The sequence below is a fragment of the Pseudarthrobacter sp. NPDC092419 genome, assembly GCF_044755045.1.
Lineage (GTDB): Bacteria > Actinomycetota > Actinomycetes > Actinomycetales > Micrococcaceae > Arthrobacter.
Genome location: NZ_JBIVQF010000004.1, coordinates 229,700 through 343,219, shown reverse-complemented (window position 1 = coordinate 343,219; position 113,520 = coordinate 229,700). Strand labels below are relative to the sequence as shown.

Annotated in this window: 103 protein-coding genes, 7 tRNA genes, 1 other RNA gene, 1 pseudogene and 2 riboswitches (2 of these 114 only partly in view); of the genes and pseudogenes, 80 read left to right on the top strand and 32 right to left on the bottom strand. The window is 66.6% G+C overall.

The annotated features are described in order from the left end of the window. From ACIQC0_RS09300 to ACIQC0_RS09285, 4 genes are all read left to right on the top strand, one after another. Nucleotides 1-44, top strand: a tRNA-Gln gene (locus ACIQC0_RS09300) (it extends 28 nt beyond the left edge of the window). 129 nt (nt 45-173) lie between these two features. Further along, a tRNA-Glu gene (locus tag ACIQC0_RS09295) sits at nt 174-249 on the top strand. A 6-nt stretch (nt 250-255) separates the two neighbouring features. Then, complete coding sequence (locus ACIQC0_RS09290; RefSeq protein ID WP_400534474.1) at nt 256-2,127, top strand: dynamin family protein; 1,872 nt, start codon at nt 256-258, stop codon at nt 2,125-2,127. After that, entirely contained in the window at nt 2,124-3,734 is a 1,611-nt protein-coding gene (locus ACIQC0_RS09285; protein WP_400534471.1) for a GTPase, read from the top strand. Before ACIQC0_RS09290 ends, ACIQC0_RS09285 begins: the two co-directional genes overlap by 4 nt. Here ACIQC0_RS09285 and ACIQC0_RS09280 read toward each other — a convergent pair. Both ACIQC0_RS09280 and ACIQC0_RS09275 read right to left on the bottom strand, forming a co-directional pair. Next, nucleotides 3,731-4,267, bottom strand: a complete 537-nt coding sequence (locus ACIQC0_RS09280; protein WP_377215938.1) for a DUF1697 domain-containing protein — start codon at nt 4,265-4,267, stop codon at nt 3,731-3,733. The two genes, ACIQC0_RS09285 and ACIQC0_RS09280, sit on opposite strands and share 4 nt — an antisense overlap. Before the next feature lie 42 nt (nt 4,268-4,309). Then, complete coding sequence (locus ACIQC0_RS09275) at nt 4,310-5,029, bottom strand: IclR family transcriptional regulator (RefSeq protein WP_058266868.1); 720 nt, start codon at nt 5,027-5,029, stop codon at nt 4,310-4,312. A gap of 140 nt (nt 5,030-5,169) precedes the next feature. Here ACIQC0_RS09275 and leuC point away from each other — a divergent pair, with 140 nt between their 5' ends. From leuC to ACIQC0_RS09245, 6 genes are all read left to right on the top strand, one after another. Then, on the top strand, nt 5,170-6,624 hold the full coding sequence (gene leuC / locus ACIQC0_RS09270; RefSeq protein ID WP_400534466.1) for a 3-isopropylmalate dehydratase large subunit: 1,455 nt from the start codon (nt 5,170-5,172) through the stop codon (nt 6,622-6,624). 9 nt (nt 6,625-6,633) lie between these two features. Then, a complete protein-coding gene (leuD, locus tag ACIQC0_RS09265) occupies nt 6,634-7,236 on the top strand; it encodes a 3-isopropylmalate dehydratase small subunit (protein WP_400534463.1) in 603 nt (200 codons plus the stop codon). Nucleotides 7,237-7,415: 179 nt separating this feature from the next. Further along, nucleotides 7,416-8,741 carry a UDP-N-acetylglucosamine 1-carboxyvinyltransferase gene (murA, locus tag ACIQC0_RS09260; protein ID WP_377215941.1) on the top strand — a complete coding sequence of 442 codons (1,326 nt, stop codon included), beginning with the start codon at nt 7,416-7,418 and terminating at the stop codon, nt 8,739-8,741. Nucleotides 8,742-8,750: 9 nt separating this feature from the next. Beyond that, nucleotides 8,751-9,506 carry a lysophospholipid acyltransferase family protein gene (locus ACIQC0_RS09255; protein ID WP_400534459.1) on the top strand — a complete coding sequence of 252 codons (756 nt, stop codon included), beginning with the start codon at nt 8,751-8,753 and terminating at the stop codon, nt 9,504-9,506. Further along, nucleotides 9,503-10,555 (top strand): NAD(P)H-dependent glycerol-3-phosphate dehydrogenase, encoded by a 1,053-nt coding sequence (locus ACIQC0_RS09250; protein ID WP_377215943.1) that lies wholly within the window; start codon nt 9,503-9,505, stop codon nt 10,553-10,555. The genes ACIQC0_RS09255 and ACIQC0_RS09250 overlap by 4 nt, the downstream gene beginning before the upstream one ends. Nucleotide 10,556: 1 nt before the next feature. Beyond that, a complete protein-coding gene (locus tag ACIQC0_RS09245) occupies nt 10,557-11,705 on the top strand; it encodes a D-alanine--D-alanine ligase family protein (protein ID WP_400534456.1) in 1,149 nt (382 codons plus the stop codon). Between the two features lie 16 nt (nt 11,706-11,721). Here the strand turns inward: ACIQC0_RS09245 and ACIQC0_RS09240 are convergent, their stop codons facing one another. Further along, nucleotides 11,722-12,699: a hypothetical protein gene (locus tag ACIQC0_RS09240; protein WP_400534453.1), complete on the bottom strand. Its 978-nt coding sequence runs from the start codon at nt 12,697-12,699 to the stop codon at nt 11,722-11,724. A gap of 104 nt (nt 12,700-12,803) precedes the next feature. Then, nucleotides 12,804-13,328: a DUF3515 family protein gene (locus ACIQC0_RS09235; protein ID WP_400534446.1), complete on the bottom strand. Its 525-nt coding sequence runs from the start codon at nt 13,326-13,328 to the stop codon at nt 12,804-12,806. A 170-nt stretch (nt 13,329-13,498) separates the two neighbouring features. Here ACIQC0_RS09235 and thiL point away from each other — a divergent pair, with 170 nt between their 5' ends. From thiL to rsmD, 4 genes are read left to right on the top strand one after another with little or no spacing between them, the layout of a single operon-like run. Then, nucleotides 13,499-14,524: a thiamine-phosphate kinase gene (gene thiL / locus ACIQC0_RS09230; RefSeq protein ID WP_400534536.1), complete on the top strand. Its 1,026-nt coding sequence runs from the start codon at nt 13,499-13,501 to the stop codon at nt 14,522-14,524. 22 nt (nt 14,525-14,546) lie between these two features. Further along, the gene (locus ACIQC0_RS09225; protein WP_377215947.1) at nt 14,547-15,539 is read left to right on the top strand and encodes a DAK2 domain-containing protein; all 993 of its coding nucleotides are present in this window, start codon (nt 14,547-14,549) and stop codon (nt 15,537-15,539) included. Nucleotides 15,540-15,546: 7 nt separating this feature from the next. After that, the gene (locus tag ACIQC0_RS09220; protein WP_400534532.1) at nt 15,547-17,835 is read left to right on the top strand and encodes an ATP-dependent DNA helicase RecG; all 2,289 of its coding nucleotides are present in this window, start codon (nt 15,547-15,549) and stop codon (nt 17,833-17,835) included. 60 nt (nt 17,836-17,895) lie between these two features. Continuing rightward, complete coding sequence (gene rsmD / locus ACIQC0_RS09215) at nt 17,896-18,501, top strand: 16S rRNA (guanine(966)-N(2))-methyltransferase RsmD (protein ID WP_377215948.1); 606 nt, start codon at nt 17,896-17,898, stop codon at nt 18,499-18,501. Between the two features lie 45 nt (nt 18,502-18,546). On the opposite strand, the gene ACIQC0_RS09210 is transcribed toward rsmD, so the two are convergent. Together ACIQC0_RS09210 and ACIQC0_RS09205 are read right to left on the bottom strand one after the other, a co-directional pair. Next, nucleotides 18,547-19,335, bottom strand: coding sequence for a spermidine synthase (locus ACIQC0_RS09210; protein WP_377215949.1), 789 nt, complete (start codon nt 19,333-19,335; stop codon nt 18,547-18,549). Beyond that, nucleotides 19,335-20,564, bottom strand: a complete 1,230-nt coding sequence (locus ACIQC0_RS09205) for an aminotransferase class I/II-fold pyridoxal phosphate-dependent enzyme (RefSeq protein WP_377215950.1) — start codon at nt 20,562-20,564, stop codon at nt 19,335-19,337. The genes ACIQC0_RS09210 and ACIQC0_RS09205 overlap by 1 nt, the downstream gene beginning before the upstream one ends. Nucleotides 20,565-20,607: 43 nt before the next feature. On the opposite strand from ACIQC0_RS09205, the gene coaD reads away from it, so the two are divergent. The 7 genes from coaD (at nt 20,608) to ftsY (ending at nt 28,592) form a co-directional block, all read left to right on the top strand. Continuing rightward, nucleotides 20,608-21,108, top strand: coding sequence for a pantetheine-phosphate adenylyltransferase (gene coaD, locus ACIQC0_RS09200; protein ID WP_377215951.1), 501 nt, complete (start codon nt 20,608-20,610; stop codon nt 21,106-21,108). A 123-nt stretch (nt 21,109-21,231) separates the two neighbouring features. Then, nucleotides 21,232-21,756, top strand: a complete 525-nt coding sequence (locus ACIQC0_RS09195; RefSeq protein ID WP_377216185.1) for a YceD family protein — start codon at nt 21,232-21,234, stop codon at nt 21,754-21,756. Nucleotides 21,757-21,792: 36 nt separating this feature from the next. Further along, the gene (rpmF, locus tag ACIQC0_RS09190; protein ID WP_009356569.1) at nt 21,793-21,996 is read left to right on the top strand and encodes a 50S ribosomal protein L32; all 204 of its coding nucleotides are present in this window, start codon (nt 21,793-21,795) and stop codon (nt 21,994-21,996) included. 20 nt (nt 21,997-22,016) lie between these two features. Next, complete coding sequence (gene rnc, locus ACIQC0_RS09185; protein ID WP_377215952.1) at nt 22,017-22,709, top strand: ribonuclease III; 693 nt, start codon at nt 22,017-22,019, stop codon at nt 22,707-22,709. Between the two features lie 5 nt (nt 22,710-22,714). Further along, on the top strand, nt 22,715-23,665 hold the full coding sequence (gene mutM, locus ACIQC0_RS09180) for a bifunctional DNA-formamidopyrimidine glycosylase/DNA-(apurinic or apyrimidinic site) lyase (RefSeq protein ID WP_400534440.1): 951 nt from the start codon (nt 22,715-22,717) through the stop codon (nt 23,663-23,665). A gap of 95 nt (nt 23,666-23,760) precedes the next feature. Beyond that, entirely contained in the window at nt 23,761-27,366 is a 3,606-nt protein-coding gene (gene smc, locus ACIQC0_RS09175; RefSeq protein WP_400534437.1) for a chromosome segregation protein SMC, read from the top strand. Nucleotides 27,367-27,389: 23 nt separating this feature from the next. Continuing rightward, nucleotides 27,390-28,592, top strand: a complete 1,203-nt coding sequence (ftsY, locus tag ACIQC0_RS09170) for a signal recognition particle-docking protein FtsY (protein WP_400534434.1) — start codon at nt 27,390-27,392, stop codon at nt 28,590-28,592. 36 nt (nt 28,593-28,628) lie between these two features. Here ftsY and ACIQC0_RS09165 read toward each other — a convergent pair whose 3' ends face one another. Continuing rightward, the gene (locus ACIQC0_RS09165) at nt 28,629-29,864 is read right to left on the bottom strand and encodes an MFS transporter (RefSeq protein WP_377215956.1); all 1,236 of its coding nucleotides are present in this window, start codon (nt 29,862-29,864) and stop codon (nt 28,629-28,631) included. 227 nt (nt 29,865-30,091) lie between these two features. On the opposite strand from ACIQC0_RS09165, the gene ACIQC0_RS09160 reads away from it, so the two are divergent. Both ACIQC0_RS09160 and ACIQC0_RS09155 read left to right on the top strand, forming a co-directional pair. Then, a complete protein-coding gene (locus ACIQC0_RS09160) occupies nt 30,092-31,450 on the top strand; it encodes an ammonium transporter (protein WP_377215957.1) in 1,359 nt (452 codons plus the stop codon). Then, nucleotides 31,447-31,785 (top strand): P-II family nitrogen regulator, encoded by a 339-nt coding sequence (locus tag ACIQC0_RS09155; RefSeq protein ID WP_050687078.1) that lies wholly within the window; start codon nt 31,447-31,449, stop codon nt 31,783-31,785. Before ACIQC0_RS09160 ends, ACIQC0_RS09155 begins: the two co-directional genes overlap by 4 nt. Before the next feature lie 76 nt (nt 31,786-31,861). Here ACIQC0_RS09155 and ACIQC0_RS09150 read toward each other — a convergent pair whose 3' ends face one another. Next, the gene (locus ACIQC0_RS09150; RefSeq protein WP_400534430.1) at nt 31,862-33,265 is read right to left on the bottom strand and encodes a glucose-6-phosphate dehydrogenase; all 1,404 of its coding nucleotides are present in this window, start codon (nt 33,263-33,265) and stop codon (nt 31,862-31,864) included. 79 nt (nt 33,266-33,344) lie between these two features. Here ACIQC0_RS09150 and ffh point away from each other — a divergent pair, with 79 nt between their 5' ends. Both ffh and ACIQC0_RS09140 read left to right on the top strand, forming a co-directional pair. Next, a complete protein-coding gene (gene ffh / locus ACIQC0_RS09145; protein ID WP_400534428.1) occupies nt 33,345-34,925 on the top strand; it encodes a signal recognition particle protein in 1,581 nt (526 codons plus the stop codon). Nucleotides 34,926-35,025: 100 nt separating this feature from the next. After that, complete coding sequence (locus ACIQC0_RS09140; protein WP_400534425.1) at nt 35,026-35,619, top strand: alpha/beta fold hydrolase; 594 nt, start codon at nt 35,026-35,028, stop codon at nt 35,617-35,619. Here the strand turns inward: ACIQC0_RS09140 and thiC are convergent. Continuing rightward, complete coding sequence (thiC, locus tag ACIQC0_RS09135; protein ID WP_400534422.1) at nt 35,616-37,418, bottom strand: phosphomethylpyrimidine synthase ThiC; 1,803 nt, start codon at nt 37,416-37,418, stop codon at nt 35,616-35,618. The two genes, ACIQC0_RS09140 and thiC, sit on opposite strands and share 4 nt — an antisense overlap. Further along, nucleotides 37,413-37,520: riboswitch (TPP riboswitch) on the bottom strand. It overlaps the preceding gene by 6 nt. Before the next feature lie 78 nt (nt 37,521-37,598). Between thiC and ACIQC0_RS09130 the strand changes: the two are divergent. The 17 genes and pseudogenes from ACIQC0_RS09130 to ACIQC0_RS09050 all read left to right on the top strand — a co-directional run bounded on the left by ACIQC0_RS09130 (nt 37,599) and on the right by ACIQC0_RS09050 (nt 50,803). After that, a pseudogene (locus ACIQC0_RS09130) lies at nt 37,599-38,696 on the top strand (amidohydrolase family protein). 64 nt (nt 38,697-38,760) lie between these two features. Further along, on the top strand, nt 38,761-39,636 hold the full coding sequence (locus ACIQC0_RS09125) for a VOC family protein (RefSeq protein ID WP_400534419.1): 876 nt from the start codon (nt 38,761-38,763) through the stop codon (nt 39,634-39,636). A 111-nt stretch (nt 39,637-39,747) separates the two neighbouring features. Further along, nucleotides 39,748-40,191, top strand: coding sequence for a hypothetical protein (locus ACIQC0_RS09120; protein ID WP_400534416.1), 444 nt, complete (start codon nt 39,748-39,750; stop codon nt 40,189-40,191). Nucleotides 40,192-40,390: 199 nt separating this feature from the next. Continuing rightward, nucleotides 40,391-40,813, top strand: coding sequence for a 30S ribosomal protein S16 (rpsP, locus tag ACIQC0_RS09115; RefSeq protein ID WP_377215965.1), 423 nt, complete (start codon nt 40,391-40,393; stop codon nt 40,811-40,813). A 1-nt stretch (nt 40,814) separates the two neighbouring features. Continuing rightward, nucleotides 40,815-41,057, top strand: coding sequence for an RNA-binding protein (locus ACIQC0_RS09110; protein WP_377215966.1), 243 nt, complete (start codon nt 40,815-40,817; stop codon nt 41,055-41,057). A 107-nt stretch (nt 41,058-41,164) separates the two neighbouring features. Continuing rightward, nucleotides 41,165-41,710 carry a ribosome maturation factor RimM gene (gene rimM, locus ACIQC0_RS09105; protein ID WP_377215967.1) on the top strand — a complete coding sequence of 182 codons (546 nt, stop codon included), beginning with the start codon at nt 41,165-41,167 and terminating at the stop codon, nt 41,708-41,710. Further along, nucleotides 41,711-42,505 (top strand): tRNA (guanosine(37)-N1)-methyltransferase TrmD, encoded by a 795-nt coding sequence (gene trmD, locus ACIQC0_RS09100; protein WP_400534411.1) that lies wholly within the window; start codon nt 41,711-41,713, stop codon nt 42,503-42,505. It begins immediately after the preceding gene. Between the two features lie 221 nt (nt 42,506-42,726). After that, the gene (rplS, locus tag ACIQC0_RS09095) at nt 42,727-43,086 is read left to right on the top strand and encodes a 50S ribosomal protein L19 (protein WP_377215969.1); all 360 of its coding nucleotides are present in this window, start codon (nt 42,727-42,729) and stop codon (nt 43,084-43,086) included. A 78-nt stretch (nt 43,087-43,164) separates the two neighbouring features. After that, nucleotides 43,165-43,842, top strand: coding sequence for a signal peptidase I (gene lepB / locus ACIQC0_RS09090; RefSeq protein ID WP_400534408.1), 678 nt, complete (start codon nt 43,165-43,167; stop codon nt 43,840-43,842). A gap of 21 nt (nt 43,843-43,863) precedes the next feature. Then, nucleotides 43,864-44,658 carry a signal peptidase I gene (gene lepB / locus ACIQC0_RS09085; RefSeq protein WP_400534406.1) on the top strand — a complete coding sequence of 265 codons (795 nt, stop codon included), beginning with the start codon at nt 43,864-43,866 and terminating at the stop codon, nt 44,656-44,658. 2 nt (nt 44,659-44,660) lie between these two features. Continuing rightward, the gene (locus ACIQC0_RS09080; protein ID WP_400534403.1) at nt 44,661-45,434 is read left to right on the top strand and encodes a ribonuclease HII; all 774 of its coding nucleotides are present in this window, start codon (nt 44,661-44,663) and stop codon (nt 45,432-45,434) included. A gap of 39 nt (nt 45,435-45,473) precedes the next feature. Beyond that, nucleotides 45,474-45,800 carry a DUF2469 domain-containing protein gene (locus tag ACIQC0_RS09075; RefSeq protein ID WP_056335405.1) on the top strand — a complete coding sequence of 109 codons (327 nt, stop codon included), beginning with the start codon at nt 45,474-45,476 and terminating at the stop codon, nt 45,798-45,800. Between the two features lie 110 nt (nt 45,801-45,910). After that, a complete protein-coding gene (locus ACIQC0_RS09070) occupies nt 45,911-46,267 on the top strand; it encodes a YraN family protein (protein ID WP_400534400.1) in 357 nt (118 codons plus the stop codon). Further along, nucleotides 46,267-47,811 carry a YifB family Mg chelatase-like AAA ATPase gene (locus ACIQC0_RS09065; protein ID WP_400534528.1) on the top strand — a complete coding sequence of 515 codons (1,545 nt, stop codon included), beginning with the start codon at nt 46,267-46,269 and terminating at the stop codon, nt 47,809-47,811. Before ACIQC0_RS09070 ends, ACIQC0_RS09065 begins: the two co-directional genes overlap by 1 nt. 11 nt (nt 47,812-47,822) lie before the next feature. Further along, nucleotides 47,823-49,007, top strand: a complete 1,185-nt coding sequence (gene dprA / locus ACIQC0_RS09060) for a DNA-processing protein DprA (RefSeq protein WP_400534397.1) — start codon at nt 47,823-47,825, stop codon at nt 49,005-49,007. Nucleotides 49,008-49,090: 83 nt separating this feature from the next. Then, complete coding sequence (locus tag ACIQC0_RS09055) at nt 49,091-50,017, top strand: tyrosine recombinase XerC (RefSeq protein ID WP_400534394.1); 927 nt, start codon at nt 49,091-49,093, stop codon at nt 50,015-50,017. A gap of 282 nt (nt 50,018-50,299) precedes the next feature. Next, nucleotides 50,300-50,803, top strand: coding sequence for a DUF3145 domain-containing protein (locus ACIQC0_RS09050; protein ID WP_377215977.1), 504 nt, complete (start codon nt 50,300-50,302; stop codon nt 50,801-50,803). A gap of 130 nt (nt 50,804-50,933) precedes the next feature. Here ACIQC0_RS09050 and fabF read toward each other — a convergent pair whose 3' ends face one another. The 6 genes from fabF to aceE all read right to left on the bottom strand — a co-directional run bounded on the left by fabF (nt 50,934) and on the right by aceE (nt 58,884). Further along, entirely contained in the window at nt 50,934-52,169 is a 1,236-nt protein-coding gene (gene fabF, locus ACIQC0_RS09045; protein ID WP_377215978.1) for a beta-ketoacyl-ACP synthase II, read from the bottom strand. A gap of 157 nt (nt 52,170-52,326) precedes the next feature. Beyond that, nucleotides 52,327-52,572: an acyl carrier protein gene (locus ACIQC0_RS09040; RefSeq protein WP_377215979.1), complete on the bottom strand. Its 246-nt coding sequence runs from the start codon at nt 52,570-52,572 to the stop codon at nt 52,327-52,329. A gap of 79 nt (nt 52,573-52,651) precedes the next feature. Continuing rightward, the gene (locus ACIQC0_RS09035) at nt 52,652-53,713 is read right to left on the bottom strand and encodes a beta-ketoacyl-ACP synthase III (protein ID WP_400534390.1); all 1,062 of its coding nucleotides are present in this window, start codon (nt 53,711-53,713) and stop codon (nt 52,652-52,654) included. After that, nucleotides 53,710-54,639 carry an ACP S-malonyltransferase gene (locus ACIQC0_RS09030; protein ID WP_377215981.1) on the bottom strand — a complete coding sequence of 310 codons (930 nt, stop codon included), beginning with the start codon at nt 54,637-54,639 and terminating at the stop codon, nt 53,710-53,712. The genes ACIQC0_RS09035 and ACIQC0_RS09030 overlap by 4 nt, the downstream gene beginning before the upstream one ends. Nucleotides 54,640-54,727: 88 nt before the next feature. Next, nucleotides 54,728-55,972 (bottom strand): PucR family transcriptional regulator, encoded by a 1,245-nt coding sequence (locus ACIQC0_RS09025; RefSeq protein ID WP_400534387.1) that lies wholly within the window; start codon nt 55,970-55,972, stop codon nt 54,728-54,730. Between the two features lie 170 nt (nt 55,973-56,142). Beyond that, on the bottom strand, nt 56,143-58,884 hold the full coding sequence (gene aceE / locus ACIQC0_RS09020; protein ID WP_400534384.1) for a pyruvate dehydrogenase (acetyl-transferring), homodimeric type: 2,742 nt from the start codon (nt 58,882-58,884) through the stop codon (nt 56,143-56,145). Between the two features lie 426 nt (nt 58,885-59,310). On the opposite strand from aceE, the gene ACIQC0_RS09015 reads away from it, so the two are divergent. From ACIQC0_RS09015 to ACIQC0_RS08995, 5 genes are all read left to right on the top strand, one after another. Continuing rightward, the gene (locus tag ACIQC0_RS09015; RefSeq protein ID WP_377215984.1) at nt 59,311-59,730 is read left to right on the top strand and encodes a DUF3052 domain-containing protein; all 420 of its coding nucleotides are present in this window, start codon (nt 59,311-59,313) and stop codon (nt 59,728-59,730) included. Then, nucleotides 59,727-60,221, top strand: a complete 495-nt coding sequence (locus ACIQC0_RS09010; protein WP_400534381.1) for a peroxiredoxin — start codon at nt 59,727-59,729, stop codon at nt 60,219-60,221. The genes ACIQC0_RS09015 and ACIQC0_RS09010 overlap by 4 nt, the downstream gene beginning before the upstream one ends. A 6-nt stretch (nt 60,222-60,227) precedes the next feature. Next, entirely contained in the window at nt 60,228-61,148 is a 921-nt protein-coding gene (locus tag ACIQC0_RS09005) for a Sir2 family NAD-dependent protein deacetylase (RefSeq protein WP_400534378.1), read from the top strand. 92 nt (nt 61,149-61,240) lie between these two features. Continuing rightward, nucleotides 61,241-61,316: transfer RNA gene (locus tag ACIQC0_RS09000), tRNA-Val, on the top strand. Between the two features lie 104 nt (nt 61,317-61,420). Continuing rightward, nucleotides 61,421-61,711: a hypothetical protein gene (locus tag ACIQC0_RS08995; RefSeq protein WP_400534375.1), complete on the top strand. Its 291-nt coding sequence runs from the start codon at nt 61,421-61,423 to the stop codon at nt 61,709-61,711. Between the two features lie 159 nt (nt 61,712-61,870). On the opposite strand, the gene ACIQC0_RS08990 is transcribed toward ACIQC0_RS08995, so the two are convergent. After that, entirely contained in the window at nt 61,871-62,596 is a 726-nt protein-coding gene (locus tag ACIQC0_RS08990; protein WP_400534372.1) for a FadR/GntR family transcriptional regulator, read from the bottom strand. 195 nt (nt 62,597-62,791) lie between these two features. Between ACIQC0_RS08990 and gndA the strand changes: the two genes are divergently transcribed. Beyond that, nucleotides 62,792-64,228, top strand: coding sequence for an NADP-dependent phosphogluconate dehydrogenase (gndA, locus tag ACIQC0_RS08985; protein ID WP_377215989.1), 1,437 nt, complete (start codon nt 62,792-62,794; stop codon nt 64,226-64,228). An 89-nt stretch (nt 64,229-64,317) separates the two neighbouring features. On the opposite strand, the gene epsC is transcribed toward gndA, so the two are convergent. The 3 genes from epsC to msrA all read right to left on the bottom strand — a co-directional run bounded on the left by epsC (nt 64,318) and on the right by msrA (nt 66,466). Beyond that, nucleotides 64,318-64,902, bottom strand: coding sequence for a serine O-acetyltransferase EpsC (gene epsC / locus ACIQC0_RS08980; RefSeq protein ID WP_377215990.1), 585 nt, complete (start codon nt 64,900-64,902; stop codon nt 64,318-64,320). Nucleotides 64,903-64,941: 39 nt separating this feature from the next. Beyond that, nucleotides 64,942-65,877, bottom strand: a complete 936-nt coding sequence (gene cysK, locus ACIQC0_RS08975) for a cysteine synthase A (RefSeq protein WP_377215991.1) — start codon at nt 65,875-65,877, stop codon at nt 64,942-64,944. A gap of 64 nt (nt 65,878-65,941) precedes the next feature. After that, on the bottom strand, nt 65,942-66,466 hold the full coding sequence (gene msrA / locus ACIQC0_RS08970; RefSeq protein ID WP_400534367.1) for a peptide-methionine (S)-S-oxide reductase MsrA: 525 nt from the start codon (nt 66,464-66,466) through the stop codon (nt 65,942-65,944). Between the two features lie 98 nt (nt 66,467-66,564). Here msrA and ACIQC0_RS08965 point away from each other — a divergent pair, with 98 nt between their 5' ends. Both ACIQC0_RS08965 and ACIQC0_RS08960 read left to right on the top strand, forming a co-directional pair. Next, entirely contained in the window at nt 66,565-67,515 is a 951-nt protein-coding gene (locus tag ACIQC0_RS08965) for a Nif3-like dinuclear metal center hexameric protein (RefSeq protein WP_377215993.1), read from the top strand. Nucleotides 67,516-67,605: 90 nt separating this feature from the next. Further along, nucleotides 67,606-68,343 (top strand): zinc ribbon domain-containing protein, encoded by a 738-nt coding sequence (locus ACIQC0_RS08960; protein WP_400534363.1) that lies wholly within the window; start codon nt 67,606-67,608, stop codon nt 68,341-68,343. Nucleotides 68,344-68,358: 15 nt separating this feature from the next. Here ACIQC0_RS08960 and ACIQC0_RS08955 read toward each other — a convergent pair whose 3' ends face one another. Next, the gene (locus ACIQC0_RS08955; RefSeq protein WP_400534360.1) at nt 68,359-69,123 is read right to left on the bottom strand and encodes a YaaA family protein; all 765 of its coding nucleotides are present in this window, start codon (nt 69,121-69,123) and stop codon (nt 68,359-68,361) included. 56 nt (nt 69,124-69,179) lie between these two features. Here ACIQC0_RS08955 and rnpB point away from each other — a divergent pair. The 5 genes from rnpB (at nt 69,180) to ACIQC0_RS08930 (ending at nt 73,079) form a co-directional block, all read left to right on the top strand. Continuing rightward, an RNA gene (rnpB, locus tag ACIQC0_RS08950) (RNase P RNA component class A) lies at nt 69,180-69,567 on the top strand. Nucleotides 69,568-69,628: 61 nt separating this feature from the next. Continuing rightward, nucleotides 69,629-70,138, top strand: coding sequence for a TspO/MBR family protein (locus ACIQC0_RS08945; protein WP_400534357.1), 510 nt, complete (start codon nt 69,629-69,631; stop codon nt 70,136-70,138). A 266-nt stretch (nt 70,139-70,404) separates the two neighbouring features. Then, complete coding sequence (locus ACIQC0_RS08940; protein ID WP_400534354.1) at nt 70,405-71,883, top strand: glyceraldehyde-3-phosphate dehydrogenase; 1,479 nt, start codon at nt 70,405-70,407, stop codon at nt 71,881-71,883. A gap of 66 nt (nt 71,884-71,949) precedes the next feature. Continuing rightward, nucleotides 71,950-72,159, top strand: a complete 210-nt coding sequence (locus ACIQC0_RS08935; RefSeq protein ID WP_377215998.1) for a hypothetical protein — start codon at nt 71,950-71,952, stop codon at nt 72,157-72,159. Nucleotides 72,160-72,281: 122 nt separating this feature from the next. Beyond that, nucleotides 72,282-73,079 (top strand): HNH endonuclease family protein, encoded by a 798-nt coding sequence (locus ACIQC0_RS08930; RefSeq protein WP_400534351.1) that lies wholly within the window; start codon nt 72,282-72,284, stop codon nt 73,077-73,079. 6 nt (nt 73,080-73,085) lie between these two features. Here the strand turns inward: ACIQC0_RS08930 and def are convergent, their stop codons facing one another. The 3 genes from def to orn form a co-directional block, all read right to left on the bottom strand. Next, nucleotides 73,086-73,658: a peptide deformylase gene (gene def / locus ACIQC0_RS08925; protein ID WP_400534348.1), complete on the bottom strand. Its 573-nt coding sequence runs from the start codon at nt 73,656-73,658 to the stop codon at nt 73,086-73,088. A gap of 93 nt (nt 73,659-73,751) precedes the next feature. Next, nucleotides 73,752-73,824: transfer RNA gene (locus ACIQC0_RS08920), tRNA-His, on the bottom strand. Between the two features lie 129 nt (nt 73,825-73,953). Further along, nucleotides 73,954-74,583, bottom strand: coding sequence for an oligoribonuclease (gene orn / locus ACIQC0_RS08915; protein WP_377216001.1), 630 nt, complete (start codon nt 74,581-74,583; stop codon nt 73,954-73,956). 177 nt (nt 74,584-74,760) lie between these two features. On the opposite strand from orn, the gene mptB reads away from it, so the two are divergent. After that, nucleotides 74,761-76,317, top strand: coding sequence for a polyprenol phosphomannose-dependent alpha 1,6 mannosyltransferase MptB (gene mptB / locus ACIQC0_RS08910; RefSeq protein ID WP_400534344.1), 1,557 nt, complete (start codon nt 74,761-74,763; stop codon nt 76,315-76,317). A 353-nt stretch (nt 76,318-76,670) separates the two neighbouring features. Here mptB and ACIQC0_RS08905 read toward each other — a convergent pair. Then, nucleotides 76,671-76,743 (bottom strand) — tRNA-Arg (locus ACIQC0_RS08905). 220 nt (nt 76,744-76,963) lie between these two features. Here ACIQC0_RS08905 and ACIQC0_RS08900 point away from each other — a divergent pair. From ACIQC0_RS08900 to ettA, 3 genes are all read left to right on the top strand, one after another. Then, nucleotides 76,964-77,524 (top strand): single-stranded DNA-binding protein, encoded by a 561-nt coding sequence (locus ACIQC0_RS08900; protein WP_377216003.1) that lies wholly within the window; start codon nt 76,964-76,966, stop codon nt 77,522-77,524. A gap of 107 nt (nt 77,525-77,631) precedes the next feature. Further along, nucleotides 77,632-78,225 carry a DUF6993 domain-containing protein gene (locus ACIQC0_RS08895; RefSeq protein WP_400534341.1) on the top strand — a complete coding sequence of 198 codons (594 nt, stop codon included), beginning with the start codon at nt 77,632-77,634 and terminating at the stop codon, nt 78,223-78,225. 52 nt (nt 78,226-78,277) lie between these two features. Beyond that, nucleotides 78,278-79,960 carry an energy-dependent translational throttle protein EttA gene (gene ettA, locus ACIQC0_RS08890; RefSeq protein WP_377216005.1) on the top strand — a complete coding sequence of 561 codons (1,683 nt, stop codon included), beginning with the start codon at nt 78,278-78,280 and terminating at the stop codon, nt 79,958-79,960. A 131-nt stretch (nt 79,961-80,091) separates the two neighbouring features. On the opposite strand, the gene ACIQC0_RS08885 is transcribed toward ettA, so the two are convergent. After that, nucleotides 80,092-81,072 (bottom strand): acyl-CoA thioesterase, encoded by a 981-nt coding sequence (locus tag ACIQC0_RS08885; RefSeq protein ID WP_377216006.1) that lies wholly within the window; start codon nt 81,070-81,072, stop codon nt 80,092-80,094. A 62-nt stretch (nt 81,073-81,134) separates the two neighbouring features. Between ACIQC0_RS08885 and ACIQC0_RS08880 the strand changes: the two genes are divergently transcribed. Further along, nucleotides 81,135-81,794, top strand: coding sequence for a hypothetical protein (locus tag ACIQC0_RS08880; protein WP_400534337.1), 660 nt, complete (start codon nt 81,135-81,137; stop codon nt 81,792-81,794). A 40-nt stretch (nt 81,795-81,834) separates the two neighbouring features. Here ACIQC0_RS08880 and ACIQC0_RS08875 read toward each other — a convergent pair whose 3' ends face one another. The 4 genes from ACIQC0_RS08875 to pepN all read right to left on the bottom strand — a co-directional run bounded on the left by ACIQC0_RS08875 (nt 81,835) and on the right by pepN (nt 86,107). Then, nucleotides 81,835-82,287, bottom strand: a complete 453-nt coding sequence (locus ACIQC0_RS08875) for a globin (RefSeq protein WP_377216008.1) — start codon at nt 82,285-82,287, stop codon at nt 81,835-81,837. Between the two features lie 2 nt (nt 82,288-82,289). After that, nucleotides 82,290-82,973 carry a mechanosensitive ion channel family protein gene (locus ACIQC0_RS08870; RefSeq protein ID WP_377216009.1) on the bottom strand — a complete coding sequence of 228 codons (684 nt, stop codon included), beginning with the start codon at nt 82,971-82,973 and terminating at the stop codon, nt 82,290-82,292. 69 nt (nt 82,974-83,042) lie between these two features. Continuing rightward, a complete protein-coding gene (locus tag ACIQC0_RS08865) occupies nt 83,043-83,516 on the bottom strand; it encodes an OsmC family protein (protein WP_377216010.1) in 474 nt (157 codons plus the stop codon). Next, nucleotides 83,513-86,107: an aminopeptidase N gene (gene pepN / locus ACIQC0_RS08860; protein WP_400534332.1), complete on the bottom strand. Its 2,595-nt coding sequence runs from the start codon at nt 86,105-86,107 to the stop codon at nt 83,513-83,515. Before pepN ends, ACIQC0_RS08865 begins: the two co-directional genes overlap by 4 nt. A 144-nt stretch (nt 86,108-86,251) precedes the next feature. Here pepN and ACIQC0_RS08855 point away from each other — a divergent pair, with 144 nt between their 5' ends. The 3 genes from ACIQC0_RS08855 to ACIQC0_RS08845 all read left to right on the top strand — a co-directional run bounded on the left by ACIQC0_RS08855 (nt 86,252) and on the right by ACIQC0_RS08845 (nt 88,772). Next, nucleotides 86,252-87,268, top strand: a complete 1,017-nt coding sequence (locus tag ACIQC0_RS08855) for a hypothetical protein (RefSeq protein ID WP_400534329.1) — start codon at nt 86,252-86,254, stop codon at nt 87,266-87,268. An 80-nt stretch (nt 87,269-87,348) separates the two neighbouring features. Then, entirely contained in the window at nt 87,349-87,843 is a 495-nt protein-coding gene (locus tag ACIQC0_RS08850) for a ribose-5-phosphate isomerase (RefSeq protein WP_400534327.1), read from the top strand. Continuing rightward, complete coding sequence (locus ACIQC0_RS08845) at nt 87,843-88,772, top strand: Fpg/Nei family DNA glycosylase (RefSeq protein ID WP_400534324.1); 930 nt, start codon at nt 87,843-87,845, stop codon at nt 88,770-88,772. Before ACIQC0_RS08850 ends, ACIQC0_RS08845 begins: the two co-directional genes overlap by 1 nt. A gap of 57 nt (nt 88,773-88,829) precedes the next feature. Here ACIQC0_RS08845 and ACIQC0_RS08840 read toward each other — a convergent pair. Continuing rightward, nucleotides 88,830-88,903 (bottom strand) — tRNA-Gly (locus tag ACIQC0_RS08840). Nucleotides 88,904-89,019: 116 nt separating this feature from the next. Between ACIQC0_RS08840 and ACIQC0_RS08835 the strand changes: the two genes are divergently transcribed. From ACIQC0_RS08835 to ACIQC0_RS08810, 6 genes are all read left to right on the top strand, one after another. Beyond that, nucleotides 89,020-89,094: transfer RNA gene (locus ACIQC0_RS08835), tRNA-Pro, on the top strand. An 81-nt stretch (nt 89,095-89,175) separates the two neighbouring features. After that, nucleotides 89,176-90,552 (top strand): trigger factor, encoded by a 1,377-nt coding sequence (gene tig, locus ACIQC0_RS08830; protein ID WP_377216015.1) that lies wholly within the window; start codon nt 89,176-89,178, stop codon nt 90,550-90,552. A gap of 248 nt (nt 90,553-90,800) precedes the next feature. Then, nucleotides 90,801-91,421: an ATP-dependent Clp protease proteolytic subunit gene (locus ACIQC0_RS08825; RefSeq protein WP_377216186.1), complete on the top strand. Its 621-nt coding sequence runs from the start codon at nt 90,801-90,803 to the stop codon at nt 91,419-91,421. 36 nt (nt 91,422-91,457) lie between these two features. Then, the gene (locus ACIQC0_RS08820) at nt 91,458-92,117 is read left to right on the top strand and encodes an ATP-dependent Clp protease proteolytic subunit (protein ID WP_400534321.1); all 660 of its coding nucleotides are present in this window, start codon (nt 91,458-91,460) and stop codon (nt 92,115-92,117) included. Between the two features lie 175 nt (nt 92,118-92,292). Beyond that, the gene (gene clpX, locus ACIQC0_RS08815; protein ID WP_400534318.1) at nt 92,293-93,573 is read left to right on the top strand and encodes an ATP-dependent Clp protease ATP-binding subunit ClpX; all 1,281 of its coding nucleotides are present in this window, start codon (nt 92,293-92,295) and stop codon (nt 93,571-93,573) included. Between the two features lie 81 nt (nt 93,574-93,654). Further along, on the top strand, nt 93,655-94,269 hold the full coding sequence (locus ACIQC0_RS08810) for a disulfide bond formation protein DsbA (RefSeq protein ID WP_400534315.1): 615 nt from the start codon (nt 93,655-93,657) through the stop codon (nt 94,267-94,269). 310 nt (nt 94,270-94,579) lie between these two features. On the opposite strand, the gene valS is transcribed toward ACIQC0_RS08810, so the two are convergent. Further along, nucleotides 94,580-97,198: a valine--tRNA ligase gene (gene valS, locus ACIQC0_RS08805; protein WP_400534312.1), complete on the bottom strand. Its 2,619-nt coding sequence runs from the start codon at nt 97,196-97,198 to the stop codon at nt 94,580-94,582. Between the two features lie 27 nt (nt 97,199-97,225). Here valS and ACIQC0_RS08800 point away from each other — a divergent pair, with 27 nt between their 5' ends. From ACIQC0_RS08800 to ndk, 5 genes are all read left to right on the top strand, one after another. After that, nucleotides 97,226-97,984, top strand: a complete 759-nt coding sequence (locus ACIQC0_RS08800; RefSeq protein ID WP_377216019.1) for an SDR family oxidoreductase — start codon at nt 97,226-97,228, stop codon at nt 97,982-97,984. Between the two features lie 339 nt (nt 97,985-98,323). After that, nucleotides 98,324-101,641 carry an isoleucine--tRNA ligase gene (ileS, locus tag ACIQC0_RS08795; RefSeq protein ID WP_400534309.1) on the top strand — a complete coding sequence of 1,106 codons (3,318 nt, stop codon included), beginning with the start codon at nt 98,324-98,326 and terminating at the stop codon, nt 101,639-101,641. A 4-nt stretch (nt 101,642-101,645) separates the two neighbouring features. Continuing rightward, nucleotides 101,646-103,016: a bifunctional folylpolyglutamate synthase/dihydrofolate synthase gene (locus tag ACIQC0_RS08790; protein WP_377216021.1), complete on the top strand. Its 1,371-nt coding sequence runs from the start codon at nt 101,646-101,648 to the stop codon at nt 103,014-103,016. 2 nt (nt 103,017-103,018) lie between these two features. Continuing rightward, nucleotides 103,019-103,489 (top strand): DUF4233 domain-containing protein, encoded by a 471-nt coding sequence (locus ACIQC0_RS08785; RefSeq protein WP_400534306.1) that lies wholly within the window; start codon nt 103,019-103,021, stop codon nt 103,487-103,489. A gap of 40 nt (nt 103,490-103,529) precedes the next feature. After that, entirely contained in the window at nt 103,530-103,949 is a 420-nt protein-coding gene (gene ndk / locus ACIQC0_RS08780; RefSeq protein WP_377216023.1) for a nucleoside-diphosphate kinase, read from the top strand. A 78-nt stretch (nt 103,950-104,027) separates the two neighbouring features. On the opposite strand, the gene ACIQC0_RS08775 is transcribed toward ndk, so the two are convergent. Beyond that, the gene (locus tag ACIQC0_RS08775) at nt 104,028-104,699 is read right to left on the bottom strand and encodes a vitamin K epoxide reductase family protein (protein ID WP_400534302.1); all 672 of its coding nucleotides are present in this window, start codon (nt 104,697-104,699) and stop codon (nt 104,028-104,030) included. A 442-nt stretch (nt 104,700-105,141) separates the two neighbouring features. Here ACIQC0_RS08775 and ACIQC0_RS08770 point away from each other — a divergent pair, with 442 nt between their 5' ends. The 6 genes from ACIQC0_RS08770 to proB form a co-directional block, all read left to right on the top strand. After that, nucleotides 105,142-108,609, top strand: a complete 3,468-nt coding sequence (locus ACIQC0_RS08770; RefSeq protein WP_400534299.1) for an Rne/Rng family ribonuclease — start codon at nt 105,142-105,144, stop codon at nt 108,607-108,609. Nucleotides 108,610-108,727: 118 nt separating this feature from the next. Then, nucleotides 108,728-108,824, top strand: a riboswitch (TPP riboswitch). After that, nucleotides 108,814-110,337, top strand: a complete 1,524-nt coding sequence (locus ACIQC0_RS08765; protein WP_400534296.1) for a bifunctional hydroxymethylpyrimidine kinase/phosphomethylpyrimidine kinase — start codon at nt 108,814-108,816, stop codon at nt 110,335-110,337. Its footprint overlaps the riboswitch before it by 11 nt. Before the next feature lie 333 nt (nt 110,338-110,670). After that, nucleotides 110,671-110,979: a 50S ribosomal protein L21 gene (rplU, locus tag ACIQC0_RS08760; protein WP_003803420.1), complete on the top strand. Its 309-nt coding sequence runs from the start codon at nt 110,671-110,673 to the stop codon at nt 110,977-110,979. Between the two features lie 61 nt (nt 110,980-111,040). After that, nucleotides 111,041-111,304 carry a 50S ribosomal protein L27 gene (gene rpmA / locus ACIQC0_RS08755; RefSeq protein ID WP_009372867.1) on the top strand — a complete coding sequence of 88 codons (264 nt, stop codon included), beginning with the start codon at nt 111,041-111,043 and terminating at the stop codon, nt 111,302-111,304. A gap of 116 nt (nt 111,305-111,420) precedes the next feature. Beyond that, nucleotides 111,421-113,010: a GTPase ObgE gene (gene obgE / locus ACIQC0_RS08750; RefSeq protein ID WP_400534293.1), complete on the top strand. Its 1,590-nt coding sequence runs from the start codon at nt 111,421-111,423 to the stop codon at nt 113,008-113,010. A gap of 22 nt (nt 113,011-113,032) precedes the next feature. Next, nucleotides 113,033-113,520 carry the start of a glutamate 5-kinase gene (proB, locus tag ACIQC0_RS08745; protein ID WP_400534290.1) on the top strand. Its footprint extends 691 nt past the window's final position, so the window shows 488 of its 1,179 coding nt (coding positions 1-488); the start codon lies at nt 113,033-113,035; its stop codon lies beyond the right edge, outside the window.

Genomic DNA, 113,520 nt, shown 5'->3' with positions numbered 1-113,520 from the left:
GGTTTCTGGTACCGTCATTCTAGGTTCGAGTCCTGGTATCCCAGCGCTTGGTTTACAGCCACCATCCGGCTGCAAAACAGGGCAGTTTCAAGCGGTTCGCCGATTTGAAACTAGAGCAAAGTGTGTGAAACAATCACTGAGCTTGACCGGCGGAAACGCTGGCGAAAGTACACGGCCCCATCGTATAGCGGCCTAGTACGCCGCCCTCTCACGGCGGTAACGCGGGTTCGAATCCCGCTGGGGTCACCATCGAAAATGGTCCCGGGCAGACGCCCGGGGCCATTTTTGTTTTCCGGCAACTCCCGGTCGCCCGCCGGACTGAACTGGCATGATGAACATGTGACGTCTCAGAACGGGCCTGACCCGCACCACCAGCCGGAGCAGCCATCCCAGCCGGACCGCCGCAGCGCCGCCGCAGTGGAGCTCCTTGAAGACGTGCGCGCAGGGCTCCGCGCTGTTGAGCTTCCCCTGGCCCTGCCCGGGTCGGAGCAGGCCAGGCGGGAGGCCGCTGCAGCCGCGGCGCAGCTGGACGACTACATTCTGCCCCGTTACCGCAGCCTGGACGCGCCGTTGCTGGCCGTCGTCGGCGGTTCCACGGGCGCCGGAAAGTCCACGCTGGTCAATGCCCTGGCAGGCCATCCAGTCACGCGGGCGGGTGCTATCCGGCCCACCACCCGCCAGCCGATCCTCCTGCATCACCCTGCCGAGGGAAACTGGTTCGAGGGCCAGCGCGTGTTGCCGGGGCTCAGCCGGATCCGCGGAAGCCTGGACAGCGGCCGGCTGCCCGGCGGCGACGTCCCCGCGGAGGAGGCCGCGGCGTCGTCCCTGATCCTGCTGGCCGAACCTGCGGTTCCCGCCGGGGTTGCCATCCTCGACGCGCCGGACGTGGACTCAATCTCCGATGAAAACCGGAGGCTGGCCGGTCAACTGCTCGCCGCTGCAGACCTTTGGGTCTTCGTCACCACGGCGAACCGGTATGCGGATGCCGTGCCATGGAAGCTGCTCCTTGACGCCGCCTCCCGCGACATCATGGTGACGATCGTGCTGGACCGGGTCCCGCCGGGCGCCGAGGAAGAGGTCAGCGCCGACCTGCGCGGACTCCTGGACCGTGAGGGGCTGGGCGGGGCTCAGCTGTTCGTCGTCCACGAGACCGCCCTCGGTCCGGCGGGGATGCTGCCTCCGGATGCTGCGCGCCCCCTCCGAATGTGGTTGGAGGAACTGGCCGCGGACGCCGTCGGCCGTTCCGATGTTGCCCGACGCACCCTGAACGGGGCTGTCCGGGCCCTGGCGGAAAGGGTGACCGGCGTCGCCGGGGCACTTGAGCAGCAGGAGGCGGCTGCGGCCAGCCTCGAAGCGGTTGCAACCGCTGCCTATGGCGATGCCGTCCGGAGGATTATGGAGGCGACCAGAGACGGCGCGCTGCTCCGAGGCGAAGTGCTGGCACGCTGGCAGGATTTCGTGGGCACCGGGGATTTCTTCCGGGCGCTCGAGCAGAACGTGGGCCGGTTCCGCGACCGGCTCGGTGCCTTCTTCCGGGGTGAACCGACGCCCGCGGTGAAGGTGGAAACCGCCATCGAGACCGGGCTCCAGGCCGTCATCCTTGACGAAGCGGCAACCGCGGCGGAAGAGACAGACCAACGCTGGCGGTCGGACCCGGCCGGTCGGAACCTGCTGGGCACGGCGGACCTCTCGGGCGCAGGCCCCGGGTTCGCTGAACAGGCAGCTGCCGAGATCCGCGGCTGGCAGGCGGGACTGATGGAACTGATCCGGACCGAGGGGCAGGGTAAGCGCACCCAGGCGCGCTGGCTGTCCTTTGGCGTCAACGGCCTCGGCGCTGCACTCATGATCGTCGTGTTCTCCATGACCGCGGGGCTCACGGGGCTGGAAATCGGCATTGCCGGTGGGACCGCCGTGGTGGGCCAGAGGCTCCTGGAGGCCGTCTTCGGCGAGGACGCAGTCCGCAGGATGGCAGCGACGGCCCGGGACGACCTGGCGGTCCGCTGCCGCCGGCTCCTGGACGGGGAGAAGCAGAGGTTCCTCACCCTCCTGCCGGCCGGTGACCCCAAGGTAGCCGGCGCCCTGTCAGCGCAGGCGTCGGCGCTCGCCCGGTTGGCGGCATCAGCATGAGCCGCCACAGCGGCGCCAGGGAAACCACCCGCCTGGATCGCCGCCTGGAGGCCCTGAATGACGCCCGCGAGCTCGCGGGAGGGGTGCTCCCGGACGAAGCGCTCGACGGCGTCCTTGAAGTACTGGAACGTGCCAGTTCACGCCGTTCCCTGTCCGGGGACCACACCGTGGTGGGATTCTTTGGTGCCACCGGCAGCGGCAAGTCTTCACTTTTCAACGCCGTCAGCGGGGCGGAAATTGCGACGGCGGCCGCCCGCCGCCCCACGACGTCGGAACCTTTGGCGGGGGTCTGGGGCAGCGCAGGCAGCGAGCCCCTGCTTGATTGGCTGGAGGTGCGCCAGCGCCATCATGCCGCACCGGTGGGCGGCTTCGCTGACGGAGACACCGGGCTCATCCTGCTGGACCTCCCGGACTTCGATTCGACCAGGGAAGCGAACCGCGAAGTGGTCCGGCGCATGGTGGGCCTGGTGGATGTGCTGGTGTGGGTGCTGGACCCGCAAAAGTACGCGGACGCCGCGGTGCACCAGGATTTCCTGGCCCCGTTGGCCTCCCACGGCGCTGTGACCCTGGTGGTCCTGAACCAGGTGGACCGCCTGCCCGGGCAGGACGTCCAGCCGGTCCTTGCATCGCTGCGCGGCATTCTGGCCCGGGACGGGCTGCCGGGGGTCCAAATCATGGCGGCTTCCGCGCTGACTGGCACAGGGGTCCAGGACGTCCGGACGGCCATCCGGCGGGCAGCCGTGCAACGAAAAGCGCAAGCCCAGCGGCTTGCCGCGGATGTCACCAGGGCTGCAGAGCTATTGGGGAAGGCCTCCGGTGACGGCGAGGCCGCCGGTATCAAGGCGGCCTCCAGGTCCCGGCTCGCAGACGAGCTGGCGACGGCGGCCAACGTGCCTGTGGTGGTCCGTGCAGTAGCGGCTTCCTACCGGCTTGAGGCCACCAGGAGGACCGGCTGGCCGGTGACGCGCTGGCTGTCCCGCCTCAGGCCGGACCCACTGCGCCGGCTCAACCTCCGCAGCAACGCGCCGGCCGAGCTGAACCGGAGCTCGCTTCCGGCGGCCGGCGCACCGGAGCGCGCCAGGGCGGACGCCGCCGTGCGCGACTTCGCCGATGCTGCCAGCGCCGGCGCACCGGGACCCTGGCGTGCGGCGATCCGCGGCGCTGCCAGGGAAGGCCGGGAACGGCTGCCCGATGCACTGGACCAGGCCATCGCGGGCACGGACCTCGCTGCCAACCGCCGGTCCTGGTGGTGGCAGGTCTTTAACGTGGTGCAGTGGCTGGCACTGGTGACGGTCCTGGGCGGCCTCGGCTGGCTCGGCGTCCTCGCCGGACTCGGGTACCTGCAGCTTCCCGTTCCGGAGGTGCCACTGGTGGAGGGCTGGCCCGTGCCTACCCTGATGATCGCGCTGGGAGTGGTGTTGGGCATCGTCCTTGCACTCTCCGGGCGCTTCATTGCCGGGGCCGCCGCTCGTTCGCGTGCCCGCAAGGCACGACGGCGGCTGCACGCGGCCGTCGCAAAGGTCGCCGGGGAGCTGGTGGTCGAACCCGTGGACGCCGAGGTGCGCAGGCTCCAGGCCTTCAACGCCGCGCTGGAGGCGGCGCGCTAAAGCGCTGCAGCTGCATCGCGGACCTTGATGAGGGTCCGCAGGTTACGGGTGGTGGTGGCAGCCTTGTACTTTGCCTTGGCCGAAAGCTTGCTGAATGGGCTGGCCAGGGTCCCGCCCGCCGGCGCCAGCCACGCCAGGGCCGCGGGGCCCAGCCGCTGCAGCGTCGTTGCCTCAAGGCCTGAGCCGGCGGCCTCGAGTTCGTCCAGCACGGCGGGGTCGGAGGAGAGCGTGATGTAGGTGTGCGTGGCCTTGTCGTCAGCCGGGTAGGGGCAGGCGCCGACCAGTTCGGCCACGCGGGCCGCGTCCAGCACCACCACCCAGGCTTCGTAGCCAAAGGCACCGCGCAGGCATTTCTCCGCCTCCCGCTTCACGCCCGCGGCGTCCAGGCTGCTGTTCAGCACGGCGTTTCCGGTGGCCAGGACTGTTTTCGCATCCGCAAAGCCGCAGTCCTGCAGCGCGCGGCGGAGGTCGGCCATTGTGATGTTGATCCCGCCCACGTTGATGCCACGGAGGAATACTGCGTAGCTGCCCATGCCATCAGGGTAACGCTGCCCCAGTACCATCCCGCGTAGCAGTTAGTCGTTGTTCTTGCGCAGTGCCTCGGTGAGGATACGGCCGGCGTTGCACACCACTTCGGCATGGAGCCTGCCCGGCTGCCGGGTCAGGCGCTCGATGGGGCCTGAGATTGAAACGGCGGCGATCACCCGGCCGGAGGGTCCGCGCACCGGTGCCGAGACTGAGGCGACCCCCGGCTCACGTTCGCCGAGGCTCTGTCCCCAGCCCCGCCGTCGTACGCCCGCCAGGACGGTAGGCGTGAAGCGGGCCGCCTGCAGGCCTTCGAGCAGGCGGTCGTGGTCCTCCCACGCGAGCAATACCTGGGCGGCTGAGCCGGCCTTCATGGACAGTTGGGTACCAACGGGGATGGTGTCGCGCAGGCCGATGGGGCGCTCGGCGGACGCAACGCACACCCGCCAGTCACCCTGGCGGCGGAAGATCTGGGCGCTTTCGCCGGTGGCGTCGCGCAGTTGCATGAGGACCGGGCCGGCGGAGGCGATCAGGCGGTCCTCGCCTGCAGCGGAGGCCAGTTCGACGAGCCGGCTGCCCAGGACAAAGCGGCCCTGGATGTCGCGGCTGACCAGGCGGTGGTGGACCAGGGCGAGGGCGAGGCGGTGGACAGTGGGCCGGGCGAGTCCGGTTGCTGCTACGAGTTGCGCGAGGGTGGTCGGTCCGGCTTCAAGCGCATCGAGCACCTGGGCCGCTTTATCAATGACACCGACTCCACTAGAATTGTCCATGTAATGATATTGCCGTCTCAATATCTGAGATGCAAATCTTTCGGCTGGCGCAGCGCGGAGCCGCCCTGCTTCAGTAGGACTAATCAAACGGAACTCGGTTTAAACGGGACTCTGTTCAATCGCGGGGAAGGGAGCTGGCCATGGCAAAGACATTGGCCGAGAAGGTCTGGGACGCACACGTGGTGCGCAAAGGCGACGGCGATGGAGCCAATGCCCAGCCCGACCTTCTCTTCATCGACCTGCACCTGGTCCACGAAGTCACGTCGCCCCAGGCTTTCGAGGGACTGCGGCTGGCGGGACGCCCGCTGCGCCGCCCGGACCTCACCATCGCCACCGAGGACCATAACACTCCCACCCTGGATATCGACAAGCCGATCGCTGACATCACCAGCCGCACCCAGATCCAGACGCTGCGCAACAACTGTGCGGAGTTCGGTGTCCGCCTGCACAGCCTGGGCGACGCGGAGCAGGGCATCGTCCACGTGGTGGGCCCCCAGCTTGGCCTCACGCAGCCCGGCATGACCGTTGTCTGCGGTGATTCGCACACCTCCACGCACGGCGCGTTTGGCGCCCTGGCCATGGGTATCGGCACCTCCGAGGTGGAGCACGTCATGGCGACCCAGACCCTGTCCCTGAAGCCGTTCAAGACCATGGCCATCAACGTCGAAGGAACCCTCCGCTCCGGCGTCACCGCCAAGGACATCATCCTGGCCGTCATCGCCAAGATCGGAACCGGCGGCGGGCAGGGCTACGTCCTGGAATACCGCGGATCAGCCATCCGGGCGCTGTCCATGGAAGCCCGGATGACCATCTGCAACATGTCCATCGAGGCCGGCGCCCGCGCGGGCATGGTGGCGCCGGACGAGACCACCTACGCGTATATGAAGGGCCGTCCGCACGCCCCCGAAGACGCTGAGTGGGATGCCGCCGTCGAGTATTGGAACACCCTGAGGACCGACGACGACGCCACGTTCGACGCACAGGTGGACCTGGATGCCGACACGCTGGAACCGTTCGTCACCTGGGGTACGAACCCCGGCCAGGGCGTCTCGCTGTCCGAGGCTGTTCCGTCGCCGGAGGACTTCGGCGACGAGAACGCCAAGGCTGCGGCCGAGCGCGCCCTGCAGTACATGGGCCTCCAGGCCGGCACGCCCATGAAGGACATCCGGGTGGACACCGTCTTCCTGGGTTCCTGCACCAACTCCCGCATCGAGGACCTGCGCGCTGCTGCGGACATCATCCGGGGCCGGCAGAAGGACCCCCAGGTCCGCATGCTGGTAGTCCCCGGTTCTGCCCGGGTCCGGCTTGAGGCCGAGGCTGAGGGCCTGGACCGCGTCTTCAAGGAATTCGGCGCCGAATGGCGGTTCGCAGGCTGTTCCATGTGCCTGGGCATGAATCCGGACCAGTTGGAGCCGGGGGAGCGCTGCGCCTCGACATCGAACCGCAACTTCGAAGGACGCCAGGGCAAGGGCGGCCGCACGCACCTCGTCTCTCCAGTGGTGGCCGCCGCCACTGCTGTCCGCGGCACGCTGAGCTCGCCGTCGGACCTTGAACCGGCACCCGAACCCGCCGCCCTCCGTACCGACGCAGCCTAGGACACAGCCATGGAAAAGTTCACCACCCACACCGGCATCGGCGTCCCGCTGCGCCAGAGCAACGTCGACACGGACCAGATCATCCCGGCCGTATACCTGAAGCGCATCACCCGGACCGGCTTCGAGGACGCCCTGTTCTCCGCGTGGCGGAAGGACCCGTCCTTCATCCTGAACCAGGCGCCGTTCAATGCAGGGTCCGTCCTGGTGGCCGGGCCGGACTTCGGCACCGGTTCCTCCCGGGAACACGCAGTGTGGGCTCTGAAGGACTACGGATTCAAGGCAGTCCTGTCATCCCGGTTCGCCGATATTTTCCGGGGCAACTCCGGCAAGCAGGGCCTGCTCGCTGCGCAGGTGGCCCAGGACGACATCGAACTCATCTGGAAGGAACTCGAAAACGCGCCCGGAACCGAGGTCACGGTGGACCTGCAGTCCAAGACCGTGGTGTGCGGCAACATCGTGGCGCCCTTCGAGATCGACGACTACACCCGCTGGCGCCTGCTCGAAGGACTGGACGACATCGGCCTGACCCTCCAGCATGAGGCGGATATCACGGCCTACGAATCCCGTCGGCCTTCCTTCATGCCCACCACCCTGCCGGCACGCCATTCCTGAGCCGCACCGGGCTTCACCTGGCCGCCCGCGGTGATGGATGCCGGGCGGCTGCGGCTCGCGGCAGGCCGCCACGACCGTCCGCGGGCGGGGCTTATTTCGGTTCGGTAACACGACCTCCTATGCTTGGTTGGAGCCTTTGCAAGGATCTTTGGGGCGAGTCATCGTTAGGAAACCGGTAAATGAGTAGTGTTCTGACAATCCGCGGCGGCGTTCCGCTGGCCGGGCGCGTGAGTGTCCGCGGAGCGAAGAATCTTGTCCCCAAGGCGATGGTTGCTGCGCTGCTGGGCAACGAGCCCTCCGTGCTGCGCAACGTCCCCGAGATCAAGGACGTCGAAGTCGTCACGTCCCTGCTCCAGCTGCACGGTGTCACCGTCGCCAAGGACCCGGCCACCGGTGACCTTACCCTGGACCCGAAGCACGCCAAGACCGCGTCGAGTACCGCCATTGACGCCCACGCCGGCGATTCCCGGATTCCCATCCTGCTCTGCGGACCGCTGATCCATGCCATCGGCGAAGCCTTTATCCCGGACCTGGGCGGATGCAAGATCGGCGACCGGCCGATTGATTACCACCTGGACGTCCTGCGCCAGTTCGGGGCCGTCGTCGAAAAGCGCCCCGGCGGCATCCACATTTCCGCCCCCAAGGGCCTGCATGGAGCCAAAATTTCCCTTCCCTACCCGTCCGTGGGCGCCACCGAGCAGGTGCTGCTGAGCGCCACCCGGGCTGAAGGCATCACCGAACTGTCCGGCGCCGCCACCGAGCCCGAGATTATCGACCTCATCGCCGTCCTGCAGAAGATGGGCGCCATCATTAGCGTCCAGACCGACCGGACCATCCGCATCGAAGGCGTCCGGGACCTTGGCGGCTACAACCACCGCGCGCTCTCGGACCGCAACGAGTCGGCTTCCTGGGCCTCGGCCGCGTTAGTGACCCGTGGCGACATCTTCGTGGAAGGCGCCTCCCAGCGCGACATGATGACCTTCCTGAACACCTACCGCAAGGTGGGCGGCGGCATGGACATCGGCGAAGACGGCATCCGCTTCTACCACCGCGGCGGCAAGTTGAACCCCCTGGTCCTGGAAACGGACGTGCACCCCGGCTTCATGACCGACTGGCAGCAGCCGCTGGTTGTGGCACTGACCCAGGCCGAAGGCGTGTCCATCGTGCATGAGACGGTCTACGAAAACCGGTTCGGGTTCACCGACGCCCTGATCCGGATGGGTGCCAGCATCCAGGTACACCGCGAATGCCTTGGCAGCGTCCCGTGCCGCTTCGGGCAGCGAAACTTCCTGCACTCGGCTGTCATTTCCGGACCCACGCAGCTCAAAGGCACGGACATCGACGTTCCGGACCTCCGCGGCGGCTTCAGCCACCTCATTGCCGCCCTGGCGGCCACCGGCACTTCCCGTGTCACCGGCATCGACATCATCAACCGCGGCTACGAGCGGTTCACCGAGAAGCTCGCCGGCCTCGGTGCGGACTTCGACATCTCGGCCAGGAAGTAACGGTACGCTGTGAAGGAATCGGCCAAGAGCAGGGCCACGTTCGTGTTTATCGCCACCGTGGTCCGACCCCTCATGAACCTGCTGATGAGCAAGGAATGGTCGGGAACGGAAAAGCTGCCCCCAGGCGGCTTCATCGCCACGCCCAACCACTGCACGGAGATCGATCCGCTCGTAGTTGGCCATTTGCTCTACAACCAGAACCGTGCGCCGCACTTCCTGGCGAAGGCCTCCCTGTTCAAGGTCCCGGGGCTGGGTCCGCTACTGCGCGCCACCAAGCAGATTCCGGTGGAGCGTTCGACGGCGGGGGCGAACCGGTCGCTGCAGGTCGCCCAGGAAGTGGTTGCCGAGGGCGGCGCGATCATCATCTACCCCGAAGGAACCCTGACGCGGGACCCCGACCTGTGGCCGATGAAGGGGCACACCGGAGCCGCCAGGCTGGCGCTGGAAGGCGGAATCCCCGTCGTTCCCATCGCTCATTGGGGTGCCCACGAGGTCCTGCCGCGCTACGGCAGGAAAGTCCACCTTTTCCCGCGAAAGAAATCCCGGGTCGTGGTGGGCGACCCCGTCGACCTCAGCGCGTTTGCGGGCAAGCCGCTGGACAAGTCAACCCTCATCGCCGCCACAGCCGTCATCATGGATGCGATTACTGAACTGCTTGCAGGCCTGCGGAACGAAGAACCACCGGCTGAACGCTGGGATCCCTCCCGCCAGCAGGGGACGTCGGGCCGCGCGGAACGGCCCGGCGCGGGAACAGGGGCCCAGTGAACCAGGAACAGGCCCGGCAGGGCTCGGCCCGCTCCGTTGCCGTCCTGGGCGCCGGTTCCTGGGGCACCACATTCGCCAAGGTCCTTGCTGACGCGGCCCTGGCCTCAGGCGACGACCGCACTATCAGGCTCTGGGGCCGGCGGCCCGAGGTCGTCGAGCAGATTAATACGGCACACCTCAACACCCAGTACCTGAAAGATGTGCCACTGCCGGCGTCCATCACGGCGTCCACGGACGTGCAGGATGTGCTGGCAGGGGCGGAGCTGGTTGTCCTTGCCGTTCCTGCGCAGTCCCTGCGCCCGCAGCTGCGGGCATGGAAGGACTTCATTGCGCCGGGCGCCGTGGTGGTGTCGCTCATGAAAGGCCTGGAACTCGACACGGATGCGCGGATGAGCGAGGTCATTGCGGCCGAGCTCGGCCTTCCGGCAGACCGGATCGCCATCGTGTCCGGACCCAACCTGGCCATGGAGATCGCCCGCGAGGAGCCCACCGCATCCGTGGTCGCGTGCACCGATCCGGCCGTGGCCGGCTGGATCGCCAGAAGCTGCACCGCGCCGTACTTCCGCCCGTACACCACCACCGACACTGTCGGCGTGGAAATCGGCGGCATCGTGAAGAATGTCATCGCGCTGGCTGTAGGCATTTGCGAGGGCAAGCAGATGGGCGACAACACCAAAGCCTCCGTGATCACCCGGGGCCTGGCCGAAACATCCCGCCTCGCCCTGGCGCTGGGTGGAGAAGCGAAGACGATGGCAGGGCTGGCCGGCCTCGGGGACCTGGTGGCCACCTGTTCCTCACCGCTCTCCCGTAACCACACCGCCGGCCGCCTGCTGGGCCAGGGCCTCACCCTGGAGGAAGTGGGACGGCAGATGACGCAGACCGCGGAAGGCATCAAGTCCGGCCAGGCTGTCCATGAGTTGGCCGGCAAGCTGGGGGTGGACATGCCCATCACCGCCGCCGTCGTGGCCGTCCTGGCCGGAAAACTGTCCGTAGATCAACTGGGGCCCGCCTTGCTGTCCCGGGAACTGAAACCTGAAGGCGATTACTGACATGTCCCATCACCAACTGCCGGCAGATGAACCAGACCGCCGGATAAAGCCCCGTGTCGCCGTACTGTTCGGCGGACGCTCAAGTGAGCACGCGGTCAGCTGCGTCACGGCAGCAGGCGTGCTCGGCGCCATCAACCGGGACAAGTACGACGTCATTCCCATCGGGATCGCCAAATCCGGCCAGTGGGTGCTGGCCTCCGGCGACACCGCCCAGTGGTCCCTCGCTTCGGCGTCGCTGCCGGAAGTTGAAGCATCGGACCGCACCGTGACGCTTGCGGAGATCGGCGGCGAACACCAGCTGATCGTGGCAGCGCCCAACGAGGTTCCGACGGAGCTTGGCACCGTAGACGTGGTCTTTCCACTGTTGCACGGACCGTTCGGCGAGGACGGCACCATCCAGGGCCTGCTGGAGCTGTCCGATACCCGGTACGTGGGTGCCGGCGTACTGGCTTCCGCCGTCGGCATGGACAAGCACTACATGAAGGTGGTCTTCGAGGCCGCCGGACTCCAGGTCGGTCCCTACGTCGCCGTGACTGACCGGCAGTGGCGCAACGATCCCGAATTGGTCCGCAAGCAGGTGGACCGTCTCGGCTTCCCCGTCTTCGTCAAGCCGGCCCGGGCAGGCTCCTCGATGGGCATCTCCAAAGTGGACTCGCTGGCGGACCTCGATGCCGCCATCGAGGAAGCACGCCGGCACGACCTCAAGCTGGTTATTGAAGCCGGAATCGTGGGCCGTGAAATCGAATGCGCCGTTCTGGAAGGCCGCGGCACCGATACTCCGCGTACGTCCATGCCCGGCGAGATCTCGGTAGCCGGCGGTGGCCACGAGTTTTACGACTTCACCGCCAAGTACGTCGAGGACGGGGCGGCGGCGCTTAGCTGCCCGGCAGATATTCCGGAAGAAGCCATCGCCCGGGTCCGGGAGCTTGCCGCAGCCGCGTTCGACGCAGTGGGGGCTGAAGGCCTGAGCCGGGTCGACTTTTTCTACACGGCCAGTGGCGACCTGATCATCAACGAGATCAACACCATGCCGGGATTCACGCCCAAGAGCATGTACCCGCAGATGTGGGCGGCCTCCGGGCTGGACTACGCAGAACTGATCGACGAGCTGATCTACCTGGCGCTGAACCGGAAAACCGGCCTGCGCTGATCCCCGGCGGCGGGGGCTACGGCCGCGCGTCCCGGATGAGCTCACGGGCCCTGACGGTGTCCGGGTGAAGCCGCAGGGACCGCTCGTGTTCGTCGATGTGGTCCACCACGCGTGCCGCCTGATCGGTCAGGCCCCACTGCGCGAAGAGTCGCGCATACGTCGGTCGATGGTTCGGCACCGGCACCCTCGTTGGATCGCCGCCGACCCAGGCAGCGAATTCAGCGCGGCCGCGCGTCAGGTTGAGAACGGGCAACACCTCGTCGTGCAATAACCGGGTCAGCGCGTCGACGGTCGGTGCGACCCAGTGGTAGGCCAGCTGGCCGCAGTGCACCGGCGCCACGCGGTCGGGGCTCGAGGGGACGTCCCGGCCAAAACCGGGCACGTGCGTGCCGGACATCACCCACACGAGTCCGGCATAGCTGGTGCCGTCGCCGGAAGTGCCTGCGCCGGGTGCCAGCGCGATGGATTGGACGAAGCCCTCGCTGCCTTCACGGTAGAAGTACCGCGGCCCAGTCGGCTTGTTTACGAATCCCGCCTGCCCAAGCAGGGGCAGCACCCCGGACGCCAGCCTGTCGACCGTATCGTTCGAAAGCACGCCGGTGGGTGCGGGCTTCCGGGGGGATCGGTTTACCTCAACGACAGCGCGGATCACCGCAGCCTTCACGTCAGCAATAGCCAGCTTCGTCCGCAGGTAGACCACCTCGCGATCCTCCGCCAGGATGTCCTCGATGCCCGCCTGGTCCGCCAGCGCCTGGTCCAGGCCGTCGTCGTAAGCATCGCAGCAGGAGCTGATCTCGTCGTCGAACCAAACCACCGTGTTAAAGCCGTCAATCTCGTCGGAGTCGTGCACGTCAATCCACTCCGGCAGCTCCTCGATCCCCGGCACCACGTCCGGGTGGCGCGCGATCAGCGGCCCGCCGGCTGCACATGCGGCGATCGCCACAGTGACAGGGTCGTTTGACGTGGCCGGTCGCCGACCACCCTTCCTGCTCACACGCCAACGCATCGTTTGCCCCCGCATCCCCTGCGCGCAATACTGTCGACAACAGTGACTTCTGTCAACGACCCGTAGTCGCCCCTAAGTGCCGTGCCCGGCGCTTACTGGCTGTCCGGCAGGTTCTGCAGTTCCTCCTGGCCGATGCAGCTGCGCTTCGCCGGGACCTTGCCCGCGGCATTGGCCAGTTCAGCCAGGACGGTGGCCGAGCTGATCTTATCCGGGTCCATCAGAATTTCGGTGGCAGGGGACCGGCCATAGGTGGTCAGCGTCCACACGGGGTCGCCTTCCTTCAGCAGCCAGTCGATTCCATTCACGGTGACGCAGCGGTCCGTGGTGGGTCCCGGAACGTTCACCCCGCACCGCAGGATCACCAGTGAGGGCTCGCCCCACGCCGCAGTGGCCTGGCTGTTCGTCTTGCGCAGCTTCGCGTCCCCGAGGGAATCAGGCAGCGCCACCATCATGGGCGCACAGGCCGGGTTGGCGGCATCCGCGGCGGCCGGGACGTCTACAGCCGGGGAGCAGGCGGCCAGTACCAGTCCGCAACACAATGCCGCCACAGTTCCCTGAGCCCTCGCGGATGTCCTTCCGCGCGGGAGGGACACGGAGAATCGGGAGAGGGCTCGCATGCCTTCCATCATCCCGGTTCCCGGAAGACGGTGCCAATTCCGCGGTGGCCGGGGTTTCGTGCGGCCCTGCGGCCCCCTCTGTCGGAGGCTGGCTGTAGCGTAGGAGCGTGCCTGAAAACCCCACGCGCCAAACCGGCGGATCCCGTTCGGTGGCCGAGCCCGCTGCCGCCATGCCGGACTCCGCCCTCACCGTTTCCCGCCTCTCCGAGCCAGAACTTCTGGCCCGAATCTTCCCCCGGCTCGAGCTGCCCGGGCACCATGCGGAAGCAACGTTGCTGGGCCCCGGGGACGACGCGGCCATCATCGCAGCTCCGGACGGAAGGACGGTCATCAGCATCGACACCCAGGTCCAGGACCAGGACTTCCGCCTTGAATGGCCCAACGGGTACCGCACCACCGGGTTCGACGTGGGCTGGAAGGCGGCGGCACAGAACCTCAGCGACATCAATGCCATGGGCGCCGCGGCCACGTCCCTGGTGGTCAGCCTCACGCTGCCGCCGGATACCCCGGTCGCCTGGGTGGAGGACCTCGCCGACGGCCTGGTGGCAGCGGTCCGCGAACTCGGGGCGGAGCGCTGCTCCGTGGCAGGCGGCGACCTCGGGCGGGGGCGGGAGATTTCAGTGACGGCCGCCGTCATTGGAACGCTCGACGGCGGCAGGCCAGTACTTCGCTCCGGCGCGCAGCAGGGGGACACCGTCGCCCTGGCCGGTACTGCCGGGCACGCCGCGGCAGGCCTTGCGCTGCTGGAATCCGACATTCCGGCCTCGAAGCTCAGCCCCGCGCAGCAGGTCTTCCCCTCGCGCCAAAGCAGGCCCAGGCCGCCGCTGGCAGCCGGTCCGGCGGCCCGGCAGGCCGGTGCGACGGCCATGATGGATATCTCCGACGGTCTCCTGCGCGACGGACTACGCCTGGCCACGGCAGGCGGCGTCGTCGTCGACCTTGAACCCGGAGCCTTGGACGCCCTCGCAGCAGTGCTCGCACCGGCGGCGGAAATCCTGGGAACAGATGCCCGCGAGTGGGTACTGGGCGGCGGCGAGGACCATGGCTTGCTGGCCACATTCCCGGCCGGTGTTCAGCTGCCCGAGGGATTCGCTGCGATAGGCTCGATACAAGCACCCGGACGTACGGACGGCCCGGGCGTGACGATAGCGGGCCGGCCCGCCGGCACCCGGGGATGGGATCATTTTGCACACTAAGGTAACCGCCAACGCGCAAGCGATGAAGCGGTGGTTGGGCAAGGCTGAGACGGCACTGGGCAACCACAGCGACCGGTTGAACGCCATCAACATCTTTCCGGTGGCGGACGGGGACACCGGCACCAACCTGTACCTGACCGTCCGGGCCGCCGCCCGGTCACTGGCCTGCGACGATGCTACGGCCGCGCAGGCGGACGTGGGCGAAGTCCTGGCCGTCGCGGGGCGGGCCGCCATGGAGGAAGCACGCGGAAACTCGGGGACGCTCTTCTCCGTCTTCCTCTCTGCCGCTGCCGAACCGCTGGCCGGGCACACCCGGCTGACGTCTACCCTGCTCGCCGCTGCCCTGAACCGGGCACAGATCCGCGCCTGGTCCGCCCTCAGCGACCCCGTGCCGGGAACCATGCTGTCGGTGATGGAGGCCGCGGCGCGCGCAGCCGCCGCCGTCGACGCCGGGCAGAACGGCGATGACAGCAACCACGCCCTCGGGCTGGCACTGGACGCCGCCGTGGAAGGTGCGCTGGCCGCCGTCGTCCACACCGAAGACCAGCTCGCCGCGCTGGCGAGTGCCCACGTGGTGGATGCCGGCGGAGTGGGCATGCTCCTGATCCTGGACTGCCTGCGCTCGGCGGTGCTGGGTGAGGAACTGCAGGGTGAGCTGCTGGACGGACTCCACGGCTACGACGTCCAGGACCCGCACATCCACACGGACATGCCGGACGACGACGGCGTCGAAGTCATGTGCACTATCAGCCTGTCGCCGTTGAACGCCGCCACCCTGCGGCAGCGCCTGGACGAAATCGGCGAGTCGGTGATCATGAGCCAGGTGGGCAACGGCGCGGATCCGGAGGGCAACTACCGGTGGCGGGTGCACGTCCACGTCCCGGACGCGGAACCTGCAGTGGAAGCCATCCGGTCCCTGGGTGATCCGGACAACATCAGCGTCAGCGAACTCGCGCTGCCCCGGGAGCCTGTAGCGGGCACGGTGGACTCCCTCGCCAACGGGCATGACCGCTGAACTGGGCATGACCGCTGAACTGGACCTGGCGCTGGAGCGGCGCATCGGCAACCGCTCCGCGGCGGTCATTGAAAAGAACCTGGGCATCACCACGGTGGGAGGGCTCCTTACCTATTTTCCCCGCCGCTACCTGACCCGCGGCGACCTGACGCCCATCAATGAAATTCCCCGCGACGAGGAAGTCACCCTCATCGCCCGTGTCCTTTCCAGCAATACCCGGAAGATGGTGCAGCGGAAGGGCTCCATCACGGACGTGGTGGTCTCGGACGACGACGGACAGGCTGGGCTTCGCCTGGTGGGCGGCACTGACTACCGCGGGAAGGTCCCGGGGACGCTGAAGATCAGTTTCTTCAATGGGTTCCGCGCCAGGAACGATCTCCTGCCGGGACGACGGGCGCTGTTTTCCGGCAAGGTGACCAGCTTCAAGGGCGCACTGGGCCTGACCAATCCGGACTACCTCGTCCTGGACGAGGACCCGATCATGGCCGGGGGCGGGGACGCTGAAAAGCTGGCCGCCATGCCCATCCCGGTCTATCCGGCCACGGCCAAGCTGCCCAGCTGGAAAATACAGAAGGCCGTGGAAGCGCTGCTGGACACCATGGATCTCGATGCCCTGCCGGACCCGCTGCCCGACTATGTCACGGCCCGGGAAGGGTTTATGCCGCTGGCGGAGGCCTATCGGCTGGTTCACGCCCCGACGTCCGCAGACGACTGGAAGCGCGCGCGCCAACGCCTGCGTTACCACGAAGCCCTGGTGCTCCAGTCCGCGCTGGCCCGCCGCCGGGCCCAGATCGCGGCCGAGGAAGCCACCGCGCGGAAGCCCGTCCCGGACGGGCTGGTCGCGGCATTCGACGCCAACCTGCCGTTCACGCTCACTGCCGGCCAGGCCGCGGTAGGTGAAACGTTCGCCGCCGAACTGGCCATGGATTCACCCATGAACCGGCTCCTCCAGGGTGAAGTGGGGTCGGGCAAGACCGTGGTTGCGCTCCGGGCCATGCTCCAGGTGGTGGATGCCGGGGGACAGGCTGCCCTGCTGGCCCCCACGGAGGTCCTGGCAGCCCAGCATTACGAATCCATCCGCCGCACGCTCGGTCCGCTGTCCGGCGACGGGCTCCTGGGCGGCCTGGGCAGCGGCCCTGCTGTGCAGGTTACGCTCCTTACCGGATCCATGACCACCGCAGCCCGCAAGCAGGCCATGCTGGACGCGGCCTCGGGCACGGCAGGGATTGTGATTGGCACCCACGCCCTGCTGAGCGACAACGTCTCCTTCTACGACCTCGGCCTGATCGTGGTGGATGAGCAGCACCGGTTCGGTGTGGAGCAGCGCGACGCCCTGCGCGCCAAGGCACGCAAACCGCCGCACCTTCTGGTCATGACCGCCACGCCCATTCCACGGACCGTGGCCATGACCGTGTTCGGCGACCTTGAAACGTCCGTGCTGGACGAGCTCCCGGCCGGCCGCGCCGGAATCACCACCCATGTGGTGGGCCTCGCCGAAAACCCCGGCTGGGCAGGGCGCATCTGGTCGCGTTCACGTGAAGAGGTCGACGCGGGCCACCAAGTGTACGTCGTGTGCCCCAAGATCGGAACGGACGACGACGGCGACTTCAGCCCGGGGGAAGCGGAACCTTTGGGCGGGGGTCCGGCAGGGGCGGACCTGGACAACGACGGTCCTGCCCGGGAGCTCGCTTCGGTGACCGCCGTCGTCGAACAGCTGGCCCAGGAACCCGCGCTCGCCGGTGTTCCCCTGGCCCCGTTGCACGGCCGGCAGGACCCTGCCGTGAAGTCGGCCGCGATGGCGGACTTCACCGCGAACCGCATCAAGGTCCTGGTGTCTACCACGGTGATCGAAGTGGGCGTGGACGTGCACAACGCCACGCTAATGGTGATCCTCGACGCTGACCGGTTCGGCATCTCCCAGCTGCACCAGCTGCGCGGGCGGGTGGGCCGCGGCGGCCTGCCCGGCACCTGCCTCCTGGTCACCGCATTGGAACCTGGGCACCCGAGCCGGCGGCGCCTGGACGCCGTTGCGGCCACCACGGACGGGTTTGAACTGTCCCAGGAAGATCTCAAGCTGCGGCGCGAAGGCGACATCCTGGGCGCTTCCCAGTCCGGCGGGCGGTCCACGCTGAAGCTGCTGCGGGTCCTGGAACACGAGGATGTGATCGCCCGGGCCCGCGACGACGCCCACCGGATCGTCGCGCTTGATCCGAACCTCGCGGCGCATCCGGCGCTCGCGGACGCCATCGACAAGTACCTCAACCCCGAGAAGGAGGCGTTCCTTGAACGCGGTTAATAGGGTGCCGGCCGTTGCCGCTGGCCGTGCGGTGCGCCGTGCTGCCGGAAGGGGCCGGCGATGAGCCGGATTGTTGCCGGGGCGGCAGGCGGGATGCCCCTCACGGGCGTGCCCGGGTCCCTCACCCGGCCCACCACCGACCGGGTGAAGGAAGCACTGTTTTCCCGGCTGGACGCTTTTGACGTCATCTCTGGCGCGCGGGTGCTGGACCTGTACGCTGGCTCCGGCGCGCTGGGCGTCGAAAGTGCCAGCCGGGGGGCGCAGGCGGTGGACCTTGTAGAGTCCGACGCCAAGGCCAGCGGAGTGTGCCAGCGGAACGCGGACCTCATCAACGGGATCGTGGGCCGCAAGGCCGTGACTGTGCACCGGTCCAAGGTGGAGCCGTTCCTGGACCGCGTTCCGGAGGCAGCAGCTTGGGAGCTGGTGTTCCTGGATCCGCCCTACCCGCTGGACGAAGTGGCCCTCTCGGCGGTCCTTGAGAAGCTCTCCGCCCATCTGGCACCCGGTGCTGTGGTGGTGGTGGAACGGTCATCCCGTTCACCGGAACCTGAGTGGCCCGGAGGGATGGCCCGCTTTGCGGAGAAGAAGTACGGAGAGACGCGGCTCTGGTTCGCTGAACCCGCGGTGCCTGACGCGATCGACGGCGACGACCTGCCGCAAGCCTGACAGGCAGTCCCGATCCTTCCGCCGCCCACGTGACCCTCCGGCCGGTCAGCCGCCCAGCGGGTCCAGGTCGGGGCCCGTCAGGACCCGGGCCGGGTGGGGGCCGCGTGCTGCCAGTTGGACACTCCATTCCGCCGGCCATGCGGTCTGGGTTCCGGCCAGGATGATGTTGCCCGGATAGCGCCCCTCGAACATGCCTGCCTCGGCAACCGCGGCCACGTCAGCCATAGCCTGGCGCATGGCTGCAACCTGGCTGCGCACCAGCGTCAGGCCCGGCTCGTCGCCAACGTTGACCACCAGGATGCCGGCGGCGTTCAGCCGCGCGCGCACCTCTCTGTAGAAATCGGCACAGGCCAGGTGGGCCGGGGCCTCGGGACCGGAGAAAATATCCAGGATGACCACGTCGAAGCGGAGCTCCGGGTCCAGCCCGGCAAGCTCGGCGCGGGCATCGCCCGTGACAGCGTGCAGTTCCGTACCGTCCGGCAGCGGCAGGTACCGGAGCACGAAGTCCAGGAGCTCCCGTTCGAGCTCCACCGCGTACTGTTCCGAGCCTGGCCGGGTTGCCTGGATGTAGCGGGCCAGGGTCAGTGCGCCGGCACCCAGGTGCAGGGCGCGCAGGGGAGCACCTGCCGGGGCCGCAAGATCCACCAGGTGGCCGATCCGGCGGAGGTACTCGTAGAAGATCTCCTCCGGGCGTGCGAGATTCACGTGCGACTGCTCCGCGCCGCCGATGCTGAGCACGAAACTCCCTTCGGTGAAAGCGTCGGCTTCGATGGACGCATGCTGGCCCGCACCGCGAAGGAACCGCGAGGCCGGAATGTCGGTCCCCGCCGGCATCAGAGCTTTCCGCCCAGGGTGGCCAGCCGTCCGGCGGCTTCCTCCAGGACGTCCACCTTCTTGCAGAAAGCGAAACGGAGAAGGCTGCGGGTGCGGCGTGCGCCTTCATCGTGGCAGAACACCGGCACAGGGATGGCTGCAACGCCCACCAGCGCGGGTAGCCGGCGGGCAAGGTCCACCGCGTCGCTGATGCCCAGCGGGGCGGTGTCCACGTTGATGAAATAGGTTCCCTGGGGTGAGAAGACCTCGAAGCCGGCTGCCCTCAGGCCGTCGCCCAGGATGTCCCGCTTCCGCGCCAAGGTGGACGCAACGCCGTCGTAGAACGCGTCCGGAAGCGCAAGGCCGGTCGCGACGGCCGCCTGGAACGGGGTGCCGGAACTGTACGTCAGGAACTGCTTGACGGTCCGGACGGCAGCTACGAGATCTTCCGGCCCCGTCAGCCAGCCGATTTTCCATCCCGTGAGCGAGAACGTCTTTCCGGCGGAGGAGATGGTCAGCGTTCGCCCGGCCGCGCCGGGCAGGGTGGCCACTGGAATGTGGCTGGCGCCGAAGGTGAGGTGCTCGTACACCTCGTCCGTGACGATGATGCTGCCGTGCTTGACCGCCAGGTCCACGACGCGCTGCAGCACGTGACGCGGGAAGACAGCGCCTGTGGGGTTATGCGGGTTGTTCAGCAGCACTACGCGGGTGCGTTCGCTGAAGGCCGCCTCCAGCGCCGCCATGTCCGGCATGAAGTCGGGAGCCAGGAGGGGAGCAGTCACGTGGGTGGCGCCGGAGAGCCCGATCACTGCCCCATAGGAGTCGTAGAAGGGCTCCAGCGTCAGGACTTCATCGCCCGGCCGGCAGAAGGCCAGCAGCGCGGCCGCGATTCCTTCGGTGGCTCCGGTGGTGACGATCACTTCCGCCTGCGGGTCCGGGGTGAGGCCATAGAAACGCTGCTGGTGTGCCGCCACAGCTTCGCGCAGTTCCGGGATACCCTTGCCGGGCGCGTACTGGTTGGCTCCGGCAGCGATTGCAGCGCGGGCGGCCTCGCGGATTTCCAGCGGACCGTCCTCGTCCGGAAAACCCTGGCCCAGGTTGATGGCGCCGGTCTTCGCGGCCAGGGTGGTCATCTCTTCGAAGATGGTGACGCCCAGGCCGCCGTCCGGGGACAGAAGGTTGGCTCCGAGGGCCGTGCGCTGCCAGGGAGCAGGCTCCGTGGAGGGGGAAAGTTCCGCTGCTGGATGCATCCAGTCATGGTATCCCGGCGTTTCCATACGGTAGGTTCGGAGCATGAGACGAGCGGTGTGCCCAGGATCCTTCGATCCCATCCATAACGGCCATCTCGAGGTCATCGCCCGGGCCGCGGGCCTCTTCGACGAAGTCATCGTTGCGGTGTCCACGAATCCTGCCAAGAAGTACCGGTTCACCCAGCCCGAGCGCTTGGAAATGGCACGGGAAACGCTGGCTTCACTTAAGGGCATCGTGGTGGAACCCGTCGGGGAGGGGCTGCTTGCAGAGTACTGCCGGCAGCGGGGAGTCTCCGCGATCGTCAAGGGCCTGAGGTCCTCCTCGGACTTCGACTATGAACTGCCGATGGCCACTATGAACCGGCAGCTCAGCGGCGTGGAGACCGTCTTCCTGCCCGCGGAGGCGCACTACCTGCACCTGTCCTCAACGCTGATCAAGGAGGTTGCGGGGCTGGGCGGGGACATCTCCGATTACGTGCCGCGTTCGGTGCTGCGGCGGATGTCCGCGGGCGCGCCTGCGGCGGATCAGCGGCCGAACGGGTAGGCTTGACCGGTACTTCGGCGCCGCCGGTTTGCTGGTTTGAGTCCCTGCGGCTCTTCAGGCTAAGATGGTACGTCGGTCATATGTTCAACAGGAGTTCTCATTAAAAGAGATGCTGGTTCGCCCCTGGCGTTCGACGTCAAGGACCTCGGGCGCAGTCCGGGAAGCATGCGGACACTGAAGGAACATGTACCCGCACCAGGTGACCTTGGTGTGGCGCTCATTGGCGTTCAGGAAGGCTCGGACATCGAGCTGGACCTGAGGCTTGAGGCCGTACACGAAGGAATTCTGGTATCAGGAACCGCGCTCGCCGAAGTAACTGGTGAATGCGGCCGATGCCTGGATCCCCTTGCGTATGACCTTGAGGTCAATGTGCAAGAACTTTTCTTCTACGAAGGCGTCCAGCTTTCGGATGGAGAAGAAGATGAAGAGCAACGTCGAGTCGAGCACGATGTAATCGATCTTGAACCGGTGTTGCGGGACGCAGTGGTGACCATGCTGCCGTTCCAGCCGGTGTGCCGGGAAGACTGCCAGGGCCTTTGCTCCGAATGCGGAGTTCGCCTGGAAGACGAGCCGGGGCACCACCACGAGGTCCTTGATCCTCGCTGGGCTGCCCTAGCTGATATGGCTAAGCCTGACCGGCAAAATTGATTTGTACGTGTTTGTCTAGAGAGAAATGAGTTAGCCGTGGCTGTTCCCAAGCGGAAAATGTCTCGCTCGAATACCCGCGCCCGCCGCTCGCAGTGGAAGGCGACCGCACCCCACCTGGTGAAGACCGTTGAAAACGGCCAGGTCACCTACAGCCTGCCGCACCAGGCAAAGGTCGTTACCGACTCGGCTGGCACCGCGCTGTTCCTTGAGTACAAGGGCCGCAAGGTCGCGGACGTCTAATCGGCCGCCAGGCTGACGCGATGTCTTCAACTGAAGAGCTTCTGAAGCGTCTCGGTGTCTCTATTGACGCCGGGACGCTTCGTCTTGCGCTGACCCACCGCTCCTACGCCTACGAAAACGGCGGCATCCCCACCAACGAGCGGCTGGAGTTCCTGGGGGATTCCATCCTGGGCTTCTCTGTCACGGATGCCCTGTACCGGGACAATCCGGACCTGCCTGAGGGTGAACTCGCCAAGCGCCGTTCCGCCGTCGTCAGCACCCGAGCCTTGGCCGGGATCGGCCGCAGCCTGGGCATCGGCGAATACATTTACCTGGGCCAGGGCGAGAAGCTGACCCACGGCAAGGACAAGGCGTCCATCCTGGCGGACACCATGGAAGCCCTGATCGGCGCCACTTACGTCTCCAACGACATCGAGACCGCCCGCCAGCTGGTGATGCGACTGATCGGGCCGCTGCTCAAGGACGCCGCTGCGCTCGGCGCGGGGACGGACTGGAAGACCAGCATCCAGGAACTGGCCGCGAGCCGGCAGCTGGGCACCATCAACTACGCCGTGGACGGCACCGGGCCGGACCATGCCCGCACGTTCACCGCGGTGCTGCACGTTGGCGGTACCGCGTATGGCAAGGGCTCCGGCCATTCCAAGAAGGAAGCGGAGCAGGAAGCAGCCGCTGACGCGTGGCGCGCCCTCAACGGCGCCGGCGCAACGCAGTAACGGCCATGCCTGAACTCCCTGAGGTGGAAGTGGTGCGCCGCGGCCTGGCCACCTGGGTCCGCGGTCGCACCATCGAAGCGGCGGACCTGCTGGATGCGCGGTCCATCCGGCGGCACGCCGCAGGTCCTGCGGATTTCGTGGGGAACCTTGAAGGAGCCACCGTCACCGATGTGGTGCGCCGGGGCAAGTTCCTGTGGCTTCCGCTCGTGGATGGGGAGACGCCTGGGGGAAGCCGGCCGGAGGTGGCCCTGATGGCGCATCTGGGCATGAGCGGGCAGCTGCTGATGCAGGACGCCGGCGTCCCGGACGAAAAACACCTGAAGGTCCGACTGCGCCTCAGTGCGGTCGCCGGCATGCCGGGCCAGCTGCGGTTCGTGGACCAGCGGATCTTCGGCGGACTCTTCGTCACCGACCTGGTACCAACAGACGACGGCGGCCCCGGCGGGCAGGCGGAAAGCCCCCTGCCCCTGATCGCGGCCGAAGCGGCGCATATCGCCCGGGATCCGCTGGACCCGCACTTCTCCTTCGACCTGTTCTACCGCCGGCTGCGCGGACGCAAAACCGGCCTCAAACGGGCCCTCCTGGACCAGGGCCTGGTGTCCGGAATCGGGAACATCTATGCGGACGAGGCCCTGTGGCGGGCGCGCCTGCACTATGCACGGCCCACAGACACCCTGTGCCGGGCGGACGCCGAACGGCTGGTGGCCGCCGCACGGGACGTCATGACGGATGCCCTCGCCGCCGGCGGAACCAGCTTCGACTCGCTGTACGTGAACGTCAACGGCGCCTCCGGCTACTTCGATCGGTCGCTGAACGCCTACGGCCGCACCGGCGAGCCCTGCCACCGGTGCGCGGCCGCCGGCATCAACGCCACCATCCGCCGTGAGCAGTTTATGAACCGGTCGTCGCACACCTGCCCGGTCTGCCAGCCGCGGCCCCGCAACGGACGCTGGTAGCGGAAGGCCTGCGCATCCCACGGCCGGGAGGTCCGCCGGGTTAGATTTGGTGTCAGCCCGGCACCCGCTGACACCACGAGGAGACCCGAAATACCTTGCACCTCAAAAGCCTGACCGTCCGGGGATTCAAGTCCTTCGCGTCGGCCACCACCTTCGATTTTGAGCCCGGCGTGACCGCTGTGGTGGGCCCCAACGGGTCCGGCAAATCCAACGTGGTGGATGCCCTGGCCTGGGTGATGGGCGAGCAGGGCGCGAAGACCCTGCGCGGCGGCAAGATGGAGGACGTCATCTTCGCCGGCACCTCCGGCCGGCCGCCGCTGGGCCGCGCCCATGTTTCGCTCACTATCGACAATGCTGATGGTGCCCTGCCCATCGAATACAGCGAGGTGACCATCTCGAGGACACTGTTTCGGACCGGCGGGTCCGAGTATGCCATCAACGGGTCCGGCTGCCGGCTGCTGGACATCCAGGAACTGCTCTCCGATTCAGGCCTGGGCCGGGAAATGCACGTCATCGTGGGGCAGGGGCAGCTGGACCGTGTGCTGCACGCAACCCCCGAGGACCGCCGCGGCTTCATCGAGGAAGCCGCCGGAATCCTCAAACACCGCCGCCGCAAGGAACGCACCGTCCGCAAGCTCGAGGCCATGCAGGCAAATCTCCAGCGGCTCACGGACCTCACCGGGGAGATCCGGCGCCAGCTGACGCCCCTGGGCAAGCAGGCCGAAGTGGCCCGCCGCGCCCAGCGCGTCCAGTTCGACGTCCGGGACGCGCGTGCCCGGCTCCTTGCCGATGACCTGGTCCAGCTGCAGTCGGCCCTGGAGCAGGACGTGGCTGACGAGGCCGCGCTGAAGGCCCGGCGGACCGCCGTCGAACACGACCTCGCGGCCCGACGCCGGCAGCAGGCGGAGCTGGAGCAGCTGGCAGCCCAGGCCACGCCCCGGCTCAATGCCGCCCGGGATACCTGGTACCGGCTCAGTGCTGCCAGAGAGCGGTTCCGGTCTCTGGGTTCGCTCGCGCAGGAGCGCAGCCGCCTGCTCGGTGCCGTGGACACCGAACCGGCATCCGGCCGCGACCCCGACCAGCTGGAGCGCCAAGCCGCGAGCGTCCGCGAAGAACTCGCCGGGCTGGAACGGGACACGGAGAAGCGGCGCAGCGCCCTGGAACAAGCCGAGGCCGCGAAGGCGGAGGCAGAACGCGCCGCACTGGCCGAGGATAAAAGGCTCACCGCGCAGCTGCGGGCGGCCGCCGACCGGCGCGAAGGCCTGGCCAAGCTCGCCGGGCAAGTGGCTGCGGCCCGTTCACGGGTGGAGTCTGCGCAGGCGGAACTCGGCAGGCTGCGCGAGTCACTGGCCGCAGGACAAGAGCGCCGTGCCCGCGCCCAAGCCGAATTCTCCGCCTTGGAGAACCAGGTGGCAGGCGTGGAGGAGGGCGAAGAGTCCCTGGACGCCGAGTACGAAGCCGCGGCCGAAGCGCTTGATGCTGTACTGGAGGACATCGCCGGCCTGGCCGCGGACGTGAATGAGGGAATCCGCCGCCGGGACGCCCTCGTGGCCCGCCGGGATGCATTGAAGCTGGGGCTGGAACGGAAGAACGGCGCCAGCCACGCACTCCAGGCGGGACTGGCTGGTATCCGGGGAAGCCTCGCCGGCGAGATTGAGGTGGAAAGCGGATTCGAGGCCGCCATCGCAGCTGCCCTGGGCGAAGCAGCGGAGGCGGTCCTCGTGGACGGCCCGGAAACCGCGGTGGCGCTCCTTCAATTGCTTAAAACGGACGACGCCGGACGGGTAGCATTGCTGATGGCTTCGGCAGGAGACGGGGAACCGGCATCCGGGCCGCCGCTGCCGGAACTCCCGGAGGGTGCCCTCCCGGCCGCAGGCGTGGTGGGCGGGCACGGACAGTTCGCCGGACGGGTCAGGCACCTGCTGGCGCGCACCGCCGTCGTCAAGAGCCTCGAAGCCGCGGCGGAACTGGTGGACCGCCACCCGGACGTCACCGCGGTTACCCGCGCCGGGGACATCTTCACCGCCGTCTCCGCCACCGGCGGCTCGGCGAAGGCACCCTCGCTGCTTGAGGTTCAGGCCGCCGTGGACGGCGCCGAAGCTGACCTTCAGGAGGTCACCGCCACTCTGGAGCGCAACAGGTTTGCACTGGCCGCCGCAGAGGCGCGGCGGGCCGGCGCGCAGGACCGGGCCGATGCCGCGATGGACCGACTGCACGAGTCCGACGCCCGCCTCGCCGCCGTCGCCGAACGCCTGGGCCACCTGAATTCCGTCCTGCGCAGCGCTGTGGGGGAAAGCGACCGCCTGGCCCAGTCCCTGGCCCGCGCCGAGGCCAATGTCGCCGCGGAGGAGGAAGCGCTCGCCGCTGTGGCAGCGAGGCTTGCCGCAGCGCAGGAGGCGCCGCTGGAGGAAGAGCCTTCAACCGCACACCGCGACGAACTCGCCCAGGCAGCGTCGGCCGCCCGTGCCGCCGAGATGGAGGTGCGCCTGGCGCTGCGCAGCGCCGAAGAGCAGCTGTCCGCCACAGGAAACCGGGCCGCTTCGCTGGAACGGGCCGCCGTCACCGAGCGGCGTGCCCGGGCCGAAGCCGCAGAGCGGGCCCGCCGGCGCCGGCTGCAGGCGGGACGGGCCGCTGCGGTGGGTGCCGCCGTGGGCCTTTCCCTTCGGTACCTGGACGTTTCCGTGGACCTTGCCCGGCACGAACGGGACCTCGCCGAGGAAAACCGGGAACGACGGGACAAGGAACTGGCTGAGGTGCGCTCGGCCACCGAAGCCCTGGCCCGCGAGCTGGCGGAGCTGACCGATACTGTCCACCGTGACGAACTCGCCCGCGCCCAGCAAAAGGCTCGGATCGAGGCCCTGGAAACCCGGGCCATCGACGAACTGGGGATTACCCCGGACGCGCTCGTGGCAGAGTTCGGGCCTCACGTCCCTGTGCCCGTACCGGCGGAGGAGTCCGGGGACAAATGGGCCGCCCTCCGTACCCCTGTGGACGAGGCCGGCGAGGATATCTTCGAGGGAAAACCCTACGTGCGTGCCGAGCAGGAGAAGCGGCTCCGCAGGGCGGAACGGGACCTTGCCAGCCTGGGCAAGGTCAACCCCCTGGCCCTGGAGGAATTCGCGGCCCTGGAGGAACGGCACCAGTTCCTCAGCTCCCAGCTGGAGGACCTGAAGGCCAGCCGCAAGGACCTGCTGGACATCATCAAGGAAGTGGACCAGCGCGTGCAGCGGGTGTTCGCTGAAGCGTTCGAGGACACCCAGGCCCAGTTCGTGCGGGTCTTTGAACGGCTGTTCCCGGGCGGTGAGGGCCGGCTGGTCCTCACCGACCCGGACGACATGCTGGCCACAGGCATCGAGGTGGAAGCCCGGCCGGCCGGCAAGAAGATCAAGCGGCTCTCACTGCTCTCGGGCGGTGAACGCTCGCTGACGGCCGTGGCGCTGCTGGTGGCGATCTTCAAGGCGCGGCCGTCCCCGTTTTATGTCATGGACGAGGTGGAAGCTGCCCTGGACGATACCAACCTGGGCCGCCTCATCACCATCTTCGAGGAGCTGCGGGAATCCAGCCAGCTGATTGTGATCACCCACCAGAAACGCACCATGGAAGTGGCGGACGCCCTCTACGGCGTGACCATGCGCGGTGATGGCGTTTCCACCGTCATCAGCCAACGCCTGGCAGGGGACCGGCAGACCGCGGACGTGTAGCTGCCCTGTGAGAAGCTAGGGGAGTGAATGAAATCCTTCCCATTATCCTGTCCATTGTTGCTGCCCTGGTGGTTATCGGCGGGCTGATTCCGGTCCTGCTCAAGACCCGCCGGAACATCAACCAGTACCCGGGGACCCGCGACGCCAATGATCCCGAGGCCGCCCGCGGCGGCAGCACTATGGTCTCCGATGCGCCGGTGGCGGACCGGATGGCGCCTGCCGGCGTGGAGCTGGAAGGCCTGGAGGGCGCTGAGGTTCCGGACGATGCCGCCGGGCTCGAAACTATCCCCGTCGATACCCCGCTGCCCGTTGCCGGACGGCTCATGCGCCTGCGGGAGCGGCTGGTCCGGTCCAACAACATCATGGGCAAGGGCCTGCTTGCGCTGCTCTCCAGCGACCGGATCGACGAGGGCGTCTGGGACGAAGTGGAGGAAACCCTCCTCCTGGCGGACCTGGGCACCGAGCCCACGATGCAGCTGGTGGATGCACTCCGTGAACGCGTCAAGGTCCTGGGCACGCGCACCCCCGAGGACGTCAAGGCCCTCCTGCGCGAAGAGCTGGTCAAGCTGGTGGACCCCACCATGGACCGCAGCCTCAACATCGAGCGGCAGGACGGCAAGCCCGCGGTCATGATGGTCGTCGGCGTCAACGGGGTGGGCAAGACCACCACCGTCGGCAAGCTGGCACGCGTCCTGGTGGCCGAGGACAAGGACGTCCTGCTGGGAGCCGCGGACACGTTCCGTGCCGCCGCCGCCGAACAGCTGGCCACCTGGGGCCAGCGCGTGGGCGTCCCCACCGTTAAGTCGGATATCGACGGCGCCGACCCCGCCTCGGTTGCCTACGAGGCCGTTAAGGCCGGCATCGAGCAAGAGGTGGACGTGGTCATGATCGACACCGCGGGCCGCCTCCAGAACAAGGTAGGCCTGATGGACGAGCTGGGCAAGGTCAAGCGCGTCGTCGAGAAACTCGCGGACGTTGACGAGGTCCTGCTGGTGCTGGACGCAACGACGGGCCAGAACGGCCTTAACCAAGCCCGGGTGTTCTCCGAAGTGGTCAACATCACCGGTATCGTCCTGACCAAGCTGGACGGCACCGCCAAGGGCGGCATCGTGGTGGCCATCCAGAAGAGCCTTGGCGTGCCGGTCAAGCTCATTGGCCTGGGCGAGGGCGCGGACGACCTTGCACCGTTCGAGGCTGAAGGCTTCGTTGACGCGCTGCTGAACTAGCCGTAGCGCGCGTTTGGCAGATCGGCCTGCGCCCGCTCAGTGAGCCGGGCGCAGGGTCTCCCTGGTGGCGAGCCAGCTGCAGGCCGCCACCAGCATGATCCCGCCGGTCACCCCGAACGCCCAGCCATAACCCAGCCGGTCCGCAAGCACTCCGGCCAGTACAGGACCCACGATCGCGCCGACGTCTGACACCATCTGGTAGACGGCCAGGACCTTGCCGCCGGAACGGTCGTTGCCGATGACATCCGCTACCGCGGCCTGCTGGGCCGGGCCGAAGAGGCCTGAGCCGACGCCGGCCAGCGCAGAAGCGGCCAGGAACCAGCCCAGATCTGCTGTCGTGCCGATCGCCGCTGTGGCGCCCGCGGCAACCAGAAGCCCCCAGACCATCATGGGCCGGCGCCCCACGCTGTCCGCCAGGCGGCCGGAAAACGTGAGCGCTGCGGCATTGCCCGCGGCGAATACGGCAAGGGCAAGCCCCGCAGCGGCCGGACCGGAACCAAAAACGGCAGCGGCGAAGAGCGGTACCGTTGCCATCCGCACGCCGAATGTCGCCCACCCGTTGGCGAAGCTGGAGACCAGCGCGGACCGGTAGGCGCCTGCCGCCAAGGCCTCGGTAAACGAAAGCGCCGGAGTTCGCTGCGCGCCTCCGCTGCTACGGCGCTGATGGCTCAGCTGCGTCTGGACCACCCAGGCGGCCACCACCAGAGCGGCGGCGTAGGCCAGGAACGGAACGCGCAGGCCGAAACCTGCCAGCAGGCCGCCCACGATGGGCCCGCACACGTTGCCCACCAGGAACGCCGAGGCGTAGGCGCCGGACACCCGGCCGCGGCTTTCGGCCGGCGCCAGCCGGACCACCAGTGCCATTGAGGCGACCGTGAACATCACCGATCCGGCACCGCCCAGGCCTCGGAACAGCAACAGCTGCCAGTAGTCCTGGGCGAAGGCGCAGGCTGCCGTGGACGCCGCCACAATCAGCAGCCCCGCGACGTAGACGGGCCGTTCCCCCAGCCGTCCAATGAGCGCCCCGCCTGCCGGAGCAAACACCAGGCGCATGAACGCGAAGATGGCCACGATCACGGACGCCTCGGTGTTTCCCACCCCGAACGTGGTGGCGAACTGCGGCAGCACGGGGGCCACGAGGCCGAAGCCAAGGGCGATCAGGAACGCGGCGGCAAGCATCACCTTGATGTCCCGCGGGAACTTTCCGGGACGCTGCAGGAATCGCGCCAGGAACGTGGGTGGGGCGCCGCTGTCGCGGGGTTCTGCCGTCATGATGCCGCAATCCTTGCCGTGGACAATGCCGGGAACCGGCGAAGGGGACGAAACACCACCGTAACAAGCCGGATATGCACCATTTACTTCCTGGAGGTTGATGTAACAGGGCCGCAATATAAATCCGCGGCAGCCGAAACACGTCAACCCCAGACTCGATACAGGACGCAAAACGGCGTTGGCAGGCGGAGTATTCCGCAGAATCGATCATAGGGAGGACGTGCACCATGGAACTTACCCCAGGTCACGTATGGCTGATGGTGGCGGCAGCACTCGTGCTGCTCATGACACCAGGGCTCGCATTTTTCTACGGTGGCATGACGCGCGCCAAGGCAGCGCTGAACATGATGATGATGAGCTTCATCTCCATCGGCATCGTCAGTGTCGTGTGGGTGCTGTGGGGCTACTCGATGACGGGCGGTGACGGCTTCCTGCAGATCGTCGGGAACCCGTTTGCGAGCTTCGGCCTCGAGGGAGTCAACACGGCGGATTCGCCGGACGGCCTCATCCTGGTGGGCTACGGGGCAACCTTCGCCATCATCACCGTGGCCCTGATCAGCGGCGCCATCGCCGATCGCGCCAAGTTCGGCGCATGGAGCGTTTTCGTGCCCGTCTGGGTCACACTGGTGTACTGCCCCCTGGCCTACATGGTGTGGGGTGGCGGCCTCTTCGGTGAGGAAGGCGCCATCGGCCAGGCGCTCGGCCCGGCCATCGACTTCGCAGGCGGCACCGTCGTCCACATCAACGCCGGCGTGGCGGCCCTGATCCTGGTCCTCATCATCGGCAACCGCAAGGGCTTCGGCAAGGACCCCAATCACCGGCCGCACAACATCCCGTTCGTCATGCTCGGCGCAGCCATCCTGTGGTTCGGCTGGTTCGGCTTCAACGGCGGCCTCGCCTCTTCCGCTGAACAGGGCGGTCTCATCTGGGTCAACACCCTGGCGGCGCCGGCAGCGGCCATGCTCGGCTGGCTCGTCACCGAACGCATCCGCGACGGCCACCCCACGTCCCTCGGCGCAGCATCCGGTGTGGTGGCCGGGCTGGTTGCCATCACTCCGGCCTGCGCCAACGTCAGCCCGGTGGGTGCCCTGGGACTGGGCGTCGTGGCAGGCGTTGCCTCCGCCCTGGCCGTGGGTCTCAAGTTCCGTTGGGGCTTCGACGACTCGCTGGATGTGGTGGGTGTGCACTTGGTTTCGGGCATCATCGGCACCGTGGCACTTGGCTTCATCGCATTGCCGGAAGACGGCGCCGGCGGCGGCCTCTTCTACGGCGGCGGCATGACCCAGATGTGGGCCCAGCTGGCTGCGGCCGGCATCGCCATCGCCTACTCGGCAGTCTTTACGGTCATCATTGCCCTGGCCATCCACAAGACCATGGGCTTCCGGGTATCCCAGGAGCAGGAAACCGTGGGCGTGGACCTCAGCCTGCACGCGGAGACGGCCTACGAGTTCGGCGTCTCCGGGCACGGCGGCTCGTTCCAGCCCCTGCATGACGTGATGACCGGCAAGAGCCAGACGGCGGACCAGGCAGCAGCCGGCACGCAGCAGACCGAATCGGCAACAGGCAAGGAAAGCGTGGGGGCATGAAACTGATTACTGCCATCGTCAGGCCCGAAAAACTCGAAGCCATCCGGGAAGGGCTGGAATCCTACGGGGTCCAGGGCCTCACGGTCAGCGCAGCCAGCGGCTACGGCCGGCAGCGCGGCTACACGGAGGTGTACCGCGGAGCCGAGTACAACGTTGATCTGCTTCCGAAAATCCGGGTGGAGGTCCTTGCTACGGACGAACAGGCGGACGACATCCTGGACGTCATCATCGCCAGCTCCAACACGGGCCGCGCCGGCGACGGCAAGGTCTGGACGATGGACGTTTTCGAGGCAGTCCGGGTTCGGACCGGCGAACGCGGGGTAGCCGCAATCTGACGCCAGTATCAGAGGCCTGTTCGCGGATCCGAACCTTGACGGTGAGGATCTGCGGACAGGCCTCTGGCGTTTGCGCTCAGTGGACCGCACCCCTGGCGGGCCAGGAAAGCGGACCGTCCGAGCCGGCGTCGTACTCCTCCAATGGCACGGAACCCTCCGCCCACGATCGGAGCACCGGCTCCACGATCCGCCAGCATTCCTCCGCGGTGTCGCCGCGGACGGAGAGCAACGGATCGCCGCTGAGCACCCCCTCCAGCACTTCACCGTAGGGGAGGAGATCCGAGGCGCTCAGCTCCGCATCCAGGGTGATCCGGCCCAGGCTGAAGATGTTGCCCGGGCCATTGACGTCTACGTCGAACTGGAGCGTGTCCGGTCCGAAGCCGATGCGCAGCTGGTTGGGGGCGTCCACTCCCATGAAGCCCTCGGGAAGGTGGGGGACGGGACGGAAAGTCACCACCGCCTCCTTGCGCTTGGTGCCCATGGCCTTGCCCGAACGCAGGATGAAGGGAACGCCGCTCCAGCGCCAGTTGGCGATCCGGACCTCGACTTCGGCCAGGGTCTCGGTGTTCCGGCCCGGATCCACGCCCTCCTCCCGGGCGTAGCCCGGGACGTCAACACCGGCCACAGTTCCCGCCGTGTACCGGGCGCGGCGGGTGGACTCCCCGTACGGGGCAGTGACGCTGCTGGCCCGAAGCACGGTGGCGACGGCATCGCGGAGGTCGCGCTCGCCGATGGTGGCCGGCGGCTCGATGGCCATGAGCGCCATGATCTGCAGCAGGTGGCTCTGGACCATGTCCCGGAGGGCGCCGGCGCCGTCGTAATACCGGGCGCGGCCTTCCAGCGCCAGGTCCTCGTCGAAGATGATTTCCACCTTTTCCACGTGCTCCCGGTTCCAGACCGGCTCCAGGAAGTTGTTCGCGAAGCGCAGGCCCAGGATGTTCAGCACCGTGGCCTTGCCCAGGAAATGGTCAACGCGGTGGATGTGGTCCTCGGGAACCAGTTGCACAAGGGTCCGGTTAAGGGCCCGCGCCGATTCCTCGCCGGAGCCGAAGGGCTTCTCCATCACCAGCCGCGTGCCCGGCGGGACCTGATCCGGCTGCAGGGCCTCGCAGGCCCGCTGGCTGACCTGCGGCGGCAGGGCGAAGTAGATGGCCACCGGCCCTTCAAGGCCGGCGATGAGTCCGGCCAGGGCGCCGTCCGCCGTGACGTCCAGCTGGTGGTACGCGGTTTCCCAGGCCATGGATTCCAGGGCCTGCCGGCTCTGCTCACCGGCATCCCTGGCGGCGGTGCTGAAGGCTTCGCCAACCCGTTGGCGCCACTGTTCCTGCGTCCATGGATCAGAGCCGGCACCGGCCAGGCGCAGACCCCCGGCACGTCCGCGTGCCACCAGCCGGGCGAGGCCAGGGAGCAGCAGCCGGCCGGTGAGGTCGCCGGAAGCGCCGAGGATGAGCAGGGTCCTGACAGTTGTTGGGCTGGTCATTTTGCCAGCATGCCACCTTGCGTGTCCGAGTTGGTACCCTAGATAGTCGAGTCCCGATCATCCACTGAAAGAACGGCACGTGTTCAATTCACTTTCTGACCGGTTGACAGCAACCTTCAAGAATCTCCGCGGCAAGGGCCGCCTCACCGAGGCTGACGTTGACGCCACCGTACGCGAGATCCGCCGCGCGCTCCTTGACGCCGACGTTGCCGTTCCGGTTGTCCGTGAATTCACCGGCCGCGTCCGGGAACGAGCCCTCGGTGCCGAGGTCTCGGCCGCGCTTAACCCCAGCCAGCAGATCGTCAAGATCGTCAACGAGGAACTGGTTGAAATCCTCGGCGGCGAGACCCGCCGCATCCGCCTCGCCAAGACCGGGCCCACCATCATCATGCTGGCCGGCCTCCAAGGCGCCGGTAAGACCACCCTGGCCGGAAAGCTCTCCAAGTGGCTGAAGTCCCAGGGCCACAGCCCCATGCTCGTGGCGTGCGACCTGCAGCGGCCCAACGCCGTCACGCAGCTCCAGGTAGTCGGCAAGCGGGCCAACGTGCCCGTCTTCGCGCCACATCCCGGCGCCACCTCCACGGAACTTGACCAGCCGGCCGGCGATCCCGTCGCCGTAGCCCGCGCCGGTGTCGAGGAGGCACGGCAGAAACTGCATGACGTGGTCATCGTGGACACCGCCGGACGCCTGGGTGTTGACGCGGACATGATGGAGCAGGCGCGCCAGATCCGCCGGGCCATCGTGCCCAACGAAGTGCTGTTCGTCATCGACGCCATGATCGGCCAGGACGCCGTGAACACGGCGCTCGCGTTCGATGAAGGCGTGAACTTCACCGGCATCGTGCTTTCAAAGCTCGACGGCGACGCGCGCGGCGGTGCCGCACTTTCCGTTGCGTCGGTGACCGGCAAGCCCGTGATGTTCGCGTCCACCGGCGAAGGACTGGACGACTTCGAGCTGTTCCACCCGGACCGGATGGCCTCCCGCATCCTGGACATGGGCGACGTCCTGACGCTCATCGAGCAGGCGGAAAAGTCCTGGGACAAAGACGAGGCAGCGCGGATGGCGAAGAAGTTCGCCGACCAGGAAGACTTCACCCTGGAAGACTTCCTCGCCCAGATGCAGCAGATCCGCAATATGGGCTCCATGAAGAAGATGCTCATGATGATGCCCGGCGCCCAGAACATGCGCCAGCAGCTGGAGCAGTTCGACGAGCGCGAGATTGACCGGGTCGAGGCGATCGTGCGGTCCATGACCCCGCACGAGCGCCTTGCGCCCAAGATCATCAACGGCTCCCGCCGCGCCCGCATCGCCCGGGGTTCGGGTGTGCACGTCTCCGAGGTCAACGGCCTGCTGGAGCGTTTCGCGCAGGCGCAGAAGATGATGAAGAAGATGGCGCAGGGCGGCATGCCCGGAATGCCGGGAATGCCGGGCCTCCCCGGCGCTGGCGGCGGGGCGCGGAAGAATGCCAAGAATGCGCCCAAGAAAAAGGCGAAGTCCGGCAACCCGGCCAAGGCTGCGCAGGAGCGCAAGGACGCCGAGGCCCGCCGGGCGAACGCGGCCAAGGCGCTGCCCACCGGTGCCGCGTTCGGCCAGCAGGGCGAGTTCGACCCCTCGCAGCTGAACCTGCCCAAGGGCTTCGATAAGTTCCTCGGCAAGTAACCCATCCCAACCAGGTAGCGCCAAGTGTCGTTTTGACCCTTCAAAACGACACTTGGCGCTACTTACTTAAGATGCTGTGGCCGTGGAATAGGGTGGGGTAATGGTCAAGCAACGGGTAGTGTTCGTGCATGGCGCCGGAAGCTTCGGCGCGGCCGCCTGGCCCCGCCAGCACGGCATGGCGCTGGCCTACGATGCCCTGTTCCTCCGGCGCCTCGGGTACGGTCCCGCGGCCGGGACGGCAGAGCCGTCCCTTGGCGGGGACGCCGCGATCATCCTCCGCGCGCTGCAGGACGACGGCGGCGCGTCAGGCGGCCATGTCGTGGCCCACGCCCAAGGCGCCATACCCGCGATGCTCGCCGCGGTGGAACGTCCTGACCTCGTCCATTCTCTGGTTCTCGTGGAGCCGGCCTGCCTGTCCCTGACGGCCGACCTGCCCGCAACGGCGGCGCACCGGGCACAGTTCCGCGACTGCGCAGAAGCTCCGCTGCATATCGTTCCCGGTGTCCCCACCCTGGTGCTCACCGGAGGCTGGGAGCCGTTGTTCGAAGAGATTGCCGGCTACCTGCGGGAAACCGGCGCCGTGCACCGCACTGCTGCCGGCGGGCACCGGCCGCACGATTCCGTGGAAGGCGACAGGACCATCCGGCGGTTTATCGCAGGTGTCAGCCGCGGCCAGACGGCGCAAGCCTCCTAGCTCCCCGCCGGCACCTTCAACTCCGGCAGGTAGACCTTCCCGCCGGCGGCAAGGAATTCCTGGCTCTTCTCCCGCATTCCGGACGCCGCCTCCGCCAGTGCGGCCTGCGCCTCCGCAGAACCGTACTCGTCCCGGATGTCCTGGCTGATCCGCATCGAGCAGAACTTCGGCCCGCACATGGAGCAGAAGTGTGCGGTCTTGGCCGGTTCAGCCGGCAGGGTCTCATCATGGAACGCCTCGGCCGTGACCGGGTCCAGGGACAATGCAAACTGGTCCCGCCACCGGAACTCGAACCTTGCCTTGGACAGGGCGTCGTCGCGTTCGTGCGCGCCGGGGTGGCCCTTTGCCAGATCCGCCGCGTGTGCCGCGATCTTGTAGGTGATCACGCCGGTCTTGACGTCGTCCTTGTTGGGCAGGCCCAGGTGCTCCTTGGGAGTCACGTAGCAGAGCATCGCCGTGCCGTAGCGGGCAATCTCCGTGGCGCCGATGGCCGAAGTGATGTGGTCGTAGCCGGGGGCAACGTCGGTCACCAGCGGCCCCAGGGTATAGAACGGGGCGCCCTTGCACAGCTCCTGCTGCCGTTCGACGTTTTCACGGACCATATGGAACGGGACGTGGCCCGGACCTTCAACCATGACCTGGACGTCGTACTCCCAGGCGCGCTGGGTGAGCTCGGCCAGGGTGTCCAGCTCGGCGAACTGGGCGGCGTCATTGGCGTCCGCCGTGGCGCCCGGCCGCAGCCCGTCGCCGAGCGAGAACGCGACGTCGTACTTGGCGAAGATTTCGCAGAGTTCGTCGAAGTGCGTGTACAGGAAATTTTCCTGGTGGTGCGCCAGGCACCAGCCCGCCATGATGGAACCGCCGCGGGACACGATGCCGGTGACCCGGTTGGCAGTGAGCGGAACATAGCGCAGGAGCACGCCGGCGTGGATAGTCATATAGTCCACGCCCTGTTCGCACTGCTCGATCACCGTGTCACGGAAGATCTCCCACGTCAGGGCGTTTGCTTCGCCGTTGACCTTCTCCAGGGCCTGGTAGATGGGGACGGTGCCGATCGGCACGGGGGAGTTGCGGATGATCCACTCGCGCGTGGTGTGGATGTCGTCGCCGGTTGAGAGGTCCATGACTGTATCCGCGCCCCACTGGGTGGCCCACTGAAGTTTGTCCACTTCCTCGGCGATGGAACTGGTGACCGCGGAGTTGCCGATGTTGGCGTTGATCTTCACCAGGAATGCCTTGCCGATGATCATCGGTTCCGATTCCGGGTGGTTGATGTTGTTGGGGATGATGGCCCGGCCCGCGGCAACCTCGCTGCGGACCAGTTCCACATCGCAGTTTTCCCGCAGCGCCACGAAGCGCATCTCGGGCGTGATGATGCCCTGCCTGGCGTAGTGCATCTGGGTGACTGTCTTGCCGTCGACGGCGCGGCGGGGCACCGGCTGCGCGCCCTTCCACTCCGCGGAGGCTGCGCCGCGGCGGACAGCCGACCGGCCGTCGTCGAGCAGGTTCCGCTCCCGTCCGCTGTATGCTTCCGTGTCCCCGCGCGCTTCGATCCACTCGGTGCGGAAGGGCCGCAGGCCCCGGACCGGGTCACTTCCCGGACCGGCGGTCCGGTATGCACGGAATGGCGGGTTGGGCTCGCCGTTGGGGGAGTTCGCCAGGGAAATCTCGGTGACAGGAACCCGGAGGCCTGATTCGCTGTCTTCGAGGAAGGCGAGCGAATGGGACTTCAGGGACTGCGTGACAGGCTCCGCAGACGCATCGAGGGCAGGGTTCAGCTGTGTTTCTGGTGTACTCAAGGAATACTCACTTCCTTCGCCGGCATTACCCGGACAGGTTCGACGGTCGCAGGCTGCGTCAGCCCGATCTCAGCCCCTGCAGGGGCACCCGTGTGGTCAGGGAAGAAGCTACCACAGGCACCGGGGGAGCGGCGTCACATTCACGGTGCTAGCCTGACCGGGCAGGACGAGAGGAGTTCCATGCCGGAGGTTATCCATTTCAGCGGACCGGCGCTCACAGGCCCGGACCGGGAAGTGCGCGGGCTGTGGTCCGTGGACGGGCGCCTGACCTTCCGGAAGCCTTAGCGGGTGCCGGACCGCGTCCTGCCCGGCTGGGTGCTGCCGGGGTTTGTTGACGCACATTGCCATATCGGCCTGGGGCCGCAGGGTCCCGTGGACGCCGCCACCGCCGCAGCACAGGCGCGGGCGGACCTGGCCGCCGGCACGCTGCTGATCCGGGACGCCGGTTCCCCGGCGGACACGCGCTGGATGCAGGGCGGCGGAGAGTTTCCGGTACTGATCCGCGCCGGGCGGCACGTCGCGCGCACCCGGCGCTACCTCCGGGGGTTCGCCCACGAAGTCGAACCGGACGGGCTCGTCGAAATGGTCCGGAAACAGGCGCGCGACGGCGACGGCTGGGTGAAGCTCGTTGGCGACTGGATCGACCGGGGCGCTGGCGACCTGGCACCCTCCTTTCCTTCCGCCGTCGTCCGCGATGCCATCCGGGCGGCGCACGACGAAGGCGCCCGTGTCACCGCCCACTGTTTCGCCGAGGAGACCCTTGACCAGATGCTGGACGGCGGCATCGACTGCATTGAACACGCCACCGGCCTCCTGCCGCGGCACCTGTCCCGCTTCGCCGAGCAGCGCGTGCCGATTGTGCCCACTCTGATCAATATCGCCACTTTTCCGGACATTGCCGCGCAGGCGCAGCCGAAATTCCCGCGCTACGCGGCCCATATGCTGGCGCTCTGGGAGCGCCGCGCGGAGCGGGTGGCGGAGGCGTTCGACGCCGGCGTGCGGGTTTTCGCGGGCACCGACGCCGGGAGCGTCATCCGGCACGGCCGCATTGCGGACGAGATCCTGGCGCTCCATGCCGCGGGCCTGCCGGCAGCTGCGGCGCTCGACGCCGCCTGCTGGGGCGCGCGCGAGTGGCTGGGAGCGGACGGCATCTCCGAAGGTGCGCGGGCAGACGTGGTGGTGTGCAGCGAAGATCCGCGGACCCGGCCGGAAGCAATCCGCCATCTGCAGCAGGTGGTGCTGGCCGGCCGCATAGTTTATGAACAAGGAATAAATTGAAGCTTCAAGTCATTTGACATGACAGGGCCACCACCCGGGCGGCCGCACGAGTAGGGGCGTTCCAATGACCGCAAAGACCGAAAAACAGGACCTTCTTCCCTCCGGGCTCGGCATGGGCACGGTGATGCTCAAGGTGGGCGACATGAAGCTCATGACGCACTACTACCAAAAGGCGCTGGGCCTGGACGTCGTGGCCGAGCAGGACGGCGGCGTCTACCTGGGCCGGCTGGGCAGGCCGCTGGTCCACCTGGCTCCGGCGCCCGGTTTGCACCTGCCGGGCCGGGGAGAGGCCGGCCTGTTCCACACGGCACTTCTCTTCGAAACGCAGCAGGCCCTCGCCGCTACGGTGGCCACGGCTGCCCAGTTCGACCCGGGCCTGTTCACGGGCAGCGCCGACCACCTGGTCAGCGAGGCCTTCTACTTCAGCGATCCCGAGGGTAACGGCATTGAACTATATTGGGACCGCCCCCGCAGCAACTGGTCCTGGAACGGCACGGACGTGGTGATGGACAGCCTGGCCCTGCCGCCCCAGCGCTACCTCGAGCAGTACCTCACCGAAGAATCCCTTGAGGGGCAGCGCGGAACGGGAGCCGGCGTGGGCCACGTCCACCTCCAAGTGGGTGACGTGCAGACGGCGCGGGACTTCTACGTCGGTACCCTCGGCTTCGAGAAGACGGCCGGGTGGCACGGCCAGGCGCTCTTCGTCTCCGCCGGCCGCTACCACCACCACATGGCCATGAACGTCTGGAACAGCCGCGGCGCCGGCCCGCGCAAGGACACGCTGGGGCTCGGCGAGGTGCTCATCGAAGTGCCGTCAACGGACGACGTCGGCGCGCTGGCCGACCGGCTCAAGGTCGCGGGGGTGCCGTCGCACCACACCGGAGCGGAGCTGCGCTTTGAGGATCCCTGGCGGAACCGGCTTCGGGTTGCCGTGCGCTGATCCGGCCCTGCGCTGTACTAGGGTGAGAAGTACCCGGCCACCTGCCGGAGCGGCGGAGGCGCAAGGCGCCGCTATCCGCGCCGTACCGACGACGGAACGAGGGTAACTCCCATGGGCTTCACCGAGATTTTTGTCGCCACGCACGACGCCGCCCTGGAGCGGGCCGGCCAGCTGGACAGCGGCAGTCCCGCCGCCGCCGGCGGCCAGGCGGTGCGGATCCCGGACATCAGCGACTTCGAGGTCGAGCAGCTGGGTGACCTCGCCGGCAAGGCGGTGCACGCAGGCGGAGCCGACTATGAGCTGACCATGGTGGACGTGGCCAGCGACTCGCTCCTGGCCGTTCCACCGGCCATGGTCAGGGCCCTGGCCGACCTCCTCACCTACGAAACCGAAGGCGAGGGAAACGTGCTGGACGATGTCGCAGCGGAATGGGCCGGGCAGGATGACATGCCGTTCGGTGCAGCCCAGTCGCGGACCTACGTTGAGCAGGTGGCCCGGCTGGCCGGCAGCGTGGACGAGGGCGACCGCACCTCCTTGTACGTCTGGTCGGCCTAAGCGCCGCCCGGGCCCGGCGTGCCGGGCGGATGCCAAGTCGAAATCCATGCGCTGATCTGGCACAATGGACAGGTACTCGATCTGCGTGGCCCCTCTCTCCGCGTCTGGATCCTGTCCTTCGAGCCCGCAAGTATGGCCCGCCCCACGGGTGCAGAACGCCGGGTTCAACCCCTTTTCTGAAACAGGAGTGACCACAAAAGTGGCCGTAAAGATTCGCCTTAAGCGCTTTGGTAAAATGCGCGCCCCGTACTACCGCATCGTCGTTGCAGACTCACGCACCAAGCGTGACGGCCGCGCCATCGAGGAAATCGGCAAGTACCACCCCACCGAAGAGCCCTCATACATCGAGGTCGACTCCGAGCGTGCGCAGTACTGGCTGTCCGTCGGTGCCCAGCCGTCCGAGCAGGTTGCCGCGATCCTGAAGATCACCGGTGACTGGCAGAAGTTCAAGGGCCTCCCGGGCCAGGAAGGCACCCTGAAGACCAAGGCTCCGAAGGAAGCTTTCGTTGCCCCGGAAAAGGGCTCCGTGATCATTCCGGAAGCAATCACCAAGAAGGCCTCCAAGGCTGACGCAGCCGAAGCCCCGGCCGACGCTGAAGCAGAGACCACCGAGGCTGAGTAGATTGCTGGCAGAAGCGCTGGAGCACCTGGTCCGCGGAATCGTCGATTCCCCGGATGACGTCAAGGTCAATTCGAAGAACAACCGCCGCGGGGATACCCTCGAGGTTCGCGTTCACCAGGATGACCTGGGACGGGTGATCGGCCGCCAGGGCCGGACGGCACGCGCACTGCGCACTGTCGTGGCAGCACTGGCCGGCGGCGAACCGGTAAGGGTCGACGTCGTCGACACCGACCGCCGCCGCTGAGCGCTCGGCAACACCAGTTTTTGCTCCGGCCCCTCCACCGCACGGTGGAGGGGCCGGAGTGCTTTTACCCAACCAACACCCACAGAGCGAACAAAACAGAGGAACAGATGAAGCTTCAGGTGGCGCGAATCGGCAAACCCCACGGCATCCGCGGAGAAGTCACGGTCCAGGTCCTGACCGACGCCCCCGGGGACCGCTTTGTTCCCGGCGCGGGTTTCCTCGTGGAACCTGCGTCCTCCGGTCCGCTCACGGTTTCCAGCGCCAGGTGGAACAAGGACATCCTCCTGCTCGGCTTCGAGGAAGTGGCCGACCGCAACAAAGCTGAAACGCTGCGCGGGGCAAAACTGTTCATCGAGACGGCCGGGCTTGCCGAGGAGGACGACGAAGGCTGGTACGAGCACGAGCTGGTCGGTCTGGAGGCCCGCGTGGATGGCGCCGTGGTGGGCAAGGTTGCCGCTCTGAACACGATGCCGGTCCAGGACCTGCTGATGGTCACCACCCCGGAGGGTGGGGAGATCCTCGTCCCCTTCGTCGAGGAGATCGTTCCCGAAGTCAACATCGACGAAGGCTACATCCTTATCACCCCTCCGCCGGGACTCTTCGAACTGAACGCCGGGGAAGCCGCCACGGACGGTCCGGAAGGCAGCGCATAGATGCGCGTCGACGTCGTCAGCATCTTTCCCGAATACCTGGCGCCCCTGGAACTTTCGCTGATCGGCAAAGCCCGGCAGGACGGGCTGCTGGACCTGCACGTCCACGACCTCCGCAGCTTCACCACCGACCGGCACCGCACGGTGGACGATACCCCCTACGGCGGCGGCGCAGGCATGGTCATGAAGCCGGAGCCATGGGCGCAGGCGCTCTCGGCCGTGGTCGAAGCCCGGCCCCAAGGTGCGGGAAAGCCGGTCTTGATCGTCCCGTCGCCTGCGGGCGAGCGGTTCACCCAGGCCCTTGCCTACGAACTCGCTGAAGAAGAGCACCTCACGTTCGCGTGCGGGCGCTACGAAGGCATTGACGAGCGGGTCCTCGAATGGGCGGAAGAGCACTTCGAGGTGCGCCCCGTCAGCCTCGGGGACTACGTCCTCAACGGTGGTGAAGTGGCGGTGCTCGCCATGGTGGAGGCCGTGGGCAGGCTCCTGCCCGGCGTCGTGGGAAATCCCGAATCGCTGGTGGAGGAGTCCCACTCCGACGGACTGCTGGAGTATCCCGTCTACACCAAGCCCTCCCAGTGGCGGGGTCGCCACGTCCCCGCGGTATTGTTGAGCGGCAACCATGGAAAAATCGCGCAATGGCGGCGTCACGAGCAGTACCGGCGCACGGCGGAGCGGCGGCCGGACCTCCTCGAGGGGTTCGACGCCGGCAACCTCCCGCGCGCCGACCGTTCCGAACTGTACGGGCTGGGGTACGAGATCGTGGACGGCAGGCTGGTGCGCCGGCCGATTGGCTGATGCCCTCCGGGTGTGGCAAAATTAGTCCTTGTGTCTGCTGGGCCCGCACCTGCCACAGGGGGAGCGCCGCCAACAGCCTGACAACCTGCCGCTTCAATCGGTGAAGACGGCAGGACCATTTACCTTTCGGCCGGAATTTCCGGTGCACCGCCAGGTGTCCGGGCTTGCCCGCCGTGACCTAAAGTGAATGACCTGTGGCGTTCACCAGGAGTGCAATTACCATGCATATTCTCGACTCCGTCGACGCAGCGTCGCTGCGCAGCGATGTTCCCGTTTTCCGCGCCGGTGACACCATCAAGGTTCACGTGAACATCATCGAAGGCAAGAACTCCCGCGTCCAGGTCTTCCAGGGCTTCGTTCTGGGCCGCCAGGGTGACGGCGTCCGCGAAACCTTCACCGTCCGCAAGGTTTCGTTCGGTGTCGGCGTGGAGCGTACCTTCCCGGTGCACTCCCCGATCATCGAAAAGATCGAGGTTGTCACCAAGGGTGACGTCCGCCGTGCCAAGCTGTACTACATGCGTGCACTGCGCGGTAAGGCCGCCAAGATCAAGGAAAAGCGCGACTTCAACACCGCCAAGTAGTCCTCCCGGACCACAGGCCGGACCCAGCCGTAGCCGGCCGGCGCCGGAGCACCAAGCACCAGCGCCGAGGACACGGACATGGACCAGACAAAACGCCAGCCCCGCATTAAGGGCTGGCGTTTTGCGTTGCTGGTCCTGTGCAGTGCGCTCGTGGCCAGCGGGCTGGTCCGGGCCCTGTGGATCGATGGGTATTTCATCCCGTCGCAGTCCATGGAGCCGGCGTTCCGCCAGGATGACCGGATCCTGGTGTCACGGACGGCCTTCCAAACGGACCCCGTGCGCCGCGGCGACATCGTGGTGTTCGACGGCCGTGGAACGTTCGCGCCGCTGGACAGCGGCCGGGGCCCTCTGGGTGAAGCCATCACCGGCGCCGCCGTGTGGCTGGGCCTGGCCGGGAGCGACACCATGTACATCAAGCGCGTCATCGGCGTTCCCGGGGACCTGGTGGCCTGCTGTGACTCCGCCGGCATGGTAACGGTCAACGGTGAACCGCTTGACGAGCCGTACCTCTACCCCGGGGATGTCCCCAGCACCCAGGAGTTCGAGGCGCTGGTCCCGGCCGGCCGGCTCTGGGTAATGGGGGACCACCGGTCGGTGTCGGCGGACTCCCGCAGCCTGCTCGGCGCACCGGGCGGGGGAATGGTTCCGGTGGACCGGGTGGTGGGCCGGCCCATCCGGATCATCTGGCCCCTTGATAGATTTGCACCAGTACCACGGCCGGCTGCCGCAGGCCCCAGCACACAGAACGGACAGTAGATGCCCGAGAACCACTCCCGCATGCCTGAACCACGGCCCGAGGGCGCTCCCGGTGCCTCCGGTGCGGAGCAGGCAGACGCGGCAGTGCCCGGCGCCGAGAACCGCCCCGAAAGCCGTGCTGCGGCCAAAACAGCAGAAAAGCGCGACGCCCATCCGGTGCTGACGTGGCTGAAAGAGATCGCCACCGTGGTGGTCATCGCCGTCGTCCTTTCCTTCCTGATCAAGACGTTCCTTTTCCGGGCGTTCTTCATCCCTTCCGAATCCATGGTGGACACCCTGGACGTGGACGACCGGATTTTCGTGAACCTCTTGGTCCCTGAACCGTTCGCGCTGAGCCGCGGCGATGTGGTGGTGTTCCGTGACACCAAGGGCTGGCTGCCCGCTGTGCCGGACAAGGCGGACGGTCCATTCACCTGGGTGCAGGACAGCCTGACCTTCGTGGGCCTCCTGCCGGATAATTCCGAGCAGCACCTGGTCAAGAGGGTGATCGGGTTGCCCGGCGACCATGTGGTCTGCTGCGAAGCCGGCGGTAAACTGACCATCAACGGAAAAGCCATTGATGAGGGCTATATCAACCCCGCTGAAGTTCCCCAGGTCCGGGCATTCGACGTGGTGGTACCCGAAGGGAAAGTGTGGGTCATGGGCGACAACCGAAACCACTCCGCGGACTCCCGGGCGCACATGGATGCCGACGGCGGATTCATCGATCTGGACGACCTCGAGGGCAAGGCTGCCGTCATTGCCTGGCCGCTGAACCGGATCACCACCCTCGACAACTACCCGGACGTTTTCAAGAACGTACCGCCGGGCTCCTGACCATGCCAGCGAACACCCTGCCCGCCACTGCCGCGAAGAAGCCCGCCCGGAAACCACCGGCAGCCAAGGCACCCACCCTGCGGCACGAACGGACGTTCCGCAGCAGCGGCGTCCGCTACCTGGCGGGAGTCGACGAAGTAGGCAGGGGGGCGCTGGCCGGCCCGGTGAGTGTCGGCATCGCGGTGGTGGACCTGGAATGCCAAAAACCTCTCGCGGGCGTTCGTGACAGCAAACTGCTGAGCGCCCCTGAGCGGGAGCGGCTTGAGCCGCTGGTCCGCCGCTGGAGCGTCGCGTCCGCCGTCGGCCATGCCTCTGCGGCGGAGATCGACGCGCTCGGCATCATCGCCGCGCTGCGCCTGGCCGGCACGAGGGCATGGAATACGGTAGTGGCCGCTGGCATCACACCTGACGTGGTCCTCCTGGACGGGAGCCATAACTGGCTCTCGCCGTCCGGGCAGCCGTCCCTCTTCGATGAACCTGTCCAGGAAATCGCGTGCGAAGCGCCCGTGCACACCAAGGTCAAGGCAGACATGCAGTGCCTTAGCGTTGCCGCTGCCAGCGTCATCGCCAAAGTGGAACGGGACCAGGCCATGCGGGCCCTGCACTCCGAGTATCCCGGCTTCGGCTGGGACGTGAACAAGGGATACGCCACGGCCCTGCACCGGGAGGCGCTCCGGAATGACGGGCCCACCCCCTACCACCGGGTGAGCTGGCGGCTGCTTGGCGGCGAACTGGAAGTACTGCAGGACGGGGAGCTCCAGGAGGCCGGGGCCTGACCGGCCGCTGCGCGGCTGCCGATGGTGCAAGATGGAAGCATGAGTGCTGAGGATCTTGAAAACTATGAGACTGACATGGAACTGCAGCTCTACCGCGAGTACCGCGATGTTGTGGGCCTGTTCAGCTATGTAGTCGAGACCGAGCGTCGCTTCTACCTTGCCAACCATGTTGACCTGCAGGCGCGCAGCGCCGACGGTGAGGTCTACTTCGACCTCACGCTGCAGGACGCCTGGGTCTGGGACGTTTACCGCTCGGCACGGTTCGTCAAGAGCGTCCGCGTGCTCACCTTCAAGGACGTCAACGTCGAGGAACTGCCCCGCAACGAGGAGCTGGCGCTTCCGAAGGACGTAGACCTGGGCAACTAACCCGTCCACTTCTCCTCCACAGCCGGTCCTGAAAGGCGGCCTGTCCACATAGCGAAAGTTTCCTCCCCCCCTATCCACCGCACGCCGCCAGGCTGGTGGTGGAGGTGGACATGAAAGCCAAAGACGTACTGGGCCGGCGGGGTGAGCAACTCGCGGCCGGTTACTTGGAATCGCAGGGCATGCTGGTGGTGGAGCGCAACTGGCGCTGCCCTGAAGGCGAGATCGACATTGTGGCCCTGGACGGGGATGCCCTGGTCATTGCGGAAGTGAAGACGCGGCGTTCGCTGGACTACGGCCATCCCTTCGAAGCGGTGGGGGCGGACAAGCTGGCCCGGCTCCACCGCCTCGGGTCGGCCTGGTGCCGCGACCGGGAGTTGCGGATGCCCCTGCGCCGCGTGGACGTCATTGCGGTAGTGGACGACGGCGGCGGCGCACCCCAACTGGAGCACCTCAAGGGGGTGGGGTGATGGTCTTGGGCCGCACCTACTCCGTGGCGCTGGTCGGGTTGAACGGGTACATGGTGGAGGTGGAAGCCGACATCGGCCAGACGCTGCCTGCATTCGTGATCCTTGGCCTTCCGGACGCCTCTTTGAACGAGGCCAAGGAACGCATCCGTTCCGCCGCCAAGAACTCCGGCATTCCGTTGAGCCGGCGCAAGATCACGGCCAACCTCATTCCGGCCTCGCTCCCCAAACGCGGTTCCGGCTTCGACCTTGCGGTGACGATGGCAGTTCTCCGTGCGGCCAACGACACCAGGCCCTCCGGCCGGACCGTCTTCATCGCCGAACTTGGCCTGGACGGCAGGCTGCGCCCGGTGCGCGGCATCCTTCCAGCCGTCATGGCTGCAGTCCAGGCAGGCTACCCCGACATCGTAGTCGCGCAGGCCAACTATGCGGAGGCCGCGCTGGTTCCCGGGGCCAACGTCAGCGGTTATCGGACACTTGCTCGGGTCGCCGTCGACTTTGGCGCGGATCCCCAGAACCTCGCGCTGGACTTCGAACCGGAAGACGATGACCAGGAAGGGGACTGCCCTTCAGCCCCCGGGGCGGTTCCGGACATGGCAGACGTGTCCGGGCAGGGTGACGCCCGCCGCGCCCTTGAGGTTGCTGCGGCCGGGGCCCACCACCTCCTGCTGACGGGACCGCCCGGTGCGGGGAAGACCATGCTCGCCGAGCGCCTTCCGGGCCTGCTCCCGGACCTCGGAGACCGGGAATCAATGGAGGTCACGGCCATCCACTCGCTGTGCGGGCTGCCCTCTTCCATGATGCAGCTGCTTCGGCGGCCGCCCTTCGAAAACCCGCACCATTCCGCCACATCCGCAGCCATCATTGGCGGGGGATCCGGCCTGCCGCGGCCAGGGGCGGCATCCAGGGCGCACCGCGGCGTGCTGTTCCTGGACGAGGCACCGGAATATGAGCGGCGCGTGCTCGACGCGCTGCGCCAGCCGCTGGAATCCGGAGAACTGGTGATTCACCGCTCGGCGGGGACAGCCGCGTACCCTGCCAGGTTCCAGCTGGTTCTGGCAGCCAACCCCTGCCCCTGCGGCAAGGCGTCCGGCAAGGGACTTGAATGCACCTGTACCGCCATGATGCGGCGCCGCTACCTTGCCCGGCTCTCCGGTCCCTTGCTGGACAGGGTGGACATCCAGCTGCAGGTTGACCGGGTCTCGCTCGCGGAGTTCGGGAAGTCCGCAGCGGAGGAGGGCACCGCGGCAGTGGCAGGCCGGGTCAAGGAGGCCCGTGCCAGGCAACGGGGAAGGCTTGAGGCCTTCGGGTTGGAGACAAACTCACAGGTGCCGGGCCGCATCCTCCGCGGCGACCTCCGCCTGGCCCCCGGCACAACGCGGATCCTGGACCACTCGCTCGAACGCGGTGTCCTCACCGCCCGGGGGTACGACCGCGTGCTCAGGCTGGCCTGGACCCTGGCGGACTTGGGGCACCGGGACGCGCCGGACCCTGACGACATCGGTCAGGCCCTCGGCCTGCGGCAGGCAGTGGCGGCAGCGGCATGAAGGAACCCGGCATGGAGGCTGAGAGACTTGCCCGAGCGGCCCTGTCACGGCTCATGGAACCGCAGGACGCCGCCGGTCTCGCCCTTGTCCAGGCTGCGGGGGCCGTGGACGCCCTGCGCCTCGCTACCGGCCAGGTCACCGGCGGCGCTTTGATTGAACAGGAAATCAGCGGCTTGCTCGCCGGGAGCGGCGCAGCGGCCGGCTGGTCCGGCCTGGCTGCCAGCATCAAACGCTGGCTGCCCCGGGTACCCGACCTTGCCCCGGAACGCGACGTTGCCACCATGGCGCGCCTGGGCGGTCGGCTGCTGATCCCATCGGATGACCTCTGGCCGGCGCAACTGGCCGACCTCGGCATCCAGCAACCAATCTGCCTCTGGTGGCGCGGGCACGAACAGCAGCTGCCGCATGTGCAGCGAAGCATCGCTTTGGTCGGCTCCAGGGACAGCACCGGCTACGGTGCCGCCGTAACGGGAGAAATTGCCTACTCCCTGGCGCAGCGCGGCTTCACGGTGGTATCCGGCGGCGCTTACGGAATCGATGCCCACGCCCACCGCGCCGCATTGGCCGGAGGCAGCGGACCTGTTCCCACCATCGCCGTGATGGCCGGCGGCGTGGACCGGTTCTACCCCTCCGGCAATGAGGAACTGCTGCGCGCCGTGGCAAACCAGGGTGCCGTGCTGGCAGAAGTGCCGCCGGGGTCAGCGCCTACGAGATACCGGTTCCTCCAGCGCAACAGGCTTATAGCGGCACTCTCCGCGGTCACGGTCGTCGTGGAGGCCAGGTGGCGGTCCGGGGCGTTGAATACAGCGCATCACGCTGAGGCCCTGGGCAGGGCGGTGGGTGCCGTGCCCGGATCGGTGCACAGTGCCAACTCCGCAGGCTGCCACCGGCTCCTGCGGGACGGAGGTGCAATCTGCGTTACCGATGCCGCCGAAATCGCCGAGCTGGCATCGCCGAGCGGAGCGGACCTGCCGGAGCCGCCCCAGGGTGCTTCGCAGGTGCAGGATGGGCTTACCCTCGAGGACCTCATCCTGCTGGACGCACTGCCCTTGCGGTCCACCACCTCCGTGGAAAAGCTGGCTGCGGTGGCCGGGCTTGGCACCGACTCCGTACGGGCCGGGCTGGGGCGGCTGGGCTTGCTGGGGCTGGCTGTGTCTGAGCGTGGGGGATGGAAACGCGGCAAGGCCAGCGTGTGACGGCGGCGGGGCATATCCGATGATCTGTCCTGACTGCCGTGTCCGGGAACCGATCCGGCACCCGGGCCTGAGACAGTGGAGTGGTGGAAGACGAGCAACTGCCGGCAGCGCTCACAGACGCCCTGGACGCTTTTTGCCGGTACATTTCCGGAGAGCGGGCCATGTCGGCGCACACGCTCCGGGCGTACCGGGGCGACCTGGGCAGCCTGCTCTCGTTCGCGGCCGGTGAGGGCTGCACGGGGCCCGAGGGTCTTGAGCTGGGAACACTTCGCCGTTGGCTCGGCACCCAGAGCCAGTCAGGTGTCGCCCGGGCCACCCTGGCGCGCAGGGCCGCCACTGCACGGTCTTTCACGGCCTGGGCCCTGAGGGAAGAACGAATCGACGCGGATCCCGCGCTTCGGCTCAAGGCACCGCAGCGGGAGCGGCAGCTGCCGGGTGTGCTGCAGGAGTCCCAGCTGAACCGCATCCTGGACAAACTGGAACAGGCCGCAGCAGAGGGGGATCCGCTGGCTGTCCGGAACCGGGCAGTGGTGGAGCTGCTGTACGCCACGGGCATCCGGGTGGGTGAACTGACGGGGCTGGATATTGATGACCTCGATCAGGACCGCCGGACCCTGCGGGTGATCGGAAAGGGCGACAAGGAACGCACGGTTCCCTACGGCGTACCGGCCGCTGTGGCGCTGGATGATTGGCTCCGGAGGGGGCGTCCGCGGCTCGCCGGGGCCGGGAGCGGTCCCGCATTGTTCCTCGGCGCCAGGGGAGGCCGCGTGGGCCAGCGCCAAGTGCGGTCCCTGGTCCATGGGCTTTTTGAGGCCTTGGGGGACACCTCCGCGTCCGGTCCTCATGCTCTCCGGCACTCTGCCGCCACCCATCTGCTGGACGGCGGTGCGGACCTGCGCGCCGTTCAGGAAATCCTGGGCCACAGCAGCCTGGCCACCACCCAGATCTATACCCACGTCTCCGTCGACCGGCTGCGCAAGAGTTACCAACAGGCCCATCCCCGTGCCTGAAAACCCTGGGCACCACTGCCTGGCCGCATCACCGCCAGGCAGTCCGGAAGCGGGGTGTATTGCACTGGCGTAATTTCGGAGCGTACGGCACAATAAGAATCACGTCCGGCAACTTTCAACTGCTGCTTGAAGCTCACAGGCTTCCTGCGCTTTGGCAGCCCGGACCTTGCATTATCTAAGCTGAATATCGCGGAAGAACCGCAACCGCAGGTGAATTTGCATGACTGTTCCATCCGGGCTGAGGGCGTTGGGGAAGACGTACCTAGAGCTATGGAGGATGGAATGTCTGTTGCAATGACCCGCGGTGTGCTGTTTGTTCACTCGGCCCCTACCGCCCTGTGTCCGCATGTGGAGTGGGCCATCGGGTCCGTCGTTGACAAGCGGACGGACCTGGAGTGGACCCCTCAGCCTGCTGCGCCCGGAATGTTCCGGGCGGAGCTGTCGTGGACCGGAACGCCGGGAACGGGGGCCAAGCTGGCCTCGTCGCTGCGCGGCTGGGCCCACCTGCGTTACGAGGTCACCGAGGAGCCGAGCCAGGGTGTCGATGGGGGCCGCTGGTCGCATACCCCCGAGCTGGGGATCTTCCATGCCATGACTGACGTCCACGGCAACATCATGGTCTCCGAGGACCGCATCCGTTATGCCTACGAATCAGGTGCCGGCGATCCTGCAGCCGTCTACCACGAACTCTCGCTCGCACTCGGCGAGGCCTGGGATGAGGAGCTCGAGCCTTTCCGGCACGCAGCGGAAGGCGCACCGGTGCGCTGGCTGCACCAGGTGGGCTGACCGCCGTCGTACGTTCTTCCCGTGCCTCCTCCAGCACAGGAAGCAGCAACTGCTCCATAGCGCAGAAGAGGCCCCGCCGCCGGCGGGGCCTCTTCTGCGCTATTCCGGCTAAACCGGTGGCAGCCTGGTGTTAGACGCTGCGGACGGCGACCACGGCGTTGTGTCCGCCGAAGCCGAACGAGTTGCTCAGTGCCACGATGCTGCCGGAGGGCAGGTCGCGGGCGGAGGTCACCACGTCGAGGGGGATCTCCGGATCCTGGTTCTCGAGGTTGATGGTGACCGGGGCCTTGCGGTCATAAACGGCAAGCACAGTCAGGACAGCCTCCACAGCACCGGAAGCGCCCAGGAGGTGGCCCATCTGGGACTTGGTGGCGGACACGGCGACATCGTCCACGTGGCTACCCAGCGCCGCCCGGAGTGCGGTGTACTCGGGCTTGTCACCCACGGGGGTGGAGGTGGCGTGCGCGTTGACGTGCACCACGTCCTCCGGCTGGATGCGGCCGTCGAACATGGCCGCCTTCAGTGCCCGGGTGGCGCCCAGGCCTTCGGGGTCGGGTGCGGTGATGTGGTAGGCGTCCGCTGTGACGGATGTGCCCGCGAGCTCAGCGTAGATGCGCGCACCGCGGGCCAGGGCGTGTTCCTCGGCCTCGAGCACCAGCGCACCGGCGCCTTCGCCCATGACAAAGCCGTCGCGGGCGGTGTCGTACGGACGTGACGCGGCCTGAGGATCATCATTGCGGCGGGACAGGGCCTGCATGGAAGCGAACGCTGCCAGCGGCATCGGGTGGATGGCTGCTTCTGCACCGCCGCACATCACCACATCGGCCTTGCCGGAACGGATCAGCTCCAGGCCCAGGTGCATGGCTTCGGTGCCGGAGGCGCACGCGGAGACAGGGGTGTGCGCACCGGCGCGCGCGCCGAGGTCAAGGCTGACGGCGGCCGCGACGCCGTTGGGCATCAGCATGGGAACCGTCATGGGCAGGACCCTGCGGGGTCCCTTTTCCTTCAGGGTGTCCCAGGCATCCAGCAACGTCCACACGCCGCCGATACCGGTGGCGAAGGCCACGGCCAGGCGGTCCTTGTCAAACTCGGTGATGCCGGAGTCCGCCCAGGCTTCGCGGGCGGCGATAACGCCGAACTGGGTGGAGGGGTCCATCCGCTTGGCCTCGACGCGGCTGAGGACATCCAGGGCGGGCGTGCTGCAGCGTGCGGCGAAGTGGACGGGAAGTTCATACCGGGCAACCCATTCGTCCTCCAGGGTGCGGGCACCGGAGACCCCCTTGAGCGCGTTGTTCCACATGGTGGGTACATCGCCGCCGATGGGCGTGGTGGCGCCCAGACCGGTTATGACTACTTTGCGTGTCATGGGATCACTCTCTGTCGATGGGGAGTCCGTCTCCGGTTCTTCGGAGGGTCCCGCACATTTGGTGGGCGGCGCAGGGTGCGCCGGATAAAGACAGCGGGGTGCCGGGCCGGACAATCCGGACCGGCAGCCCCGCAGGCGCCTTTCGGCGAAAGGCTGACTAGGCCTGTGCTCCGGCGATGAAGCTGACGGCGTCGCCGACGGTCTTGAGGTTCTTGACCTCTTCGTCCGGGATGCGGACGCCGAACTTCTCTTCAGCGTTGACCACGATGGTCATCATGGAGATGGAGTCGATGTCCAGGTCCTCGGTGAAGGACTTGTCCATTTCTACGGATTCCGGGGCTAGGCCGGTCTCTTCGTTGACGATTTCAGCCAGGCCGGCCAGGATCTCTTCGTTGCTAGCCATTGATGGCTCCTTTTCTTGTATTGCCGGCAGGGGCTGCCGGAAACGGTGCGGGCCGCGGATGCGGTCCGTGTGGATGTTCCTACGGAAGGACTACTACCTGGGCGCCGAATACCAGGCCGGCTCCAAAGCCGATCTGGAGGGCAAGCCCGCCGCTCAATCCGGGGTTTTCCTGGAGCAGGCGGTGGGTGGCCAGCGGGATGGACGCCGCAGACGTGTTGCCTGCGTCAGCGATGTCCCGTGCCACTGTAACCGTTTCGGGCAGCTTGAGCTTCTTTACCATCTCGTCGATGATGCGCATGTTGGCCTGGTGCGGGATGAAGGCCACCAGGTCCTCGGCCTCGACGCCTGCGGCTTCGAGCGCCTGCTGGGCCACCTTGGCCATTTCCCACACAGCCCAGCGGAAGACGGTCTGGCCGTCCTGGCGGAGGGTCGGGTAGAGTTCCTGGGCTTCTTCGAGTAGTGCCAGGTCTCCGGTGGAGTCGGACTGACGTGCTGCCAGTCCCAAGTCGCGGACGTCCAGGAGCGAACGGGTCATGCCGATGGCGTCCCACTTGCTGCCGTCAGAGCCCCACACGGACGGTGCGATGCCGGGTGTCTCGGACGGACCGATCACCACTGCGCCGGCGCCGTCGCCCAGCAGGAAGGAGATGGTGCGTTCACGGTTGTCGATGACGTCCGAAAGTTTCTCGGCTCCGACCACCAGGACGTACTTCGCGGCGCCCGAGCGGACCAGGGCGTCACCCTGGGCAATGCCGTAGCAGTAGCCGGCGCAGGCAGCGGAGATGTCGAAGGCGGGGGCGGGGGTGGCTCCCAGCCGGTCGGCCAGGGCGGCCGCGGCGGACGGCGTGGCGTACGGGTGGGTCACCGTGGACACGATGACGGCACCCAGTTCCGATGCTTCGATGCCGGCCTTTTCCATGGCCTCGCGGGCGGCACCTTCCGCCATGTCAATGACACTGACGTCAGCGGCGGCCCGGTGGCGGGTCACGATGCCGGTGCGCTGGCGGATCCACTCGTCCGAGGAATCGATCCACTGGCACACGTCCTCGTTGGTGACGATGACGTCGGGACGGTAGGCGCCGAGGCCCAGGATCCGGGTGTGCTCGTGGATGGGAGCCTGCTTCAACGTGGGAACGCTCATGCGTTGCCCTCCAGTTCTGCGAACAGCGCCAGTGCGGCGGACAGGTCATCGGGGGTCTTGACGGCAACGGTCTTTACGCCGGGCATACCGCGCTTGGCGAGGCCGGCAAGCGTGCCGGCCGGTGCCAGCTCGACCAGGCCGGTAACTCCGCGCCGGACAAGCGTTTCCATACAGAGGTCCCAGCGGACGGGGCGGGAAACCTGCGCAATGAGGCTGCCGACGGCGGCGCCGCCATCGGTGACTTCGCCGCCGTCGTAATTCGAGAGGAGGGGGACGCGCGGCGCTTGTGGAGCCAGCTGCGGCTCCAGCGCCTCCAGGGCGCTGACGGCGGGCGACATGTGGCTGGTGTGGAATGCGCCGGCCACCTTCAGCGGGATGACGCGGGCCTTGGCGGGCGGGTTTTCGGCCAGCGCCTTAAGCTGGTCGAACGTGCCCGCGGCCACGGTCTGTCCGGCGCCATTGACGTTGGCAGGCGTGGCGCCGGCTGCCCCGATGGCGGCCAGCACCTCGGCAGGGTCGCCGCCCACGACCGCGCTCATGCCGGTCGGAGTTACCGCGGCTGCGGCTGCCATGCTGTTGGCGCGTTCGCGGACGAAGGTCATCGCTTCCTTCTCGGTGAGCACACCGGCCAACGCGGATGCCGTGATTTCACCGACGGAGTGGCCTGCCAGGATGACCGGGAGGCTGCTGAGCTCAACATCGAAGAGGGCAGAGGCTGTGACCAGGCCGGCAGCGACGATCAGGGGCTGCGCCACGGCAGTGTCCTTGATGGTTTCCTCGTCCGAGGTGGTGCCGTGGGCGATCAGGTCGATGCCTGCGATGTCGCTCAGGGACGCCAGCTGGTCCGCCACGGCGGGCAGCTCGAGCCAGGGGGCAAGGAAGCCCGGGGTCTGGGAGCCCTGTCCAGGGCAGACTATTGCAAGCACGTATCCAGCTTTCCAAATTGCGGTGTGATCCAGCGGTGTTTGTCCGCACCAAGCTCACGTGGTCAGGTTGTAGGAAGTCTACAACGGGTCACGGCTGATTTCGCGAAGGATGACGCTCCGCGGCAGCCTTGGGCGGAGTGGAAAGACGGCCCACCACGAGGGCTGCCTGGAGTACGAATGCCTCCCGGGGGAGCAGCGGATCCCAGCCGGTGACGTCGCAGACGCGCTTGAGGCGGTAGCGCACGGTGTTGGCGTGGACGAACAGTTCGCGGGCTGTCGCCTCGAGTGAATGGCCCAGCTCGAGGTAGGTGCCCAAGGTCTCCACCAGGCCGTTGGATGCCGCGAGCAGTGGGCGGTAGATGTTCTTCACCAGGGAACGGCGGGCGGCGTCGTCTCCGGAGATGACCCGTTCGGGGAGGAGGTCGTCGGCCGCCACCGGTCGTGGCGCGGCGGGCCAGGCGCGGGCTGCGGTCAGGCCCGCGAACGCGGACTGCGCGGAACTGCTGGCCTCCAGGAGCGAGCCCGCCTCGGGGCCGTAGACCACAGGTCCCGGAGCGAACATTTCGCTCAGCTTTACGTAGGCTGTTTCACGGTCCTGTACCCCGCCGAGGATGAGGATGAGCCGGTCGCCCTGGATGCCTACGAGGGCGTCTTCGGCGTAGCGCCCGGCCATGCGGCGCAGTTCGCTGACGTAGCTGGCGCTGGGCTCCGAGGGGGAGTTGCCCACCATGACGGTAAAACGTTCTTGGGCTTTCCAGCCGAGCGCTGCGATGCGGGAACGCAGCGCATCCGTGTTCTCACCGCGAAGGATGGCATCCACGATCAGTGCTTCCAGCCGGGTGTCCCAGGAACCGCGTGATTCCGCAGCGCGGGCATAGACATCCGCGGCGGCAAAGGCCACCTCGCGCGAGTACCGCAGCACCGCTTCGCGCAGGGACGGTTGGTCCGCTTCCGGCGCAATCACCGGAACCTGGTCCTCCACTACTTCCACCACGATGCGGATCAGCTGCAGCGCCTTTTGAAGGCTGATTGAGCGGGTCAGCTCGGTGGGGGCGGTCCCGAAGACATCGGTCAGGATCCACGACGGGGAGCTGGGCCGCTCATACCAGGTCACGAAGGCGGCGATGCCGTTCTGCGCCACCATGCCCAGTGCGGAACGTTCGTCCGCGCTGAGCCGGCTGTACCAGGGAAGGGATTTTTCCAGCTCCCGCATGGTGGTGGTGGACAGCTGCCCAACGTTGGCGCGGAGCTTTTTGAGCGTTTCCGTCTTCTCCGGAGAGGCCTTGGAGGCGGCGGGCTTGCGCTTGGCGGACGGGGTGGCTCGAGCTGGCATGATCTGAGCATACGGGCCGCGCCGCGGAAGCTCCATTTGTGCGAAGGCTACAATCCGCCATGTCCTGCGCCACAGCATGGTGCCGCCTGACTTGCCGGCGCAGAGACGACGGCGGCCCCCACCTCGGAAGGTGGGGGCCGCCGTCGTATGTCCCGTTCAGGGCGCCAGGGTCAGGCTTCGCCTCCGGCATTGCCCGTGGTTCCCGCGTTGACATTGTGCAGCTTGTACTTCTCGATGGCCTTGGCCGGAGCCTCGGCATCGACCTCGCCGCGGCGGGCAAGCATCTCCAGCGAACGGACCACGATGGAGTGGGTGTCGTTCTTGAAGAAGCGGCGGGCTGCTGCGCGGGTGTCGGAGAAACCGAAGCCGTCAGCACCGAGGGTGGCGAATTCGTTCGGGACGAACTGGCGGATCTGGTCCGGAACGGCCTTCATGTAATCGCTCACGGCCACGACCGGTCCGGTCGCACCGGCCAGCTGCTGCGTCACGAACGGCACACGGGCGGGCTGGCCCGGGTTGAGGAAGGCTTCTTCCTCGGCGGCGAGGCCGTCGCGGCGCAGTTCGTTCCAGGACGTGACGGACCAGACATCCGCGGAGACGCCCCAGTCCTCGGCGAGGATCCGCTGGGCTTCGATGGCCCAGGGGACGGACACACCGGAGGCCAGCAGCTGGGTGCGGGGACCGTCGATCTTGGCCGGTGCGAGCAGGTAGATGCCCTTGATGACACCCTCGACGTCGAGTTCTTCGGGTTCGGCGGGCTGGGTGATCGGCTCGTTGTACACGGTGAGGTAGTACATGAGGTTCCGGTCGGTGCTCTCGGGCCCGTACATGCGTTCGAGGCCGTCGCGGATGATGTGGCCCATCTCGTAGCCGTAGGCGGGGTCGTAGGTGACCACGGCCGGGTTGGTGGATGCCAGCAGCGGGGAGTGGCCGTCGGCGTGCTGCAGGCCCTCGCCGGTCAGGGTGGTCCGGCCGGCGGTAGCGCCGATGATGAAGCCGCGGGTCATCTGGTCCGCGGCCGCCCAGAAGGCGTCACCGGTGCGCTGGAAGCCGAACATGGAGTAGAACACGTAGACCGGTACCAGCGGCACGCCATGGGTGGCGTAGGCCGTGCCGGCGGCGGTGAATGCTGCCACGGCGCCGGCTTCGTTGATGCCGGGGTGGATGAGCTGGCCCGCAGGGGATTCCTTGTAGGCCAGGACGAGGTCGCGGTCCACGGACAGGTAGTTCTGGCCCTTGGGGTTGTAGATCTTCGCGGTGGGGAAAAACGCGTCCATGCCGAACGTGCGCGCCTCATCGGGAATGATCGGGGCGATGTGCTTGCCGAACTCCTTGTCCCGCATCAGGTCCTTGAGCAGGCGGACGAACGCCATGGTGGTGGCGGCCTGCTGCTTGCCGGAGCCCCGCTTGGCCACCTCGTAGGACTTCGCGTCCGGCAGGGTGACGGCGGCGTGCTTGGAGCGGCGTTCCGGAACCGATCCACCCAGGGCGGCGCGGCGTTCGAGCATGTACTGGATTTCCGGAGCGTCCGTGCCCGGGTGGAAGTACGGCGGCTGGTAGGGGTCCTTCTCCAGCTGCTCGTCGGTGACCGGGATCCGCAGGTGGTCGCGGAACTTCTTCAAGTCATCGAGGGTGAGTTTTTTCATCTGGTGGGTCGCGTTGCGGCCCTCGAAGTGCGGACCGAGGCCGTAGCCCTTGACGGTCTTGGCCAGGATGACGGTGGGCTTGCCCTTGAACTCCGTGGCTGCCTTGTAGGCTGCGTAGACCTTGCGGTAGTCGTGGCCGCCGCGCTTGAGGTTCCAGATCTGGTCGTCGGTGAGGTCCGCGACCATCTCCTTGGTCTGCGGGGTCTTGCCGAAGAAGTGCTCGCGCACGAACCCGCCGGATTCTGCCTTGTAGGTCTGGTAGTCGCCGTCCGGGGTCTCGTTCATGATCTTCACGAGTGAACCGTCGGTGTCCTTGGTGAGCAGTTCATCCCACTCGCGGCCCCAGACGACCTTGATGACGTTCCAGCCGGCACCGCGGAAGAAGGCCTCGAGTTCCTGCATGATCTTGCCGTTGCCACGGACCGGCCCGTCCAGGCGCTGCAGGTTGCAGTTGATCACGAAGTTCAGGTTGTCCAGGTTCTCGTTGGCAGCGAGCTGGAGCAAACCGCGGGACTCGGGCTCGTCCATTTCGCCGTCGCCCAGGAAGGCCCAGACCTGCTGGTCGGAGGTGTCCTTGAGGCCGCGGTTGTGCAGGTAGCGGTTGGACTGCGCCTGGTAGATGGCGTTCATGGGGCCGATGCCCATGGAAACCGTGGGGAACTCCCAGAAGGTGGGCATCAGGCGGGGGTGCGGGTAGGAGGACAGCGCGTGCCCCTCGCGGGACTTCTCCTGGCGGAAGCCGTCCAGGTCCTCTTCGGAGAGCCGGCCTTCCATGAAGGCGCGGGCGTACATGCCGGGGGAGGCGTGGCCCTGGAAGAAGACCTGGTCGCCGCCGCCGGGGTGGTCCTTGCCGCGGAAGAAGTGGTTGAAGCCCACTTCGTAGAGGGTGGCCGCGCCGGCGTAGGTGGAGATGTGTCCGCCCACCCCGATGTTCGGGCGCTGGGAGCGGTGCACCATCACGGCTGCGTTCCAGCGCATGTAGGCACGGTAGCGGCGCTCGTATTCCTCGTTGCCCGGGAATTCGGCTTCCTGGTCCACCGGGATGGTGTTCACGTAGTCCGTGGTGGTAACCATCGGCACCCCGACGCTCTGCGCACCGGCGCGCTGCAGCAGGCTCCGCATGATGTATTGGGCACGTTCGGTGCCCTGTTCCCTGATCAGGGAATCCAGGGACTCAACCCATTCGGCAGTCTCTTCCGGATCACGATCAGGCAGCTGGTTAGTCAACCCGCTGAGGATATGGGAGGTATCTTCTCCTGCAGCCACGTCCAACCTCTCTTTGCGCGCGTGAATCGGCGCACTCAGGCCAGGCAGGGTGACTGCCCGGCGTACGTACGCCGTGATGCGACGTATCGGTTACAACAGCCCGGTCATGTGTGCCGGGCAGGGTCCTAGCGCTCCCATGCCTGCACGGATTCACATGGTTGTCGTCCGGCGGGCACAGTTGTCATCAGCCACTCTAGCCCGCAGTGGAAGCCGATGCGTAGCTGCAGGCCGGGCGCCGCCTTTGTATTTCGCCGTCATACTGGTTGTGTGACAGAAGCCGCCGCGGGGCAGGTTTCCGGCCGCGGTGTGACGCAGAATATGGCGTCCGGCGGGGGCGGCAGCTTGAAGCGCGGGCCCAAAGGGTGTTGGCTTGGGAGTAATGGAAATCACCATGCACACTGCATATATGAGGCATTGGAGGAACACGTGAGCGAGGCCGACGCCGCCACTTCGGTAAATGTGGCGGAAAAATTGGGTTTCAAGAACGGGGATCTGATTCAGGAGTTCGGTTACGACGACGACGTCGACTTCGACTTGCGTGACGATATCGAGGACTTCACCGGCGCCGAGCTGCTGGATGAGGACGACCACGAGGTGGCTGACGCCGTCATCCTCTGGTGGCGCGACGGCGACGGCGACCTCGTCGACAGCCTGATGGACTCACTCACCACCCTGAGCGAAAACGGGGTGGTCTGGGTCCTGACCCCGAAGTCCGGCCGCGACGGCTACGTTTCCCCGGCAGACATCCAGGAGGCCGCGCCCACCGCCGGGCTGCACGTGACCACCTCCGCCGGCGTTTCCAAGGACTGGAGCGCATCCCGCCTGGTCAGCCGGAAGAACAAGTGACGACCGCAGTTGCGGCGACCGCCGGAACCATTCCCGCGGTCGGCCAGCCGGCGCCTGACTTCGAACTGGTCAACCAATACGGGGAGCCGGTCCGCCTCTCCTCATTCGCCGGCCAGAACGTCGTGGTGGTGTTCTACCCCTTTGCGTTCTCCGGCATCTGTACCGGTGAACTTTGCGAGATCCGCGACAATATCGCCGCGTTCGAGGACGCCAACGCGACGGTTCTGGCTGTCTCTGTGGACAGCAAATTCAGCCTTCGGGCCTACGCGGCCCAGGAGGGCTACAGCTTCGATCTGTTGGCGGATTTCTGGCCCCACGGCGCCGTTGCATCGGAATACGGGGTGTTCGACGCCGAAACCGGGATGGCCCTGCGCGGCACATTCATCATCGACGGCGAGGGCATCGTCCGCTACAGCGTGGTGAACCCGCGCGGGCAGGCAAGGGACCTGGCGGAATACAAGGCGGCTCTGGCCACCCTGGCGCAGGACTGATGCTGCATGGCCGGCGGACGGCACGGGGTGGGCCTGACCGGCTTTGCCAGCATGCCGCCGTCGGGCCCCTCCCATCCTTCTGATGAGGACGTCCGCGTCCTCGAACGCATAGCCGCTGTCCTGGCAGGCAGTCCCTTTGCGTTATTGACTGGTGCGGGGCTGAGCACGGATTCGGGGATCCCGGATTACCGCAGCCCCGGGTCGCCGCCGCGGTCGCCGATGACCTACCAGGAGTTCGTCCGCAGCACCGCGAACCGTCAGCGCTACTGGGCCCGGAACCACATCGGCTGGTCCCACCTTCGCCATGCCGACCCCAATGCCGGCCACTACGCGGCTGCCGCCCTGGAGCGCCGCGGTTATCTGTCGGGACTGATCACCCAAAACGTGGACCGGTTGCACCAGGGGGCAGGCAGCGTCAATGTCATCGACCTGCATGGGCGCTACGACCAAGTGGTCTGCCTTGACTGCGCCAGGACCTACCCGCGGCAGTTCCTGGCGGCGGTCCTGGCGGAACTGAACCCGGACTTCCTGGAGCGGGCTGACCGGAGTGGGCTCGTGGAGATGGCTCCGGATGCGGACGCCACGGTGGAGGACCGGGAGCTGATCGGCAGTTTCGTCGTTGCCGTGTGTCCGGCCTGCGGCGGGACGCTCAAGCCGGACTTCGTATACTTCGGTGAAAGCGTGCCCAAGGACCGGGTGGAACAGTCCTACGCAGTGGTGGATGATTCGCCCGCGCTGGTGGTGGCCGGGTCCTCCCTGACGGTGATGAGCGGCCTGCGGTTCGTGCGGCATGCCGCAAAGGTCGGCAAACCGGTCATCATCATCAACCGCGGCCCTACGCGCGGCGATGACCGCGCCCTCATCAAACTCGACGCCGGTGTGAGCGAAGCGCTGGCTTGGCTGGCGGCGGAACTTCCGCCGCTGTAGGCCGGGCCACCACCGATTCGCCTTTACCGGCACTGTTCAGGTACAGTCTATGTTCGTTGGTTGCGGTGCGAAGTGCCGGAAATCAGCGGTCCGGGTCTTTAGCTCAGCTGGTAGAGCGCCACGTTTACACCGTGGATGTCATCGGTTCGATCCCGGTAGGACCCACCATTGGAAACCCCGTCATTGCAGGCCTGAACAGCCGCGAAGGCGGGGTTTTCCGCATTCCCGGCTGCGCCGGCGGCATTGTCAGACCCCTGCCGTAGGTTGCGCACATGGAACAGGTAATAGTGCGCACCGGCCGGGATGGCCATCCGACGGCGGTGCTCCGGAACGGGCGGCAATGGGACGTGGCTGCCCAGCCGGTCAGATGGTATGAGCGCATCAATTGGTGGGAGGTCCATCGCCGGATGCCGCGCGGTGCAGCGGGCGTGGACGTGGAGGTCCTCCAACTGCAGGTCAGGCTGGGCCGGAACCGCAATTCCGCCCTGACTACCATGGTCCTGGAACGGGACGGCCTTGGCGGCGGCTGGAGGCTGCGCGGAGAGATAGCGGACGCGGCGTGACCCGTCCGGTACGTCCCGGGGCATTGGAAAGCCCTCCACCGCGACTATTGGGGGATGCCGCGGGGGAGGGCCTGAAAACGAATATACCGTGAACTTCCGGAAACAAAAAAATGTTGCGCCGGGTCCCAGGATGAACCTGGTGGCAGGTTGCCGGCGGTGTCAGTCCGCCACCGGAACAAAGACCCTGGGCTGGCCTGTCCAGGTATCCGCCATCCGGGACATGGTGCGGCGGAGGATGCGGTCGGATGCGTCCCTGGCCGCCGCGGCGTCCCCCCGGCTGATGGCTTCGGCCACGTCGACGTGCCACTGCAGCGCGCCCTCGTGCGGATGGTCCGGCATGAGGCCGTGAACTGTGCGCCCAGTCAGCGTCTCGGCCACCTGCCCCATGAGGTTGGCGAACATTTCATTGCCTGAGCCGGAGAGCAGCAGCGAGTGGAACCGGATGTCCAGCTCCAGGAAACGGGTAACGTCGCCGCTGTGGCCGGCCTCGCGCATGGCGTAGGCGGCGTCCATCAGCTCCAGCCTGAGCTGGGCGGGCGCGTTGTGTGCGGCCAGCTCTGCTGCAGCGGGTTCGACGGCGGCGCGCAGCTCTGCGAGGGAACGCAGCTGGGCGCCGCGCGCCTCACTGGCAAGCCGCCACCTGATGACCTGCGCGTCGAAAGGATTCCAGCGGTGCGAGGGCAGCACCCGGATTCCCACGCGTTTTGTCGTCTCCACCAGGCCCAGGGACTGGAGAACGCGGACCGCCTCGCGGATAACCGACCGGGAAACCTGAAGTTCTTCTTCCAGCTGCTCGGCGAGCATGACGTGGCCGGCGGCCAGCTCACCTGAGATGATGCGGGTGCCGAGGTTCTCGATGGCACGGTGGTGCAGGCTGCTGGTCATGCTGACAAGCCTAGTGGGAACGATATCGCCGCCCACTGCCGCACCAACCCGCCCCGACACAAAAGGTCCCACAGTGCGGTCACCGCTTTTCCGTGCGCCGGGGAATATATATGCTTTATTCCGACCCCTCGCTACAACGGCGCTTCCGCAAGGCGGAGCCGCCGTCCGTCGCACGAAGATGAATTGGAGTATTTGATGTCTGCACACATCGGTGTCACCGGCCTCGCCGTGATGGGCGCTAACCTGGCGCGCAATCTTGCCCGGAACGGTTTCACGGTCGCCCTCCACAACCGCTCCGTGGAAAAGACGGACGCCCTGCTGGAACGTTACGGCTCTGAAGGTGACTTCGTTCGGACCGAGAGCCTGCAGGAGCTGGTGGATTCGCTGGAGAAGCCCCGCCGCGTCCTGATCATGGTCAAGGCCGGCAAGCCGGTCGACTCCGTCATCGAGCAGCTGGAACCCCTCCTGGAACCGGGCGACATCATCATCGACGCCGGCAACTCCCACTACGAGGACACCCGCCGCCGCGAGGCAGCGCTGGCCAAGAAGGACCTCCACTTCGTGGGCGTCGGTGTCTCCGGTGGTGAGGAAGGTGCCCTCAACGGCCCGTCCATCATGCCCGGCGGCTCGAGGGAGTCCTACAAGGCCCTCGGCCCGCTGCTGGAGAAAATTTCGGCCAAGGTGGACGGCGAGCCCTGCTGTGCCTGGGTTGGAACCGACGGCGCCGGACACTTCGTGAAGATGGTCCACAACGGCATCGAGTACGCGGACATGCAGGTCATCGGCGAAGCCTTCGACCTGCTGCGCTCCGGTGCAGGCATCGAGCCCGCAGAGCAGGCCAAGATCTTCACCGAATGGAACCAGGGCGAGCTGTCCTCCTTCCTGATCGAAATCTCTGCCGAGGTTCTGGGCCACGTGGACGCCAAGACCGGAAAGCCGTTCGTCGACGTCGTGGTTGACGCCGCCGGCCAGAAGGGAACCGGCCGCTGGACCGTTATCTCCGCCCTGGAACTGGGCTCGCCGGTATCCGGCATCGCCGAATCCGTCTTCGCCCGCGCACTGTCCTCGCAGGCAGGCCAGCGCAAGCTCGGCCAGGAACTGCTGGCGGGCCGTGAGGCAGAGGTGGAGATCCCGGAAACGTTCGTCGAAGACGTCCGCCAGGCGCTCTACGCCTCCAAGCTGGTCTCCTACGCCCAGGGCCTGGACATGCTGACCTCAGCTGCCAAGGAATACAACTGGGACCTCAAGCTGGACGAGATCGCCAGCCTCTGGCGTGCCGGCTGCATCATCCGCGCCGAGCTCCTCAAGGACATCACCAAGGCCTACGCGGCCGAGGAAAAGCCCGCCAACCTGCTGTTTGCCCCGGCCTTCACCGAGGCCATCGCCAACGCCCTCCCGGCCTGGCGCCGGGTTGTGGCAACCGCGGTCCAGCTTGGCATCCCGGTTCCCGTGTTCTCCTCCTCGCTGGCCTACTACGACGGGCTGCGCCGCAAGCGCGTCGCCGCAGCCCTGATCCAGGGCCAGCGCGACCTGTTCGGGGCGCACACGTACGGGCGCGTGGATGCCGAGGGTACGTTCCACACCCTGTGGGGCGAGGACAAGTCCGAAGTTGAAGCGGTGGACACCCACTAGGTACTGCCCCCCGCCAGGTTCAGCAAACGCGAAAGGCGGGCAGCCTCCCGGAACATTCGGGGGAGCTGCCCGCCTTTTGGCGGTGGGTGTCAGATCCGGTATTCGATGTCGTATTCGGCCGGGTCAACCGCGGGTTTGGTTTCCCGCTGCGCGTCCCGGTGCCGCCACTTGGCAGGCACGCCGGTGACGATCGACTCCGGCGGTGCATCCTTGACCACCACGGCGTTGGCCCCCACCGCGCTGTCGCGGCCGATGGTGATGGGGCCGAGGATCTTCGCGCCGGCGCCGATGGTCACGCGGTCCCCGATGGTGGGATGTCGCTTGATCCGTGCCAGGGACCGCCCGCCCAGGGTGACACCGTGATAGATCATGACGTCTTCGCCGATTTCCGCGGTTTCGCCGATGACCACGCCCATTCCGTGGTCGATGAAGAACCTCCGGCCGATCGTGGCGCCGGGGTGGATTTCGATGCCGGTCAGGAACCGGCCCAGCTGGGAGAGCAGGCGGGCCGGAAACCGTAGGCCGGGGTTCTGCCACATCCGGTGCGTCAGCCGGTGGATCCAAATGGCGTGGAGGCCGGAATAGGCGAAAAAGTTCTCGAAAGAACCCCGCGCCGCCGGGTCGTGTGACCGGGCGGCGTCGAGGTCTTCCTTCAGTCTTGCGAAAAAGCCCACAAAGTTCTTTCTACAGGAAACGGGCGGATTGCGGACCGATCAGCCGCGGATGTCGTCATAGAGGACCGTGGAGATGTAACGCTCTCCAAAGTCGCAGACCACGGCGACGATCAGCTTTCCCTTGTTTTCCGGGCGCTTGGCCAGTTCCAGCGCGCCCCAGACGATGGCACCGGAGGAAATGCCGCCGAGGATGCCTTCCTTGACGCCGAGTTCGCGGGCAACGCGCACGGAGTCTTCCAGGCTGGCGTCCAGGACCTCGTCGTAGACGTTGGTGTCCAGCAGTTCTGGAATGAAGTTCGCGCCGAGGCCCTGGATCTTGTGCGGTCCGGGGGCCCCGCCGTTGAGGATGGGGGAGTCCTTCGGCTCCACGGCGACGATCTGCACGCCGGGCTTGCGTTCCTTCAGGACCTGTCCGACGCCGGTGATGGTTCCGCCGGTGCCCACGCCGGAGACGAAGATATCCACTCCACCGTCGGTGTCGGCCCAGACTTCCTCGGCCGTGGTGTTTCGGTGGATCTGCGGGTTGGCTTCGTTGGCGAACTGCTGTGCCCAGATGGAGTTCTCCGTGTTGGCCACGATTTCCTGCGCCTTCTCCACGGCGCCGCGCATGCCTTCGGACCCGGGGGTCAGGACGATTTCGGCACCGAAGGCGCGCAGCATGACGCGGCGCTCAGTGGACATGGTCTCCGGCATCGTGAGGATGACCTTGTAGCCGCGGGCCGCGCCCACCATGGCCAGGGCGATGCCGGTGTTGCCGGAGGTTCCTTCGACGATGGTGCCGCCGGGCTTCAGCGCGCCGGACTTTTCCGCAGCGTCGATGATGGCCACACCGATGCGGTCCTTGACGCTGTTGGCCGGGTTGTAGAACTCGAGCTTGACGGCGACGGTGGCGTCCAGTCCCTCGCTGAGCCGGTTCAGCCTGACCAGCGGGGTTCCGCCGACCAGCTGCGTTACATCGTCATAGATCCGTGCCATGTACATACGCCTATCTTTGAGGGGTGGATACTGAGGTCAGCCTAACGAGGCCGCCCAAGGCTGGCTAAGCGTTAAGCCATGCAGAGTAATATTTCCGCGCCTTGGCGAGCTTGGGATTGATGATCACCTGGCAGTAGCCCTGTTCGGGGTGCTTGGCGTAATAGTCCTGGTGAAACTCCTCGGCGACGTGGAAGCGCGGCAGCCGGCTGACTTCGGTGACGATCGGAGCGTGCCACAGCGCCTGGTTGCGTTCGATGGCTTCCTCGAACAGGATTTTCTCTTCCGTTGTCTCATAGAACATCGACGACCGGTACTGCGTGCCCACGTCGTATCCCTGGCGGTTCAGCGTGGTGGGGTCGTGCAGGGCAAAAAACATGTCCAGGACAACATCCGCTGGAATGACGTCCTCATCGAAAGTCACCGCAACCACCTCGGCATGGCCCGTCGTTCCGCTGCACACCGAGTAGTAATCAGGCTCCGGGTCATGGCCGCCGGTGTAGCCGGAGACCACTGAGGTGACTCCCTTGGTCTTCTGGTAGACGGCGTCGAGGCACCAGAAGCAGCCTCCGCCCAGGACAAAAGTTTTCATGACCTCTTCAATGGTTGGCGGGCCCGGATGATTCCCTGCCCCGGCCGGCGCAGTCCGCACGTGCCGGTCTGACCAGGCAATGGGGTAGAAATAAGACTATGGAACCTGAGGACACCGACGTTACCGGACCCGAAGACCACAATGACCGGACCCACGACGGCGATGCCCCCTTCCCGGGGCCCGGCGGGCCAGGTTCGGCGGCACCTTCCGAAACCGTTCCAACCCTGGCCGAGCTGCTTCTGGCGGTGGAAGAGCTGTGGCCCGAGTCACTGGCGGAGAACTGGGACGAGGTGGGCCTGGTGGCCGGGCACCCGGCCGCACCGGTGTCGCGGGTCATGTTCGCCGTGGACCCCACGCTTGAAGTCATTGAAGAAGCCGTGGACTGGGGTGCCGAGCTCCTGATCACGCATCACCCGCTGCTGCTGAAGGGCGTCACGACCGTTGCCGCCACCACACCCAAGGGCCGGGCGGTGCACCGCCTCATCGAATCGGGGACGGCGTTGCTGACGGTGCACACCAATGGCGATTCCGCCGTCGGGGGCGTCTCCGATGTCCTGGCGGATGCGCTGGGGCTCCAGGACGTCGCTCCGCTGGCGACGTCGGCCAACGGACTGCCGGAGGAAGGCATCGGCCGCGTGGGCGAACTGCCCGACGCCATGAGCCTTGGCGACTTCGCCGCCCGCGTGTTCGGCATCCTGCCCTCGGTGGCCGGGGGAGTACGCGTGTCCGGGGACAAGGACGGACTGGTGCGGCGGATCGCCGTGTGCGGCGGCGCCGGGGATTCGCTGTTCAATGAGGTCAGGGCCAGCAACGCGGACGTATACGTCACCGCCGACCTGCGCCACCATCCAGCCTCGGAGGCACGGGAAGCAGCCCTCAACGGCAGGCCCTACCTGGTCGATGTCTCGCATTTTGCCAGCGAATGGCTCTGGCTCCCCGCGGCAGCATCGGCGCTCGGAAACGTGCTGAGCGACCAGGGCCACGACGTCGAAATCCGGGTCAGCACCACTAACAGCGACCCCTGGGACTTTATCCTGACTCCAGGCTAAGCCGGGCATGGAAGCGGGCCAGGCGCTAGAGTCTAGGAAGCGCCGGTTCGGTGCCCGGCCGCGGCCGGAAAGGATCAAGCGGAGGTAGAAGTGGCCAAGGCAGCACCGGCAGAACAGTTGAAGTTGCTCGACCTGCAGGGACTGGACGCCAAGCTGACCGCGCTGGCCAACCGCCGGCGCGCCCTCGAGACGGACCCCCGGATCAAAGACCTCGAAGCGGCGCTCGCCGTGGCCAACGGCGAACTCGGCGCGGCCAAGGTTGCCGTCCACGATGCTGAAGCCGAGCTCAAGCGCGCAGAGGCCGACGTCGAACAGGTCACCGTACGGATCAGCCGGGACGAAGCGCGGCTCAACAGCGGGACGGGACTGTCCAAGGACCTCGTGGCGCTCCAGAAGGACATCGCCTCACTCAACAAGCGGCGCTCGGACCTTGAGGACGTGGAGCTGGAGGTCCTGGAACGGCTGGACACCCTCCGCGAAAAGCAGGCTGCCCAACAGAGGATCGTTGACGACATCCAGGGCTCCTTCGGTTCAATCCGCGGTGAGCTCGACCAGGAACTCGCCGCCGTAGCCGCGGAAACGGCCGAGGTCAAGGGCCGCCGCGATGCGTTCGCCCAGGCCCTGGATGCACCGTTGCTGGCGGTCTACGAGAAAACACTCGCCCGGCGCGGTGTGGGGGCCGCCCGGCTGTTCCATGGCACGTCGGAGGCATCCGGCATGAAGCTCAGTCCCGGGGACCTTGCCGACATCAAGGCCGCAGCACCGGAGGACATCGTGTTCTGTCCGGACTCGGGAGCCATCCTGGTCCGCTCCGAAGAATGGGCCTGACCGGCCCGGCTGTCCTCAGCCGGGCAGGATGATGTTCAGCGCGTGCGGCTTGCGTGCCGTGCCGGGAACGAGTTCAGCTGCCCACTTCTCCTGTGCAGCCTTCAGCAGGGCCTGCGGGGTTGCGGGCGTCTTGCCCCGCCGCGTCAGCAGGTGCCGCGCCAATTCGCCCCGGGTGTGCTTGGCAAAGTGGCTCACTACCTTGCGGACCCCGCCGGTTTCGGTAAACACGTTGACGGCGGCCGTCTGTTCCGGCGGCGGCGCCCAGGCCACGGCGTAGGTGCTGGAGCGGCAATCCACCAGCAGGTGCCCCTCCGCCACCGGGGCGAGGGCGGCGGCCAGGTGGGGCTTCCAGAACGGGGCGAGGCGTCCGACGTCGGGCAGTGCCGTTCCCATCGAAAGCCGGTAGGCCGGAACGCTGTCACCGAAGCGGATGGCGCCCCAGAGCGCGGAAATGACCAGCACGGCGTCGTCCGCTTTGCGCCGCTGGGCCGCACTCATGGTTCCGTACCCCAGGGCGTCGTACAGGACGCCGGAATAGATCCGGTGCGCCGGCGCCGCAGGTTCGGCATGCAGCCGCGTATTGCGTACGACGTCGTCACGCAGCGATGCGCCCACCCCCAGGAGGGCGAGGGCATCCTCGTGCGCACTGACGGTGCCCAGCGACTCAAGGATTTCGGCCCTTCTTGCGTTCAGCGCCGGAAAGGCGAGGGAGTCCCAGTCGAGGGCCGGGCCCCGGGCGGCCGGGGTCTTGCCTTCGGAGGGGGGAAGCAGAATCAGCACCGTCCGATCCTACCGGCGGCTGAAGCAGGCTGCGGCGCCGGTAGACTGGACGCGGATGGGACAGCCAGGCGGCCGCGCGTCACGCAAGTGGCTCGAGGAACGTCCGGGCTCCACAGGGCAGGGTGGTGGGTAACGCCCACTCGGGGTAACCCGCAGGCCAGTGCCACAGAAAACAGACCGCCAGCCTTGCCGTCCCCGGATGGCAGGCGCAGGTAAGGGTGAAACGGTGGTGTAAGAGACCACCAGCTTCCCGGGTGACCGGGAAGGCTAGGTAAACCCCACCCGGAGCAAGGCCAGACAGGACACATTTGAGGGCTGCCCGCCCGAGTGTCCGGGTAGGCCGCTGGAGGGTGCCGGCAACGGTACTCCTAGATGGATGGCCGTCACTCCTTCGCCGGCAACAGCGGGGGAGTACAGAACCCGGCGTATCGGCTGTCCCATCCACCTGCCGTGATTGACCTGGAACGCCGTCGACTGACCTGAAACGCTGTTGGGGAACTGAACCGTGCCTGCTGATACAACCCCCGCACCCCGCCGGGTCCGCGACCTGCCCGCGCTCGCAGGGTTCCTGGCGCTGTCGGCCGCCACCTGGTTCCTCGCCGCTGTTCCCATCAGGTCCGCCGGTGACTGGTTCGCTGCCTCGGCGCAGGCGCCCTGGATGCCGCCTGGCTGGATGTTCCGGTCCATGTGGATGCTCCTCTACGCCGGCGTAGCTGTCGCGGCCTGGCTGGTATGGCGCCGCGGTGCGCTGCGCGGCGGCACCCTGGCCGGATACTGTGCCCAGCTGGGGCTCAATGCCGCCTGGCCGCTGGCATTTTTTGGACTGTACCCGTTCCTGGGCGCTCCCGCCCTGTGGGTTGCGTTCCTCGTCATCACTGCACTTGCAGCTTCCCTGGCGTTCCTGACCCTCCGCTTTGGGCCCGTCAGCCGGACCGCCGGTTTGCTCCTGCTGCCATATTTCTCCTGGGTGGTGTTCTCCGCCAGCCTGAACCTCTACTCGGCGATCCATAACTGACGGCGGACGCACGGGCATCAGTTGTGGGTTCCCGTGTGAGTGATTTCACGCGTCCGGAGCCTTCCGGCGCGCCGCGGCCAACCTAGAATGGATTCCGGACGTAGAAGTTCTCCCGCCGGGGCTGCGTTCGCAGCCGGCGGTTTTTCTTTGCAGCGACCCACGCGCCTGCGGGCCGAACCCGGCAGGCCACGGCGCCCCTGGACATCATCCGGTGGCCGACATCCGCGTACGAAGACGTATGCGGCTGAACCGAGGAAGGTATTTCTGTGAGCCAGACGTCAGATTCTTGTCTTGATACGTGGATGGGCCGGGAGGCTCTTGCCGAAGCCATGATCCCGGTGATCGGGCGGCTTTACCGCGAGAACAACGTGGTGACCAGCATCCACGGCCGGAGCCTGATCAACAAGTCCACCATGAACATCCTCAAGGCGCACCGCTTCGCCCGTCGGATGAGCAAGGACGAGTTGCGCCTGGAGGAGACCGCTCCGCTGCTGAACGCGCTCGCCGGTATGGAACTCGGCGCAGCGGCCATCGACATCGCCCGGCTGAACCAGAAGTTCAAGGACGAAGGTAACGGCGCCAGCCTGGAGGAGTTTCTCCGCGCCGAGCTCGCAGAGATCGTGGGCAAGCGCGGCGGCGACGACCGCACCAGCACGGATGTCGTGCTCTACGGCTTTGGCCGTATCGGACGACTTCTGGCACGCCTCCTCGTTGAGAAGGCCGGAGGCGGCCACGGGCTGCGTCTGCGCGCCATCGTGGTGCGCCGCGGTTCTGACAACGACCTCTCCAAGCGCGCCAGCCTGCTGCGCCGCGATTCCGTGCATGGTTCGTTCGAAGGAACCATCCGGATTGACGAGGAGGCCAACACCATTACGGCCAACGGTGTCCAGGTCCAGGTCATCTACTCGAACGATCCGGCCACCATCGACTACACCGCCTACGGCATCAAGGACGCCCTGGTGGTGGACAACACCGGCCGCTGGCGCGACACGGAAGGCCTGTCCCAGCACCTGCAGAGCAAGGGCGTTGCCCGCGTCCTGCTCACGGCGCCGGGCAAGGGCGAACTGAAGAACATCGTCCATGGCATCAACCACGGGGACATCCTGGATTCGGATCGGATTGTCTCCGCAGCGTCCTGCACGACGAACGCCATCACTCCGGTGCTCAAGGCCATCAACGACAAGTTCGGCGTAGTCCACGGCCACGTGGAAACGGTGCACTCGTTCACCAATGACCAGAACCTGATCGACAACTTCCACAAGGGCGATCGCCGTGGCCGTTCAGCGGCGCTGAACATGGTCATTACCGAGACCGGCGCTGCGAAGGCTGTTGCCAAGGCCCTGCCCGAGCTTCTGGGCAAGCTGACCGGCAGCTCCATCCGCGTCCCCACGCCGGACGTCTCCCTGGCGATCCTTAACCTGAGCCTGAAGAACGGCACCACCAAGGATGAGGTGAACGACTTCCTGCGCGAGATGTCGCTGCACTCGGACCTGCGCAAGCAGATCGACTACATCGACTCCCCGGAAGTTGTTTCCACGGACTTCGTCGGTTCCCGCCGTGCGGGCATCGTGGATGGGCTCGCCACGATTTCCAACGATAAGAACCTTGTCCTCTACGTCTGGTACGACAACGAGTTCGGCTACAGCTGCCAGGTAGTCCGGGTCATGGAGGAAATGGCCGGGGTCAACCCGCCCTCATTCCCGGCCAAGGAGTCGGCCGCCGCGCTGGCAACCATCGCAGTCTAATAACGGTCACCCGGTTTCCCGGCTGATCCTCTGGAATCAGCCGGGAAACCGGACCACACTGGTGGCATGACTAAGGAACCCGCGGTTCAGCACGAAACCACCCTCGAACACGCCCTGGATGTCGCCAAGGCCAACCACAAGGAAGCCTTGCGCCTCCTCGAAGGGGCGCGGGCCGCCCAGGCAACGGGCGACGTCGGCGAGGACCGGGTCCGCCAGCTCGAAGGCCTGTTGGCGGTCGCCGAGGAGGACCTCCGCCGCGTGATGCGCGAGCAGTAGAGGCCGCCCGCCGCCCCATGTGACGCGTCACTCTTCCTCCACACTGTGGAAATCCGCGGAAGGGATGTTCCGGTGCCCTAGGCTCTTCGGGTGCAGGATGTAAACCGCAGCGCGGTGACGCCATGAGCGCCAGCTGGACCGCCTACCGCCGTGCCCGCCGCCGATCCCGCCAGGCATGGGTGTTGCTGGCACTGGCCGCGGTATCTGCGCTGGCGACAGTGGCGTGGTTCTTTACCGACGGGCAGTTCGCACTGGCGGAGCCCGCGGCCGCCGGCCCGGTCGAAGCGCCCGTCTACGACCCCGCCTGGATGAAGCCGGTGGTAGCCGTACGTCAGGTGCCGGATGCTACGGCGCTGTCGGTCCTTGAGGGCCTGCCCGTCAAAGGCCGGGCACCGGCCAACAACTACGAGCGGGAGGCGTTCGGCCAGGCCTGGTTGGACGCCGACCGGAACGGCTGCGATACCCGCAACGACATCCTGCGGCGCGATCTCTTGGAGGTCGCGTTCACGGAACGTTCCCGGTGCGGGGTGGCGTCGGGCCGCTTCCAGGATCCGTACACGTCGAAGACCATCGACTTCCGCCGCGGCGCAGACAGCAGCCGTGAAGTGCAGATCGACCACGTGGTGGCGCTGTCGGATGCGTGGCAGAAGGGCGCCCAGCAACTGACAGCCCGGCAGCGCCAGCACCTGGCCAACGATCCCGTGAACCTCGTGGCCGCGGACGGGCCCGCCAACCAGCAAAAGGGCGCCGCTGACGCCGCCACCTGGCTGCCAAAGAACAAGTCGTTCCGCTGCCACTATGTGGCCCGCCAGGTGTCGGTCAAAGCAGGCTATGGCCTCTGGGTCACCCAGGCCGAAAAGGACGCCATGAAGCGGGTCCTGGGCACCTGCCCGGACCAGCGAACCGTCCTGGCACGATAACGGAGCCTAGTGGCCGAAGGGATCGGGGTCCACGCCGGGCATCCAGGTCAGCCCCGGCACACCCCAGCCGCTCTTCTTCGCCTGTTTCATGGCTTTGCGCGCGTAGCGGTCGATCAGCCGGTTGACGTAGAGCTTGCCGTCGAGGTGGTCGTATTCGTGCTGGATCACCCGCGCGAACCAGCCCGTCGCTTCGAACCGGACCGGCTGGCCGTAGCCATCGAAGCCCTCCACCCGTGCCCATTCGGCACGTTTTAGCGGGTAGTGCCCGCCGGGGAATGAGAGGCAGCCCTCTTCCTCCTCATCCGGGTCGGGAAGCGCTCCGGAGATCTTGGAGAGCGTCAGCTGGGGGTTCACCACGACGCCCGTAGGGGGAGCGCCGTCGTCGTTGGCGTATTTGTACACGAAGATGCGCTTGCCCACGCCGATCTGGGGCGCAGCGAGCCCCACGCCGTTGGCGGCGTCGTTGGTTTCGAACATGTTTTCGATGAGCGTGCGGAGGGCGTCGTCGAAGACCTCAACCTCTGCGGCCCGGCGGTGGAGAACAGGTTCTCCCCAGATGGTGATTGGCAGAACTGTCATGTCGTCCGTCCTTTGCGCTGTGGCCGGTATTTGATACATGGGGTACGCAAAAAAAGGAGGCCGCACCGGATATCCGGTACGGCCTCCCGTGAGGGTGAGCGACGGGGGTTGAACCCGCGACCTCCTGGACCACAACCAGGCGCTCTGCCAACTGAGCTACGCCCACCATGTGCCCTGCGGAGCGACCGGCTACCCGGCCCTCTGGAAAGGCAACTCAAATAGCTTACCTGCTGTTCAGCACTGTTTTGGCCACTTTTGCCGATTTCCCGGAAAATTCATGGAAACGTGGCGCAGATTACGCCTGCGGCTGTTTCGGGGATTCGGCCGTGGTGATACGGCGCGCGATCTGCTGGGCGGTGGCGCTGTCCGGACCGGGGGCGGGAACGAAGACGGCCTCGCGGTAGTACCGGAGCTCGTCGATGGAATCCTTAATGTCTCCCAGGGCGCGGTGGCCGCCCTTCTTTGCGGGGGACTGGAAGTAGGCACGCGCGAACCAGCGGCGTGAGAGTTCCTTGATGGTGCTCACGTCGATGACCCGGTAGTGGAGGTGCTCAACCACGGCGGGCATGTCCCGGGCAAGGAATACGCGGTCCGTTCCAACCGAGTTGCCACCCAGCGGAGCCTTGCGGGGGTCCGGCACCCATTCCGCGATGTACTCCATGACGAGGGCCTCCGCTTCCGCCATAGTCTTGCCGTTGGGCAGTTCCTTCAGGAGGCCGGATTTGGTGTGCATGTCCCTGACGAAATCGCCCATCTGTGCCACGGCGGCATCATCCGGCTTGATGACGACGTCCACGCCGTCACCCAGGATGTTCAGGTCCGAGTCGGTGACCAGGGCGGCCACCTCGATCAGGGCGTCATTCTTGATGTCCAGGCCGGTCATTTCGCAGTCGATCCAGACGATTCGTTCGTTAGTAATAGGCACCCGACCAGCCTACCTTTACACGTCCCGGCGGACCGCCGATGCTAGGATTCTGGGACGCGCGGCGGACGATTCCGCCGCTTGCTCCACCTGCTGCGGCGGCCCGCGAGGGACGCCGGGCCCGGCCGCTGCGCGCAAGACACCACACATCTTCGCGCCTGAAGATTGGACGATCCTGACATGACGGCGCCTGTGCCCGCGACGGGAGAGCTGGCCGGTGACGCAGCCGTTCCCGCGGAGGACGCCGGGATGGACAGTCCCCGCTCTCCGCTGCTGGCGGGCTTCGCCGGTTCCATGTTCATGCTGGTCGGATCCCTGGGGGTGGGCTGGCTCGCCCCCGTCTCCGAGCTGCGCCGGATGCCACTGTTCATCTGGATGCGCGCGGAGGCGCTGGGAGTGGCGTTGTCCATCATCCTGCTCGCCGTCGGCGGCATGCTGCTGGTTCGGGCCTGGCTCCGCCTGGGGCAGAAAGTGCGCGTCTGGGGGCCCGCGGCACGGAGGGTGACCCTGGCCGCGGTTGTTGCCTGGGGGCTGCCCATGATGTTCAGCATCCCGCTGTTCAGCCGGGACGTTTACGCCTACATCGGCCAGGGCCGCCTGATGTTGGAAGGCTTCAACCCGTACGAAAACGGAATCTCCGCGCTGTCGAACTACTTCCAGCTGGGCGCCGACAAGATGTGGACCGAAGCGCCCGTCCCGTATGGCCAGCTCTTCCTGTGGATCGAGCAGTTCGTGGTGTGGGTAACGAACGTGCAGCCGGAGGCCAGCGTCATGCTGTTCCGGTTGGTTGCCCTGGTTGGTGTGGTTCTCTGCATCGTCTATGTGCCGCGGCTTGCGGAGCTGCATGGCGTGAACCCGCACCGCGCCCTCTGGCTGACCGCTGCGAATCCACTCTTCCTGACCAATTTCATCGCAAGCGTCCACAACGACGCGCTCATGATTGGCCTGGCCCTCGCCGGTCTCTACTACTGCGCCACGCGGCGCGTGGTAGTGGGTATCGTCCTGGTCACGCTGTCCATTGCGGTCAAGCCCATTACGATCATCTTCCTGCCGTTCATCGGGCTGATGTGGGCCGGCAAGGAGGCCGGCTGGCTGCGGAAATTCTGGTTCTGGGGTCTGACTGCCGCGCTGAGCCTGGGGATGCTGGTGCTCATGGCACTGGTCAACGGCTTCGGCTTTGGCTGGATCAATGGGCTCTCGGCCCCCGGCAGCCTGGCCATCTGGTACGCACCCGTGGGGCTCATCGGCATGGTGGTGGGGTCCCTGGCGCGGGCGTTTGGCCTGGGGTACGACGTCTTTTCCGGGCTGGTGTTCACCGCGGGCAAAGTCCTGGCCCTCGGCATCATTGCCTGGCAGATCTTCAGGGGTGATCACGACCGCCTGATGCGCAGGCTGACCCTGGCCCTGGCGGCGGTGGTAGTGCTGGCTCCGATCATCCAGGCCTGGTACGTGGTGTGGCTCATTCCGCTGTTCGCGGTCACCGGGATCCGCAACGACTGGCAGGTCAAGACCCTCTACTTCGTGGTCTCGTTCTTCATGATCTACGCCATTTCCGACCAGCTGGAAGTGTTCCCGTACCTGCAAACCGAGGACCTTGGCTTCGCGCTGGCCCTCGCCCGTGTGGCCGCCGCACTGACGGGCCTGCTCTTCGGCCTGTACCTGATCTTCTGGGACCCCCGTACCAGAACCCTGTTCCGCAAGACCGGGGAACCCGTCGTCGAACGCCCGGTGATCTGACCAGCCGCACCAGCCGTTCCGGCCGTCACCGCGATGGCCGCCTGGATGCCGTCGAACCCAGGTCCCGCCGCCCGAATAGAAGCCCACGTAGTGTGCCGGAAGCCTTGACCGCCCGGATCCTCGCCCTGCGCCGTCGGGTTTCGACGCGCAAAATTGTGGTCGAGGCGCATCCTCGCCGGCGACGCCCACATATGGGGTGCGTCAGGGGACATGCGCAGCGCCCATGAAGATGCGCGTCGAAAACAGGACGGACTGTGGGAGGGGCCGGACAACACAACACCCCCGGTCCGAAGACCGGGGGTGTCAATGATGACCCGACTCCTCCGTGAAGGATGTCTCGACTCATCACACGGTGCCCCAGGAGGGAATCGAACCCCCGACCGGCGGATTAGAAGGCCGCTGCTCTATCCCCTGAGCTACTGAGGCGGGCCACCCCTGGACCCTAAGTCCGGGCGCCTCAAAAAGTTTACATTGCCCCGCGTGCGGCTGGAATCAGCCGCTGTACCTTTGGCCACCAGTCCTCCACACCCGCCGGAACCCTGCGGGTTATGCACATAGCCAAACGCACCCCTCCTTCGGGCGCCCGCCCGGAGACATGCTGGTGGTGCCTGCTAACGGGCATCACCATCTGAGACAGGACGAAGAGATGAGCGACTTCATTACGGTCCGTGGCTTCGTGGCCACGGACGTCAAGACTTCCACCACGACCGGGGGAGTGGCCACGGCCTCTTTCCGGTTGGCATCCACTACCCGCCGCTTCATCAAAGAGACGGGCACGTGGGCAGACGGGCAAACGAACTGGTTCAACGTTCAGGGGTACCGCCAGCTTGCCGGGAACCTTGCCTGCAGCGTGCGCAAGGGCCAGCCCGTCATTGTGATTGGCAAACTGAAGCTGCGCAGCTGGGAACGGGACGGCCGGACCTACCATTCCACCGAGATCGACGCGGACGCGGTGGGCCACGATCTGCAGTGGGGCTCCGCCAACTACATCCGCAACGCCACCAGGCCCGTTCTTTCGCTCGTGGACCAGGAAGGAACGGACGACGCCGGTTCAGCCCCGGTCTCTGACCAAACCTTTGAGGGGGCTGAAGAAAACGGCGGAGACCCAGGTGACTTTGGCGTCGAGACACTGACAGTCGAGGAACGCGACGGAGCCCTCTCGTCGCTGGACACGAACACGGGTGAACTCACGGCGGCGCCGGCCTGACCCGCGCTGCCATGAGACGGTGCCCGCGGGCCCGGTGCATCATGACCCGGCGCGGCCGTGACCCGGTGCCCGCGGGAGCAGCCGCGGCATCGTGGCACAATGACAGCATGCCCACAACGCCTGACCGCCGGACATCCGGTGCGGCCCACCCTGCGCCGGGCGTTTCCGGCGTTCACCTGCTGCACGGCAGGAGGGGAAGGCTCCGGAGGGCAGCAATGGTGGCGGGGTCAGCGTTCACGGCATCGCTCCTGGTGCTCACCGGCTGCAGCGGGGCCGCTCAGGATCCTCGCGTCACGGGCAGCTCGCCGGCGGCTTCGGGATCTGCCCAGGACGGTACGCCGGGAGCTGGAATCACGGTTCCCACCGCCGAACCCACAGGAACTGCAACGGCCGGCCCCACTGGACAGGCCGCTGCCGTTTCAGGATTACGCACCAAAGTGACCGATGTCCTGGGCAGGCTCGCCGCGGGTGCGCCCAAACCGTCCACGGCACAGGTCCGTGATGCCCTGACCGGAGCAGGCATTGATACCCGCTCGCTTGAGGTATCGGAGAGCACTACACCCACCGGCCTGGCGGCGGACTCGATCGAGGCCGCTGTGCTCCAAGGGAAGGACTGCGTAATCGGCCAGGTTCGTGAGGGCGCCGTGACGGTAACGGTGATGCCTGTCCTGGCCAGCGGCAAGTGCTTCGTCGGATCCTGAGCGGCAGCTTCGGAATGTGAGATATGACCGCCTACCCACTAGATTTGGAACCATGGCGGAATTTATCTACACAATGACCAAGGCCCGCAAAGCCGTTGGCGAAAAACTCATTCTTGATGACGTAAGCATGTCCTTCTTCCCGGGCGCCAAGATAGGCGTCGTGGGCCCGAACGGTGCCGGTAAGTCCACCATCCTGAAGATCATGGCCGGACTGGACACCCCGTCAAACGGCGAGGCACGGCTCAGCCCCGGCTACAGCGTGGGAATACTGCTCCAGGAACCCCCGCTGAACGAGGAAAAGACCGTCCTGGGCAACGTCCAGGAAGGCGTCGGCGAGATCTACGGCAAGATCCAGCGTTTCAACGAGATCTCCGAAGAAATGGCCAGCCCGGACGCTGACTACGACGCACTCCTGGAAGAGATGGGCCAGCTGCAGGAGGCCATCGATGCCGCCGATGCCTGGGACCTCGACTCCCAGCTGGAACAGGCCATGGACGCCCTCCGCTGCCCGCCGGCGGACGCGGACGTGACCAACCTCTCCGGTGGTGAACGGCGCCGCGTGGCCCTGTGCAAGCTGCTCCTGCAGAAGCCGGACCTGCTGCTTCTTGACGAGCCCACCAACCACTTGGACGCGGAAAGCGTGCTGTGGCTTGAACAGCACCTGTCCACTTACGCAGGCGCCGTCCTGGCGGTCACCCACGACCGGTACTTCCTGGACCACGTGGCCGAATGGATCGCCGAAGTGGACCGCGGCCACCTGTACCCCTACGAGGGCAACTACTCCACGTACCTGGAGAAGAAGCGTGCGCGTCTCGAAATCCAGGGCAAGAAGGACGCCAAGCAGGCCAAGCGCCTTGCCGAGGAACTCGAGTGGGTCCGTTCCAACGCCAAGGGCCGCCAGACCAAGTCCAAAGCCCGTCTGGCCCGCTACGAGGAAATGGCCGCCGAGGCAGACCGCACCCGCAAGCTCGATTTCGAAGAGATCCAGATCCCGCCAGGACCCCGCTTGGGCGGCCTGGTCCTGGAGGCCAAGGACCTGCAGAAGGGCTTCGACGACCGCGTGCTGATCGACGGGCTGTCCTTCAGCCTGCCACGCAACGGCATCGTCGGCGTGATCGGACCCAACGGCGTCGGCAAGTCCACCCTTTTCAAGACCATTGTGGGCCTGGAGCCGCTGGACGGCGGAGAACTCAAGATCGGCGACTCGGTCAAGATCTCCTACGCTGACCAGAGCCGCGGCGGCATCGACCCCAACAAGACCTTGTGGGAAGTCGTCTCGGACGGGCTGGATTTCATTCAGGTGGGCAATGTCGAAATGCCGTCCCGCGCCTACGTGGCCGCCTTCGGCTTCAAGGGCCCGGACCAGCAGAAGAAGGCAGGGGTGCTCTCCGGAGGCGAGCGCAACCGGCTGAACCTGGCACTGACCCTCAAGCAGGGCGGAAACCTCCTGCTCCTTGACGAGCCCACCAACGACCTCGACGTCGAGACCCTCAGCAGTCTGGAAAACGCGCTGCTGGAATTCCCCGGCTGCGCCGTGGTGGTCTCGCACGACCGGTGGTTCCTGGACCGGGTGGCCACCCACATCCTTGCTTACGAGGGCGACGAAGAAAACCCCTCCAAGTGGTACTGGTTCGAGGGTAACTTCGAGTCCTACGAGGAGAACAAGGTCGAGCGCCTCGGCCCGGACGCGGCCAAGCCCCACCGGGTCACGCACCGCCGCCTGACCCGCGACTGACACCGTCGCGGCTGTAGCCGGCAGACGGCAGGCATACGGAAGGCCGGCGACCACGTGTACTCCACACGCGGACGCCGGCCTTTCCCGCAGCCGGCTAAACCCCTGCCAATCAGCCCCGCTCAGCCGCCCTGCTACTCCCGTGATGCCTTCCGGATTTGGTGCTCCACGACCTTGGACTGGAAGGCTCCCACCACCTTGTTCTTGAAGTCCGTGGGCACACGGATCATCCCCTCCTGGGCCACCGATGCCACGTGCTCGCCCTCCCGGTTGAAGATCTTGCCCGTTGCCAGCCCCCGGGCGCCTTGCGCACTGGGCGACTCCTGGACGTACAGCAGCCACTCGTCCACCCGGGCCGGCCGGTGCCACCACATCGCATGATCCAGGCTCGCGACGTTCATGCCAGGCGTGATCCAGCTCAGCCCGTGCCGGCGCAGGATGGATTCCAGCAGCGTGTAGTCGCTCGCGTACGCCAGCGCTGCACGGTGCAGGTTGGTGTTGTCCGGCATGGGCCCGAATGTCTTCATCCAGACCGCGTTGCGCGGCTCCCTGGGACCTTTTGCCGATACGTACAGCGGGGGATCGACGTGCCGGATGTCGAACGGCCGCTCGAAAGCCCAGTGCCGGGCCACGGGATGGTCGAACTTGCCCAGTAGGTCCGCCGTGCTTGGAAGCGACTCGGGATCGGGGATTCCCGCCGGCATGGTAGACGCGTGCTCAATGCCTTCGTCGTTCCCCTGGAAGGAAGCGATCATCGAGAGGATCGGGACACCGTCCTGGTACGCGTGGACCCGCCGCGCGGAAAAGGAGCGTCCGTCACGCAGCCGCTGCACACCGAACGTGATGGGCTTGTTGGCATCGCCCGGACGGAGGAAATAGCCGTGCATGGAGTGGACAAAGCGGTCAGGGTCAACGGTGCGGATGGATGCCACCAGCGACTGCGCCAGGACCTGCCCGCCGAACACCCTGTGATGTGGCTGCTGCTGCGATGGACCCAGGAAGATGTCCTCGTCTGTCCGGGCACCTTCCAGTTCGCCAAGGTCCAGCAGTTTGATCAGCGATGCGGTGGGGTCACCGTTGGGCGGGGCCAACAGTCCGGTTTCGGCTTCAGTCATGGCTTGACTCTAGACGTCACCCAAGGACCGCTCAACCGGAGGCTAGCCGGTAGGGTTTGAGTGTGTCCGATCTTCTTACCAGCTCTTTCCGTTTCGCAGACCCCCGGGACCTGGCCGACCTGAAAACCTTCGCCACCCGCGCCAAGGCCATTGACGACGGCGCCATCCGCCTCCAGGGGGCCGGCACCGTCCTTGCCGCTTACGTCTGCGTCCTGCGGCCCCGTCTGCTGGGCGAATCGACTCCCACTATCCTCGGGCTGCGCACCATGGCGCTCGCGCAGCCCTCCGGCACGGATGTCACGGTGCCGCTTGCAGCCGTCCTGGACCGGATAGCCCGCGCGGGAGCGGACGACGTCGAACTGCCGGTCCCGCCGTCAATCGTCACTGAATCCTGGACCGGCGTGAGTGCGCCCCGCGGCGGCTGGGAGCACGCGGGAACCGTCGCCGATGCCTTCCTGCGCAGCGCCGCGGAGGCCGGCATGGCCGAGGTCGCGGAAATCGTGCCGGACAAACCCGGGACGCTGATCGTCAACAATGCAAGGGCTGCAGTGTGGGGCAGGGAACTGGACGACTCCGGCTTGCCGGCCGGGGCGGCGTTCGCGGCCCTCGCCCTGGGCTTCCTCGGGGACGGCGAGCAGGAGCTTTACCGCTCCGGCCGCTGGTTCCGCCTGACCGGACCCCGTGGGCATGTCCTCGTCCGGACCGGCAGCGGCCTGCCGTAACCGTCCGGCCCTGCCCGGACCTATTCCTGGCGTACCGTGCCTACGGCTCCGACGGGCTGTTGACCATGGACAGCGCCGCACGCTCCATGTAGTCCCACAGCGTGCCCTCGTACAGGGGCGGCAGTTCCAGCGCGTCGACGGCGGCCCGCATGTGGAAAAGCCACCTGTCCTTTGCCTCCGGCGTGACCTTGAACGGCATGTGCCGCATGCGCAACCGCGGATGTCCGCGCTCCGCACCGTAGGTTGTAGGACCGCCCCAATACTGCTCAAGGAACATCAGGAACCGACGCTTGGCCGGACCCAGGTCCTCTTCGGGATACATGGGACGCAGCAGCGGGTCGGTGGCCACCCCGTCGTAAAAGACGTCGATCAACTTCACGAACGTTTCGTGCCCGCCCACGGCGTCGTAGAAGTTGTCCGTGTAGCCCGGCTGGCTGAACGGGTCGTTTTGCATCAGCTGGCGTGGCTGGCGCGGTTCAGGCGTGGTGGTCATGGCTAGTCGCCGGCTTTCTGGTCGGTCTTGTCGTTGTCAGGCTTCGTGGTGCCCTGGTCCGTGGTTCCGTCCGGGCCCTCATGCAGGGGCACATAGTTTCCCTGCGAACGGTTTCCCACCCGCAGAATCTCGCCGTTGCGCAGGTACCAGATGGCGCCGTCGTCGGACCGGACGCGGGTGATGCGCAGGCCCATGGATTCCACTACGCCCACTACCTCGCTGGTTTCGATGACGTCACCGATGCCGAACTGGTCCTCGATGGTGATGAAGATTCCGGCCAGGAAATCCCGGATCAGCTGCTGGGCGCCGAAACCGATGGCGATACCCAGGATGCCGACGCTGGTCAGCAGGGGAGCGATGTTGATGTCCAGGTTCTGCAGTACGTACATGCCGGTGATCACCACCACCAGGACACCAACGATGCTGTTCAGCAGCGAACCGATGGTCTCCGCACGCTGGACCCTGCGCTCATGGTCGAGCGCCCGGAGCGCCGGGGCAGCCCATTTGAAGGTGGGCCGCTTGAACAGGCTGCTGCCGGCGGCCACCCGCTTGGTGATGCGGGAGATGACGTACGTGGCAAGCAGCCAGACGGCAAAACCGACGCCGAGGCTGATCGCCACCCCGGGAATGCTGATCCCGTCAGGGTCGGCGGCAACCGGGGGAAGGACTGACAACAAGCTGACCATGTGCGGCGGGGGCTCCTTGGGGATGGGCTACGTTCATTTTCCACCCTAGCGCCGGGCGGCCTGTCCGGTTCAACCCGCCGAGGTCACGGGCTGGTGCTCTACCGGAAAGTTGACGCTGCGGGCAATGAAGCAGACCGCGTTGGCCTCGCGGTGCAGCCGCTGCGCCAGTCCTATCTGCCCGGCGTCCGCCACCGTGACGTGCGGCCGCAGGACGACCCGCTCAAACTGTCCACTGCCGTCCCGGTTGAGCCGCAGCAGGCCGGCGGCAGGGTCGCGGTAATCGGTGACCACGACGCCGTGCCGGACCGCCACGTGCAGGTAAGAAAGCATGTGGCACTGCGCCAGGGCTGCCAGCAGCAGTTGTTCAGGGTTGTACCGCTCCCGGTCGCCGTGAAACGTGGGGTCAGCGGAACCCTTGAGGACGGGCAGTCCGGGGATCGCGATATCGTGATCCCGCGAATAGCCGCGGTAGGACGACGTGCCGTCCCCGAGGTTTCCCGTCCATCGGACTTCCAGTTCGTAGTGATGCTCAGTGAGGTTCATCGGCGGGCCCCCGCAGCGTCAGGGCCGGCAGCAGCGTCTGTGTCCCTGGCACGAAGGGCGCGCGCCACGCCGTCGCGGTTTTCCAGCATCATGCGGCGCAGTGCGGCGCTGGCCGGAGGCAAGGCGGCGATGAAGCCGTCCGTACGGTCCACGGTCTCCTGCGTGGTCAGCAGCGCCGGGTAAAGCCCGACGACGATCTGCTGGGCGAGCGCGTGCGTCCGGGATTCGACGATTCCCGGCACCGCCTCGAAATACTTCTCCGCGTACGGTTCCAGCAGTGTCCGGTCCAGGACGCGCATGAACCCGGCCACCGCGGAGCCCTGCAGCGCGTTGGACAGCTCGCCCTTGACCACGATCGAATCCCATGCCGCAGCCTTCGCCTCCGGTGTGGGGATTGCCGCCTTGGCGAGCGCGGCCGCATTCTGGCCGCTGGCCGTGTTGTCCTTCGCCAGCTCCGCGTCGATCCCGTCCTGGCCCATCCGGCCGCCGGCCACCAGTGAGGCGACCAGTTCCCAGCGCAGGTCCTGGTCCACGGTGAGCCCGGACAGCTCCACGGTGCCGTCGAGCAACCCCGCCACGGCGGAGAGCTCGGCGTCCGTCCGGGCGTGCAGCGCGAAAGCCTTGACGAACTGCAGCTGGGCGTCGGATCCGCCCGGAACGTCGGACGCGAGCTCCCACAGCCGGTCCGCGGCGGCCACCGCCGTGGCCTCGCGGTATTCCTCTGCCACGTAGAAGTTCAGCGTGGTGGCCAGCTGCCGCAGCTGCACCAGGATGACGGAGGAGTCGGTTTCGGCCGCCACGTTGGCCAGCACCAGCTCCACGTAGCCCCGGGCCGGGGCTTCGCCGTCGCGTGCGGCGTCCCAGGCCGAGTTCCAGACCAGGGTCCGCGGCAGGCTGCCGGCAAAATCCCTCAGGTGCGCGGTGGCGGTGGCCAGCGACGCCGGGTCCAGCCGGACCTTGGCGTACGCGAGGTCGTCATCATTGACCAGGACCAGGTCCGGTCGCTGCAGCCCGGCCAGGGCCGGCACTTCCGTGCGCTCCCCGTCCACGTCCAGTTCCTCCCGGTGGACCCGCTGCAGCTTGCCGGCGCCGTCCAGGTTGTAGAAACCCACGGCCAGCCGGTGCGGGCGGAGCGTGGGCCACTCCGGCACCGCTGTCTGCACAATGTTGAACGTGCGGATCGTGCCGTCGGCGTCCACGTCCAGCTCGGGGGCCAGCGTGTTCACCCCGGCGGTTTCCAGCCACTGCCGGCCCCAGCTGTCCAGGTCCCGGCCGCTGGCCTTCTCCAGCTCCACCATCAGGTCCTGCAGCTCGGTGTTCTGCCAGGAGTGCTTGGCAAAGTATTCGCGGACACCTGCCATGAACTGCTCCGGACCAACCCAGGCCACGAGCTGCCGCAGCACCGAGGCGCCCTTGGCGTAGGTGATGCCGTCAAAGTTGACCTCGACGTCCTGCAGGTCCTTGATCTCCGCGAAGATTGGGTGCGTGGTGGGCAGCTGGTCCTGTTTGTAGGCCCAGGACTTCTCCACCGACGCGAACGTGGTCCACGCCCCGGTGAACGAGGTGTTCTCCACGGCCGCCAGATGCGACATGTACTCGGCGAAGGACTCGTTCAGCCACAGATCGTTCCACCACCGCATGGTCACCAGGTCCCCGAACCACATGTGCGCGAGCTCGTGCAGCACCGTGATGGCGCGGCGTTCAACCTGCGCGTCCGTCACCTTGCTGCGGAAGACGTAGCCTTCCAGGATGGTCACGGCACCGGCGTTTTCCATGGCGCCGGCATTGAACTCGGGCACGAACAGCTGGTCGTACTTCTCGAACGGATATGGGCAGCCGAACTGCGCCTCGAAGAACTCGAAGCCCTGCCGCGTCAGTTCGAAGATGTTCTGCGCGTCCAGGTACTGCATCAGGGACTTACGCGCGAACACCCCCAGCGGAACAACCCGTCCGTCGGAGCTGGTGACCTCGCTGCGCACCGACTGGTACGGCCCTGCGATCAGCGCCGTGACGTAGGAGGACAGGCGGGGGGTGGGCGCAAACGCCCAGACCGAGCGGGCGCCGCCGTCGGGGTCCCGTGAAGTTTCCACGGGCACCGGGGTGGGGGAGTTGGAGACGACGTCCCAGTGCGATGGCGCCGTGACGGTGAAAGTGAACGTGGCTTTGAGGTCGGGCTGCTCGAACACCGCGAACATCCGGCGGGAGTCCGGCACCTCGAACTGGGTGTAGAGGTAGACCTCGTTGTCCACCGGGTCCACGAATCGGTGCAGTCCTTCGCCCGTGTTCATATAGGGCGCGTCGGCAACCACGGTCAGTTCGTTCTGCTCCGCAAGGCCGGGGAGTTGGATTCTTACCCCGTCTGACACAGCTCCGGGATCCAGCGTGCGCCCGTTCAGGGTGACACTGTGGACTGCCGCGGTGATGGCGTCGATGAACGTGGAGGAACCGGGCTTCGCCCCGAACTTCACCGTGGTGGTGCTGCCGAAGACTTCGCTGCCGCGCGTCAGGTCCAGGTCCACCTCGTAGGAATCCACGGTGATCAGCTGAGCTCGTTCGCGGGCTTCGTCGCGCGTCAGGTTTATGCCTGGCAAGGGTCCTCCAGAGAATTAGCGTTCACCGGCTGGCGGCTCCATCGCCGGTTCGGTTCATTCTTGCATCCCCGGACGACAGTTAGGCGGTCCGGAGAGTCCTTCTCCGGACCGGCCGCCGCAGTGCAGCGGGAGTAGCGTTGAGGTATGGCAAAGTTTCTGGATTCGGTGGACGCGAGGGCGCTGCGCTTCGCGCTGGGATTTCCTGTGGTCCTGGCCGCGGGCTTTGTCGTGTGCGCCTCGCTGCTGCGCCCTGACCTTCCGGACCCGTTGGCTATCCGCTGGACGGACGACGGCGGTGCATCATTCGCCCCGTTTGGTGCCTACATGGGGGGCGGCGCAGCCCTGATCATCGTGGTCGGCTGGCTGGGGCTGGTCCAGGCAGTGCCGCTGAGCCGGCCGGTGGTGATGCGCCGCATCATGATGGGAACCGGCCTCTTCCTTACCCTCTTCATCACCAGTGTCCTGGCCGCCGGCCTGGTGGGCCAGGCCGGGCTCGCGGACGCGCGCCAGTCCAGGGTTGACCTGACCGTCCTCGCCCTGGGATCGGGGGCGGCGTTGTCCCTGGGCGTGGTGATGGCCTTCGTCTACAAGGCAGACCGGCAGTGGTCGCCGGAAGATGACCAGGCCCTGGAAGCCGCCGTGGCCCGTGAGCTGGATCCGGACCTGGTGCGGGATGACATCCGGCTGTGGGTCCATGCGCGCAGCTCCGTGTTTGTGATGATCGCCGTGGCATCACTGTTTCCGGGCGCCCTGATCGCCATCGCCGTGCCCTGGCTGGGCCTGCTGCTGGTCCTCCTCGCCGTGGTGGGCGCCGCGTTCCTCTTCGCCCGCGTCACCGCGGACCGCCGGGGACTGAAGGTCCGGCTCGCCGGACTGGTCCCGGTCATGGACGTTCCGGCCGGTGCCATCTCCGCTGCCAGCGCCGCGGAAGTTAAGGCCGCCGACTATGGCGGGTGGGGCTACCGGCACCACGACGGAACCGCAGCCATGCTCGTCAGCAGCGGCCCCGCCGTCGTCGTCCGCAAAAACGACGGCCAGCAGGTGGCGGTCAGCGGCGGCAGCCCTGACACCGCCGCCCGCCTGGCGGACGTCCTCACGCGGGTTGCGGCGCGCGCCCGTCGCGGCGGGACCCCGGACACCGATGCTGGAGGCGGGTCCTAGTATCCTTATCCCTGTTGTCCTGCTCCCGGCCAGGCCCGTAGCGGTCCGGTCCAGCGCCCACCACTGAACGGATACTGCTCGTGACTTCAGCCCCTGCCTTCCCGCGGGTCCACATCGCCACCGACCACGCCGGGATGGAGCTCAGCGCCCACCTGGTTTCGCACCTCACCGCCAAGGGCTACGAGGTTGTGGACCACGGACCCAAGGAATACGACGCCCAGGACGACTACCCGTCCTTCTGCATCAACGCGGCGCTCGCCGTGGTGGCAGACCAGCAGGCCGGCGTCCACGCGCTCGGGATCGTGCTGGGCGGCTCCGGCAACGGCGAGCAGATCGCCGCGAACAAGGTCAAAGGAATCCGCGCTGCGCTGGCCTGGAACCTCTCCACGGCCAAACTGGCGCGCGAGCACAACGACGCCAACGTCGTGGCCGTCGGCGGACGCCAGCACACGGTTGAAGAGGCCACGGAGCTGATCGAGGCCTTCCTGACCGAACCGTTCAGCAATGACGAACGCCACGTCCGGCGCATCGGCAAGATCGCGGCCTATGAGGCCACCGGCGAGGTCATCGAGTAGTGCCCGAAGGGCATTCGGTACGCCGCCTGGCCCGGCAGTTCGGTGACGCCTTCGGCGGCAGGCGGCTCGCGGTGTCGAGCCCGCAGGGCCGGTTCGCCGCGGGCGCGGCGCTGCTTGACGGGTACACCCTTGTCGCCGCCGACGCCCACGGTAAGCACCTGTTTCTGCATTTCGACCACGGCCTGGTGCTGCATGTGCACCTGGGGCTCTACGGTGCGTGGAGCTTTGGTGGTGACCGCACGTTCGCGGGTGCGTCCAGCATTGGTGCGCCGCGCCGGGTAGGGGAGCGGGAGACTCCCGCGGCAGCGGACGACGGCGGTGCCTCCTACGCCGGCCCGCCTCCTCCGGTGGGGGCCGTCCGGGTCCGCCTGGCCAGTTCCCACGGCTGGGCCGACCTTCGTGGCGCCACCACCTGCGCCGCCATCACCGCTGTCGAGGCTGCAGCGGTGTCGGCGCGCCTTGGCCCGGACCCGTTGCGGAACGTCCGCGGCGACGCCGCCAGGTTCGCGGCCCGGCTGCGCGGACGCAGGACGCCCTTGGCCGCACTACTGATGGACCAGGCCGTCATTGCCGGGGTGGGCAACGTCTACCGGGCAGAGGTGCTCTTCCGCCGCCGGCTCGACCCCTGGTTGCCCGGGTCCGCCGTCGAGGATGCTGCGGCACGGCGCCTGTGGCGGGAACTGGCGGTCCTGATGAATGACGGCGTCGCGGACGGGCGGATTATCACCACACCGGCGCGCTACTGGAACGGTGGCAGCGCGGACCCGCAGCAGCGGATTGCGCTGAAGTCTGCGGAGTATCCCGAGGCCGCTGACGCGCACTACGTCTATAAGCGGGAAGGGCTGCCGTGCCGGGTTTGCCGGACCACGGTGCTGCTGGCGGACCTGGCCGGACGCAAGCTCTACTGGTGCCCCTCCTGCCAGGATTAAGGACTGCCGGACGTCAACACAAAAACACCCCCGTCGGGCGACTGGGGGTGTTTTCCTTGGAGGGGACGACGGGAATCGAACCCGCGTAATCAGTTTGGAAGACTGAGGCTTTACCATTAAGCTACGTCCCCGGGGCCGGTAACTCCGGGGTGGCTGTCCAAGCCGGATATAACTAAACCTAATTCATGCCCCACGTGTCAAATGTGCAATCCCCGCGCCGGAGACCGTAGACTTGCCTGTGCATTAACGGGGTGTAGCTCAGCTTGGCTAGAGCGCCTGCTTTGGGAGCAGGAAGTCGCAGGTTCAAATCCTGTCACCCCGACTCTGCTGCCCGGACCACCCGGCCGGACAAGAACGTTGCGTTTGCAGAACCCCATCCAACAATCCCAGGAGTACTTAGACCGTGAAGAGCGCTGTCGAGAACCTCACCCCCACGCGGGTCAAGCTCAATGTTGAGGTCCCCTTTGAGGAACTGAAGCCCAGCATCGACTCGGCCTACAAGACTGTTGCCTCGCAGATCCAGGTCCCTGGGTTCCGTAAGGGCAAGGTCCCTGCCAAGCTCATCGACCAGCGCGTGGGCCGCGGCTACGTCCTGGAGACGGCCATCAACGAAGGCCTCAACGGCTGGTACCAGGCTGCCGTGCAGGAATCCGGCATCCGCCCCCTCAGCCGCCCCGAGGTGGAAATCACCGAGGTTCCGGACCCGTCCGCTACCGACGGCGGCCTGAAGTTCGCTGCCGAGGTGGATGTCCGCCCCGAGGTCGAACTGCCCGACTACGCCGGCATCAAGGTTGAGGTCGCTGCCGCAGAGTCCTCCGACGAAGACGTGGACAAGGCGCTGGACGAACTGCGGGGCCGCTTCGGCACGCTGAAGTCCGTTGAGCGTCCGGTTGCCGACGGCGACTTCCTGACCATCGACATCACGGCCTCCATCGACGGCAATGATGTCGACTCCGCCTCCGGCCTGTCCTACCAGGTTGGCTCCGGCACCATGCTCGAGGGCCTGGACGAGGCCGTTACCGGCCTGAGCGCTGACGAGGACGCCATCTTCAACACCACCCTGGTAGGCGGCGAGCACGCTGGCCAGGAGGCCCAGGTGAAGGTTGTCGTCAAGGCAGTCAAGGAGCGTGAGCTCCCCGAAGCCAACGACGACTTCGCCCAGCTGGCATCCGAGTTCGACACCCTCGAGGAACTACGCGCAGACCTCGCCAAGCAGGCAGCCGACTCCAAGGTTGTCGAGCAGGGCGTCGAGGCCCGCGACAAGGTCCTGGACAAGCTCGTCGAGCTCGTTGAGGTTCCGGTTCCGGACTCCGTCGTCGAAGAGCAGCTGGAAGCCCACTTCAAGGAGGGCAACGGCCACGGTGAGGGCGAGCACGACACCGACGAGCACCGCGAGGAAGTCCGCGCCAACACGGCCCGCGCCTTCCAGAACGAAATCATCCTCGACGCCATCGCCGAGAAGGAAGAAGTCAACGTCAGCCAGAGCGAGCTGATCGACTACATCGTCACCACCGCCAGCCAGTACGGCATGGACCCGAACCAGTTCGCCCAGATCATCGACCAGAGCGGCCAGGTTCCCATGATGGTTTCCGAGGTCCGCCGCCGGAAGGCGCTTGCCGTCGTCCTCGGCCAGGCTGAGGTCACCGACACCGCGGGAAACTCCGTGGACCTGAGCGACTTTGTCCGCCCCGCCGGTGAAGAGGCACCTGCCGCTGACGCTGTTGAAGCCGAAGCTGCTGAAGCACCCGCCGAAGAAGAGAAGGCAGAGGCCAAGGCCTAGCCGCTTCTGAACGCCCGCTGCATGCGCAGCGGAACGGCCTCCGGATCACGTGATCCGGAGGCCGTCCGCATTTCCGGAACAGGCCGCCGCCGCGCGGTTCCGCCGATCGTGCGCCGTCAGCGAACAGCCCATGGTGCGCGAACAAAACACCCGCGAAACCGGTTAGGGTCCAAGTAGAGATTTTCAGTGATGTCACCGTCACCAGCGAGAGGTAAGTACACATGTCACAGCACCACGAGGCTCCCCGGATGGCGACCGTCGATCCTGCTGCCCAGGACAACTACATCTACAACCGTCTCCTCAAGGAACGGATCATCTGGCTGGGCTCCGAAGTGCGGGACGACAACGCCAACGCCATTTGCTCGCAGCTGCTCCTCCTCTCCGCGGAAAACCCGGAAAAGGACATCTACCTGTACATCAACTCCCCGGGCGGTTCCGTCACGGCCGGCATGGCCATCTACGACACCATGCAGTTCATCCCGAACGACGTCGTGACCGTGGCTACCGGCCTCGCCGCCTCCATGGGCCAGTTCCTTCTCTCCTCAGGCACGAAGGGCAAGCGCTACGCCACCCCCAACGCCCGCGTCCTCATGCACCAGCCGTCCGGCGGAATCGGCGGCACGGCCTCGGACATCAAGATCCAGGCGGAGCTTATCCTGCACATGAAGAAGGTCATGGCCGAACTGACCGCAGAGCAGACCGGCCAGACGGTGGAGACCATCCTCAAGGACAACGACCGCGACAAGTGGTTCACGGCCACCGAAGCGCTCGAATACGGATTCTTCGACAAGATCGCGGCACACGCCGGATCGGTGTCCGGCGGCGGCGGAACCTCCAACGGTTCCGGCGACGCGGATTCCCAGAAGTAACCGGCACCAAGAACACTCAGATCAGGAGCAAAGAACATGAACTACAACTTCGGGTGGTCTGCCGGTAATCTTCCGTCCAGCCGCTACGTCCTGCCGCAGTTCGAGGAGCGCACCCCGTACGGCTTCAAGCGCCAGGACCCATACACCAAGCTGTTCGAGGACCGCATCATCTTCCTCGGCGTGCAGGTGGATGACGCCTCCGCGGACGACATCATGGCGCAGTTGCTGGTCCTCGAGTCCACGGACCCGGACCGCGACATCACGCTCTACATCAACTCGCCGGGCGGTTCGTTCACGGCGATGACGGCGATCTACGACACCATGCAGTACATCCGCCCCGAGATCCAGACTGTTTGTTTGGGCCAGGCCGCCAGTGCGGCCGCCGTCCTGCTCGCGGCCGGCACCCCCGGCAAGCGCCTGGCCCTGCCGAACGCCCGCGTGCTCATCCACCAGCCCGCCCTCTCCGGCGGACAGGGCGGCCAGGCATCGGACCTCGAAATCCAGGCCGCTGAGGTCATGCGGATGCGTTCCTGGCTCGAGGACACGCTGGCCCACCACTCCGGACGCACGTCCGAGCAGGTCAACAACGACATCGAGCGCGACAAGATCCTCACCGCGGAAGAGGCCCACGCATACGGGTTGATCGACCAGGTACTCGATTCCCGCAAGATCAAGCCCCAGGCGATCAGCCGCTAGGAGCAAGCAAGCGCCGGTGCGGCCCGTTCTTTTGGCCGCACCGGCCTTTTCCTTCCACCCTTCGGCGCCGATGTGACCTAGAGTGGATATCGTCACAAACCGGTCCATGCAGGCTGGTGGAGTTTCCAGCAACGGTGCAAGGCTGTTCGGCAGCACGATACTAAGGGGTTCACATATGGCTCGGATTGGCGAGAGCACGGATCTGCTGAAGTGCTCTTTCTGCGGAAAGAGCCAGAAGCAGGTGCGCAAGCTCATTGCCGGGCCCGGTGTCTACATCTGTGATGAGTGCATTGAGCTTTGCAACGAAATCATTGAAGAGGAACTTGCCGAAGTCGCGGACCTTGGCAGCTTTGAACTTCCCAAGCCACGGGAAATCTTCGATTTCCTGCAGGAATACGTCATCGGCCAGGAGCCGGCAAAGCGCTCCCTCGCCGTTGCGGTGTACAACCACTACAAGCGTATCCAGGCCGGCCACGCGCCCAAGGCGGGGACGCTGGCGGAGGGCGGCCACCATGACGACGTCGAAATCGCCAAGTCGAACATCCTCCTCATCGGTCCCACCGGCTGCGGCAAAACCTACCTCGCCCAGACCCTCGCCCGGCGCCTGAACGTCCCGTTCGCCGTCGCGGACGCCACCGCGTTGACCGAAGCCGGATACGTGGGCGAGGACGTCGAAAACATCCTCCTCAAGCTCATCCAGGCCGCCGACTACGACGTCAAGAAGGCCGAACAGGGCATCATCTACATCGACGAGATCGACAAGATCTCGCGCAAGAGCGAAAACCCCTCCATTACCCGGGATGTCTCCGGCGAAGGCGTGCAGCAGGCGCTGCTGAAGATCCTCGAGGGGACCGTGGCATCGGTTCCGCCGCAGGGCGGCAGGAAGCACCCGCACCAGGAATTCATCCAGATCGACACCACCAACGTGCTGTTCATCGTCGCCGGAGCCTTTGCCGGCCTCGAGGAAATCATCGGCTCCCGCTCGGGCCGGAAGGGCATCGGCTTTGGTGCCCCGCTGAACGAGGCCAGCAAGAAGGTGGACTCCTACGGTGAAGTCATGCCGGAGGACCTCCTGAAGTTCGGACTCATCCCGGAGTTCATCGGGCGGCTTCCTGTCATCACCACGGTTTCCAACCTGGACCGGGACGCCCTGATCCAGATCCTGTCCACGCCCAAGAACGCACTGGTCAAGCAGTACCAGAAGATGTTCCAGATCGACGGCGTGGAGCTGGTGTTCGACGACAACGCCCTGGAGGCCATCGCGGAGCAGGCCCTTGAGCGCGGCACCGGGGCCCGCGGACTCCGGGCCATTATGGAAGAAGTGCTGCTGCCCGTCATGTTCGACCTTCCCAGCCGCGAGGACGTGGCCAGCGTGGTCATTACCCGCGACGTGGTCCTCAACGGCGTTGAACCCACCATCGTTCCCCACGCGGCCAAGAGGCGGAAGTCGGCCTGACCTCCCGTCCGCACAGTGCCATCAGCCCAGTGCCTATCAAGCCCAGTGCCTATTAAGCCCAGTGCCCACCAAGGAGCTTCCATGACCGAATCTGCCAAGAACCGTGCCGATTTCTGGTTCGACCCCGCCTGCCCGTTCGCTTGGGTGACGTCGCGGTGGATCGGTGAGGTGGAATCCGTCCGGGACATCCAGACCGAATGGCACGTGATGAGCCTGTCCGTCCTGAATGAAGGCCGGGACCTGGACCCCGGCTACCGCGAGGCCATGGACAACGCGTGGGGACCTGTCCGGGTCATCATCGCAGCCCAGCAGGAATACGGCCAGGAAACAGTCAAGCCGCTTTACGACGCCATGGGCAGCATGATCCACGAAGCCGGCGAAACGGACCGCTCCGTGGTCATCAGCAAGGCACTGGCGGAGTGCGGCCTCCCGGCGTCCCTGGCCGAGGCGGCGACCACGGACGCCTACGACGTCCCACTCCGGGCAAGCCACGACGAAGGAATCTCCCTGGTGGGCCAGGATGTGGGGACGCCCATCGTGGCCTTCAACGGAACCGCGTTCTTCGGCCCGGTGCTGACCCGTATTCCCCGTGGCGAGGAAGCCGGAAAACTGTGGGACGCCGCTACCACGCTGGCCGGCTTCCCGTCGTTCTTCGAGCTCAAGCGCAGCCGCACCGAGAGCCCCCGGTTCGACTAGGAAACTACTGCCATGTAGTTAGTCCGGGCCCCTTGCGCACCGCCGGGGGCGGGACCACAATAGTTCTTACCCACTTCGAAAGAAGCGGGACGCAGGAACCAAAGATTCAGTGATATGTATTACCGGCGCAGCCATCGGCAAAGCCGGATGCAGGCTACCAGTGACGTGGTAGGAAGACCTGAAGCTCGGCGGATCCTGCCAGACCATCGAAGTCGTCACCGGATGGCCGAAAAGTCGAAGCCCCACCAACGGCAAAACGCTGATGGGGCTTCCCCTTTGCCCAAAAACAGGCCGGCCCAAAAACGGGTTTCTACTCCCCGGCTGCTCCGTCAGGTGCTGCAAGGACCACGTCGCTGACGGCCAGTTCGCCGTCGCCCGCCACCAGGGTGAGCTCCCGGGCGTTGGATGCCGCCTTCAGGTCGTTGAGTCCGGCCTTGAGCTGTGCAGTCAGGGACTCGGACGCGGTGATGGTGGCCGTGAGCACCTCGGTGCGCTGCTTGACCTTCGCCTCGGACTTGGCCTTCCGGACGCCGCTCAGGGCAGTGCCCACCGTAGCCAGCATCGTGGTGTCGCCGTCCACCGCTACGGGCGCCGGCCAGGCTGCCCGGTGCACTGAACCGTGGCGCCACCAGCTCCACACTTCTTCGGTGGCGAACGGCAGGAACGGGGCGAACAGGCGCAGCAGCGTGTCCAGCGTTGTAGCCAGCGCAGCCAGGACGGAAGCCTGTTCCGCCTCGCCGGCGGCACCATAGGCGCGGTCCTTAATCAGCTCGACGTAGTCGTCGGTGAACTGCCAGAAGAACGATTCCGTGATTTGCAGCGCGCGGGCGTAGTCATAGTTCTCGAACGCCTTGGTGGCCTGTGCCGTCACGTCGGACAGCTGCGCCAGCAGCGCCCGGTCCAGCGCGTTGGAAAGAACGGACAGGTCATCGCCAACCACGGAATCCTCGGTGGCGCCCAGGTTCAGCACGAACTTGGAGGCGTTCAGGAGCTTGATGGCCAGGCGGCGGCCGATCTTCATCTGGGCGATTTCGTAGGCGGTGTCCGCCCCCAGCTTCGCGGATGTGGCCCAGTACCGGACCGCGTCGGAACCGTACTCGTTCAGTACGTCCGTGGGGACCACCACGTTGCCCTTGGACTTGGACATCTTCTTCCGGTCGGGGTCCAGGATCCAGCCGGAGATCGCGGCGTGCTTCCACGGGGCGCTCTTCTGCAGGGCGTCCGCGCGCACTACGGAGGAGAACAGCCAGGTGCGGATGATGTCATGTCCCTGCGGGCGCAGGTCGAACGGGTACACCTTGGCAAACAGTTCCTCGTTGCGGGTCCAGCCGCCCACGATCTGCGGGGTCAGGGCCGAGGTGGCCCAGGTATCCAGGACGTCGGCGTCGCCCGTAAAGCCGCCGGGCACATCGCGCTGGGCTTCGTCGTAGCCCGGGGCGGCGTCGGCGGCCGGGTCAACGGGCAGCTGTTCATCCGAGGGCAGAATGGGCGCGTCGTAGTCCGGGTTGCCGTCTGCGTCCAGTGGGTACCAGACGGGGATCGGCACGCCAAAGAAGCGTTGGCGGGACACCAGCCAGTCGCCGTTCAGGCCAGAAATCCAGTTCTCGAACCGGGACCGCATGAACGCCGGGTGGAAGTCGATCTCGCGGCCCCGGCTGATCAGCCGTTCGCGGCGGTCCTCATCCCGGCCGCCGTTGCGGATATACCACTGGCGCGAGGTGACAACTTCCAGGGGCTTGTCGCCCTTCTCGAAGAAGTTCACCGGGTGCATGATCTTCTTTGGTTCGCCGTCCAGGAGGCCCTCGGCGGCCAGCAGCTCCACCACGCCTTCCTTGGCGCTGAACACGGTCTTCCCGGCAATGGACGAGAAGGCGGCGCGGCCGGCCTCCGTGGTGATCCAGTCAGGTGTCTCGCCAATAATGCGGCCATCGCGGCCCACGATGGCGCGGGTGGGCAGCTGGAGTTCGCGCCACCAGGTCACGTCGGTCAGGTCGCCGAAGGTGCACACCATGGCAATGCCGGAACCCTTGTCCGCCTTGGCAAGCGGGTGGGCCTTGACCTCCACCTCGACGCCGAAGACCGGGGACGTCACGGTCTTGCCGAACAGCGGCTGGTACCGTTCGTCGTCGGGATTTGCCACCAGCGCCGCGCAGGCGGCGAGGAGTTCGGGGCGGGTGGTCTCGATGTAGATCTTTTCGCCGTCTTCGGTGAAGAAGGGGTAGCGGTAGTAGGCGCCGGCCACCTCGCGGTCTTCAAGTTCAGCCTGCGCAACGGCCGTCCGGAAGGTGACGTCCCAGAGCGTGGGGGCCTCGGCCATGTAGGCGTCGCCGGCGGCCAGGTTGGCCAGGAACGCCCGCTGGGACACCTCGCGGGAGACGTCGTCGATCGTCCGGTAGGTCAGCTGCCAGTCCACGGAAAGGCCCAGCTGCTGGAACAGGCTTTCGAAGACCTTCTCATCCTCCACAGCCAGTTCTTCACAGAGCTCGATGAAGTTCCGGCGCGAGACGACGTCGAAGTCGCGCTGGTTCTTGGCCGGCTGGGCGGGCGGGCGGTAGTCCGCGTTGTAAGGGATGGCCGGATCGCAGCGGACGCCGTAGTAGTTCTGGACGCGGCGCTCGGTGGGGAGCCCGTTGTCGTCCCAGCCCATCGGGTAGAACACGTTCTTGCCGGTCATGCGCTGGTAGCGGGCCAGAACGTCCGTCTGGGTGAAGGAGAACATGTGCCCCACATGCAGGGCCCCGGAGGCGGTGGGCGGCGGAGTGTCGATGGAGTAGACCTGGTCCCGCGTGGTGTCGGGGTTGAACTTGTAGGTCCCTTCGGCCAGCCAGCGCTGAGTCAGCGAGGCTTCCAGGCCTTCGAGGGCCGGCTTGTCCGGAACATTGATGGGGGCGGTGGTGGGCGTGTCTGTGCCCTGCGTGTCTTCAGCCATTGGGCAATTCTTTCATAGGGTGGTGGCATGACTGACGAATCGCAGAACAAGACAGCTTTGGTGACCGGCGCGAGCAGCGGAATCGGCGAAGCGGCCGTCCGCGCGCTGCGCGCTGAAGGATGGACCGTTTACGCCGTGGCCCGCCGCGCGGAAAGGCTCGCGGCGCTGGCGGCTGAAACCGGCGCCGTCGCGCTTCCCGGGGACATCGCAGAGGACGACGACGTCGCGCGCCTCCTCGCGCAGGTCACCGAAGCCGGGGGCATCAGCACGCTGGTCAACATCGCGGGCGGGGCCCGCGGCGCCGACACCGTCGGATCGGCCGACACCGACGACTGGGAATGGATGTACCGGGTCAACGTCCTGGGCACCATGAAGCTCACCCGCGCCTTTCTGCCGATGCTGCGCGCCAACGGCGAAGGCACAGTGCTGAACCTGACTTCGACTGCCGGCCTGGTGGCGTACGAGGGAGGCGGGGGCTACAACGCCGCCAAGTTCGCCCAGCACGCCATGACCAACGCGCTCCGGCTCGAGGAGGCCGAGAACAACATCCGCGTCATCGAGATCGCCCCCGGGCTGGTGCAGACCGAAGAGTTCGCCCTGAACCGGCTCGGCGACCAGCAAGCGGCGGCAAAGGTTTACCAGGGCGTCGAGAAACCGCTCACCGCCGACGACGTGGCGGACGTCGTCCGCTACGCCGTGACTGTTCCGCACCACGTAAATCTGGACCAGATCGTGATCCGCCCCGTTGCCCAGGCCGCCAACCACAAACTCATCCGGAAAGGCTGACCCGGGGCCCGGAGCTGAATGGAAACCTGCGCCGCAGGGATAGTAGACTCAGGAGTGGCTACGACCCGGCAATCACCGGCGAGCTTCCGGAAGAACACGCGGACCGGCCTGCCGAAACGGCAGGTGGTCCACGCCAGTAGAACCGGACGGGTAAGCCCGTCACAGCAGTAATGAGCGGCCGGCCCGCCCGTTCCCCGGGGAACAGGCAGCGCCGGTAAGTGAGGTGGTACCGCGGTTGGCGTATGGTCCGGAAGGGCAGTGCCGAAGCCGTCCTCGCATCCTGAACGGAACTGCCGGCGGAAGCCGGAGGTTCGCCAAGCCCAACCCAGGATGTCGAGAATGACGTATTATCCCAAGGCCTCAGCCTCCAGCAGCACTTCCCCCAGCGGCGCAGGCGTTTCCGCCTCCGTGAAGTTTCCGGAGGTCGAAGAACGCATCCTGAAGTACTGGGACCAGGACGGCACGTTCCAGGCGAGCATCGACCAGCGCAGTGCCGATGCCCCCGGCGGTGCTCCCGGCAGCAACGAATTCGTCTTCTACGACGGGCCTCCCTTCGCCAACGGCCTGCCCCACTACGGGCACCTCCTCACCGGCTACGCCAAGGACCTGGTGGGCCGCTACCAGACCCAGCGCGGCAAGCGGGTGGAACGCCGGTTTGGCTGGGACACCCACGGCCTTCCCGCCGAGCTCGAAGCCATGAAGCAGCTGGGAATGACGGACAAGACCCAGATTGAAGCCATGGGCATCGACAAGTTCAACGACGCCTGCCGTGCCTCCGTCATGAAGTACGCCGACGAATGGCGCGACTACGTGACCCGCCAGGCCCGCTGGGTCGACTTCGATAACGACTACAAGACGCTCAACGTTGAATACATGGAATCCGTCCTGTGGGCGTTCAAGCAGCTGCACGACAAGGGCCTGACGTACAACGGCTACCGCGTCCTGCCCTACTGCTGGAAGGACGAGACGCCGCTGTCCAACCACGAACTGCGCATGGACGACGACGTCTACAAGAACCGCCAGGACCAGACCGTCACCGTGACGTTCCCGATCCTGCCGGGGGAGTCGGAGCTCTCGAAGCAGCTCGCAGGAGTGCAGGCGCTCGCCTGGACCACCACGCCCTGGACGCTGCCCACCAACGCTGCGCTCGCCGTCGGCCCTTCCATCACGTATGCCGTGCTGCCTGCCGGCCCCAGCGGGATCAAAGCGGCTGCCGGCGAAGCTCCGGTCACCGGAAGCTTCCTGCTGGCCGTTGACCTGCTGCCGGCGTACGCCAAGGACCTGGGCTATCCGGACGCCGCTGCCGCGGCCGCAGCCATCACTTCCACGCACACGGGCGCGGAGCTGGCCGGTCTGGCCTACCGGCCGCTGTGGCTGGACTTCAGCGACAACGAAAAGTACGGCATGGAGAACGCCTGGCGGATCCTTGCCGCGGACTACGTGACCACCACCGATGGCACGGGGATCGTGCACCAGGCTCCTGCCTACGGTGAAGACGACCAGAAAATCTGCGAAGAAGCCGGTATCCCGGTGATCCTTTCCGTCGACGAAGGCGCCAAATTCCTGCCGCTCTTCAAGCACGGCGACCTCCACGACATCGCGGGACTGCAGGTCTTCGAAGCGAACAAGCCCATCACGCAGGTGCTTCGTGCCCAGGGCCGGCTGGTCAGGCAGGCCAGCTACGAGCACAGCTACCCGCACTGCTGGCGCTGCCGCAACCCCCTGATCTACCGTGCGGTGTCCTCCTGGTACGTGGAAGTGACCAAGTTCAAGGACCGCATGTCCGAGCTGAACCAGGAGATCAACTGGATCCCCGGCAACGTCAAGGACGGCCAGTTCGGCAAGTGGCTGGAAAACGCCCGCGACTGGTCCATCAGCCGCAACCGGTACTGGGGCAGCCCCATTCCGGTGTGGCAGTCCAGCGATCCCGAATACCCCCGCACCGACGTCTACGGTTCGCTGGCCGAGATTGAAGCCGATTTCGGCCGCCTTCCATTGAACAAGGACGGCCAGATTGACCTGCATCGCCCGTTCATCGACGAACTGACCCGGCCCAACCCGGACGATCCCCGCACACCCGAAGAGGGCCAGTCCGTGATGCGCCGCGTCGAGGACGTCCTAGACGTCTGGTTTGACTCCGGTTCCATGCCGTACGGCCAGGTGCACTACCCGTTCCAGAACGAGGCGTGGTTCGACACCCACAACCCGGCCGACTTCATCGTGGAGTACATCGGCCAGACCCGCGGCTGGTTCTACATGCTGCACATCCTCTCCACCGCGCTGTTCGACCGGCCCGCCTTCCGGAACGTCATCAGCCACGGCATCGTGCTGGGCTCCGACGGGCAGAAGATGTCCAAGAGCCTGCGTAACTACCCGGACGTCTCCGAAGTCCTGGACCGCGACGGCTCCGACGCCATGCGCTGGTTCCTGATGTCCAGCCCCATCCTCCGCGGCGGAAACCTGATCGTCACCGAACAGGGCATCCGCGACGGCGTACGCCAGGTCATCCTGCCGCTGTGGAACGTGTACAGTTTCTTCACCCTCTACACGAATGCCGCCAATGGCGGCGCCGGCTATGACGCGAAGCTGCGCTACGATGGCTACGCGGACACCCTGGACCAGTACCTGCTGGCCCACACCGGCGAGCTGGTGCGCAGCATGACCGCCAAGCTTGACGAGTACGACATCTCCGGTGCCTGCGATGCCCTGCGCAGCTACCTGGACATGCTCACCAACTGGTACGTCCGGCGCAGCCGGCAGCGGTTCTTCGACGAGGACCACGATGCCTTCGACGCGCTCTTCACGGCGTTGGAGACCGTCACCCGCACGGCCGCGTCCCTGTTGCCACTCGTCACCGAGGAGATCTGGCGCGGACTCACCGGCGGCCGTTCGGTGCACCTGGCCGACTGGCCGGATGCCGGCCTGTTCCCGGCCAACCCGGAGCTGGTCGAAGCCATGGAACGCGTCCAGCAGATCTGCTCCACGGGCTCGTCGCTGCGCAAGGCCGCCAACCTTCGCGTCCGCCTGCCGCTGCAGGAACTTACTGTGGTGGCACCCGGCGCGGATGCGCTGGAAGGGTTCGCCGCCGTCGTTGCCGATGAACTGAACCTGCGCTCGGTCCGCCTGCTGGACGCCGCCACGGCCGCGCCGGAGGAATTCGGCATCCAGCAGAAGCTCGTGGTCAATGCCCGCGCGGCCGGCCCGCGCCTGGGCAAGAACGTCCAGGTTGCCATCAAGGGGTCCAAGTCGGGCGACTGGTCGGTGTCCGAGTCCGGCGTGGTGACTGCCGGCGGGCTGGAGCTTGAGCCGCAGGAGTACACCCTGGAGACCGTGGTTGCTGAGTCCGAAGGCGGTTCCGCATCCGTGGCGGTGCTCCCCGGTGGCGGCTTCGTGGTCCTCAACACCGAGGTCACTCCGGAGCTGGAGGCCGAAGGCCTGGCCCGGGACCTGGTCCGCGCCATCCAGCAGGCCCGCAAGGACGCCGGACTGAACGTGAGCGACCGGATCCGCACCTCCGTCGCCGCACGGCAGAACGTGGTGGACGCCCTCCGGGCCAACGCAGAGCTCGTCAAGGGCGAGACGCTGAGTGTGGACCTCACCGCCGAGCCGGCGGACGTTGACGAGCCCGCCGTCATGGTGTCGAAAGTGGAGGCCTGATCCTATGTCCGAACATTCACACGACGAATTTTCCGTCGAAAGCGTCTACGCGGAACTGCTGGGACGCGCCCCGGAGAACAAGATGGAGCCCCGGCTGGCACCGCTCTTCCGGGCCATGGATGTGCTGGGCGAGCCCAACAAGGCGTTCCCGATCATCCACATCACCGGGACCAACGGCAAGACGTCGACGTCCCGCATGATCGAGTCGGTGCTGCGCGCCCACGGCCTGAGTACCGGACGCTACACCAGCCCGCACCTGTCCAAGGTGACCGAGCGGATCAGTATCGACGGGCACCCGGTTCCGGACGAGACGTTTGTGCGGATCTGGGACGAAATCCGCCCCTACCTGCAGATCGTTGATGCGGAGTTGGAAGCCGATGGCCAGCCCCGGCTGACCTACTTCGAGTGCCTGACCATTCTGGCGTTCGCCGTATTCGCGGACCAGCCGGTGAACGTGGCCATCATCGAGGTGGGGCTCGGCGGCATCACCGACGCCACCAACGTCGGTGACGGCCAGGTGTCGGTGGTTACTCCGATCTCCCTGGACCACACGGACCTCCTGGGTGACACCACCGAGGACATCGCCCACGAGAAGGCCGGCATCATCAAGCCCGGCGGCTACCTCGTCAGCGCCGCGCAGCCGCTGGACGCGGCCCAGGTGCTCCTGGAGAAGGCCAAGGACGTGGGGGTCCCGTTCCGTTTTGAAGGCGTGGAGTTCGGCGTCGAGTCCCGGACTGTTGCGGTGGGCGGCCAGATGGTGACGGTCCAGGGCATCGCAGGCCGTTACCCGGACCTGCTGGTACCCCTTCACGGTGCCCACCAGGCCCAGAACGCTGCCGTGGCCGTAGCCGCGCTGGAAGCATTTTTCGGCGGCGAGAAGGAACTCGACTTCACGGTGCTGCAGGAAGGCTTCGCGCAGGTCACGTCGCCGGGCCGGCTCGAGGTGGTGCGTACGGCTCCGACCATCATCGTGGACGCCGCGCATAACCCGGACGGCATCAAGGCCTCGGCGGCTGCACTCCAGGAAGCATTCACCTTCACCCGGCTGGTGCCGGTAGTGGGCGTGCTGAGGGAAAAGGATGCTGAAGAAATCCTGCGCCAGCTGAAGGAATCCTTCGGCGGAGTGGCGGAGGAATACTGTTTCACGCAGTCCAATTCCCCGCGCGCCGTGCCCGCGGCCGAACTGGCGGAACTCGCAGTGGACCTGGGCTTCGGCGAGGACAACGTGCACATTGCCGAGAGGCTTGACGACGCCCTCGAGTGGGCCGTGGAGCGTGCCGAAGCGAATGACGACCTCTCCGGGGCCGTGTTGGTCACCGGCTCGATCACCCTGGTGGCCGAGGCCCGCATCCTGCTCGGGAAGACGGAGGCGTAGTGATGGCCAGACTCACCAAGGCCCAGCGTGAATGGCGCCCCGGCATGCCGAAGAAGCGGCGCTCCACCAAAGTCATGTTCGCTTCCACCGTGCTCCTGCTCGAGGCGTTTGTGATGTTCTTTGCCACGCTGGCGGTCTTCGGCCTGCGGCGCGGCGAAATGTCCCCCGTGCTCATCCTGTCCGTGGGCATCGGCCTCAGCCTGGTCATGGTGGCCGCGTGCGCTTTCCTCAGCCGGCCCTGGGGCATAGGCCTGGGCTGGACACTCCAGGCTGTGCTGATCCTCGCCGGGTTCATCGAACCGGCCATGTTCCTGGTGGGCGCCATGTTCGCACTTGCCTGGTGGTATGGCATCCGTACCGGCATCCGGCTTGACCACGAGGGTGCACAGCGCGAGCGGGAACAGGCCGAATGGGAAGCCGCCCACCCGGACCAGGCAGGCCCGGGCCCGGCCCACCCGGACCAGGACCCGTAGACTAATGTCCAAAATCCCGCCAAAACGCATTGGAGCAGTTGTGACCACTGAGCGCACCCTCGTCCTGATTAAGCCCGACGGCGTCACCCGTAACCTGACCGGCGCCATCCTGGGCCGGATCGAAGCCAAGGGCTACACGCTGGCTGAACTGAAGAAGGTGGACGCCACCCGCGGGCTGCTGGAGCAGCACTACGAAGAGCACGTCGGCAAGCCGTTCTACGAGCCCCTCGTCGAGTTCATGTTGAGCGGTCCCGTGGTGGCAGCAATTTTCGAAGGTCACCGCGTCATCGAGGGCTTCCGTTCGCTGGCCGGCACCACGGATCCCACGACGGCGGCCCCTGGCACCATCCGCGGCGACTTCGGCCGCGACTGGGGCCTGAAGGTCCAGCAGAACCTGGTGCACGGCTCCGACTCCACCGAGTCCGCCGAGCGCGAGATCAAGATCTGGTTCCAGAACTGATCCACGCGAGATGACAGTTAAGGCCGATGTTCACGAAGAACATCGGCCTTAACTGTCATCTCGCGGAGTTGGTGGGAGCTAGTAGCCGGAGGTTCCGGCGAACACCTGGATAAATGCGAAGAAGATCGTTGCAATCACGGCAACGTACAGCAGGGCAGTGATGACCCAGCCGGAATCGCCGAGGATTTTGGCTGCTTTGGCCGGAAGGGGAATAACTCCGGCGGTGATGTTGCGGATGGTCACCCACACAAACAGCGGAATCATGGCGGCCCAGACCACCATGCAGAACGGGCAGAGGATGTTGATGACGTAGAGCGCCTGGGACCAGAGCCACACCACGAAGGCGAAGCCCAGCGTGACGCCCACCTGCAGGCCAACCCAGTACCACCGAGCGAAGGTTGCGCCGGCCAGCAGTGCCATGCCAACCGTGATAACCACCGCAAACGCGACGATCCCGATGAACATGTTGGGAAAGCCAAACACGGAGCTCTGCCACGTCTGCATGACCTGTCCGCAGGATATCCACGGGTTAACGTCGCAAACCGTCGTGTGGCTTGGGTCCTTGAGGACTTCGAGCTTCTCCAGCACCAGGACTCCGGAGGCGATCCAGCCGACGACGCCGGTAATCACCAGGAGCCAACCGAACGGCCGGGTGCGGGTCACGGCAGGGACGGGGGCGGCACTGCCGGAGCCTGGTTCAGCGCCCCGGGCCGGCGCGGGTGAGCTGTTGGCGGGGGAGATGCTGGGCATTGGTATAGCGTCCTTCTCATCAGGGTGCTCGTTGCCCCGATTGTAACGCCGCCCGCTGGGAGGGCCTTTCAGCCGCACAGGTCCGGGCCGCGCTTCCGCCCCGCAATTGCCGGGGTGTGAGACAATAAGCGTGGCTGGAAGCCGATCCACATTCGGACTCCGGTCCGGTGGCTTGTTTGCAAGACCGCCAATGACGCGCAGGGCAGGCTCCGGTTGTATACGGATCAGACTCCCGCGACTCCATTGGGCGGCACCTGGTTGTAGCACGTAGAACAACGGGTTTCAGGACATCCTGCCGGCTCCCACGGGCTGCCGCACCCCCACGCCGGTGCGAACCTGGGAGTATCCACTTGACTTCTGTCAACGCCTGCGGGTTTTGACAATATTTGCCCCAATGGGTGCCGGATGTGGCGGTACGTCAGGGGCAGGAGTGTTGCCACGTATGGAAAATGAACAAGGTTTGGCCGTTAACGAAGAAGCTGTTGCGGCGGATGCCGCCGTTGCCCCTAAGAAAGCCACCAGGACTCGGCGCAAGGCTGCGCCCAAGAAAGACGCCGCAGAAGCCACGGCACACGTTGACCCTGAACTGGCTGAACCGGAACTGAGCGAGCCGCAGCTGGCTGAACCGTCCCTGGGCGAGCCGGCGCTCACCGAAACTGGGCTTACCGAAACTGGGATTACCGAAACTTCGCTGACTGAAACCGCCGGCGGTGCAGATTCCGGCGGGGAAGTACCAGCTGCGGCGAAGGCTGCCCCTGCCCGCCGCACCCGGGCCCGCAAGAAACCGGAGGCCGCACAGTCTGCTGCTGATGCAACCCCAGTAGTCAAGGGTGACGTTCCGCCCGCCGACTCTGTACAGAGCGAAGTCGCGGGGGACGGCAGCGGGGACCCTGCCGTCCCCGCAGACGCCGGTCAGGAAACCTCAGGGGAGCCGGACGCCAAACCGGTGCGCCGCCGTCGTACGTCAACGCGCAAGGCGCAGGCAGCCGCTCCCGATGCTGCCGCGGAGGAAGCTCCGGCCGCCGACGCAACCGAAACTGTCGAGCCCGCAGCCGCAACCCCCTCAGCTGAAACTCCGGCACCGGAAGCCGCCGCAGGGCCCGCGGAGGCAGGAACCCCTGTGGCAGGACCCGCCCAGGACGACACAGCCCAAAAAGACACCGCGCAGACCGAAGACGCACCGGCCACCCCGTTCGGATCGCTGTTCATGGAACCCGGTTCCGCGACCTCGGTCCTGTTCCAGGCCCCGGATCTGAGCACTGTTGCCCGGCCCGCGCCCGTAGCCGTAGAAGCTGACCAGGACGACGTGGACGAGGACGATTCCGAGGAGCCTGGCAGCAGGCGCCGCCGCCGCAGCCGTGGCCGCCGTGGCCGCAGCCGCTCCGACCGTGACGGCGAAGCCGCGGACGGCCAGGAAGACGAAGACACCGCCGATGAAGACACCGCCGGACCGGTCGAAGAAGGCGTAACGTCGCGACGGCGCCGCCGCCGTCGTCGCGGCGACCAGGACCTTGAGCTCACCGGCGGCGAGGACGACGACCCGCCCAACACGGTTACCCGCGTCCGCGCACCCCGCCCCGCGAGCGACATTCCCGTCAGCAACCGTGTCACCAGCGTCAAGGGTTCCACCCGCCTGGAAGCCAAGAAGCAGCGCCGCCGCGAATCCCGCGACACCGGCCGCCGCCGCACCGTCATCACCGAGGCGGAATTCCTGGCACGCCGGGAATCCGTGGACCGGCAGATGATCGTCCGGCAGCGCGACGACAGAATCCAGATCGGCGTCCTGGAAGACGGCGTCCTGGCCGAGCACTTCGTCTCGAAGACCCAGCAGGACTCCCTGATCGGCAACGTCTACCTGGGCAAGGTCCAAAACGTGCTGCCCTCCATGGAGGCCGCGTTCGTAGACATCGGCCGCGGCCGCAACGCCGTCCTTTACGCCGGTGAAGTCAACTGGGACGTTGTGAACCTGGAGGGCAAGCAGCGCCGAATCGAGAACGCGCTGAAGTCCGGCGACACCGTCCTGGTGCAGGTCACCAAGGACCCTGTGGGCCACAAGGGCGCCCGCCTCACCAGCCAGATTTCGCTGCCGGGCCGCTACCTGGTGTACGTCCCGGGCGGGTCAATGACCGGAATCTCCCGGAAGTTGCCGGACGTGGAGCGCAACCGCCTCAAGCGAATCCTCAAAGACCGCCTGCCGGAGCATGCCGGCGTCATTGTGCGCACGGCCGCTGAGGGTGCCTCCGAAGAAGAGCTGACGCACGACATCAACCGCCTCCGCGCGCAGTGGGAAGGCATCGAAAACCAGTCGAAGTCCACCAAGATCCTTGCCCCGGAACTGCTCTACGGTGAACCGGACCTGACCATCAAAGTGGTCCGTGACGTCTTCAACGAGGATTTCTCCAAGCTGATCGTTTCCGGCGAGGAAGCCTGGGACACCATCGAGGCCTATGTGACCTACGTGGCTCCGGACCTGGTAGGCCGGCTGGAAAAGTGGACCCAGGACCAGGACATCTTCTCCGCCTGGCGTATCGACGAGCAGATCCACAAGGCCCTCGAGCGCAAGGTCTTCCTGCCCTCGGGCGGCTCCCTGGTGATCGACCGGACCGAAGCCATGACCGTGGTGGACGTCAACACCGGCAAGTTCACCGGCAGCGGCGGCAACCTCGAGGAAACCGTCACCAAGAACAACCTCGAAGCTGCCGAGGAAGTTGTCCGCCAGTTGCGCCTGCGTGACATCGGCGGCATCATCGTCATCGACTTCATCGACATGGTGCTCGAGTCCAACCGCGACCTGGTCCTGCGCCGCCTGGTGGAGTGCCTGGGCCGCGACCGCACCAAGCACCAGGTTGCCGAGGTTACGTCCTTGGGCCTGGTCCAGATGACGCGCAAGCGCATGGGTACGGGCCTCCTGGAGGTCTTCGGCGAGCAGTGCGAGGCCTGCGCGGGCCGTGGCATGATCACGCACGATGACCCAGTAGAGCACCGCCGCGCCAACACTGTGGCGGCTGAACACCACGTTCACCGTGCCGACAACCGCGGCGAATCCAGGGGCGAGGGTGCGCGCAACGAGAACCAGCGCGGCGACAGCAACCAGCCGGGCGGACGGGAGCGCAAGCGCCGGCGCGGCCGGGGCGGCCAGCAGGCAGAAGTGACGCCGGCGGCGGCACCCGCCGTCCAGCTCCACACGGTCCACCCGGACCCGTCCGACGCCGAACGCCACGCCAAGGCAGAGGCCACCCGCCTGGCCCTGGCCAACATCGCGGCGGCGGCCCATGCGGCGCACCTCCACGACGACGAGGTGGCAGCAAGCAAGCAGGCAGCATCAGCTGCCGCGCCCGCGGCGCCGGTGCCCGCTGAACGCGCAGAAGCGGAAAAGCGCGACGCCGTTGCTTCCGCCCGGCCCGCAGCAGTGCTCACCTTCGGCGGCGAGAAGGTTGCGCTGCCCTTCGTGGAGCACACGGAAGAGCAGCAGCCCCAGCCTTCGCTCTCCCTGGACCGGCTGGCCGAGGCGTTCGCACACCTGGGCGGACCCGTCAGCGAGGAGGAAGCTGCACCGGCAGCTGCCGCCGCCGAGCCAGCAGCACCCGCTGCTTTGGCCGTACCGGTTTCTGCAGCTCCAGCGGCTCCCGCAGGTGCATCCGCGGAGAAGGACTACTCCGACCACACGCTGGAGCAGTCCCGCCAGCGGAGGCCGCGCCGCAACCGGAGCGCGAGCCGTGCCCAAGGCGCAGCCAACGCCACCACGGTGGAGCAGCACGAAAACGTGCCGGCCCCGGCCGCCGGGCACTCCCACGCGGCCAAGGCTCCGGAACCTGCCGCGGGCCCCGCGCCGGAAACAGCCCCGCCAGCCGCGAAGCAGGCGGAGGAGCCCATCATCCTCGGCGTCGGGGTGCCGGCCTCGGAGCTGTAGCCCGGGCAAGCGCCCTCCGGAAGTCCCCGTCTCATGGACTTTTCCCCCTGGAAACCCCTGGGGAGAAGTTCATAAGGCGGGGATTTCTGCGTCCGGGACGGCAAAACGGCTAGGCTGGGAAACCGACACGGGGTGCCGCGCAGAGGGCGGCTGAGATCCAGACCCGTTGAACCTGTCCGGTTAGCACCGGCGAAGGGATGTCTCTTGTCATCGATCACTGTCCTGCCACAAGTGCGGGAAACTGGCGCCGCACTGTCCCGCATCCCGCGCGTCCTGTCCATTGCCGGCTCCGATCCCTCCGGCGGCGCCGGCATCCAGGCGGACCTGAAGAGCATCGCGGCCCACGGTGGCTACGGCATGGCTGCCATTACGGCGCTCACCGCGCAAAACACCCGTGGCGTGCAGGCAGTGCACGTTCCGCCCGCAGACTTTCTGGCACAGCAGCTGGATGCCATCAGCGAAGACATCACCGTGGACGCGGTCAAGATCGGCATGCTCGGCGAGGCAGCGGTCATTGAAGTGGTGCGGGCCTGGCTCGAGAAGGCGCGCCCCGCCGTCGTGGTCCTCGACCCGGTGATGGTTGCCACCAGCGGCGACCGGCTCCTGCAGGAGTCCGCCGAGACCGCCCTGCGCGCCTTGTTGCCGCTGGCGGACCTCATTACCCCGAACCTCGCCGAACTGGCGATCCTCGTTGGCGAAGAGCAGCAGTCCACCTGGGCTGGGGCCCTGGACCAGGGCCGGCGGCTTGCCCGTGCCACCGGCGCGACGGTCCTGGTCAAAGGGGGCCATCTCGCAGGCCGGGACTGCCCGGATGCGTTGGTGGACACGTCCGGCCGGCTGTCCGCGGAAGTGGTGGAACTGCCGGGCGAGCGGGTCGCTACGCGGAACAGCCACGGCACGGGCTGCTCCCTGTCCTCGGCGATGGCCACAATCCAGGCCCGGCTCGGACATTGGGAAGCATCGCTTCGGGAGGTCAAGCCATGGCTGGCGGGCGCACTGGCTGCTTCGGGCCAGCTGTCGGTGGGAACGGGAAACGGCCCCGTGCACCATTTCCACCACCAGGACGTCCCGCGCCCTGAAGGTGCCTTCGGCCGGCAGCTCTGGGCGGACGCCGAGGACTACCTCGAGGACATTTTTGCCCTGCCCTTCATCCAGGCGCTGGCCGCGGGAAACCTGTCCGAAAGTGAGTTTGCGTATTACCTCGCCCAGGACGCCATCTACCTCAACGGCTACTCACGGGTGCTGGCCCGGACCAGCGCGCTGGCGCCCACGGAGGCCGAACAGTTGTTCTGGGCAGGCTCTGCGCAGCAATGCCTGGAGGTCGAGTCGGAGCTGCACCGTTCCTGGCTCAGCACCCGGCCGGCGCAGGGCGGACTGGGCCCCGTGACCAAGACGTACGTGGATCACCTGACTGCAGCGTCGGCGTCGGGCAGTTATGCGGTGCTCACCGCCGCGGTGCTGCCCTGCTTTTGGCTATATGCGGAGGTAGGGCGCACGCTGCACGCAGGATTCGTGGCAGCGGGGGAGCCGGCCGGACACCCCTACGCCGATTGGCTGCGCACGTACGCGGACGAAGCCTTCGCGGCGGCGACGCGCCGGGCCGTGGCCATCGTGGACGAGGCCGGGCGGAACGCATCCGAAACGGAGAGGACCGCCATGGTGACAGCGTTCCGGCACTCGTGCCGGCTGGAAGTGGAATTCTTCGACGCGCCGCGCCTGCATTCCTGACCGTAACGGGGCTTGTCTGCGGCTACTATGGTGGGGCACGGTCCCGGCGCCGGAGCAACCTGTGGCTACTATCACAGACGACCCGCCGGAACCAGCCTCATTTGCGGCCGAAGCCAAAACTAGCGTATTCTAGATCTTCGGTGCTTACGCCAACACTTGGGTTATGACCCTGGGGGTCGCCGCGTGTCCAGGACATGCTGCAATTTCTTCCGGGATAGCTCACGGGTTCCCCCGGGAAATCCACGGCGTTGAGGCACAGCGGAAACCCAGCCACTCAGCGCCGGGTGCCGCACGCAAATTTAGTAATAAACGTCGAGAGAAGTGAGTTCCCAAGTGGTGTACGCGATTGTCCGCGCAGGCGGCCGCCAAGAGAAGGTTTCCGTTGGAGACTTCGTTACCCTGAACCGCGTCGCCGGTGGAGCCGGCAGCACCATTGAGCTGCCCGCACTGCTCCTGGTAGACGGTGACAAGGTCACCTCCGCCGCTGCTGACCTGGCCAAGGTGACTGTTACGGCTGAGATCCTCCAGGACCTCCGTGGTCCTAAGATTGTGATCCAGAAGTTCAAGAACAAGACCGGTTACAAGAAGCGCCAGGGTCACCGCCAGGAACTGACCAAGGTCAAGATCACCGGCATCAAGTAACCACTGGTTACTGTTCAGGTTTTTCAGCAGATTCCCCAGAATTTAGAGGCAGGCATTTCAGATGGCACATAAAAAGGGCGCGAGCTCCACTCGCAACGGTCGTGACTCCAACGCTCAGTACCTCGGCGTGAAGCGCTTCGGCGGCCAGGTTGTTTCCGCAGGCGAAATCATCGTCCGCCAGCGCGGCACCCACTTCCACCCGGGCGCCGGCGTTGGACGTGGCGGCGACGACACCCTGTTCGCGCTGACCCCGGGAGCCGTTGAATTCGGTACCCGCCGCGGTCGTCGCGTCGTCAACATCGTTGCTGCTGCGGCTGCAGAGTAACAAACAGTTCTGAAGCGGTGGAGCGGGCCATACGGTCCGCTCCACTGTTCTTTTAACCGCATTACAATCGTCTTGGCGTCCAGCGGCGCCGGGAAACAGCATTTGAGGAGATCCACGTGGCCAGCTTTGTAGACCGGGTAGTACTGCACGTATCCGGCGGTACCGGCGGCCATGGGTGCGTCTCCGTCCACCGCGAAAAGTTCAAGCCGCTCGGCGGGCCCGACGGCGGCAATGGCGGCAATGGCGGCGACGTCATCCTTCGCGTGGATCACCAGACCACCACCCTCCTTGATTACCACCACGCACCGCACCGGCATGCCACCAACGGCGGCCCCGGCATGGGCGACTGGCGCGGCGGCAAGAACGGCGAGACCCTGGTGCTGCCCGTTCCGGACGGCACCGTGGTCAAGTCCAAGGACGGCACCGTCCTGGCGGACCTCGTGGGTGAAGGCGCCGAATTCGTGGCGGCCGCCGGCGGAATCGGCGGCCTGGGCAACGCAGCGCTGTCGTCGCAGAAGCGCCGGGCTCCCGGGTTCGCGCTGCTCGGCATCGAGGGCGAATCCCGCGACATCGTCCTGGAACTGAAGTCCATCGCCGACATCGCGTTGGTCGGCTTCCCGTCCGCGGGCAAGTCCAGCCTCATCGCTGCCATGTCCGCCGCGCGGCCGAAGATTGCGGACTACCCCTTCACAACCCTCATCCCCAACCTCGGCGTGGTCCAGGCGGGCGATGTCCGGTTCACCATCGCCGACGTGCCCGGCCTGATCGAAGGCGCCAGCGAGGGCAAGGGCCTTGGCCACCACTTCCTCCGCCACGTGGAACGCTGCGCAGCGCTGGTCCACGTTCTGGACTGCGGCACGCTTGAATCGGACCGCGATCCGCTCTCTGACCTTGCCATCATTGAGGCTGAACTCGAAAAGTACGCCGTGGACATGAGCTACGCGGGCCAGGACGGCGAAGTTATCCCCCTCAACCACCGCCCGCGCCTGGTAGCCCTGAACAAGGTGGACCTGCCGGACGGCAAGGATATGGCCGACTTCGTCCGCCCCGAGCTGGAGTCCCGCGGCTACCGCGTCTTCGAGGTCTCCGCCACCAGCCATGAGGGCCTGCGCCAGCTGGGCTTCGCGATGGCAGAAATCGTCAAGGCCGCCCGGGACGCCGTGGCCGCAGCACCGCCCAAGGTACAGCCTGTCGTTCTGCGTCCCCGTGCGGTCAACGAGACCGGCTTCCGGATCCGCCGCGAGGAGAAGGGCTTGGAACCGCTGTTCCGCGTCCTCGGCGAGAAGCCCGTGCGCTGGGTCAAGCAGACGGACTTCACCAACGAGGAGGCCATCGGCTACCTGGCGGACCGCCTGGCCAAGCTGGGTGTGGAAACCGAGCTGTTCAAGCAGGGCGCCAAGCCCGGCGACACCGTGGTCATCGGTGAGGACGACGGCGTGGTCTTCGACTGGGAGCCCACCATGATGGCAGGCGCCGAGCTCCTGGCGTCCCCGCGCGGCACCGACGTCCGGTTCGCGGACATCGGCGACCGCCCCACCCGGAACCAGAAGCGCGAAGAACAGCAGGAGCGCAAGGACGCCAAGGCTGCGGCCCGGGCCGAGCTCGAGGCCGAGCGCAAGGCGGGCATCTGGACCGAGTCCGTGAGCAGCCGGCGCGTGGCCAAGCCCCTCAAGGAGAGTGGACTGGACGCAGGCGATGAGTTCTAGGCCCGCAGCAGCGCCTTTTTCCATGGCCGCAGCAGCGCCCTCAGAAGGCACTGAGCCGGCGTCCGACCGGAGCGTGTTGGCCAACGCCCGCCGGATCGTGGTTAAGGTCGGCTCGTCCTCCCTGACCAGCATCAAGGGCGGAATCTCCGAGGAGTCCCTGACCAACCTCGCCGACGCCCTCGCGGCGAAGCGGAACACGGGCGCGGAGATCATCCTGGTGTCCTCCGGTGCCATTGCGGCCGGGCTCGCGCCGCTGGGACTGGCCAAGCGCCCCCGGGACCTTGCCACCCAGCAGGCTGCTGCCAGCGTGGGCCAGGGCCTGCTCATGGCCCGGTACACGCAGGCATTCGGCGCCCACGGCGTCACGGTCAGCCAGGTCCTCCTCACGGCGGAGGACCTGATGCGCCGCAGCCAGCACGCCAACGCCTTCCGGGCGCTCAACCGCCTCCTTAACCTCGGGGTGGTGCCGGTGGTCAACGAAAACGACACGGTGGCCACGCACGAGATCCG

Excerpts from the sequence above, each read along its gene's own strand:
- ACIQC0_RS09290 (WP_400534474.1), top strand. The coding sequence starts at position 256 with ATGGTCCCGGGCAGACGCCCGGGGCCATTTTTGTTTTCCGGCAACTCC.
- ACIQC0_RS09285 (WP_400534471.1), top strand. The coding sequence starts at position 2,124 with ATGAGCCGCCACAGCGGCGCCAGGGAAACCACCCGCCTGGATCGCCGC.
- ACIQC0_RS09280 (WP_377215938.1), bottom strand. The coding sequence starts at position 4,267 with ATGGGCAGCTACGCAGTATTCCTCCGTGGCATCAACGTGGGCGGGATC.
- ACIQC0_RS09275 (WP_058266868.1), bottom strand. The coding sequence starts at position 5,029 with ATGGACAATTCTAGTGGAGTCGGTGTCATTGATAAAGCGGCCCAGGTG.
- leuC (WP_400534466.1), top strand. The coding sequence starts at position 5,170 with ATGGCAAAGACATTGGCCGAGAAGGTCTGGGACGCACACGTGGTGCGC.
- leuD (WP_400534463.1), top strand. The coding sequence starts at position 6,634 with ATGGAAAAGTTCACCACCCACACCGGCATCGGCGTCCCGCTGCGCCAG.
- murA (WP_377215941.1), top strand. The coding sequence starts at position 7,416 with ATGAGTAGTGTTCTGACAATCCGCGGCGGCGTTCCGCTGGCCGGGCGC.
- ACIQC0_RS09245 (WP_400534456.1), top strand. The coding sequence starts at position 10,557 with ATGTCCCATCACCAACTGCCGGCAGATGAACCAGACCGCCGGATAAAG.
- ACIQC0_RS09235 (WP_400534446.1), bottom strand. The coding sequence starts at position 13,328 with ATGCGAGCCCTCTCCCGATTCTCCGTGTCCCTCCCGCGCGGAAGGACA.
- thiL (WP_400534536.1), top strand. The coding sequence starts at position 13,499 with ATGCCGGACTCCGCCCTCACCGTTTCCCGCCTCTCCGAGCCAGAACTT.
- ACIQC0_RS09225 (WP_377215947.1), top strand. The coding sequence starts at position 14,547 with ATGAAGCGGTGGTTGGGCAAGGCTGAGACGGCACTGGGCAACCACAGC.
- ACIQC0_RS09220 (WP_400534532.1), top strand. The coding sequence starts at position 15,547 with ATGACCGCTGAACTGGACCTGGCGCTGGAGCGGCGCATCGGCAACCGC.
- rsmD (WP_377215948.1), top strand. The coding sequence starts at position 17,896 with ATGAGCCGGATTGTTGCCGGGGCGGCAGGCGGGATGCCCCTCACGGGC.
- ACIQC0_RS09210 (WP_377215949.1), bottom strand. The coding sequence starts at position 19,335 with ATGCCGGCGGGGACCGACATTCCGGCCTCGCGGTTCCTTCGCGGTGCG.
- ACIQC0_RS09205 (WP_377215950.1), bottom strand. The coding sequence starts at position 20,564 with ATGCATCCAGCAGCGGAACTTTCCCCCTCCACGGAGCCTGCTCCCTGG.
- coaD (WP_377215951.1), top strand. The coding sequence starts at position 20,608 with ATGAGACGAGCGGTGTGCCCAGGATCCTTCGATCCCATCCATAACGGC.
- rnc (WP_377215952.1), top strand. The coding sequence starts at position 22,017 with ATGTCTTCAACTGAAGAGCTTCTGAAGCGTCTCGGTGTCTCTATTGAC.
- mutM (WP_400534440.1), top strand. The coding sequence starts at position 22,715 with ATGCCTGAACTCCCTGAGGTGGAAGTGGTGCGCCGCGGCCTGGCCACC.
- ACIQC0_RS09165 (WP_377215956.1), bottom strand. The coding sequence starts at position 29,864 with ATGACGGCAGAACCCCGCGACAGCGGCGCCCCACCCACGTTCCTGGCG.
- ACIQC0_RS09160 (WP_377215957.1), top strand. The coding sequence starts at position 30,092 with ATGGAACTTACCCCAGGTCACGTATGGCTGATGGTGGCGGCAGCACTC.
- ACIQC0_RS09155 (WP_050687078.1), top strand. The coding sequence starts at position 31,447 with ATGAAACTGATTACTGCCATCGTCAGGCCCGAAAAACTCGAAGCCATC.
- ACIQC0_RS09150 (WP_400534430.1), bottom strand. The coding sequence starts at position 33,265 with ATGACCAGCCCAACAACTGTCAGGACCCTGCTCATCCTCGGCGCTTCC.
- ACIQC0_RS09140 (WP_400534425.1), top strand. The coding sequence starts at position 35,026 with ATGGTCAAGCAACGGGTAGTGTTCGTGCATGGCGCCGGAAGCTTCGGC.
- ACIQC0_RS09125 (WP_400534419.1), top strand. The coding sequence starts at position 38,761 with ATGACCGCAAAGACCGAAAAACAGGACCTTCTTCCCTCCGGGCTCGGC.
- ACIQC0_RS09120 (WP_400534416.1), top strand. The coding sequence starts at position 39,748 with ATGGGCTTCACCGAGATTTTTGTCGCCACGCACGACGCCGCCCTGGAG.
- rimM (WP_377215967.1), top strand. The coding sequence starts at position 41,165 with ATGAAGCTTCAGGTGGCGCGAATCGGCAAACCCCACGGCATCCGCGGA.
- trmD (WP_400534411.1), top strand. The coding sequence starts at position 41,711 with ATGCGCGTCGACGTCGTCAGCATCTTTCCCGAATACCTGGCGCCCCTG.
- rplS (WP_377215969.1), top strand. The coding sequence starts at position 42,727 with ATGCATATTCTCGACTCCGTCGACGCAGCGTCGCTGCGCAGCGATGTT.
- lepB (WP_400534408.1), top strand. The coding sequence starts at position 43,165 with ATGGACCAGACAAAACGCCAGCCCCGCATTAAGGGCTGGCGTTTTGCG.
- lepB (WP_400534406.1), top strand. The coding sequence starts at position 43,864 with ATGCCTGAACCACGGCCCGAGGGCGCTCCCGGTGCCTCCGGTGCGGAG.
- ACIQC0_RS09080 (WP_400534403.1), top strand. The coding sequence starts at position 44,661 with ATGCCAGCGAACACCCTGCCCGCCACTGCCGCGAAGAAGCCCGCCCGG.
- ACIQC0_RS09075 (WP_056335405.1), top strand. The coding sequence starts at position 45,474 with ATGAGTGCTGAGGATCTTGAAAACTATGAGACTGACATGGAACTGCAG.
- ACIQC0_RS09070 (WP_400534400.1), top strand. The coding sequence starts at position 45,911 with ATGAAAGCCAAAGACGTACTGGGCCGGCGGGGTGAGCAACTCGCGGCC.
- ACIQC0_RS09065 (WP_400534528.1), top strand. The coding sequence starts at position 46,267 with ATGGTCTTGGGCCGCACCTACTCCGTGGCGCTGGTCGGGTTGAACGGG.
- dprA (WP_400534397.1), top strand. The coding sequence starts at position 47,823 with ATGGAGGCTGAGAGACTTGCCCGAGCGGCCCTGTCACGGCTCATGGAA.
- ACIQC0_RS09050 (WP_377215977.1), top strand. The coding sequence starts at position 50,300 with ATGTCTGTTGCAATGACCCGCGGTGTGCTGTTTGTTCACTCGGCCCCT.
- fabF (WP_377215978.1), bottom strand. The coding sequence starts at position 52,169 with ATGACACGCAAAGTAGTCATAACCGGTCTGGGCGCCACCACGCCCATC.
- ACIQC0_RS09040 (WP_377215979.1), bottom strand. The coding sequence starts at position 52,572 with ATGGCTAGCAACGAAGAGATCCTGGCCGGCCTGGCTGAAATCGTCAAC.
- ACIQC0_RS09035 (WP_400534390.1), bottom strand. The coding sequence starts at position 53,713 with ATGAGCGTTCCCACGTTGAAGCAGGCTCCCATCCACGAGCACACCCGG.
- ACIQC0_RS09025 (WP_400534387.1), bottom strand. The coding sequence starts at position 55,972 with ATGCCAGCTCGAGCCACCCCGTCCGCCAAGCGCAAGCCCGCCGCCTCC.
- ACIQC0_RS09005 (WP_400534378.1), top strand. The coding sequence starts at position 60,228 with ATGGCCGGCGGACGGCACGGGGTGGGCCTGACCGGCTTTGCCAGCATG.
- ACIQC0_RS08995 (WP_400534375.1), top strand. The coding sequence starts at position 61,421 with ATGGAACAGGTAATAGTGCGCACCGGCCGGGATGGCCATCCGACGGCG.
- ACIQC0_RS08990 (WP_400534372.1), bottom strand. The coding sequence starts at position 62,596 with ATGACCAGCAGCCTGCACCACCGTGCCATCGAGAACCTCGGCACCCGC.
- gndA (WP_377215989.1), top strand. The coding sequence starts at position 62,792 with ATGTCTGCACACATCGGTGTCACCGGCCTCGCCGTGATGGGCGCTAAC.
- cysK (WP_377215991.1), bottom strand. The coding sequence starts at position 65,877 with ATGGCACGGATCTATGACGATGTAACGCAGCTGGTCGGCGGAACCCCG.
- msrA (WP_400534367.1), bottom strand. The coding sequence starts at position 66,466 with ATGAAAACTTTTGTCCTGGGCGGAGGCTGCTTCTGGTGCCTCGACGCC.
- ACIQC0_RS08965 (WP_377215993.1), top strand. The coding sequence starts at position 66,565 with ATGGAACCTGAGGACACCGACGTTACCGGACCCGAAGACCACAATGAC.
- ACIQC0_RS08935 (WP_377215998.1), top strand. The coding sequence starts at position 71,950 with ATGACTAAGGAACCCGCGGTTCAGCACGAAACCACCCTCGAACACGCC.
- ACIQC0_RS08930 (WP_400534351.1), top strand. The coding sequence starts at position 72,282 with ATGAGCGCCAGCTGGACCGCCTACCGCCGTGCCCGCCGCCGATCCCGC.
- def (WP_400534348.1), bottom strand. The coding sequence starts at position 73,658 with ATGACAGTTCTGCCAATCACCATCTGGGGAGAACCTGTTCTCCACCGC.
- mptB (WP_400534344.1), top strand. The coding sequence starts at position 74,761 with ATGACGGCGCCTGTGCCCGCGACGGGAGAGCTGGCCGGTGACGCAGCC.
- ACIQC0_RS08900 (WP_377216003.1), top strand. The coding sequence starts at position 76,964 with ATGAGCGACTTCATTACGGTCCGTGGCTTCGTGGCCACGGACGTCAAG.
- ACIQC0_RS08895 (WP_400534341.1), top strand. The coding sequence starts at position 77,632 with ATGCCCACAACGCCTGACCGCCGGACATCCGGTGCGGCCCACCCTGCG.
- ettA (WP_377216005.1), top strand. The coding sequence starts at position 78,278 with ATGGCGGAATTTATCTACACAATGACCAAGGCCCGCAAAGCCGTTGGC.
- ACIQC0_RS08885 (WP_377216006.1), bottom strand. The coding sequence starts at position 81,072 with ATGACTGAAGCCGAAACCGGACTGTTGGCCCCGCCCAACGGTGACCCC.
- ACIQC0_RS08875 (WP_377216008.1), bottom strand. The coding sequence starts at position 82,287 with ATGACCACCACGCCTGAACCGCGCCAGCCACGCCAGCTGATGCAAAAC.
- ACIQC0_RS08870 (WP_377216009.1), bottom strand. The coding sequence starts at position 82,973 with ATGGTCAGCTTGTTGTCAGTCCTTCCCCCGGTTGCCGCCGACCCTGAC.
- ACIQC0_RS08865 (WP_377216010.1), bottom strand. The coding sequence starts at position 83,516 with ATGAACCTCACTGAGCATCACTACGAACTGGAAGTCCGATGGACGGGA.
- ACIQC0_RS08855 (WP_400534329.1), top strand. The coding sequence starts at position 86,252 with ATGGCAAAGTTTCTGGATTCGGTGGACGCGAGGGCGCTGCGCTTCGCG.
- ACIQC0_RS08825 (WP_377216186.1), top strand. The coding sequence starts at position 90,801 with ATGGCGACCGTCGATCCTGCTGCCCAGGACAACTACATCTACAACCGT.
- ACIQC0_RS08820 (WP_400534321.1), top strand. The coding sequence starts at position 91,458 with ATGAACTACAACTTCGGGTGGTCTGCCGGTAATCTTCCGTCCAGCCGC.
- clpX (WP_400534318.1), top strand. The coding sequence starts at position 92,293 with ATGGCTCGGATTGGCGAGAGCACGGATCTGCTGAAGTGCTCTTTCTGC.
- ACIQC0_RS08810 (WP_400534315.1), top strand. The coding sequence starts at position 93,655 with ATGACCGAATCTGCCAAGAACCGTGCCGATTTCTGGTTCGACCCCGCC.
- valS (WP_400534312.1), bottom strand. The coding sequence starts at position 97,198 with ATGGCTGAAGACACGCAGGGCACAGACACGCCCACCACCGCCCCCATC.
- ACIQC0_RS08800 (WP_377216019.1), top strand. The coding sequence starts at position 97,226 with ATGACTGACGAATCGCAGAACAAGACAGCTTTGGTGACCGGCGCGAGC.
- ileS (WP_400534309.1), top strand. The coding sequence starts at position 98,324 with ATGACGTATTATCCCAAGGCCTCAGCCTCCAGCAGCACTTCCCCCAGC.
- ACIQC0_RS08790 (WP_377216021.1), top strand. The coding sequence starts at position 101,646 with ATGTCCGAACATTCACACGACGAATTTTCCGTCGAAAGCGTCTACGCG.
- ACIQC0_RS08785 (WP_400534306.1), top strand. The coding sequence starts at position 103,019 with ATGGCCAGACTCACCAAGGCCCAGCGTGAATGGCGCCCCGGCATGCCG.
- ACIQC0_RS08775 (WP_400534302.1), bottom strand. The coding sequence starts at position 104,699 with ATGCCCAGCATCTCCCCCGCCAACAGCTCACCCGCGCCGGCCCGGGGC.
- ACIQC0_RS08770 (WP_400534299.1), top strand. The coding sequence starts at position 105,142 with ATGGAAAATGAACAAGGTTTGGCCGTTAACGAAGAAGCTGTTGCGGCG.
- rpmA (WP_009372867.1), top strand. The coding sequence starts at position 111,041 with ATGGCACATAAAAAGGGCGCGAGCTCCACTCGCAACGGTCGTGACTCC.